This window comes from Leucothrix mucor DSM 2157, assembly GCF_000419525.1.
In the GTDB taxonomy this organism is placed as follows: Bacteria; Pseudomonadota; Gammaproteobacteria; order Thiotrichales; family Thiotrichaceae; genus Leucothrix; species Leucothrix mucor.
Map to the genome: position 1 here is coordinate 1,438,730 of NZ_ATTE01000001.1, position 115,343 is coordinate 1,554,072.

Annotated in this window: 103 protein-coding genes and 1 pseudogene (2 of these 104 running past the window's edge); 50 read left to right on the forward strand and 54 right to left on the reverse strand. The window is 48.0% G+C overall.

The window, feature by feature from the left end:
* Window positions 1-954 carry the 5' portion of a S1C family serine protease gene (locus LEUMU_RS0106400; RefSeq protein WP_022951449.1) on the reverse strand. Its footprint begins 162 nt before the window's first position, so only the first 954 of its 1,116 coding nucleotides appear in the window; the start codon lies at window positions 952-954; its stop codon lies off the left edge, out of view.
* 137 nt (window positions 955-1,091) lie between these two features.
* On the opposite strand from LEUMU_RS0106400, the gene LEUMU_RS0106405 reads away from it, so the two are divergent.
* A complete protein-coding gene (locus tag LEUMU_RS0106405) occupies window positions 1,092-1,778 on the forward strand; it encodes a nitroreductase (RefSeq protein WP_022951450.1) in 687 nt (228 codons plus the stop codon).
* Window positions 1,779-1,893: 115 nt separating this feature from the next.
* On the opposite strand, the gene acs is transcribed toward LEUMU_RS0106405, so the two are convergent.
* Complete coding sequence (gene acs / locus LEUMU_RS0106410) at window positions 1,894-3,837, reverse strand: acetate--CoA ligase (RefSeq protein WP_022951451.1); 1,944 nt, start codon at window positions 3,835-3,837, stop codon at window positions 1,894-1,896.
* A 458-nt stretch (window positions 3,838-4,295) separates the two neighbouring features.
* Between acs and LEUMU_RS24970 the strand changes: the two genes are divergently transcribed.
* Window positions 4,296-6,461, forward strand: a complete 2,166-nt coding sequence (locus LEUMU_RS24970) for a PHA/PHB synthase family protein (RefSeq protein ID WP_022951452.1) — start codon at window positions 4,296-4,298, stop codon at window positions 6,459-6,461.
* Between the two features lie 66 nt (window positions 6,462-6,527).
* Here the strand turns inward: LEUMU_RS24970 and LEUMU_RS27815 are convergent, their stop codons facing one another.
* From LEUMU_RS27815 to phbB, 7 genes are all read right to left on the reverse strand, one after another.
* The gene (locus LEUMU_RS27815) at window positions 6,528-7,403 is read right to left on the reverse strand and encodes a response regulator (RefSeq protein ID WP_022951453.1); all 876 of its coding nucleotides are present in this window, start codon (window positions 7,401-7,403) and stop codon (window positions 6,528-6,530) included.
* A gap of 13 nt (window positions 7,404-7,416) precedes the next feature.
* Entirely contained in the window at window positions 7,417-10,341 is a 2,925-nt protein-coding gene (locus tag LEUMU_RS0106425; RefSeq protein ID WP_022951454.1) for a hybrid sensor histidine kinase/response regulator, read from the reverse strand.
* A 23-nt stretch (window positions 10,342-10,364) separates the two neighbouring features.
* A complete protein-coding gene (locus LEUMU_RS0106430) occupies window positions 10,365-12,236 on the reverse strand; it encodes a methyl-accepting chemotaxis protein (RefSeq protein WP_022951455.1) in 1,872 nt (623 codons plus the stop codon).
* The gene (locus LEUMU_RS0106435) at window positions 12,233-12,727 is read right to left on the reverse strand and encodes a chemotaxis protein CheW (protein WP_022951456.1); all 495 of its coding nucleotides are present in this window, start codon (window positions 12,725-12,727) and stop codon (window positions 12,233-12,235) included. Before LEUMU_RS0106435 ends, LEUMU_RS0106430 begins: the two co-directional genes overlap by 4 nt.
* A 3-nt stretch (window positions 12,728-12,730) precedes the next feature.
* On the reverse strand, window positions 12,731-13,213 hold the full coding sequence (locus tag LEUMU_RS0106440) for a response regulator (RefSeq protein WP_022951457.1): 483 nt from the start codon (window positions 13,211-13,213) through the stop codon (window positions 12,731-12,733).
* 365 nt (window positions 13,214-13,578) lie between these two features.
* Window positions 13,579-14,763, reverse strand: a complete 1,185-nt coding sequence (locus LEUMU_RS0106445) for an acetyl-CoA C-acetyltransferase (protein ID WP_022951458.1) — start codon at window positions 14,761-14,763, stop codon at window positions 13,579-13,581.
* Between the two features lie 29 nt (window positions 14,764-14,792).
* Window positions 14,793-15,542 carry an acetoacetyl-CoA reductase gene (gene phbB / locus LEUMU_RS0106450; protein WP_022951459.1) on the reverse strand — a complete coding sequence of 250 codons (750 nt, stop codon included), beginning with the start codon at window positions 15,540-15,542 and terminating at the stop codon, window positions 14,793-14,795.
* 211 nt (window positions 15,543-15,753) lie between these two features.
* On the opposite strand from phbB, the gene LEUMU_RS0106455 reads away from it, so the two are divergent.
* The gene (locus LEUMU_RS0106455) at window positions 15,754-18,435 is read left to right on the forward strand and encodes a bifunctional acetate--CoA ligase family protein/GNAT family N-acetyltransferase (protein WP_022951460.1); all 2,682 of its coding nucleotides are present in this window, start codon (window positions 15,754-15,756) and stop codon (window positions 18,433-18,435) included.
* Window positions 18,436-18,466: 31 nt separating this feature from the next.
* Here LEUMU_RS0106455 and LEUMU_RS0106460 read toward each other — a convergent pair whose 3' ends face one another.
* Complete coding sequence (locus LEUMU_RS0106460) at window positions 18,467-19,399, reverse strand: histone deacetylase family protein (RefSeq protein WP_022951461.1); 933 nt, start codon at window positions 19,397-19,399, stop codon at window positions 18,467-18,469.
* Window positions 19,396-19,866, reverse strand: a complete 471-nt coding sequence (gene phaR, locus LEUMU_RS0106465) for a polyhydroxyalkanoate synthesis repressor PhaR (RefSeq protein WP_022951462.1) — start codon at window positions 19,864-19,866, stop codon at window positions 19,396-19,398. The genes LEUMU_RS0106460 and phaR overlap by 4 nt, the downstream gene beginning before the upstream one ends.
* Before the next feature lie 92 nt (window positions 19,867-19,958).
* Between phaR and LEUMU_RS0106470 the strand changes: the two genes are divergently transcribed.
* Together LEUMU_RS0106470 and LEUMU_RS0106475 are read left to right on the forward strand one after the other, a co-directional pair.
* On the forward strand, window positions 19,959-20,471 hold the full coding sequence (locus tag LEUMU_RS0106470; protein WP_022951463.1) for a hypothetical protein: 513 nt from the start codon (window positions 19,959-19,961) through the stop codon (window positions 20,469-20,471).
* Between the two features lie 7 nt (window positions 20,472-20,478).
* Entirely contained in the window at window positions 20,479-21,546 is a 1,068-nt protein-coding gene (locus LEUMU_RS0106475) for an alpha/beta fold hydrolase (RefSeq protein ID WP_022951464.1), read from the forward strand.
* 23 nt (window positions 21,547-21,569) lie between these two features.
* Here LEUMU_RS0106475 and LEUMU_RS0106480 read toward each other — a convergent pair whose 3' ends face one another.
* The 8 genes from LEUMU_RS0106480 to LEUMU_RS0106515 form a co-directional block, all read right to left on the reverse strand.
* The gene (locus tag LEUMU_RS0106480; RefSeq protein WP_022951465.1) at window positions 21,570-22,118 is read right to left on the reverse strand and encodes a gamma carbonic anhydrase family protein; all 549 of its coding nucleotides are present in this window, start codon (window positions 22,116-22,118) and stop codon (window positions 21,570-21,572) included.
* A gap of 28 nt (window positions 22,119-22,146) precedes the next feature.
* Window positions 22,147-22,545: a CBS domain-containing protein gene (locus LEUMU_RS0106485; RefSeq protein ID WP_022951466.1), complete on the reverse strand. Its 399-nt coding sequence runs from the start codon at window positions 22,543-22,545 to the stop codon at window positions 22,147-22,149.
* A gap of 48 nt (window positions 22,546-22,593) precedes the next feature.
* On the reverse strand, window positions 22,594-22,836 hold the full coding sequence (nqrM, locus tag LEUMU_RS0106490) for a (Na+)-NQR maturation NqrM (protein ID WP_022951467.1): 243 nt from the start codon (window positions 22,834-22,836) through the stop codon (window positions 22,594-22,596).
* A 67-nt stretch (window positions 22,837-22,903) separates the two neighbouring features.
* On the reverse strand, window positions 22,904-23,596 hold the full coding sequence (locus LEUMU_RS0106495; protein ID WP_022951468.1) for an exonuclease domain-containing protein: 693 nt from the start codon (window positions 23,594-23,596) through the stop codon (window positions 22,904-22,906).
* Between the two features lie 12 nt (window positions 23,597-23,608).
* Window positions 23,609-25,462, reverse strand: a complete 1,854-nt coding sequence (locus LEUMU_RS0106500) for a putative nucleotidyltransferase substrate binding domain-containing protein (protein ID WP_022951469.1) — start codon at window positions 25,460-25,462, stop codon at window positions 23,609-23,611.
* A 152-nt stretch (window positions 25,463-25,614) separates the two neighbouring features.
* Entirely contained in the window at window positions 25,615-27,345 is a 1,731-nt protein-coding gene (locus LEUMU_RS0106505; RefSeq protein WP_022951470.1) for a sodium:solute symporter family protein, read from the reverse strand.
* Between the two features lie 9 nt (window positions 27,346-27,354).
* The gene (locus LEUMU_RS0106510; RefSeq protein ID WP_342664668.1) at window positions 27,355-27,645 is read right to left on the reverse strand and encodes a DUF4212 domain-containing protein; all 291 of its coding nucleotides are present in this window, start codon (window positions 27,643-27,645) and stop codon (window positions 27,355-27,357) included.
* Between the two features lie 197 nt (window positions 27,646-27,842).
* On the reverse strand, window positions 27,843-28,754 hold the full coding sequence (locus LEUMU_RS0106515; protein WP_022951472.1) for a LysR substrate-binding domain-containing protein: 912 nt from the start codon (window positions 28,752-28,754) through the stop codon (window positions 27,843-27,845).
* 98 nt (window positions 28,755-28,852) lie between these two features.
* On the opposite strand from LEUMU_RS0106515, the gene LEUMU_RS28750 reads away from it, so the two are divergent.
* Genes LEUMU_RS28750 through LEUMU_RS0106530 form a run of 3 tightly spaced genes read left to right on the forward strand, consistent with a single transcriptional unit; the run spans window position 28,853 to window position 32,631 of the window.
* Window positions 28,853-29,002 carry a hypothetical protein gene (locus LEUMU_RS28750; RefSeq protein WP_022951473.1) on the forward strand — a complete coding sequence of 50 codons (150 nt, stop codon included), beginning with the start codon at window positions 28,853-28,855 and terminating at the stop codon, window positions 29,000-29,002.
* A 19-nt stretch (window positions 29,003-29,021) separates the two neighbouring features.
* Window positions 29,022-30,809 (forward strand): assimilatory sulfite reductase (NADPH) flavoprotein subunit, encoded by a 1,788-nt coding sequence (locus tag LEUMU_RS0106525; protein WP_022951474.1) that lies wholly within the window; start codon window positions 29,022-29,024, stop codon window positions 30,807-30,809.
* Window positions 30,810-30,861: 52 nt separating this feature from the next.
* The gene (locus LEUMU_RS0106530) at window positions 30,862-32,631 is read left to right on the forward strand and encodes an NADPH-dependent assimilatory sulfite reductase hemoprotein subunit (RefSeq protein ID WP_022951475.1); all 1,770 of its coding nucleotides are present in this window, start codon (window positions 30,862-30,864) and stop codon (window positions 32,629-32,631) included.
* On the opposite strand, the gene LEUMU_RS0106535 is transcribed toward LEUMU_RS0106530, so the two are convergent.
* Window positions 32,628-33,527 (reverse strand): LysR family transcriptional regulator, encoded by a 900-nt coding sequence (locus LEUMU_RS0106535; protein WP_022951476.1) that lies wholly within the window; start codon window positions 33,525-33,527, stop codon window positions 32,628-32,630. The two genes, LEUMU_RS0106530 and LEUMU_RS0106535, sit on opposite strands and share 4 nt — an antisense overlap.
* A 145-nt stretch (window positions 33,528-33,672) precedes the next feature.
* Between LEUMU_RS0106535 and aptA the strand changes: the two genes are divergently transcribed.
* A complete protein-coding gene (aptA, locus tag LEUMU_RS0106540) occupies window positions 33,673-35,016 on the forward strand; it encodes an omega-aminotransferase AptA (RefSeq protein WP_022951477.1) in 1,344 nt (447 codons plus the stop codon).
* A gap of 145 nt (window positions 35,017-35,161) precedes the next feature.
* Window positions 35,162-36,652, forward strand: a complete 1,491-nt coding sequence (locus LEUMU_RS0106545; RefSeq protein WP_022951478.1) for a CoA-acylating methylmalonate-semialdehyde dehydrogenase — start codon at window positions 35,162-35,164, stop codon at window positions 36,650-36,652.
* 96 nt (window positions 36,653-36,748) lie between these two features.
* Here the strand turns inward: LEUMU_RS0106545 and LEUMU_RS0106550 are convergent, their stop codons facing one another.
* The 3 genes from LEUMU_RS0106550 to LEUMU_RS0106560 form a co-directional block, all read right to left on the reverse strand.
* Window positions 36,749-37,678 carry a DMT family transporter gene (locus LEUMU_RS0106550; protein WP_342664672.1) on the reverse strand — a complete coding sequence of 310 codons (930 nt, stop codon included), beginning with the start codon at window positions 37,676-37,678 and terminating at the stop codon, window positions 36,749-36,751.
* Window positions 37,668-40,931 carry a tetratricopeptide repeat protein gene (locus LEUMU_RS0106555; protein WP_169446391.1) on the reverse strand — a complete coding sequence of 1,088 codons (3,264 nt, stop codon included), beginning with the start codon at window positions 40,929-40,931 and terminating at the stop codon, window positions 37,668-37,670. The genes LEUMU_RS0106550 and LEUMU_RS0106555 overlap by 11 nt, the downstream gene beginning before the upstream one ends.
* Window positions 40,932-41,303: 372 nt before the next feature.
* Entirely contained in the window at window positions 41,304-41,615 is a 312-nt protein-coding gene (locus LEUMU_RS0106560; RefSeq protein ID WP_022951481.1) for a cupredoxin domain-containing protein, read from the reverse strand.
* A 211-nt stretch (window positions 41,616-41,826) separates the two neighbouring features.
* Here LEUMU_RS0106560 and LEUMU_RS0106565 point away from each other — a divergent pair, with 211 nt between their 5' ends.
* The 5 genes from LEUMU_RS0106565 (at window position 41,827) to LEUMU_RS0106585 (ending at window position 45,051) form a co-directional block, all read left to right on the forward strand.
* Window positions 41,827-42,093 (forward strand): YlcI/YnfO family protein, encoded by a 267-nt coding sequence (locus LEUMU_RS0106565; RefSeq protein ID WP_026744548.1) that lies wholly within the window; start codon window positions 41,827-41,829, stop codon window positions 42,091-42,093.
* Window positions 42,090-42,389 (forward strand): type II toxin-antitoxin system RelE/ParE family toxin, encoded by a 300-nt coding sequence (locus tag LEUMU_RS0106570; RefSeq protein ID WP_022951483.1) that lies wholly within the window; start codon window positions 42,090-42,092, stop codon window positions 42,387-42,389. Before LEUMU_RS0106565 ends, LEUMU_RS0106570 begins: the two co-directional genes overlap by 4 nt.
* A 153-nt stretch (window positions 42,390-42,542) precedes the next feature.
* Window positions 42,543-43,190: a hypothetical protein gene (locus LEUMU_RS0106575; protein WP_022951484.1), complete on the forward strand. Its 648-nt coding sequence runs from the start codon at window positions 42,543-42,545 to the stop codon at window positions 43,188-43,190.
* The gene (locus LEUMU_RS0106580; RefSeq protein WP_022951485.1) at window positions 43,190-44,029 is read left to right on the forward strand and encodes a hypothetical protein; all 840 of its coding nucleotides are present in this window, start codon (window positions 43,190-43,192) and stop codon (window positions 44,027-44,029) included. The genes LEUMU_RS0106575 and LEUMU_RS0106580 overlap by 1 nt, the downstream gene beginning before the upstream one ends.
* Before the next feature lie 95 nt (window positions 44,030-44,124).
* Window positions 44,125-45,051: a hypothetical protein gene (locus LEUMU_RS0106585; RefSeq protein WP_022951486.1), complete on the forward strand. Its 927-nt coding sequence runs from the start codon at window positions 44,125-44,127 to the stop codon at window positions 45,049-45,051.
* Window positions 45,052-45,078: 27 nt separating this feature from the next.
* Here LEUMU_RS0106585 and LEUMU_RS0106590 read toward each other — a convergent pair whose 3' ends face one another.
* Window positions 45,079-45,495 (reverse strand): sulfotransferase domain-containing protein, encoded by a 417-nt coding sequence (locus tag LEUMU_RS0106590; protein ID WP_022951487.1) that lies wholly within the window; start codon window positions 45,493-45,495, stop codon window positions 45,079-45,081.
* A gap of 236 nt (window positions 45,496-45,731) precedes the next feature.
* Here LEUMU_RS0106590 and LEUMU_RS0106595 point away from each other — a divergent pair, with 236 nt between their 5' ends.
* Window positions 45,732-46,631, forward strand: coding sequence for a JmjC domain-containing protein (locus tag LEUMU_RS0106595; protein ID WP_022951488.1), 900 nt, complete (start codon window positions 45,732-45,734; stop codon window positions 46,629-46,631).
* A 179-nt stretch (window positions 46,632-46,810) separates the two neighbouring features.
* Window positions 46,811-48,421: a type I restriction-modification system subunit M gene (locus LEUMU_RS0106600; RefSeq protein WP_022951489.1), complete on the forward strand. Its 1,611-nt coding sequence runs from the start codon at window positions 46,811-46,813 to the stop codon at window positions 48,419-48,421.
* An 89-nt stretch (window positions 48,422-48,510) separates the two neighbouring features.
* Here LEUMU_RS0106600 and tnpC read toward each other — a convergent pair whose 3' ends face one another.
* Window positions 48,511-49,977 carry an IS66 family transposase gene (gene tnpC / locus LEUMU_RS24985; protein ID WP_022950222.1) on the reverse strand — a complete coding sequence of 489 codons (1,467 nt, stop codon included), beginning with the start codon at window positions 49,975-49,977 and terminating at the stop codon, window positions 48,511-48,513.
* 72 nt (window positions 49,978-50,049) lie between these two features.
* Between tnpC and LEUMU_RS0106610 the strand changes: the two are divergent.
* Window positions 50,050-51,153: pseudogene (locus LEUMU_RS0106610) on the forward strand (restriction endonuclease subunit S); the annotation flags it as partial.
* Window positions 51,154-51,242: 89 nt separating this feature from the next.
* On the opposite strand, the gene LEUMU_RS0106615 reads toward LEUMU_RS0106610, so the two are convergent.
* A complete protein-coding gene (locus LEUMU_RS0106615; protein ID WP_022951491.1) occupies window positions 51,243-51,794 on the reverse strand; it encodes a Uma2 family endonuclease in 552 nt (183 codons plus the stop codon).
* A 155-nt stretch (window positions 51,795-51,949) separates the two neighbouring features.
* On the opposite strand from LEUMU_RS0106615, the gene LEUMU_RS0106620 reads away from it, so the two are divergent.
* From LEUMU_RS0106620 to LEUMU_RS0106630, 3 genes are all read left to right on the forward strand, one after another.
* Entirely contained in the window at window positions 51,950-52,213 is a 264-nt protein-coding gene (locus tag LEUMU_RS0106620) for a type II toxin-antitoxin system TacA family antitoxin (RefSeq protein WP_022951492.1), read from the forward strand.
* On the forward strand, window positions 52,201-52,704 hold the full coding sequence (locus tag LEUMU_RS0106625) for a GNAT family N-acetyltransferase (RefSeq protein WP_022951493.1): 504 nt from the start codon (window positions 52,201-52,203) through the stop codon (window positions 52,702-52,704). Before LEUMU_RS0106620 ends, LEUMU_RS0106625 begins: the two co-directional genes overlap by 13 nt.
* Window positions 52,705-52,841: 137 nt before the next feature.
* Window positions 52,842-56,465 (forward strand): DEAD/DEAH box helicase family protein, encoded by a 3,624-nt coding sequence (locus LEUMU_RS0106630; protein ID WP_022951494.1) that lies wholly within the window; start codon window positions 52,842-52,844, stop codon window positions 56,463-56,465.
* A gap of 106 nt (window positions 56,466-56,571) precedes the next feature.
* Here the strand turns inward: LEUMU_RS0106630 and LEUMU_RS0106635 are convergent, their stop codons facing one another.
* A complete protein-coding gene (locus LEUMU_RS0106635) occupies window positions 56,572-57,699 on the reverse strand; it encodes a Fic family protein (RefSeq protein WP_022951495.1) in 1,128 nt (375 codons plus the stop codon).
* 408 nt (window positions 57,700-58,107) lie between these two features.
* Here LEUMU_RS0106635 and LEUMU_RS0106640 point away from each other — a divergent pair, with 408 nt between their 5' ends.
* A complete protein-coding gene (locus tag LEUMU_RS0106640) occupies window positions 58,108-58,800 on the forward strand; it encodes a Crp/Fnr family transcriptional regulator (RefSeq protein WP_022951496.1) in 693 nt (230 codons plus the stop codon).
* A gap of 97 nt (window positions 58,801-58,897) precedes the next feature.
* Entirely contained in the window at window positions 58,898-59,779 is an 882-nt protein-coding gene (locus LEUMU_RS0106645; protein ID WP_022951497.1) for an MBL fold metallo-hydrolase, read from the forward strand.
* A 701-nt stretch (window positions 59,780-60,480) separates the two neighbouring features.
* Here LEUMU_RS0106645 and LEUMU_RS0106655 read toward each other — a convergent pair.
* Together LEUMU_RS0106655 and LEUMU_RS0106660 are read right to left on the reverse strand one after the other, a co-directional pair.
* A complete protein-coding gene (locus tag LEUMU_RS0106655) occupies window positions 60,481-61,167 on the reverse strand; it encodes a cysteine hydrolase family protein (protein WP_022951499.1) in 687 nt (228 codons plus the stop codon).
* An 18-nt stretch (window positions 61,168-61,185) separates the two neighbouring features.
* Entirely contained in the window at window positions 61,186-62,004 is an 819-nt protein-coding gene (locus LEUMU_RS0106660) for a LytTR family DNA-binding domain-containing protein (RefSeq protein WP_157474277.1), read from the reverse strand.
* A 223-nt stretch (window positions 62,005-62,227) separates the two neighbouring features.
* Here LEUMU_RS0106660 and LEUMU_RS0106665 point away from each other — a divergent pair, with 223 nt between their 5' ends.
* Window positions 62,228-62,875: a hypothetical protein gene (locus LEUMU_RS0106665; protein WP_022951501.1), complete on the forward strand. Its 648-nt coding sequence runs from the start codon at window positions 62,228-62,230 to the stop codon at window positions 62,873-62,875.
* A 47-nt stretch (window positions 62,876-62,922) separates the two neighbouring features.
* On the opposite strand, the gene LEUMU_RS0106670 is transcribed toward LEUMU_RS0106665, so the two are convergent.
* The 3 genes from LEUMU_RS0106670 to LEUMU_RS0106680 all read right to left on the reverse strand — a co-directional run bounded on the left by LEUMU_RS0106670 (window position 62,923) and on the right by LEUMU_RS0106680 (window position 65,889).
* Window positions 62,923-63,528: a glutathione S-transferase gene (locus LEUMU_RS0106670; RefSeq protein WP_022951502.1), complete on the reverse strand. Its 606-nt coding sequence runs from the start codon at window positions 63,526-63,528 to the stop codon at window positions 62,923-62,925.
* Window positions 63,529-63,636: 108 nt separating this feature from the next.
* Entirely contained in the window at window positions 63,637-65,349 is a 1,713-nt protein-coding gene (locus LEUMU_RS27820; protein WP_022951503.1) for a DUF3592 domain-containing protein, read from the reverse strand.
* A 93-nt stretch (window positions 65,350-65,442) separates the two neighbouring features.
* Window positions 65,443-65,889, reverse strand: a complete 447-nt coding sequence (locus tag LEUMU_RS0106680; protein WP_022951504.1) for an Lrp/AsnC family transcriptional regulator — start codon at window positions 65,887-65,889, stop codon at window positions 65,443-65,445.
* 128 nt (window positions 65,890-66,017) lie between these two features.
* Here LEUMU_RS0106680 and ctlX point away from each other — a divergent pair, with 128 nt between their 5' ends.
* Together ctlX and LEUMU_RS0106690 are read left to right on the forward strand one after the other, a co-directional pair.
* Window positions 66,018-66,962 carry a citrulline utilization hydrolase CtlX gene (gene ctlX, locus LEUMU_RS0106685; RefSeq protein WP_022951505.1) on the forward strand — a complete coding sequence of 315 codons (945 nt, stop codon included), beginning with the start codon at window positions 66,018-66,020 and terminating at the stop codon, window positions 66,960-66,962.
* A 122-nt stretch (window positions 66,963-67,084) separates the two neighbouring features.
* Window positions 67,085-67,747, forward strand: coding sequence for an OmpW/AlkL family protein (locus LEUMU_RS0106690; RefSeq protein ID WP_022951506.1), 663 nt, complete (start codon window positions 67,085-67,087; stop codon window positions 67,745-67,747).
* Window positions 67,748-67,893: 146 nt separating this feature from the next.
* On the opposite strand, the gene LEUMU_RS24995 is transcribed toward LEUMU_RS0106690, so the two are convergent.
* From LEUMU_RS24995 to LEUMU_RS25005, 5 genes are all read right to left on the reverse strand, one after another.
* The gene (locus LEUMU_RS24995; protein WP_022951507.1) at window positions 67,894-68,802 is read right to left on the reverse strand and encodes a LysR family transcriptional regulator; all 909 of its coding nucleotides are present in this window, start codon (window positions 68,800-68,802) and stop codon (window positions 67,894-67,896) included.
* A gap of 77 nt (window positions 68,803-68,879) precedes the next feature.
* Entirely contained in the window at window positions 68,880-69,212 is a 333-nt protein-coding gene (locus LEUMU_RS0106700; RefSeq protein ID WP_022951508.1) for a LysR substrate-binding domain-containing protein, read from the reverse strand.
* A 3-nt stretch (window positions 69,213-69,215) separates the two neighbouring features.
* Entirely contained in the window at window positions 69,216-69,590 is a 375-nt protein-coding gene (locus LEUMU_RS27825) for an ISAs1 family transposase (RefSeq protein WP_051155980.1), read from the reverse strand.
* On the reverse strand, window positions 69,527-70,336 hold the full coding sequence (locus tag LEUMU_RS25000; RefSeq protein WP_051155982.1) for an ISAs1 family transposase: 810 nt from the start codon (window positions 70,334-70,336) through the stop codon (window positions 69,527-69,529). Before LEUMU_RS25000 ends, LEUMU_RS27825 begins: the two co-directional genes overlap by 64 nt.
* 44 nt (window positions 70,337-70,380) lie before the next feature.
* Complete coding sequence (locus LEUMU_RS25005; RefSeq protein WP_022951509.1) at window positions 70,381-70,983, reverse strand: LysR family transcriptional regulator; 603 nt, start codon at window positions 70,981-70,983, stop codon at window positions 70,381-70,383.
* Window positions 70,984-71,112: 129 nt separating this feature from the next.
* On the opposite strand from LEUMU_RS25005, the gene LEUMU_RS0106715 reads away from it, so the two are divergent.
* The 3 genes from LEUMU_RS0106715 (at window position 71,113) to LEUMU_RS0106725 (ending at window position 73,848) form a co-directional block, all read left to right on the forward strand.
* Window positions 71,113-71,733, forward strand: a complete 621-nt coding sequence (locus tag LEUMU_RS0106715) for a glutathione S-transferase family protein (RefSeq protein ID WP_022951510.1) — start codon at window positions 71,113-71,115, stop codon at window positions 71,731-71,733.
* An 88-nt stretch (window positions 71,734-71,821) separates the two neighbouring features.
* Complete coding sequence (locus LEUMU_RS25010; RefSeq protein WP_022951511.1) at window positions 71,822-72,826, forward strand: pyridoxamine 5'-phosphate oxidase family protein; 1,005 nt, start codon at window positions 71,822-71,824, stop codon at window positions 72,824-72,826.
* A 155-nt stretch (window positions 72,827-72,981) separates the two neighbouring features.
* Entirely contained in the window at window positions 72,982-73,848 is an 867-nt protein-coding gene (locus LEUMU_RS0106725; RefSeq protein WP_022951512.1) for an NAD(P)-dependent oxidoreductase, read from the forward strand.
* On the opposite strand, the gene LEUMU_RS0106730 is transcribed toward LEUMU_RS0106725, so the two are convergent.
* The 9 genes from LEUMU_RS0106730 to LEUMU_RS0106770 are packed head-to-tail and all read right to left on the reverse strand — an operon-like array spanning window position 73,845 to window position 82,537.
* Window positions 73,845-74,999, reverse strand: coding sequence for an alpha-hydroxy acid oxidase (locus LEUMU_RS0106730; protein ID WP_022951513.1), 1,155 nt, complete (start codon window positions 74,997-74,999; stop codon window positions 73,845-73,847). The genes LEUMU_RS0106725 and LEUMU_RS0106730 overlap by 4 nt on opposite strands.
* 2 nt (window positions 75,000-75,001) lie before the next feature.
* Window positions 75,002-76,126: a thiamine pyrophosphate-dependent enzyme gene (locus LEUMU_RS0106735; protein WP_022951514.1), complete on the reverse strand. Its 1,125-nt coding sequence runs from the start codon at window positions 76,124-76,126 to the stop codon at window positions 75,002-75,004.
* A gap of 14 nt (window positions 76,127-76,140) precedes the next feature.
* Entirely contained in the window at window positions 76,141-77,154 is a 1,014-nt protein-coding gene (locus LEUMU_RS0106740; RefSeq protein ID WP_022951515.1) for an alcohol dehydrogenase catalytic domain-containing protein, read from the reverse strand.
* Between the two features lie 16 nt (window positions 77,155-77,170).
* Entirely contained in the window at window positions 77,171-77,929 is a 759-nt protein-coding gene (locus tag LEUMU_RS0106745; RefSeq protein WP_022951516.1) for an SDR family NAD(P)-dependent oxidoreductase, read from the reverse strand.
* Window positions 77,926-79,236, reverse strand: a complete 1,311-nt coding sequence (hisD, locus tag LEUMU_RS0106750; RefSeq protein ID WP_022951517.1) for a histidinol dehydrogenase — start codon at window positions 79,234-79,236, stop codon at window positions 77,926-77,928. Before hisD ends, LEUMU_RS0106745 begins: the two co-directional genes overlap by 4 nt.
* A 46-nt stretch (window positions 79,237-79,282) precedes the next feature.
* Window positions 79,283-80,593, reverse strand: a complete 1,311-nt coding sequence (locus tag LEUMU_RS0106755) for a TRAP transporter large permease (protein ID WP_022951518.1) — start codon at window positions 80,591-80,593, stop codon at window positions 79,283-79,285.
* A gap of 14 nt (window positions 80,594-80,607) precedes the next feature.
* Window positions 80,608-81,135, reverse strand: a complete 528-nt coding sequence (locus LEUMU_RS0106760) for a TRAP transporter small permease (RefSeq protein WP_022951519.1) — start codon at window positions 81,133-81,135, stop codon at window positions 80,608-80,610.
* Window positions 81,136-81,153: 18 nt separating this feature from the next.
* A complete protein-coding gene (locus LEUMU_RS0106765) occupies window positions 81,154-82,299 on the reverse strand; it encodes a TRAP transporter substrate-binding protein (RefSeq protein ID WP_022951520.1) in 1,146 nt (381 codons plus the stop codon).
* 4 nt (window positions 82,300-82,303) lie between these two features.
* Window positions 82,304-82,537, reverse strand: a complete 234-nt coding sequence (locus tag LEUMU_RS0106770; protein ID WP_022951521.1) for a hypothetical protein — start codon at window positions 82,535-82,537, stop codon at window positions 82,304-82,306.
* 125 nt (window positions 82,538-82,662) lie between these two features.
* Between LEUMU_RS0106770 and LEUMU_RS0106775 the strand changes: the two genes are divergently transcribed.
* Both LEUMU_RS0106775 and LEUMU_RS0106780 read left to right on the forward strand, forming a co-directional pair.
* The gene (locus LEUMU_RS0106775) at window positions 82,663-83,682 is read left to right on the forward strand and encodes a LacI family DNA-binding transcriptional regulator (RefSeq protein WP_022951522.1); all 1,020 of its coding nucleotides are present in this window, start codon (window positions 82,663-82,665) and stop codon (window positions 83,680-83,682) included.
* Window positions 83,683-83,848: 166 nt separating this feature from the next.
* Window positions 83,849-84,703 (forward strand): amidohydrolase family protein, encoded by an 855-nt coding sequence (locus LEUMU_RS0106780; protein WP_022951523.1) that lies wholly within the window; start codon window positions 83,849-83,851, stop codon window positions 84,701-84,703.
* A gap of 1 nt (window position 84,704) precedes the next feature.
* Here LEUMU_RS0106780 and LEUMU_RS0106785 read toward each other — a convergent pair whose 3' ends face one another.
* Both LEUMU_RS0106785 and LEUMU_RS0106790 read right to left on the reverse strand, forming a co-directional pair.
* The gene (locus LEUMU_RS0106785) at window positions 84,705-84,965 is read right to left on the reverse strand and encodes a hypothetical protein (RefSeq protein WP_022951524.1); all 261 of its coding nucleotides are present in this window, start codon (window positions 84,963-84,965) and stop codon (window positions 84,705-84,707) included.
* Window positions 84,966-85,011: 46 nt separating this feature from the next.
* Window positions 85,012-85,551, reverse strand: coding sequence for an NADPH-dependent FMN reductase (locus LEUMU_RS0106790; RefSeq protein WP_022951525.1), 540 nt, complete (start codon window positions 85,549-85,551; stop codon window positions 85,012-85,014).
* Between the two features lie 145 nt (window positions 85,552-85,696).
* Between LEUMU_RS0106790 and LEUMU_RS0106795 the strand changes: the two genes are divergently transcribed.
* The 4 genes from LEUMU_RS0106795 (at window position 85,697) to LEUMU_RS0106810 (ending at window position 90,103) form a co-directional block, all read left to right on the forward strand.
* The gene (locus tag LEUMU_RS0106795) at window positions 85,697-86,572 is read left to right on the forward strand and encodes a LysR family transcriptional regulator (protein ID WP_022951526.1); all 876 of its coding nucleotides are present in this window, start codon (window positions 85,697-85,699) and stop codon (window positions 86,570-86,572) included.
* Between the two features lie 103 nt (window positions 86,573-86,675).
* Window positions 86,676-88,073 carry an AAA family ATPase gene (locus LEUMU_RS0106800; RefSeq protein ID WP_022951527.1) on the forward strand — a complete coding sequence of 466 codons (1,398 nt, stop codon included), beginning with the start codon at window positions 86,676-86,678 and terminating at the stop codon, window positions 88,071-88,073.
* Window positions 88,057-88,704 (forward strand): HNH endonuclease family protein, encoded by a 648-nt coding sequence (locus LEUMU_RS0106805; RefSeq protein ID WP_026744556.1) that lies wholly within the window; start codon window positions 88,057-88,059, stop codon window positions 88,702-88,704. Before LEUMU_RS0106800 ends, LEUMU_RS0106805 begins: the two co-directional genes overlap by 17 nt.
* A 217-nt stretch (window positions 88,705-88,921) precedes the next feature.
* Complete coding sequence (locus LEUMU_RS0106810) at window positions 88,922-90,103, forward strand: GNAT family N-acetyltransferase (RefSeq protein ID WP_022951528.1); 1,182 nt, start codon at window positions 88,922-88,924, stop codon at window positions 90,101-90,103.
* On the opposite strand, the gene tcdA is transcribed toward LEUMU_RS0106810, so the two are convergent.
* Complete coding sequence (gene tcdA, locus LEUMU_RS0106815; RefSeq protein WP_022951529.1) at window positions 90,087-90,887, reverse strand: tRNA cyclic N6-threonylcarbamoyladenosine(37) synthase TcdA; 801 nt, start codon at window positions 90,885-90,887, stop codon at window positions 90,087-90,089. The genes LEUMU_RS0106810 and tcdA overlap by 17 nt on opposite strands.
* 242 nt (window positions 90,888-91,129) lie before the next feature.
* Here tcdA and fusA point away from each other — a divergent pair, with 242 nt between their 5' ends.
* The 9 genes from fusA to cueR all read left to right on the forward strand — a co-directional run bounded on the left by fusA (window position 91,130) and on the right by cueR (window position 102,694).
* The gene (gene fusA / locus LEUMU_RS0106820; protein ID WP_022951530.1) at window positions 91,130-93,214 is read left to right on the forward strand and encodes an elongation factor G; all 2,085 of its coding nucleotides are present in this window, start codon (window positions 91,130-91,132) and stop codon (window positions 93,212-93,214) included.
* An 81-nt stretch (window positions 93,215-93,295) separates the two neighbouring features.
* A complete protein-coding gene (gene ung / locus LEUMU_RS0106825) occupies window positions 93,296-93,976 on the forward strand; it encodes a uracil-DNA glycosylase (protein ID WP_022951531.1) in 681 nt (226 codons plus the stop codon).
* Between the two features lie 73 nt (window positions 93,977-94,049).
* Window positions 94,050-95,174 carry an acyltransferase family protein gene (locus LEUMU_RS25015; protein ID WP_040503955.1) on the forward strand — a complete coding sequence of 375 codons (1,125 nt, stop codon included), beginning with the start codon at window positions 94,050-94,052 and terminating at the stop codon, window positions 95,172-95,174.
* Between the two features lie 116 nt (window positions 95,175-95,290).
* The gene (locus LEUMU_RS25020) at window positions 95,291-97,348 is read left to right on the forward strand and encodes a prolyl oligopeptidase family serine peptidase (protein ID WP_022951532.1); all 2,058 of its coding nucleotides are present in this window, start codon (window positions 95,291-95,293) and stop codon (window positions 97,346-97,348) included.
* A gap of 118 nt (window positions 97,349-97,466) precedes the next feature.
* Complete coding sequence (locus LEUMU_RS0106840; RefSeq protein ID WP_022951533.1) at window positions 97,467-98,303, forward strand: SGNH hydrolase domain-containing protein; 837 nt, start codon at window positions 97,467-97,469, stop codon at window positions 98,301-98,303.
* An 85-nt stretch (window positions 98,304-98,388) separates the two neighbouring features.
* The gene (locus LEUMU_RS0106845; protein WP_022951534.1) at window positions 98,389-98,634 is read left to right on the forward strand and encodes a helix-turn-helix transcriptional regulator; all 246 of its coding nucleotides are present in this window, start codon (window positions 98,389-98,391) and stop codon (window positions 98,632-98,634) included.
* On the forward strand, window positions 98,621-99,820 hold the full coding sequence (locus tag LEUMU_RS0106850; protein WP_022951535.1) for a type II toxin-antitoxin system HipA family toxin: 1,200 nt from the start codon (window positions 98,621-98,623) through the stop codon (window positions 99,818-99,820). The genes LEUMU_RS0106845 and LEUMU_RS0106850 overlap by 14 nt, the downstream gene beginning before the upstream one ends.
* Before the next feature lie 62 nt (window positions 99,821-99,882).
* Window positions 99,883-102,300: a heavy metal translocating P-type ATPase gene (locus LEUMU_RS0106855; protein ID WP_022951536.1), complete on the forward strand. Its 2,418-nt coding sequence runs from the start codon at window positions 99,883-99,885 to the stop codon at window positions 102,298-102,300.
* Window position 102,301: 1 nt separating this feature from the next.
* The gene (gene cueR, locus LEUMU_RS0106860; protein ID WP_022951537.1) at window positions 102,302-102,694 is read left to right on the forward strand and encodes a Cu(I)-responsive transcriptional regulator; all 393 of its coding nucleotides are present in this window, start codon (window positions 102,302-102,304) and stop codon (window positions 102,692-102,694) included.
* Window positions 102,695-102,732: 38 nt separating this feature from the next.
* Here cueR and LEUMU_RS0106865 read toward each other — a convergent pair whose 3' ends face one another.
* The 5 genes from LEUMU_RS0106865 to LEUMU_RS25025 all read right to left on the reverse strand — a co-directional run bounded on the left by LEUMU_RS0106865 (window position 102,733) and on the right by LEUMU_RS25025 (window position 107,744).
* Window positions 102,733-104,277, reverse strand: coding sequence for an ATP-binding protein (locus tag LEUMU_RS0106865; protein ID WP_022951538.1), 1,545 nt, complete (start codon window positions 104,275-104,277; stop codon window positions 102,733-102,735).
* Window positions 104,278-104,346: 69 nt separating this feature from the next.
* Window positions 104,347-104,733 carry an HIT family protein gene (locus tag LEUMU_RS0106870; RefSeq protein ID WP_022951539.1) on the reverse strand — a complete coding sequence of 129 codons (387 nt, stop codon included), beginning with the start codon at window positions 104,731-104,733 and terminating at the stop codon, window positions 104,347-104,349.
* Between the two features lie 5 nt (window positions 104,734-104,738).
* The gene (locus LEUMU_RS0106875) at window positions 104,739-105,638 is read right to left on the reverse strand and encodes a phosphorothioated DNA-binding restriction endonuclease (protein WP_022951540.1); all 900 of its coding nucleotides are present in this window, start codon (window positions 105,636-105,638) and stop codon (window positions 104,739-104,741) included.
* A 29-nt stretch (window positions 105,639-105,667) separates the two neighbouring features.
* A complete protein-coding gene (locus LEUMU_RS0106880; protein WP_026744557.1) occupies window positions 105,668-106,555 on the reverse strand; it encodes a phosphorothioated DNA-binding restriction endonuclease in 888 nt (295 codons plus the stop codon).
* Window positions 106,556-106,646: 91 nt separating this feature from the next.
* Window positions 106,647-107,744, reverse strand: a complete 1,098-nt coding sequence (locus LEUMU_RS25025; protein ID WP_022951542.1) for a nuclease-related domain-containing protein — start codon at window positions 107,742-107,744, stop codon at window positions 106,647-106,649.
* Between the two features lie 366 nt (window positions 107,745-108,110).
* Between LEUMU_RS25025 and LEUMU_RS0106890 the strand changes: the two genes are divergently transcribed.
* The 6 genes from LEUMU_RS0106890 to LEUMU_RS0106915 form a co-directional block, all read left to right on the forward strand.
* Window positions 108,111-108,980: a polyphosphate kinase 2 family protein gene (locus LEUMU_RS0106890; protein ID WP_022951543.1), complete on the forward strand. Its 870-nt coding sequence runs from the start codon at window positions 108,111-108,113 to the stop codon at window positions 108,978-108,980.
* 121 nt (window positions 108,981-109,101) lie between these two features.
* Entirely contained in the window at window positions 109,102-111,000 is a 1,899-nt protein-coding gene (locus tag LEUMU_RS0106895) for an extracellular solute-binding protein (RefSeq protein WP_022951544.1), read from the forward strand.
* Between the two features lie 16 nt (window positions 111,001-111,016).
* A complete protein-coding gene (locus tag LEUMU_RS0106900; RefSeq protein WP_022951545.1) occupies window positions 111,017-112,108 on the forward strand; it encodes a microcin C ABC transporter permease YejB in 1,092 nt (363 codons plus the stop codon).
* Window positions 112,108-113,130 (forward strand): ABC transporter permease, encoded by a 1,023-nt coding sequence (locus tag LEUMU_RS0106905; RefSeq protein ID WP_022951546.1) that lies wholly within the window; start codon window positions 112,108-112,110, stop codon window positions 113,128-113,130. Before LEUMU_RS0106900 ends, LEUMU_RS0106905 begins: the two co-directional genes overlap by 1 nt.
* Window positions 113,130-114,749: an ABC transporter ATP-binding protein gene (locus tag LEUMU_RS0106910; protein WP_022951547.1), complete on the forward strand. Its 1,620-nt coding sequence runs from the start codon at window positions 113,130-113,132 to the stop codon at window positions 114,747-114,749. The genes LEUMU_RS0106905 and LEUMU_RS0106910 overlap by 1 nt, the downstream gene beginning before the upstream one ends.
* Window positions 114,742-115,343 carry the 5' portion of a sensor histidine kinase gene (locus tag LEUMU_RS0106915; RefSeq protein WP_022951548.1) on the forward strand. The gene runs 1,279 nt beyond the window's last position, so 602 of the gene's 1,881 nt are visible here — the first part of the coding sequence; the start codon lies at window positions 114,742-114,744; its stop codon lies beyond the right edge, outside the window. Before LEUMU_RS0106910 ends, LEUMU_RS0106915 begins: the two co-directional genes overlap by 8 nt.

Genomic DNA, 115,343 nt, shown 5'->3' on the forward strand with positions numbered 1-115,343 from the left:
ATCACCTAAGATGATGCTGTTGGCTTGTTGGCTGATACCCGTCAAGCCCGCTCTTGCAGCACCACTGCCCGGCGTTACTGCCAGCACCACAACGCCTTGTACATTATATTGACGACTGATCATCGCGTTGTATCGATCATCCATTTCAATGCCAAGCACAGGTCTTACATAGCGGCCTTGGCTAATCAATTGAGGAACAATGCGGTTTACACTATCAACCGGAATGGCAAAGCCAATGCCTGCTGAATAGCCAGAGGGGCTATAGATGGCGGTATTAATTCCAATTAAGCGGCCAGCACTGTCAATCAATGGGCCGCCTGAGTTACCGGGATTGATTGCCGCGTCGGTTTGAATCAGGTCTTCGATTTGACCACCTGCCTCACTGTCAATTGAGCGGCCAGTTGCTGAGATAATGCCACTGGTAAGCGTGTGGTCCAGACCAAATGGATTACCGATGGCATAGACCTTCTGGCCAACCTGCAAGTCACTACTGCGGCCCACTGGCACCGGGGTTGGTTGCCCGATTGGTACATTAATTTTTAGTACTGCCAAGTCATGACGCGGGCTGGCACCGACCAAGATCGCATCGTAAGTACGTTGATCTGATAAGCGCACCGTTGCAGATGAGGAGTCTTTGATAACGTGGTAGTTCGTTACTATGTGACCCAGATTATCCCAGACAAAACCAGAGCCAGAGCCTAGGGGCACTTCCTGAACCGAGCGCGTCCAAAGGTTTAGTTTGGTGTCTAATGTTGAGATAAACACTACCGAGGGGCTGGTGCGTTGGAATATACCAATCGTATTTTTTTCATCCGCCGTATAGTCACCACGCTCAATCACCGCCCGTGGTTGATTGGTATCCAGCAACCAACTTTGTATATAAGGTTTGCCGATAAATAAAATAATTAGGGCAATGATAATCCAGACGGTGATATTAAGTAGTGTTTTCAACATGGAATAGTCTTTGGTTGCGTGATGTGGGGCGTCGATACTTAATGCGTATTATCGCTAATTACGGTGTTCAATGTTGTTAAAAATTTGATAAGGTTACGTTTACGTAAACTGTAGCTTTTAAATGAATTGGAGGAGAGATGAACGTTAACGACGCGTTGAAAGCCCGTAAGTCAGTCCGTGCTTATCTGGACAAGCCCGTCAGCCAGTCACAGATTGAGTCGATACTGGAAGCAGCTGCTTGCTCGCCTTCAGGGACCAATACCCAGCCATGGCGAGTAGTGGTGTTAACCGGTAATGCCAAGCAGCAGATGCAAGAGGCTCTAGAGGGCGCATTTCGCAGTGGTCAAAAGCAGGCTATGGAAGTGACTTATTATCCGCTGACCTGGCAATCGCCGTATATAGATCGTCGTCGTGCTTGTGGCTTGCAAATGTATGGCACCTTGGATATTAAACGGGAAGATAAGCAGCGCCAGCAAGATCAGTGGGCGGCTAATTACCGTGCCTTTGATGCGCCAGTGATGATGTTGTTTTATATCGATAAGGTGATGGAAACAGGCTCGTATATGGATTACGGCATGTTTTTGCAGTCCATTATGCTGGCCGCAGAGGGAGAGGGGTTGGCAACGTGTCCGCAGGCATCCCTTGCTGAATACCCTGATGTGGTGAAAGGTCTGCTGCATTCCAGTGATGATGAGCGACTGATTTGCGGAATGGCTTTGGGCTATGAGGATAAGTCGGCATTGGTTAATAGCTACCGAACGCCTCGGGAGCCGGTTAGTGCCTTTACGACTTTCTACTCTGAGAGCCTTAGTCATAGCGACTAAGAGTTTGCATTGTTAGCTGCTTAGAAACTCAAAAGACTTTCCAGAGCAATTATCTCACGCAATAAAAAAGGCCCGGTTTTTACACCGGGCCTCTGCTTAAACACTCAATAAAGAATTAAGCGTTTTCGCGATTCTCAATCAGGTCATCAACCACTGATGGATCAGCCAGTGTTGAAGTATCACCCAAGCTATCAATCTCATTGGTTGCGATCTTGCGCAGAATACGACGCATGATTTTACCAGAGCGAGTCTTAGGCAAGCTGTCAGACCACTGAATCAGGTTAACTTTAGCGATCGGACCAATCTCAGAGCGAACCAGTTTCACTAGCTCAGCCTTCAATTCATCAGTACCCACTTCGCCATCCATCAACGTCACGTAGGCATAGATACCTTGACCTGTCAGGTCATGTGGGTAACCAACAACTGCGGCTTCAGCCACTTTTGCATGTAAGCCCAGTGCCGCTTCAATTTCAGCAGTTCCTAAACGGTGACCGGATACGTTCAGTACGTCATCGACACGACCGGTGATCCAGTAGTCACCATCTTCGTCGCGACGTGCGCCGTCACCAGTGAAGTAGTAACCTTTAAACATGGAGAAGTACGTCTCATAGAAACGCTTGTGATCACCAAATACAGTACGCAGCATTGAAGGCCAAGGACGGTCAATTGCCAAGTTACCGGCAGCAGGGTTACCTAGAATTTCGTTACCTTCATCATCCAGCAGCACTGGCTTTACGCCGAAGAATGGTTGCATTGCAGAGCCTGGCTTCAGTGCATTAACACCTGGCAATGGCGTCATCATGTGAGAACCGGTCTCAGTCTGCCACCAAGTATCAACGATTGGGCACTTACCGTTACCCACCACGTTGTAATACCATTCCCATGCTTCAGGATTGATTGGCTCACCAACCGTTCCCAGTACGCGTAAGCTTGCACGAGAGGTTGACTCAACTGGCTCGTTACCAGCACCCATTAGGGAGCGGATTGCCGTAGGCGCTGTGTAGAAAATGCTGACATTGTGCTTATCAACGACATCCCAGAAACGAGAAATGCTTGGGTAAGTTGGAATACCTTCAAACATAACAGTCGTTGCACCATTAGCCAGTGGACCATATACGATGTAAGTGTGACCGGTTACCCAGCCCACATCCGCTGTACACCAGTAAACATCACCGTCTTTATAGTCAAATACGGCTTCATGCGTCATTGCCGCCTGAACTAAGTAACCACCTGTTGTGTGCTGAACACCCTTCGGGGTGCCCGTTGAACCAGATGTGTATAGAATGAATAACGGATCTTCTGAATCCATTTCCTCAGGCTCGCACTCAGCACTTGCCGCATCAACGACTTCGTTGTACCAAACGTCACGGCCTTCGTTCCACTCAACTGGGTCACCACCACGCTTAACAACGATACAGGTATGTACGTTAGGGCAGTGAGCCAATGCGACATCTGCATTGCTTTTCAGTGGTACACGACGACCACCACGCATAGATTGGTCAGCGGTGATGACAACGCGGCAATCAGAATCCTGAATACGGCTAGCCAGTGCTTCGGGAGAGAAGCCACCAAATACAATCGAGTGAACCGCACCGATACGTGTACAAGCCAGCATTGCAACGGCTGCTTCAGGAATCATTGGGAGGTATAGAGAAACGCGATCGCCTTTTTCAACGCCACGTGCTTTTAGAACGTTAGCAAACTTACAGACTTCTTCGTGCAGTTCGCGGTAGGTAATCTTGCGGGTATCTTCGGGGCTGTCGCCTTCCCAGATAATGGCAACCTGATCGGCACGCTTTTCAAGGTGACGGTCGATACAGTTGTAGGAGACGTTTAGCTTGGCATCGTTATACCAGCTGATGTGCAAATCTTCCTGATCGAAGCTCCAGTCCAGCGTTTTAGACCATGGCTTAAACCAAGTGACATACTTGTTTGCCTGATCAGCCCAGAATCCTTCAGGGTCGTCAATCGAACGTGCATACATTTCTTCGTACTGTTCTTTGTTGATGTTTGCTTGTGCAGCAAATTCAGCCGAAACCGGGTAAGTTCTTTCAGACATAAGTGCATTTCTCCCTGGGATAAAACTCAACATAAACTAGGGCCCACTGGCGTGGATTCCTAACTCAATTCAAATAGCATACTAACATTTTGACGATCAGAATCTAAGTGCTGTGGCTAATTGTCTCTATTAGCCGTCGATATAATAGCTTTTTAGATTTTCATAAAGTATAGCCTCTAAATGCCACTTTGTGACATGATCTAAATCAACAAAAACAGGCATGTACTCTTTAAATGAGTGTTATTGTGCGCTGCACAATAAGCTGTTATGCTAATCCAAGTTATACAAAATTTAGCGGTAATACCGCAATCGCAATAGATTTTTGATTATGTGCAGCATTTCAGACATTTGATCTAATCTCTATTGCTGATAAGCTAATGAAGATCGTTTGGTGTGGATACGACTACTGATATAGCCACCGATAATGCCACCTGTGTCAATTGAGTAAAGGAATCATAATGTCTGAACACGAACAACGTGATGCCGCCGCCGAGAATTTGGCCGCAGCGACAGAAGCCATGCAGCAAAATTTCCAACATATCCAAGATTTAGTAAAGGATTTTGTTTCGTCTAAAGAAAGCAAAAACCTGGACCCATTTAATCTGTCTGAAGCATACTCAGAATGGTTAAAAGCAGTCAGTAGCGACCCGAAGAAACTGATTGATGCCAATATGCAATTTTGGCAGGACTCAGTCGCACTGACACAGCAAGTATTTAACTCCATGTTAGGGCAGGCTGCGCCACCAGTTATTACTGAGAATGCAGGCGATCGCCGCTTTAAGCATGAGGAGTGGAACAACAACCCAGTCTTTGGCACCATCAAACAGTCTTACCTGCTGACATCCAAGTGGATGCGCGATGTGGTGACTGATGTTCAAGGTTTGGATGAGAAAACCGCTGAAAAAGTTGAGTTCTTCACAGAGCGTTATTTGGATGCGTTGTCGCCAACTAACTTTGCGGCGACTAACCCTGCTGTTATCGAAAAAGTGCTGGAAACTAAAGGTGAGAACCTGGTTAATGGCCTGAAAAACATGATGGCGGACCTGGATACAGGTACCGGCCAGCTAAACATCAAAATGACGGACACTGAAGCCTTTGTTTTGGGTGAAAACGTTGGTGCGACACCAGGTAAAGTGGTTTTCCAAAACCGCATGTTCCAGTTAATTCAGTACACGCCGACGACGGATAAAGTACTGAAGCGTCCAATGCTGATCGTACCGCCTTGGATCAATAAGTTTTACATTCTGGATTTGCAGCCTAAGAACTCATTGCTGAAATGGCTGACGGATCAAGGCCACACTGTATTTGTTGTGTCTTGGGTTAATCCGGATGAGACTTATGGTGATGTTAGCTTTGAAAACTACATGACTGAAGGCACGCTGGTTGCTGTGGATGCGGTTGAGAAAATCACCGGCCAAAGCGAAATGAATGCGATTGGTTACTGCATCGGCGGTACGCTGATGAGTTTGACGCTTTCTTACATGAAGCAGAAAAACGATGATCGTATCAAGAGTATTACCTTCTTCACAACGATGCTCGACTTCTCTGATCCAGGTGAGTTAGGCGTCTTTATTGATGAAGGCCAGCTGCAGAATCTTGAATCAAGAATGAATGATCAGGGTTATTTGGATGGCGCGGGCATGTCTGGCGCATTCAACCTGATGCGTGCCAATGACTTGATTTGGTCTTTCTACATCAGCAACTACCTGTTGGGCAATGATTCACGTCCATTTGATTTGCTGTTCTGGAACTCTGATTCAACGCGTATGCCCGCTAAGATGCACTCTTGGTACCTACGTAATCTGTATCTGGAAAACAAGCTGTGCAAGCCACAAGCTCTGAGTGTTGCAGGTGTTGATGTTGATCTGTCTAAGATTGATATTCCAGCATGCTTTATCTCTGCGGCAGACGATCACATTGCGCCATGGTTATCGACTTATAAAGGTGCCAAGCTGCTAGGTGGCAAAGTTCGCTTTATTCTGGGTGGTTCTGGTCACATTGCGGGTATCGTTAATCCACCAACACAGGAAAAATACGGCTACCGCATGACGGATGATTTGCCGGATGATCCAGTCGCATGGGCAGATGATGCTGAGCAATTCACTGGTTCTTGGTGGCCTGAGTGGGAGCGTTGGGTTCGTTCACAAGATGACTCAACGATTGCCGCACGTATTCCAGGTGCTGGTCCTCTGAAAGTGATCGAGGATGCACCGGGTACTTATGTGAAGTGTAAGAAGGGTGAGCCTGTTCCGAAGCTTGAGTACACTGTTTTAGAGCCAGTTGCTAAAAAAGCACCAGTGCGTAAAACAGCGGCTAAAAAGCCAGCAGTGAAAAAAGCACCGGCTAAGCCTGCGGCAACTAAGTCGACAGCAACGAAAACGACTGCGGCTAAGTCTGCAACGGCTTCAAAGACGGCAGCTACTAAGCCATCAACTGCGACTAAGAGTACTGCAACTAAAGTAGTGGCTAAGCCGAAAGCTGAGACTAAGCCAACGGCAAAGGCAACTCCAGCTGAGCCAACAAAGCCAGTCGCACCAAAGGCCGAAGCACCTGCTGCTAAGCCTGCAACAGATGCTGTTCCAAAGGCACCTGAAGCTCCAAAGAACGATAACGATCAGTCGTAATTTAGGCTGAGTACAAAAAAGCTCCCAATTTGGGAGCTTTTTTATGCCTGAAATTTGTATCGTTTATTATTTACGAAACTCATCCAGCCAACGGGTGATACGATGGGTTACTTTCTGAAATTGATCGTGCTTAATCGGCTTGGTTAGATACGTCGATGCACCCGCAATCACGCCTTGTACTTCATCTAATGGTGAAGTCTTGCCACTTAGCATAATGACAGGCGTCTTTTTATATTGAGGATTACTGCGAATTTTGCCGCAAGTCTCATAGCCATCAATGCCTGGCATCATAATATCCAGAAAAATCAGGTCATAGGTCTTGCTGCCAATCATCTCTAAAGCACGCTCGCCACTTTCTGCAAATTCACTGCGCATACCGGACGTTCTTAACTCAATCTCTAATTGCTTACGGATCGGGGCACTGTCATCCACAATTAAGGCGAGATAGGAATTTTTGGGTGCGACTGTGCTTGCAGCTGGTTTGCTCTGGTCGCTGATAGCAGCTGTAGCTGATTGTGAGGCTGTCGTTTCATCTGCTCTGGGAGCTTTAGTTGCAGCGGCAGAAGATCTAGGAGCTGAGCTTGCAGGTTGCTTGCCACCTTGCTTACTCAAGTTTTCCATCATGCGCATCACGCGCGTAACCAATAGTGGACGCACCAGCTGAAAGTCACCCGCCGTACATTCTTTATTGGCGGTAACTACCAGCAAGGTATTGTCACCTTGTATTTGCTGAGCTGCAGCAATCGCAGAGTCATTATCATCAGTCACTAGAATATTAGCAGCCGTATCGCTGGTAATTTTGAAGTGTTGCCCTTTTGCGGCGCAAAAGCTCACCACACGCTCAAAGGTTGCCCGGTCAGCATCCGGCAGCCCGATAAAGCACATACTAATATCAGCACTGGGGTTGGCAGGTGGTGTCATGGAAAGTTTGGACTCACTCATAATCTGGATGCCGTTAGTTTAACCATTTTTCAATGTATGTCTGAAGCGTATCACGGTCAACCGGCTTAACCAGATAGTCGTTAACGCCAGCCAATTGCGCTTGTTTACGGTGTTTATTGGTCGCGCGTGAGGTAACCATAATAAACGGGATGCGCTTAAGTTCAGTATTTGCTCGTACCGCTTTCGCCAGTTCCAGTCCGTTCATTCGCGGCATTTCAAGGTCACTAAGGATTAAATCGGGAACCGCTTTAGCAATTTCTTCCAGCGCCTCCTCGCCATCAATAGCGGTGACCGTGCGATAACCCAGTTGCTTTGCGGTAATACTCAACGCTTTGCGGTTACTCATTGAGTCATCGACAATCAGCACTAAGGCATTTTCTTGTACTTTGGGCTTTTCACGGCTAAATGCGACCGTTGCTTGTTGAGATTGTATTAAACGCGGTAAGTCTAATACTGCAGCCACCGCACCATCACTTAATAAGCAAGCGCCATTGATACCACGCACGCTACTGAGCCACGGTGCAAGCGACTTTACGACCACTTCCCGGGGCTGCAATACAGTATCTACAATCAGTGAATAGGATTGATTGAGGTGCTCAATTAAAACCACATTATGGGCTTTTTGCCGATCGGGCGCAGGATTTCCCCAGCCTAATAGCTCAGAGAGCTGCCTAACCTGATAATCTTTGCCGTTGATATCGGTGGTTAGCTTGCCATCAATTGAGTTAATGCTGCCGGGCGCCAGGGTATGCAAGCGCTCAATACTATCAACCGGGATGGCGACCGTATTGCCAGCCACTTTGGCCATTAGCGTATTGGCGGCGACCAGTGTTAATGGCAGGCGAATATGGACTTGACTGCCCGCATTGGGCGTTGATTCCAGTTTGAGTGTGCCACGTAGACGAGAGACCGCATCACGTACCACATCCATTCCCACGCCACGCCCGGAGATATCACTGACGACATCACGAGTAGTGAAGCCCGGTAACAGAATTAGCTGTAATTTATCCGTTTCACTTAAGGCTTGATCGGGTGAAACGAGTTCTAATTGCAAAGCGCGCTCGTAAATAGCTTCGGCAGTCATGCCTTTGCCATCATCGCTCAGCGTCATTTCTACGTAGCGGCCTTGCTGTCTAAAGCTTAGCTCAAGCTGGCCACTTTCTGGCTTGCCACTAGCAAGTCGTTGCTCCGGTGTTTCAATACCGTGATCGACCGCGTTGCGAAGCAGGTGGAGCAGGGGATCTGTCAGTCCTTTTAGAATGTCAGTATCCACCGCCAAATTACTACCGATAATGTTTAAGTCAGCTTGCTTGTCGGTCTGGCGACAGGTTTCACGAACGATACGCTCCAAACGTGGTGCCAAGGTTTCCAGTGACTCCATGCGGGTATCGAGTATGGTGGCATTCAGCTCGCGGTTAATGCGTTGCTGCGAATGCAGTTGATCGCTAAGCTCGCGAATATTTTGCTGCATACTGCGTTCGATTTCGCGATTATCCGCAATCGTTTCACTCAATAAGCCATGCACACTGTGCAGTTCGTTGTAAACTTCAAGCTCCAACTGGTCAAAGTCGGAGTTATTCTGAGTTTGTTGGCGAACCTGTCGGAATTGCTGGTCGATAGAGTATTCTAATTCGTCGAGGTTGCTACTGATACGATCATCTTGTTGGCGCAATTCATAACTCTGGTTCAGTACCCGTTTGACCTTATCATTGATTTGACTGGTTGAGGTGACTAGCTCTTCCGCAAGGTTTAGCAGGTCATCGATCAGGCTGATGGGTACCCGCATTGATGGCTCATTGCTAAGTGCGCGGCTAGTTCTTGCGGAATTTTTGGTCGGTGGCTCATTGAGCATTTGAGCAGCCATGAGCTGGGTAGACAGCAGAATATTTTCAGACTCAGAAGGCGCAGTGAGTTTATTCTCAGGCTTTGCTAGCTCTTTGCTATTATCTTGCGGTTTGTTGCTTGACTCTGGTGCTTCAAAGACAACTTCTTCATCGTCATCAAGTTCGGCTTCTGCTGATTTTAAGTACTTAGCCGTGGCGTCTAGCCGCTCAAGTAGTGGCTCAAATTCGGGTGGCAGCGGTTGGTTATTGAGCATGGCGTCACTCATGCTATCCAAGCAATCTGCGGCTTCTGCGAGTAGCTCCTGTGTCTCAGCTGGGAGTTTGCTATCAACCGAGTATTCTAGAATTTCTTCAAGCTGATGGGTTAGTACCGCAATCGACGTAACACCCACCACGCCACAAGCACCTTTGATGGTATGGGTGAGTCTGGCCGCGAGTTGATGCTGCTCTTTAGTGCCATTACCTTGAGCGATGGTCTGGAGCAGGGAAGTCGTCTCTGCAATTTGGTCAGGTGTATCGGATAAGAATGCGCTGAGTATTTCCGGGTGAATGTCCGGGTCCCAAAGTATTGAATACTGGCTAGTTGTTTGAGGCTCTACTGCCGCTGGGACTTCATTAGCCTGCGCCTCAACGCTGCCGTCATTTACCGCTTCAAACTCATCTGTTGAGGTGGCTGTACCATTCGGTTGAGCAATAGACAGTAATAACGACTCTAAGATAGCCGTGGGCAACTCGTTTGGCCAATCCGGATGAGTCAGTGAGCTGGTTAACTCTGGCAGCAGTAGCGTATCTTGCTGGCGCAGGCTGGCAGCCAGTAATTCAGCCCATTCAAAAAAGAGCCCACCATTTTGTAAGCTGGCAAAGGTCTCATTTTGCTTGGCTGCGGTTTCTGTGTTCTCTATTAGCCAGTCACTTAGCGGCTGGAGCGGGGCATACTCCAGCATTTCAGCGGCCATTTTTAATCGCTGATATTCAGCAATAACAGCTTCGGCAGCTGGCCCAGTATCTTCTGCCTCAAACATTCCAAGACCGGCTAGTTGAAGTGCCACATCCTCAAGTTCATCAGCCATTTCCTGTGCGTAATCGGTCATCATATCAACGTTTCCCGTTCAGCATATCAGGCTTCAAGTTTGAAGACGTTAACCGAGTCAACCAGCTGCTTCGCATAGTCAGACATGTCGCCGGTCAATTCAGTAAGCACAACCATTTCTTTACCCGTTGCCGTGGTGGTCTCAACGATGCGGGTAGCACGTGCTTGCAGGGTATTACTCATCTCCATCTGCTCGTGTGAGGCGCTGGCGATGTCATTAACCGAGGCGGTTAATTGGTTGGTTGCTTCGAGGGTTTCCTGCATTTGGCGAGTCGCTTCATCAGCTAGCCCGGAGCCTTCAACTACCTGCTCAATGGTGTGATCCATGGTCGCAATTGTTGATTTGGTTTCTTGCTGGATGTTTTTAACCAACGTAGAAATCTGGCTGGTTGATTCGCGTGAGCTTTCTGCTAAGCGCTGAATCTCATCGGCGATCACAGAGAAGCCTTTACCTGCATCACCGGCTGCCATGGCTTGCATATTGGCATTCAATGCCAATACTGTGGTTCGCTCGGCGATGCCATTAATGATGTCGGTGATATAGCTGATCTCTTGCGAACGCTCTCCCAAGCGCTTAATCCGTTTACCCGTATCTTGTACCGTATTACGGATATCCGTCATGCTACTCATTGAGCGGGATACCGATTGGAACGCATTCTGAGTACGGTTAGAGGTTACGCCAGCCACCTCATTGGTTTGAGTTGCAGCCGAGGCAATGCTGGCAAGACGCTTACGAATGTGCTCAATTTGGTTGGCTGTTTCAGTTGCTTCAGCATGCTCTTCAAGCGCTAACCGGCTTACAGACTGCGAGCGTTGGTTAACCGATTCCGCCGTTTCTTGTACCGATGCGGCAATCTCTTTAACCCGGTTCAATACTTCAGTCGTGTCCTCAGCCAGCTGATTAATCGCATCCGCCAATGGGCCGGTAGCATCTTCGGTAACGATGGCGCGAACGGTGAGGTTACGGTCACTTAAATCAGAAACGGCTTCCAGCAAGGAGAATACAGAGTGGTTTATGGCTTCATTATCTTTATCTACCTGATTTTTCAGTGCGCTACGTTCGTCCATCATTGAGTTGAATGCATCACCCAGGCGGCTTAATTCATCATTACCGCGTAGCCGTGAGCGAATGCCTAAGTCTCCGCGAGCCAACTGGTTAACCACTTGTCTTAGGTGGTCGATTGGGCGTGCTATCGAGCTATATAACAGAATTCCGGATACCAGAATGAAGATCAAACCGAGTAGAATGACCGTCGCGATGGTCGAGGTTGATAGATCGATATTATGTTTAGATTCATTATAAACCTGCTGGTTACTCAGGCGATTTTTATTGATTTGATCTTTGAGCGCATTGTTCAAGGTACTGGCTAAACCCGAAATATCGTCAAATACAAAGCCCATTCCTGAGGACTCGTTAACCACAAAGTAGCTACTAGCCTTAACGAATTCGCTGAGGTTATCTGATTTTGTTCGCGCCAGCACATTAAAGAGCTTATCAAGGCCTTGGTCTAAAAATCGTTTACCCCGAGCCATTTCCGCGACAGTATCAGGATTGCTGTTACCGAGTGAGCTGAGGTAAGTATCCCACTCTTTATCAAAATCAGTACGATCAAACTTTAGACGGCTTAAGCCCAATGCCGGCGAGAGTGATGCAGACCGGATGTTATACAGCGGTGTAATGATCTCATCTTGCAGTGTATCTTTAATCTGAGTGGTTTGCTGAGTTTGAATACTGGAGTCATTGAGGTTACCGAGCGCTTCCGAGCCATTGATCAGGGCCCATAAACTCATCACACTCACTAGCAATAAGATTAGCAGTGGTGCGGTAACTGACAGTGCCACCCGTGAACGAATGGATAAAATACCGCCTTGTATTTCATGCTTTACCTGTGTACTCATACTTCAATTTCCAGAGCGCTTTGCTGTGTATCATTCTCATGAATGAGTTGTTCGAACAATTCGTGATGATTGGCCCGATAGAATGTATGGCCAGAGAGAGTGCATTGCTGAATTAACCAGTTGGGCAGAGCGTCGCCAGAGACTGCGGTGAAGTCATTCGGCTCGATCTGGCGCTGGCTGGGTAAGCTATCAATGCGAATTGCAATTTGTGGTAAAGGTTGGGACTCAACCACCAGTAACCATTTGCCCGCTGCCTGCGTACTGTTGGCTAATAAGCCATGTAAATTCAATACGGGGATTAGTTTTCCACGTAAGCTGATCATGCCGCTGCACCAGCTGGGCGCATGCGGAATCGGGAAAATATTGCGCTGTTCGATAATCTCCGTCTTCAGGTCTCGCTCCAGAAGAATGTTAAAGCCTTCAACCGTGTAGGAGAATAGGGTAATCGCCGTTGACTCTTCAGTCTCGCTTGCTTGCATATCAGCAGTCATAAATCAGACTTCATTCAGGCGTTGGAGTAATTCTTGGTCGCTATACGGTTTAATGATGTAGTCCAGCGCGCCGAGCTTTTTAGCCCACTGTTGATCAACCGCATTGCTTTTGCTGGATACCATAATCACTGGGATATGTTCAGTGACGGCATTGCGCTTTAGCGAGCGGCAGGTTTGATAGCCATCGCCATTTTCCATAATGATATCCAGTAAGATCAGGTCCGGCAGCTCACTTTGGGCAATGCTCAACGCTTCCTTCCCGGAGCTTGCGACTAACACGTGATAACCTGCCGATTCCAGCACCTTTTTGAGGTGTGTACGTTCGGTATTGGAGTCATCTGCAATCAGAATGTTCGCAAGTTTACTGTTACGAGACGAGTTGTCATCAGCTGATTGGCTTGGCTTACTGCTGCCTTCTCCCTGCTTAGCGGCAAGGCTCAATGGTATAGACGGCTCAGGTGATTGCGTAACATGGGTTAGATGCATAGCTGTATCCTTGATTCTATGTAGATAAGGTATATTGTAAGGGCAATGTTGAGTAAATAGCACACATTTCCTGCTCGATGGTTGGATGAGCAGTTTTCTTATCAGTGTGAATAGAAAACATTCCTTAAAATCAAACGCTTAGGGGGGGGCTATCTGATTTTTGGGATGGTTCTGGCAGCTAATTAATCGAACGACACGGAGCTCTATACTAGTGGCTAAGCTACCGTTTGTCCCATTAATTTAAATTATCTGTAATGTCTTCGTTATTTATACTGAATTTGATGCACCAAAAACAAGGCCCGGTGCATTGCTGCAAACCGGGCCTTGTTTCGTCTGCTAACCGCAAACATGTTTTGGTACTGGGATTATGGACGCTCTACTGCTAGCGCAATACCCATACCGCCGCCGATACAAAGCGTGGCAAGACCTTTCTTAGCGTCGCTACGCTTCATTTCGTGCAGCAAGGTAACCAGAATACGTGCTCCGGAAGCGCCAATCGGGTGGCCAATAGCAATGGCTCCACCGTTAACGTTGACCTTAGCAGGATCCCAACCCATATCCATATTCACAGATAGGGCTTGAGCGGCAAACGCTTCATTGGCTTCAACCAAATCCAAATCAGAGACTTCCCAGCCTGCTTTCTTCAGACATTTCTGGCTAGCAGAAATAGGCCCGGTACCCATGATCTTAGGATCAACACCCGTTGAAGCATACGCTACGATCTTAGCTAATGGTGTCAAACCAAGCTCAGCGGCTTTGCTTGCGCTCATTACTAATACCGCCGCAGCACCATCGTTAATACCAGACGCATTACCAGCGGTTACTGTGCCATCACGTGAGAAAGCAGCACGTAGCTTGCCTAAGCTCTCAGCAGTGGTGCCTGCACGTGGGAACTCATCACGATTAAAGATAACCGGATCACCCTTACGCTGTGGAATAGAAACCGGAACGATTTCATCATCAAACTTACCCGCAGCTTGTGCGGCTTCTGTTTTCTGTTGAGAAGCAGCGGCAAACTGATCCTGAGCTTCACGGCTGATCTCGTACTTATCCGCGATATTCTGCGCGGTTGTACCCATATGATAGTCATTGAAAGCATCCCACAATCCATCCTGGATCATCGTATCTTTCATTTTCCAGTCCATCATCTTCTGGCCGTCACGAGAGTGTGGTAACACGTGTGGCGACGCACTCATGTTTTCCTGACCACCCGCAATCACAATGTCAGCATCGCCGCATTTGATTGCCTGATAAGCCAGTTGAATAGACTTCAAACCACTACCACAGACTTTGTTGATCGTCATCGCAGGGACTGATTCTGGCATGCCAGCCGCAATCACTGTTTGACGAGCAGGGTTTTGGCCTACGCCGGCGGTTAATACCTGACCAAGAATAACTTCATCTACGGTGCCAGCGTCAATACCGGTTTGCTTTAACAGTGAAGCGACGACTGTTGCTCCAAGGCTAACTGCAGGTAAACCGGCAAGGCTGCCGCCGAATGAGCCAACTGCGGTACGTCCGGCGGCAACAATTACTACATCATCACTCATAAAATGCTCTCCTTCCCAATGTTTAAAGCTTAAAAGCTCATGAATAGTCCGCCGTTAACTGGGATATTGGCTCCAGTTACATAGGCAGAGTTATCATCAGCGAGCCAGGCAACCGCTTGTGCGATTTCTTCTGGCTGTGCCATGCGGCCCATCGGTACTTCATTAACAATTGATTCCAGAACAGCTTCAGGCATTGCTGAGGTCATCGCTGTGGCGACATAACCTGGTGATACTGTGTTAACAGTAACACCTTTACGTGCACCTTCGCGCGCAGCAGCCATGGTAAAGCCGTGCAAACCCGCTTTAGCCGCTGAGTAGTTTGGCTGACCAAACTGACCGCGCTGGCCATTAACCGAAGAAATATTGATAATTCGACCGAATCCGCGCCCCATCATACCAGTAATTACTGGTTTGGTGACATTAAAGGCACTGTTCAAATTAGTGTCGATAACCGCGTTCCAGTCACTAACATCCATCTTCTTCAGGCTGCTATCACGTGTGATACCGGCACAGTTAACCAAAATATCGATTGGGCCAACGCCTTCTTCAACATTCGCAATCATTAACTGGGTTTGTTCAAAATCTGCGACATCAGCAGCGGCTAGCTCTACGTCATAGCCACTACCCTTCATTTCAGTCTGCCATTTTTCAGCATTCTCTTTATCGCCAGGGTAGTAGCCTGCAACAACAGTACAGCCTTTATCAGCCAGTGCCTTACAGATGGCTTCGCCGATACCGCCGTTGCCACCGGTGACTAATGCAATTCTTTTATTTCCCATGATCTTGTTCCTTTTGTTTTGATGAGGCGCCTGTCGCCACTCTGCCAGGCGGGCAAATTGAAGTTTGCTGCAATGCACAAATTATGCTATGAATGCGGGTGTGTCAAGGGGCTTATATTAATGAAAGCCAATCTTCTGTCAGAAATATATCTATATATTAACCACTTAATAGTTATAATTAAGTTTACGGATATTATAAGTAGGAAAAGCCATGCGGCCACATTACCTAAGCTCAATGTTTTCACCAAAATCGGTAGCGATGTTTGGTGCTAGCGGGCGCACTAAGTCAGTCGGCTATGCCGTCTTTAAGAATTTGATAAATAATGACTTTAAGGGGGATATCTACCCGATTAACCCTAAGCACAAAGAAGTGCAGGGTTATAAGTGTTATGCCGACCTGAAAACCTTAGGCAGGCAGGTTGATTTAGCCATTATTACAACGCCCGCTAAAAATGTACTGTCAATCATGCGGCAATGTGGCGAGCATGGCGTCTCAAGCGTTGTACTGATTTCGGCGGGCTTTGGTGAATCAGGCTCCGCTGGTGCTGCACTCGAAGAAAAAGTCGTCGAAATCGCTAAAAACTACGGTATTCGCTTACTTGGCCCCAATTCCAGCGGCTTTATCCGCCCAAAGTCCGGATTAAATATCAGTTGTAGCTTTAGTAAGAGTATCGGCGGCAACTTAGCCATTGTTTCTCAGTCAGGTGCAGTGTGTAGTGCGATGTTGGATTGGGCTGATTCCAATGATATCGGCTTTTCTGCAGTGGTTTCGACCGGTGGCTCTGCAGACCTTGATTTTGGTGAGATTTTAGACTTTCTGGTTAATGATCCCGATACCCAGAGTATTTTGTTGTATCTGGAAGGCTTACATAATGCGCGGCGCTTTATGAGCGGATTGCGTGCGGCTGCTCGCATCAAGCCAGTCATCGCCATTAAAGTAGGGCGTTACCATGTCGGGACTGAGACCCCGATGTCACACACTGGTGCCATGGTAGGTAGCGATCAAGTCTTTGAAGAAGCACTCTCCCGCTCAGGGGTTGTGCGTATTAATGAATTTAATCAATTGTTTGCGGCAGCGCGCATCTTATCCTCTCGCTATAAGAGTGCTGGCAAACGCTTAATGATTGTCACAAATGGTGCTGGCCCTGGTGCGTTGGCAGCAGATCACGCGGTCGATATTGGCTTAACCTTAGCTAATCCATCGGATGAGACCAAAAAGCAGTTAAGTACCTTAATTGGTGGTAATTTACGCGCTCACAACCCGTTGGATCTGCAGTTTAGTGCAACAGCTGAGCGTTATGCCAAAGCGGTTGATCTTTGCCTGAAGGATGCAGACGTTGATGGTGTGATTGTTTTCTTTACGCCGTTAGCCTTGGAGAATGCCGAAGATGTGGCAAAGGCCATTATTCAAGTCTCTGAGAAGCATAAAAAGCCTATTTTGACTTCATGGATGGGGGGCACGCAAATCAAGTCTTCCCGTGTCTTGTTAGCAAAGTCGCGTATTCCAACCTATCAAACCCCTGAAACCACCGTGAGTGCTTACTCATTTTTGGTGGCATATCAAACTAATCAAAAATTGTTACTCCAATCGCCCAGTAAATACACCACCGGCCATGAGCGTGCGGATGTTGATGCGCCACGCTTAATTATTGAATCAGCCTTAGCCGAGAAGCGTAACTCGCTGACCTCTCAGGAAGCGATGGCGGTATTAGAAGCCTTTGCGATCAATACGGTGCGCAATGGCGTGGCTTCCTCGCCAGAGCAAGCATTAATCATTGCAACCTCTATCGGCTTTCCAGTCGTGATGAAGATTTTATCGCCGGATATCACGCATAAATCGGAAGTGAGCGGCGTGGTGCTGAATGTGCGAGGCGCCCAAAAAGTACGTAATGTGTACCGTGAGATTATCGATAATGTAAAAGCCAAGCGTCCGGATGCTAGGGTTGACGGCATTTTGATCGAAAAAATGCATATCTCACCACATGGCCGTGAGCTGATGATTGGCTTGAAGTTTGACTCCATTTTCGGCCCTGTTATTAGCTTTGGTAGTGGTGGCACGAAGGTCGAGATTATGCGCGATAATGCCGTTGCCTTGCCACCGCTAAACTCTATGCTGGCTGAAAAGCTGATTAGCCGTACCAAGGTTAAGCAGCTACTGGCTGAATTTGGCAATATGCCTGCCGCTAATATGGATGCCATCGTGAATGTATTACTTCGGGTGTCGGCAATGGCCTGTGAGTTGCCGTGGATTAAAGAGATGGATATCAATCCTTTAATTGCGGACGAGCATGGCATTATCGCTGTGGATGCACACATCCGGGTGATGTACCCCAAGGTGTCTAATAGCCAATATGCGCATATGGCGATTCACCCTTATCCTGCGCGAGTGGTTGAAAAGCAGCAGTTAGCCGATGGTACCGATATTGTCTTGCGACCTATCCGGCCAGATGACGCCAGTTTGGTGACAACCTTTGTCGATAGCTTATCGTCTGAAGCGAAGTATTTCCGCTTTATGCATGCTTTACAGCACCTATCCAGTGAAATGCTGGTGCGCTTTACGCAAATTGACTATGACTTGGAGATGGCCGTAGTGGCTGTCGAGGAGTCTGAAGAGACTAGAGTATTAGGTGTGGCTCGTTACTTATCGAACCCTGACCACGTTAGTTGTGAGTTTGCCTTAGTGGTTTCTGATGCACGACAAAATCAGGGCTTAGGGCATCGCTTAATGACTAAGTTGATTGAAGTGGCAAAGGATAAAGGGCTGAGTGTGATTGAAGGGGAAGTGCTTTCTAATAACTTCAAAATGCTGGGATTAATGCGGTCTTTGGGCTTTGTGGTCGCAAACGACCCTGAAGATATGAATATTAAGATTGTTTCAAAGCGCATCGCCTGATTAGGGTAATGCGCCTGAAACACGATAGCGTTTAGATATTCATTAATACTTTGAGGTGTGCAACGACGCTGCGGGCAAGCGCCGAGGTGTCGTAGCCGCCTTCTAGTAATGAGATAATGCGGCCTTCGCTATACTCGTCAGCAATCTTACGCAACTCTTTGGTGACCCAAGCGTAGTCTGCTTCAACTAAGCGCAAACCCGCCATTTCATCTTCAAGGTGAGCATCGAAGCCTGCCGAAATGATAACTAGCTGAGGTTTAAATGCATTGAGTTCTGGCAGCCAATGCTCTGTGATGGTCTCACGAAATTCTGCACCACCTGCACCTTCCGGGAGTGGGGCATTAATTAAGAAGCCGGGCTTGCTAGGCAATGCGCGCTCTGGATAGAGCGGATGCTGATAGGTTGAGCAGAACAAAATTTGCGGGTCATCGCCCACAATATCTTCAGTACCATTACCGTGGTGTACATCAAAATCGACAATCGCAACACGCTCAAGCCCATAATCACGAACCGCATGGCGAGCAGCAATGGCGGCGTTATTAAAGAAGCAAAAACCCATCGCAGCATCACGCTCAGCATGGTGGCCTGCCGGTCGCACATTACAAAACACACGTTTCTCAGTCTTGTCGCCCAATACCTTATCCACCGCAGAGATCGCGGAGCCCGCCGACCGTAACGCGGCCTGCAGGGTAAATTCATTCATAAAGGTATCGGGGTCGATATGAGCCATCATCGAGTCATCAGGTGGTGACTTCCCGAAAATGTAATCGATATGTTTGCGGCTATGAGCCAACTCAAGCTGTTCCGGTGTGGCTAATGGGGCATCATAATAATGCATGAAGTCCCCGATTCCAGAAGTTATCAGCTGATCTTCAATTGCCCGTATGCGTTGGGGTCTTTCTGGGTGGCCTATCCCCATCTCATGTTTCAGGCAATCACTGTGCGTAATGATTGCTATTGTCATTTTTTGTTGGTGGTATCGTCCTGATTAGCGGTTTTAAAGAAACGATCCTGCACTTGCTTCCACATTTCCAGATTTTTAGCAGTTGACTGCTTCCAGAAATCCATCGGATTAGTTGTGATCAAATCCTTCATCTGCTGTTGCATGGTGACCTGTTGTTGATGGAAAAATTGCAGATTTTTGTTCATGAAGTCACTAAAACCTTCACGAGAGTTTTCACCATAATAACGAATGAATTTTTCAAGGCTGTCTGTGGTGAAGAGCGGCTCGTCATTCGACTCCTGTTCCAAAATAATTTGTAACAGAATACTGCGAGTAATATCGAGTTCGGTTTGACTATCTATGACCTTAATTTCAAGGCCATCTTCAATCATAGTTTTTATATCAACTAGCTTGATATAACGGCTACCTTCCGTATCGTAAAGTCTGCGGTTGGGGTATTTTTTAATTAGACGTATTGCTTGATCCATAAAAACTCTTATTCCTTTCCGATGAATCCAAATAGGTTCATTCGTTGATGTTATGTATACTACTACAAATTGAGCGCGCGGTATAAGGTAGAATGAAGCCAGCAGACGATTCTAATTCCTCACAAACAGCAGTAGCGGAACCGTTGATTGTGAGAAAAATGCGCTATGCTGGCGTGGCGTACCAACAGTTTCTGTTAAGTCTGGCGGCCGATGAGGCAATGATCGAACAAGGGCAGCAGTTATTCGATCAGCACTATCAGTGGCTTGAGCTTACAACGGAAAAAATTCAGCAAGAAAAACAAATAAATATCGGTGTTTCTGAAAAGCAGCTTAGAGATTTTTTAGAGACACTACAAACGTTTCAAAATGAGTTTATGCAGTTTTATCAGCTTCTCTTTATGCAGTTTAAACAGCAGCAATCGGCGTTGATTGCGAGTAATCCAAAGCAGGCATTTAGCCAATGGATTGCGTTGTTTGATACTCAGTATTTGCAGTATGTTAGGCAAGAATCAGTGTGTCGCCATTATGCTAAAATATTGCAGCAAAGTAGTGAGCTAAATCGAGCATTACTTACACTAAAGTGCGTCGATAAAAAACGCGGTTAATGACCTGATGAATATCCAATCTGAGGCTGATACGATGTTTGAACGCCTTGGCAATGCGTCATGGTTTTTACATCAGCAGGAAGCACCCTGGCGACCCACGTCAGCGCGCTCTTTAGTGTTGGATTTTCCGCTGGGTGAACTCTATCACTATCATCCGTTGCCAAGTGTTGACCCCTCCGGTGTCCCGAAGCCTCCCATGCTGATTGTGTATGCCATGGTAAACCGGCCTTCAATCCTCGATTTACACCCTGATACCTCAACGATTCGTGGCTTATTAGAGCAGGGCATTAGCGTCTATTTACTGGAATGGAAAGCGCCTACTGTGTTGCATAGTGCATTGGGCTTGGGTGAGTACTTGCATCAGTCACTCGACCATTGTGTGGATTATATGCGTGACCTATCGCAAGCGCCCAAGATTGATCTAATGGGGGTTTGCCAAGGCGGTGTCTTTGCGTTGTGTTATAGCGCCATGTTTCCCAAAAAAATCCGCGCTCTAGTGACTACCGTAACGCCAGTGGATTTTCATACTGCAGACGATACGCTAAGCATGTGGGTACGCTATTTAGATTTGGAGACGGTGTGTGAGAAAGGCATGAATCTATCGGGTGCTATGTTGGCTCAGGTATTTTTAACTTTAAAGCCTATGACGCTAAGTATTCAAAAATATCTGGATTTGCTGGATAGTGCCACGATTAAAGACTCCACTAATGGCCAGCGCATGGCCGAGCGGTTTATGGCCATGGAGCAGTGGATTGAAGACTCGCCAGATCAGCCGGGTCGTTTGTTTAAAGAATTTGTGCATCAGTGTTATCAGCAAAATGCCTTATGTGATGGGCGATTGGTGTTATCTGAGAAGGCTATCGACTTGAGAAAGCTGACAATGCCTGTCTTTAATATCTATGCGTCTCGGGATCATTTGGTGCCGCCGGATTCATCCAAAGCGCTAAGCTCAATAGTCGATGCGAGGCTATATGAAGAACTGGCCGTAGAAACTGGCCATATTGGGATGTTTGTAGGAGGGCGCTCTTTAAGGCAAGTCCCTCTGGCGATTGCCGATTTTCTAAAACAGCTCTAATCGGCACTCGCTGAAGGTTTGTTTTAGTGGCTCGCTTGATCCGTTCGGGTGCGCGCTGCTAGCTTGATATAATTAGACGGTGAGTAAGTTAGAAAAGCCCGCTCTTTATCGCTAATGGGTCGTACTTTACGTGCCGGATTACCGACATACAGATGACCACTTTCCAGTGTCTTACCCGGAGGTACGACAGCACCAGCGGCAATCATCACATCATCTTCCACGACCGTATTATCCATCACAATCGCGCCCATGCCGATCAGGCAACGATTACCAATGGTGCAACCATGTAGAACCACTTTGTGCCCGACTGTAACATCTTCGCCAATAATCAACGCGGCGCCAGTGTTGCTGGTAAAGTCAGGATTAGCATGAGTAACGTGTAGTACTGAGCCATCCTGAACATTACTGCGGTCACCAATGCGGATGTAATTCACATCGCCACGAATGACCGCACAAGGCCAAACAGAAACATGCTCACCTAAAACCACATCACCCGAAACCACTGCCGATTCATCCACAAAAGCGGAGTCTGGAATAGTAGGGAAATGCGATTCAAACGCTCGAACGGTCATAATGTTTCTCTATTTAAGCAGTTGGTAATTAGCGGGATGCGTCAGAAATTGCGCGCAAAATATCGTCACGCTTGATCACACCAATAACGCGATTGTCATCCATTACCGGGAAAAAGCGGTAAGGCGTTTGCATAAATTCTTTAGCGATATACAAAATGCTATAACTGGCATCGACGGTTTTAACATCGCGCGTCATCAGATCTGCCACAGTCAGGCGAGAATCAGGGTCAAAGTTGGCTTCAATGGAGGCCTGAATGCAGTCAGAACCTGATAAAACTCCTACCAGATTGCCTAAATCATCCATCACTGGAGCACCAAAAATCTTGTTTTTATTAAACACGAAGATAACGTCTTTAATGTATTGCTCAGGCTTCAGTGTAATAAAATTTGGATTTAAGTAATTTTTGACATGAAGTTTTTGCTGCATTGATGTATCTCCTGATGGCTAAAATAGGGGTGATCGCTTACAACCCATTCAGAGTTTTCTAAACTCGATCGGTGACTCCTTTACTTCTGGCTCACTGGAATCCTGTTCTTTTTGCATACGCGCTTTGCGTTTCTCGCAAGGCTTAGAACAAGAGCAGTCATTGCTAACGCCTGGGATATTACCCAAGCCTCCGCAACTACCTTTCAATTCCCGTTTGTTTAATATAACACCGAGTGACATACCAAATGCAACCAAACAAAGAATCAGAAAAGTTAATAAAAAAACGGACATGGTGGTTCCTCAAAAAGCACGCTAAATTCTGTAAGTATGCGGGCTATTATAGCAGCTCGTTTACACTTTACAGTAGAAGGCTTTTTAAACTCGGGGATTGTTTGGAATTCATCATTGCGATCTCAGCTAGTAGCAACTCTGCGGTGGCAATCGCATCCGTTAGCGCATTATGGGCACTATAGCGGGGTAGGCTGGCCGAACTGCGCAGTGCTGATAAGCGCAATTCCGAAGGATCAAAACCCGCACTTTTCATTTCCAAGCGCTGCTTGGCGAGGGCAAAGGTATCAATGATTGGGTAAACCGGTGCCATGCCATACAACTTCATGCAGGCATGATTTAAGAAGTTACGCTCAATACGGGCAAAGTGAACCAGCATTACCCGTCCGGTGAGTGCTTTAAGCAGGTCGCTCACTGCTTGCTCCAGGCTCTCTCCGCGATCCTTGCGATCATCCGTAATCTGATGAATTACCACATTCTGCTCGCTCAGCGCACCTTGGGTTTCAATAATGGTATGATGTGCTGATTTCAGAATAATTTCATTATGATCAATATTCAGGTAGCCGGCGCTGAGAATCTGATCCTTGCTGGGCACGAGTCCGGTGGTTTCAAAGTCCAGCGACAGCATGGGTGTCTCTGAGATCGGTGCCTTCATATCCGGAAATGGCACCGACAAATAATCCCTGAGCGGCCCGGCCGGTGCTTTTTGTAATAAGCGTAAACGGGTGCGTTCGTAGCCAAGTAACCGATTCAGTATATTCACAGAGTTTTATCCTCAATATTTCATTTTGATGCTGGTCTGCATAGTTTGAATCACTTTAAAGGCATCCTTTAAGTATTCGCGTTCCAGTTGAGGGATATCTTTGGGTGGCAGGAAGTTATCCGCCGCCTCACCGCGTTTCAGTTGGCGGGTTTGGTGTTTAATACGCAGCTCGCCAATGTATTCAAAAGCGGCGAGTAAGTCAGCAGCACCGTCTTCACTTAAGGAGTTGGTTCCGGCCGCTTGTTGAATTCGCTCGCGGGTATTGACGGTTGAGATACCTTCAGATAGCGCATAAATACGGGCGAGATCCACAATTGGCGCAGTACCATTATGCTTTAAGTCCAAAGTATCTTTATGTTCGCCGTCATCAACCAATACAAAGCCACGGAAGAAGCCGAGTGGCGGGCGAAGTTGTAAGGCGTTTTTCGCCAGCAGTCCGAGGAATAGGGTGCTGGTGCGGCTGCGAGCCAACATACGCTCGCGAATCTCATCCAGTAAATGTTCATCGCCATACACGGTACGGAAGTCAAAGAAGGTGCTGGCATTCAGCAAAGCTTGTGGGTCGGGGCGCTCAATCCAATTTTTAAAGTAGCCATCCCATACCGATTGAGTTTGACGGTACTCCGGGTTCATCGCCATGATATTGCCGGGGCAGTAGATAAAGCCGCACTCTGCTAAACCATCGCAAACGAACTTACCCAGCTTGGCATACCATTCCATATCCGCAGGATTAAGCTCATCGGAAATGATCAATGCATTGTCTTGGTCGGTATGTGAAGTTTGCTCGCGTCGGGCCTGAGAGCCAGCGGCAACCCATGAATAGGGCGCTGGCGGTGGGCCAAACTCTTTCTCGGCCATCTCAATCAGGCGGCGAGTAATCGCGCCATTCATTGCACTGACCGCTTTACCAATATGATCTGCCGTAGCATTCATATCAGTCAGTTGGACTTGCAGCTGCGGAATCAGTCGGCTGTGCTCAGATAGGGCGGCGACATTGGGTGCACGGCTAATCGAGCTACTTAAGTAGACCGCATTCTTACTTTCAAATTTAATCAAATCGGTCGAGGTGACCATGCCCAAGAGCTTATTCTCAGCAATGACTGGCAAATGGTGAATGCCTTTTCGGGTCATTAACATCAAAGCATCAAAGGCATTTAAATCGGGTTTTACCGACATCACGCTGGGCGACATTATATGGTCGGCGGCGGTATCAGTTGATAGGCCCTGAGCCACACAGTCCCGACGAATATCCGTATCCGTGACGATGCCAATTGGCATTTCGTCTTCAGTAATCATAATGCTCGACACGTGATGCTTCGACATTTTGACGGAAGTCTCACGAATCGTAGAGCCACTAGCAATGGTTATCGCCGGTGCGCTGTAAATGTGTTCAATGGTGTTATACATCAAAGCCGACGCCATTTTTGTATCTTCAGGCGTCGGGTGTAAATTCTCGGTGAGGCCGCCACGAATATGCTGAATCAACATACTCAGCACAGAGCGATCATCACTACCTGGCGAGCAAGGGATCTCATCCAGTGCTTGGGTATCAATGGTGTAAACCAACAAGTCCTCGGTGACATCGCCGGTCTGGGTTGGTAGGGCAGGTTCTTGCATAAATAAAGTCAGCAGATCGCCTTCAGCTGCTTTGCCCACTAGCTTTCCATCATCAGTTTTCAAGGATACTGCACCCTTGCGAATAATCATTAACTGATCGCACTTTCCACTGGATTTCAGTGGGGTTCCTCGTCTCAGATAGCGAATGCGCATCTCCTGAGTTAAGGCCTCATGAGTGACTGCTGGAAGCCGATCCAGTGGGGTAACTTCTGAAATAAAATCACAAATTTCTTTAAGTTCAATATCCATGTTGACACCTGTTCAGAGCTGATCGGTTAAGTATCGTATATCGAGTTGCGGTGAGGGTTGACGCTAGTCAAAGGCTGGCGAATTAGTCTTGCGGATATGAAAAAGGCCCCATTAAAGGAGCCTTTCTCTTAAGCAATCACGAGCACTAAAATTTAGTGGCTTGTGTCTGCTGCGCCTGCACCTGAAGGAATACGGAAGTTTTCTACCATTTCCTGAATGTGCTTAGGAGCGTCACCAGTCATCTTCGTAACAACGAAGGCAACGATGAAGTTCACGATTGCACCAACCGCACCGAATGCTTCTGGTGAAATACCCATGAACCAGTTAGGACCAAGGTCGCCAAGGAAGTCAGTACCCTGGATAAACATGATTCCTTTGTGCTGGAACACGTACAACAATGTGATGCTGATACCTGACAACATACCCAATACTGCTGCAGTACCACTGATCTTCTTAGAGAAGATACCCATCATCAACGCAGGGAAGATAGAGGAAGCTGCCAGACCAAAGGCCAGTGCCACCGTACCCGCTGCGAATCCGGGTGGATTCAGACCGAGATAACCTGCCACGAGGATTGCGCCCGTCATAACCAGTCGACTCGACATAAGTTCGGTCTTCTCCGTCATGTTGGGCATCAGCACCCCTTTCATCAAATCGTGCGAGATGGAGGAGGATATCGCCAAGAGCAAACCAGCCGCTGTAGACAGTGCTGCTGCCAAACCACCCGCTGCGATCAATGCGATTACCCAGTTAGGTAATTGAGCGATCTCAGGGTTAGCCAGTACCATGATGTCACGGTCAACTTTAACCATTTCATTGGTTTCAGCATCAGCAGTGTATTGAATCTTGCCGTCGCCGTTCTTATCTTCAAAGGCCAAAAGACCTGTGTTTTCCCAGTTCTTGAACCACTGTGGACGCTCTGCATATTCCAGAGGGCCAGCAACTGGCTTCAGAGTATCCATCAAGTTCATACGAGCCATTGCGCCAACTGCAGGAGCAACAGTGTATAGACAAGCGATGAAAACCAGTGCCCAACCAGCAGATGAACGAGCATCTTTAACGGTAGGTACTGTGAAGAAACGCATGATTACGTGAGGCAGACCCGCTGTACCAATCATCAGAGACAATGTGTACATGAACATGTTCAATGTGCTGCCTAGAGACTGAGTGGTGTACGCCTTAAAACCAGTATCAGTCAAAACCTGATCCAGTTTGTCTAGCAGGTAAATCTCTTCACCAATCATTTTGCTACCCAGACCAATCTGTGGAATCGGGTTGCCAGTCAGTTGTAGAGAGATGAATACCGCAGGAACAGTGTAAGCAAAGATCAGTACACAATACTGAGCGATCTGAGTATAAGTAATACCCTTCATTCCACCCATTACCGCGTAAACCCATACTACAACCATGCCGATACCAAGACCTAGACCGTAGTCAACTTCAAGGAAACGGGAGAATGCAACACCAACACCTTTCATCTGACCGATTACATAAGTCAGAGAAGCGATGATTAGACAGATAACAGCTACAACACGAGCTGTGTTTGAGTAGTAACGATCGCCGATGAACTCAGGTACTGTAAACTTACCGTGCTTACGCAAGTAAGGAGCCAGTAACATCGCCAACAGTACATAACCACCTGTCCAGCCCATTAGGAATACAGATCCACCGTAACCTAAGAACGCGATTAAACCAGCCATCGAGATGAATGACGCAGCACTCATCCAGTCAGCGGCTGTTGCCATACCATTTAGTACAGGATGAACACCACCACCTGCTACGTAGAACTCACTAGTGCTGGCAGCGCGAGCCCACCAAGCAATACCGAAGTACAGAGCAAAGCTGCTGAATACGACAATATACGTTAACGTTTTTAAATCCATGATTATCCCTTACTCCTGAACGTTAAATTTCTTGTCTAGCTGATTCATGCGGAACGCATAGAAAAAGACCAGGAACAGGAATACGTAGATTGAACCTTGCTGAGCGAACCAAAAACCGAGCTTATATCCACCCAGTTGGAAGTTGTTCAGAACGTCTACGAGAAGTATGCCACACCCAAATGACACGACGAACCATATGGCTAGACAAAAATACATCAGCCTCAGGTTGGCTTGCCAATACAAGCTATTGTTAGAATCCATTGAATTCCTCCGTAAGAAATTAAAAACATCACATTGCATGATGTAAATATACCGCCCATGTCACAAAGATATGATTTCAAATCTAGCAGTCGCTTCATGACATAGTGGTAATGATACTACTTAAACATGTATATATAGGCAATAGCTAAGCCCTAATCTTGATAATGAGATTTAGAATTACCTATAATCAATAATACCTATTGTTAGATATATGTATGCCATGGCAACCGGTGGCATTATGGATTATTTTTGTCATGCAAGATCTTTCCCTCATCCTGCATTATTTCAATAATATCAGTAATATAATTCTTGAGGTGTTTGTTCTTCATATAGGCGATGCGGGTGACTGACTCTGGAAAAAACTCGGAAAGGTCCCTTAATATCAGGCCACGGCTTTCCTCCGGCACGAAAGCTATCTTGGCTATTATTCCAACACCAAAACCCAGTTTTACATAGCTTTTTATGACATCGCTGTCAGTCGCGGAGAAGCTGGTGTCAATGCTTAGTTTGAGATCTGCAAAAGCTTGCTCTATTTTTGATCTTCCTGTAAAGCCGAGCACATAGGTAAGAATAGGATACTCGGCAATGCGTTTTAAACTGAGCTCACCTTCTGCCAGCGGATGGTCTTCCGGGACGATCAACGCATGATTCCAGTCATAGCAATGATGAGTGATCAGCGCTTCATCTTCAGCAATCTCCTCAGTACACACTGCAATATCCGCTTGGCGGTCGTGCAGCATTTGAACTAGCTGGTGAGGGTTACCCTGTAGAAAGTTAACTTTGACCTGTGGGTAGCGCTGGCGAAACTCATTTAACACCACGGGTAAAAAGTATTTAGCCTGCATGTGAGTGGTGGCGATGCGTATCTCGCCTTGGCGGCCGTCACGGTGGTCATCTGCCAGTGCGCGAATGTTCTCAATGGCTTGCTCAATCAGATCTACTTCTTCAACAATTGCCTTACTTAAGGGCGTGGCATCCAGCAGGCGTTTACCTTTACGTTCAAACAACGGCAAACCAAGTTCTTCTTCAAGTAGGCTTAGCTGTCGGCTCACGGCACTTTGCACTACAAAGTGTTGCTGAGCAGCCCGTGAAATATTCAAACCATTATTAAGAACGGTCTTTAATAACTGCAATTGGAATAGCTTCATTTCAATCTCAAAAACTGATTTAAATATCAAATTGTATCACTTTATTAGAGAATTGAAATAGCTATAATGGCCTCACTAACAGAAAACAGGTGAGCGACATGACCACATTAATTAACGACGAGCAGCAAGTGACTCCTAGCACCTATGAAGCAAGCGAGACTCAGTACGAGTCAAAGTGTGCTTCAGAGATGGAAGAAGATTCACAAGAGGAACAGTATTTCTGGTCCGAGCCTGGCGTTTGCGGTTAATTAAGTGGGAGACAATACGATGCAATTACTAACACCACAACAAATAGAGCAGGCTTCCAATGCTGTGAACAACCTGACTCCGGCCCAAAAGGTTTGGGTGAGTGGTTACCTTCACGGATTGTCGCTACAAGCCACAAGCCAACCTGGACTAGAGCAGTTCAGCATGACCGCCGCAGCGGCGCCTGCTGTCAGCCAAAAAGTCACCGTATTGTACGGTAGCCAAACAGGTAACAGCCGTAAAATCGCTGAAAAGTTACATGCCCAATTGGAAAGCCAAGGCAAGCAAGTGACTTTGCAGAACATGTTGAACTACCGCAGCAGCCAGCTTAAGAAAGAAGAGCACCTGATTGCGGTTGTCAGCACGCACGGTAACGGCGAGCCGCCCGATGAGGCACTGGGTTTCTTCAAGTTCATCAACAGTGCAAAAGCACCGAAGCTGGACCATGTGAAATTCTCAGTATTAGCACTGGGTGATTCAAGCTACGACGAGTTCTGCCAAACAGGTTTTGAATTAGACGCACGTTTAGCAGAGCTGGGCGCTACCCGACTGACTGATGTTATTGGTTGCGATGTTGACTATGCGGATGACGCCGCTAGCTGGCAGGAATCTGTACTTGAATTATTGAAGACAGAAGCCCCAAGCGTTGGTGATGTGCACTTTGGTGCAATGCCTCTGGCTACGACAACTGAATCTGAGTACACCGAGCAGAACCCGTTTAAAGCCGAAGTGCTGGAGACGCTGGTACTGACCGATGAAGGCTCTGACAAATCAGTCATGCACATTGAAATCTCATTGGAAGACAGTGGTATTCATTATGCACCTGGCGACATCGTTGCAATCCAGACTAATAACGCTGAAGACTTAGTTGATGGTGTCATTAAAGAATTAGGCTTAGATGGCCAAACACTGGTTACCATTAAGAAGCAAACATTGCCACTGCAAGAAGCCTTGCTGACTAAGCGTGAGTTAACGCATGTCACTCGCAAGCAGCTAAAAGACTATGCAGCACTGATTGGTGATGTTGAGCTGGCGGCACAAGCTGAAGATAAAGGTCAGTTATTGACTGAAATCGAAGCGGCTGATGTATTGGATATGTTGCAACTGTGGCCTGCTAAGGCATTAAGTGCTCAAGCATTGGTTGATCTGCTGCGCCCATTGAGTGCTAGACAGTATTCAATTGCCTCAAGTGAGACCGCGAGCCCTGAAGAAGTACACGTTCTGGTTAAGCAGGTTGAGTATGAATACCGTGGCCGGGTACATGGCGGCGTATGTTCAACACAGCTGGCTGGCATTGAGAACGGTGATTCATTAGGCGTTAGCATCAAGCCGAACAGCAGCTTTAAGTTACCAGAAAATGCTGAGACCAAAGTCATCATGATCGGCGCAGGAACCGGTGTAGCACCATTCCGTAGCTTCTTGTTTGACCGCGACGCACAAGGAATTGAAGGTAACACATGGTTATTCTTCGGAGAGCAACGCTTCCAGACTGACTTCCTGTATCAAACAGAATGGCAGCAATTCCTGAAAAGCGGCGTACTGGAAAAGATGAGTGTGGCATTCTCACGGGACCAAGCTGAGAAGATTTATGTTCAGCAGCGTATCGTTGAGCAAGCTAAATCGGTTTACCAGTGGTTAGAAGAAGGTGCTCATGTCTATGTATGTGGTGACATGAACCACATGGCTAAGGATGTTCATCAGGCACTGATTGATGTAATTGCACAAGAATCAGAGCGGTCTGCAGAGCAAGCGAGTGAATGGTTAGATCAGTTGATTGCCGACAAGCGCTATCAGAGAGATGTATACTAAGCCCTCCGAAATCCGTTACACCAGTAACTACTGATAATAAGAGAATGACCGCATGAGTTATGCAGACCCCGTAAAAACAGTCCTCGGCGTGGTAGCGCCGGGGAGTAGCGAAGTTGAAACCTACAAAGATGACAGTGATTATCTGCGTGGTTCATTAGTTGAAAGCTTTGCTAACCCAATTACCGGAGCCATCTCCGACTCTGATATTCAGCTGATTAAATTCCACGGGGCTTATCAGCAGGACGATCGTGATCAGCGTATCCGTCGCCAGGAAAAGAAATTAGAGCCAGCCTATTCATTTATGATTCGTATGCGCATGCCAGCGGGTGAGCTGAGTGCGAATCAGTGGAAGCAGGTTGACGAGATCAGTAACACCTACGGCAACAACACGATTAAGTTGAGTAGCCGCCAGGCAGTACAGTTTCACGGCATCATCAAGTTTGATCTGAAGAAAACCATTCAGATGATGAATGATGCACTGCTGGATAGCATCGCCGGCTGTGGGGATGTAAACCGTAACGTGATGTGCACACCAGACCCATCGTTGTCTGCTGTGAACGAAGAAGTGTACGACTACGCTAAAAAGATCAGTGAGCACTTATTGCCATCTAGCCGCGCCTACCATGAAATTTGGTTAGACGAAGGCAAGGGTGAAGGCCGCAAACTGGTTGAAGGTGGCGAAGCAGAAATCGAGCCGCTATATGGCAAGCACTACCTGCCACGTAAATTTAAGATCGGTTTGGCTATTCCGCCATACAACGACAGTGATGTGTACATCAATGATATCGGTTTAATCGCGATTGTTGAGAATGACAAATTACTGGGCTTCAATGTCGCCGTTGGTGGTGGATTGGGTATGACTTTTGGACGTGATGATACGTATCCACGTCTGGCCAGTGAAATTGGCTTCTGTACGCCTGAGCAAGTATTGCAAGTGTGCGCTGAGACAATGATGATTCAGCGCGATTACGGAAATCGTAAAGACCGCAAATTGTCTCGCTTCAAGTACACCATTGATAAGTACGGTTTGGACTGGTTTAAGCAAGAGCTGAACGAGCGTTTAGGCTTTGAACTTGGCGCAGTTCGTGAAGCAGTATTCACGACTACCGCTGATCAATACGGCTGGCACAAAGACCGTCATGGCAAGTGGCATTTACTGCTGCACGTTGAGCATGGTCGCGTACGGGATACTGAAACACTGCAACAGAAATCGGCACTGCGCAAAATTGCAGAAGCAGAGATTTGTAGCTTCCGCTTAACCGGTAATCAGAACATGCTGCTGCATGGGATTGATAACGCGGATAAGAAAACGATCGAAGATATTTTGGAAGCACATGGTCAGTTTGCTGACGGACGTGAACTCTCCGGAATGCGCCGTAACTCGATTGCCTGCGTATCCATGAACACTTGCCCACTGGGCATGGCAGAAGCCGAGCGCTATTTGCCAACATTGATCAGCAAGCTGGAGCCTAGCCTTAAAAAGCATGGCTTGTATGAAGATGAAATCAAAATCCGCATGACGGGTTGTCCGAATGGCTGTGGCCGTTCAGTCATGGCAGAAATTGGTTTAATCGGTAAGTCGATGGGCCGTTATAACATCTACTTAGGTGGCGACCATGAAGGTCTGCGTTTAAATAGCTTGTACAAAGAGAATGTTGACGAAGCCGCTATCCTGGAAATGTTGGATGGTTTGTTTGGCGACTATGTTGCTGAACGCGAGCGTGGTGAGTCCTTTGGTGACTTCACCGTCAGAAAAGGCTTAGTCACTGCGACTGAAAACCGAGTTGAATACTTCAGCTTGTCAGCGCTACAGTCGGCTTAAAGCCCTTCGAGAAAACGTTCTAAAATCAGATTCGGTCGTGCATCCTTACGGGTCACGACCGCATACTGAGTGTTATAGCCTAACTCTTTAGGTAGCAAGGCTCTCAATGCGCCTTTCAATAGCCAGCGCTCCGCAAAGTGAGTTGGCAAATAACCAATGTAATGTCCCGTTAAAATCAAAAATGCAATCCCTTCGCGATCCGTTGCGGTTGCCGTACTGATCATTGATTGATACAGCGCCTTAACCTCAGGTGGCTGAGCATAAGCCGGCAACACCGCATCACTTTCGTAAATCGACTGGACCTCCAGTTCGCTTTCTGCTTGCAGGAATAGGGGGTGCGTATTGCTGCAATACAACTGCGATTCTTCCTCGTATAAGGGAATGTAATTCAAACCAGCCAATGGTTTAAGTACCGGCACCACGCCAATATGCAAACGCCCATCCAATATCCCACGTTCAATCTCACTGGGTGGAATCATCCGAATATTTACCGTCACATCCGGCCCAGCTTCTTTCAATGTTTTAATGGCACGTGTAATGCGCATACGGGGCATGGTCACCAAATTGTCGGTAATGCCGATATTGAGCTCGCCCTTAAGCCTCGTGTGAATGCTATTGACCTGCGTACGAAAATCTTCCAGTGCCGAGAGCAGCTGCAAAATCGCCTGATACACTTGCCGACCTTGATCGGTTAATGAAAAGCCACCACGCCCACGCTGACACAAGCGCAATGACAAGCGCGACTCCAAATCACTAATGGCAATACTGATTGCCGCACGACTAATATTGAGCGTGACTTCGGCTGCAGCAAAACCACCGCATTCCACGACCGCTTTGTAAATGCGCAGCAGTCGGATATCGGTGTCGGCAATGCGTCCGGAGAATTCATTTTTCATAACATTTAGCCATTGGTGAGGGGTTTTTTTATGTGATGTTATTAAGTTAACTAAATGCTTAACTAAAAGTAAATACAAATGAATTTTAAAAACTTAGTTTTAGGCAGAGAATCAGGTTTTGCCTCATCTCTCACAGGATACTTCCATGTCTGAATTCAATACCGTTAAAGCCGCCGGCATGACCCGTGCGGAGCTTGAAGCCTACTGGATGCCTTACACGGCCAACAAGCAGTTCAAAGATGACCCACGCATTATCGTTGAAGGCCAAGGCGCTTACTTCACCGATGCGGAAGGCCGTAAGATTTTTGACGGACTATCTGGCTTATGGACCTGTGGTGCCGGCCATTGCCGCCCTGAAATTGCTGAGGCAGTTTCCAAACAATTACGCACACTGGACTATGCCCCCGGATTCCAGTATGGCCATCCTTCTGCCTTTAAATTGGCAAACCGCATTAAAGACTTTATGCCTAAAGGTCTGGATTATGTGTTTTACACGGACTCTGGCTCTGAGAGTGCTGATACCTCACTGAAAATTGCCCGCGCTTACTGGCGCAAAAAAGGCATGCCTAGCAAGACTAAGTTGATTGGTCGGGTTAAAGGCTACCACGGCGTAAACTTCGGTGGTTTCAGTGTCGGTGGAATTGGTGCGAACCGTACCCTATACGGACAAGGCGTTGACGCTGACCATTTGCCACACACACTGTTAAAAGAGAATGCATTTACTCGCGGCATGCCACAAACGGGCGCTGAGAAAGCCGATGAGCTGTTAGAGCTAATCGGCCTGCACGATGCGTCGAATATCGCCGCAGTAATCGTTGAGCCAATGGCCGGTTCTGCTGGCGTTATTCCCCCACCGGTTGGCTACTTAAAGCGCCTACGTGAGATTTGTGATCAGCACAATATCCTGCTGATTTTTGATGAGGTGATCACCGGCTTTGGCCGCATGGGCTCTAACACGGGTGCGGAAGAGTTTGGTGTAACACCAGACATTCTAAACGTAGCTAAGCAGCTAACTAATGGCGCTGTGCCAATGGGCGCAGTGATTGTGAAGGGTGATATCTACCAGACCTTTATGGATAATGGTGGCCCTGACTACATGATCGAAATGCCACACGGTTACACTTACTCTGGTCACCCAGTTGCCTGTGCTGCGGCATTGGCGTCATTGGATATTCTGGAAAAGGATAACCTGATTCCACGCGTTAAAGAAATGAGCCCGATTTTTGAAGATGCGCTGCACAGCCTGAAAGGCACCCAATACATCAGCGATATTCGTAACTACGGCTTAGCTGGCGCACTGCAAATTGAACCATATCCTGGCGAGCCTGCACGTCGCCCGTATGAAATTGCCATGAAATGTTGGGAGAAAGGGTTCTATGTCCGTTACGGCGGCGATACTATCCAGTTGGGTCTGCCATTCATTGTTGAGAATCAGCAGATTGATGACCTGATCAATGCCATCGGCGAGTCAATTAACGAGCTGGCTTAATTAAGCGCTGGCTTTAGATATACTGTTTGGCTGGTTCTAGCATTTATACGGCAGAACCAGCAAATTAACGACCAAGATAAACAATACAGCCACCTGCCAGTTGATCTGGCGCGTGGACAAGTACACACGGAAACGAGGAACTAGCATGACTGTTATCGGACACCTGATCAATGGCGAAAGTGTAATCCCAGAAGGGCGCACACAGAATGTATTCAACCCATCTACTGGCGAAGTCAGCAAACAGGTCGCGTTGGCCACCAAATCAACTGTTGAAGAAGCCATTGCTTCTGCGCAAGCGGCATTCCCGGCATGGCGCAACACGCCACCGGCTAAGCGTGCACGCGTTATGTTCCGTTTTAAGCAATTGCTTGAGGAAAACTCTGACAAAATCTGCGCAATGATCGGCGAAGAGCACGGCAAAATTGCACACGATGCAGCGGGCGAATTATCCCGTGGTATTGAGAACGTGGAATACGCTTGCTACGCACCTGAGCTGTTAAAAGGCGAGCACAGCAAAAACGTTGGCCCAAACATCGACTCTTGGAGCGAAATGCAGCCACTGGGTGTGGTTGCCGGTATTACACCGTTTAACTTCCCAGCCATGGTGCCATTATGGATGTACCCTGCGGCGATCGTTTGCGGTAACTGCTTTGTACTAAAACCTTCTGAGCGTGATCCTTCCTCGACGCTTTTCATCGCTGAATTACTGCAAGAAGCTGGCTTACCAGCAGGCGTAATGAACGTGGTAAATGGTGATAAAGAAGCGGTTGATACGCTGCTGGAAGACACTCGCGTTAAAGCGGTTAGCTTCGTTGGCTCTACGCCAATTGCAGAGTACATTTACACCACTGCAACGGCTAACGGCAAGCGTTGTCAGGCACTGGGTGGCGCAAAAAACCACGCAATCATCATGCCTGATGCCGACATGGATAACGCAGTAAACCAGTTATTGGGTGCGGCGTTTGGTTCTTCTGGTGAGCGTTGCATGGCGTTATCCGTAGCGGTTGCCGTTGGCGATGCCGCAGCGGATGCACTGGTTAGCAAAATGCAGGAAGGTATGAAAGCATTGAAAGTTGGCGCATACAGCGACAGCAGCAATGATTTTGGCCCGGTCATCACTAAAGCCCACCAGCAAAAAGTGAATGGCTTAATTGATAGCGCAGAAGCCGATGGCGCTACGGTTGTGGTTGATGGTCGTAACCCTGATGTGGCTGGCTACAGCGATGGTTTCTTTGTTGGCGCAACACTGATCGACAATGTGACGCCAGGCATGGAAAGCTACAAAGAAGAGATCTTTGGTCCAGTGTTGCAGGTGGTTCGCGTGAACAGCATGCAGGAAGCAATGGATCTGATCGATGCGCATGAATACGGTAATGGTACTTGCATCTTCACTCGCGACGGTGAAGCAGCACGTTACTTTACCGATAACATTCAAGTGGGCATGGTTGGCGTAAACGTACCCTTGCCAGTGCCGGTTTCTTACCACAGCTTCGGCGGTTGGAAGCGTTCATTGTTTGGTGATTTGCATGCTTATGGCCCGGATGCAATCAAGTTCTACACCAAGCGTAAGACGATCACTCAGCGTTGGCCCTCAGCGGGCGTAAGAGAAGGCGTTTCATTCGCTTTCCCATCCTGATCGCGTTAGATCTTTAGCTTGAATAAGGCGGTGTTTCTTAATTGGATTCACCGCCTTTTTTGTTTAAGCTTGCTGGTGTTAGCCGCGTTGATTTACTTAGCGTTTTCCCAGTAAAGCCACGCCCAGCATCACCAATACCATCCCGCCAAAATGAATCCAGCCGAATGGCTCGCCCAATAAAATTACCGCCATCATAATGGTAAGCACTGGACCTGTCGTGCCGACAATGCTGGTTCTTGATGGGCCAATTCGCGCAATCGCCTCACTCACCATAAAGCTTGGCAATACTGTACTGAACACGGCCAGCAAAGTCGCATAAAGCCAGATATTACCATTTACCTGTAAATCGCTTAGCTCATTGGTCAGCAGGAAGTGAATGAGTGCATAGGCGGTGGAGGCTAGCATGGCGATACTGGTAAACACCCGACTGCCAAATTGCGTAATATAAGGCTTACTAAACACCACGTAGCAGGAAAAGGTAAACGCCGCTGCGGCAACCAGCAAAACACCAATCGTGGCATCGGCACCGACCAAATTGGCTTCGTGCCAGTAGAGCAACATCACGCCGCTATAGGTCATTAGCAAAGACAACATCATGCGCTTGGTAATCACGTCTTTTAGAAACAGCCAGCCGAGTAAAGTGGTCATAATCGGGTAGCTGTAGAGCGTTAAGCGCTCCAATTGCGCCGAGATATAATTGAGCCCTTCTAGATCCAAATAGGAGGAGAGGTAATAGCCGATAAAGCCCAAGCCCAGTACCGCCAGCATGTTTTTACCTTGCGGTATGGCTTTGTGCTCTTTGAACATTAGCCAGAGCAAAATGGCGAGATAAAACGGCAGGGAAATGAGCATGCGTAAGGTGAGCAGGGTGGTTGCATCCACACCTTCTTGGTAGGCCATTTTGATGAAAATAGACTTTAGGGCGAATAGTGCGGTGCCGCCGACGGCTAGGAATAAGCCACTGCGCAGTTGTTGGGCTTCGGTAGTGATAGGGATAGTTTCCTGTTTGTGTAGCTTAGTTTTCAGTAGCCTTTAATTCACTTTCTAGTCGAGCGAGATCCTGATGCGTTTCGAAAAAGCTAATAAAGGATTCTGCTTGTGTTTTTCGCGGATCGGGGAGTTCTTTGATAAAGGATTGGATATCACCCCAGAGCCAGCTGAATTCTACATCTGGTGATAGCTTACGAATAGCGGTGATAACAGAAGCGGGGCTGACTTCGGGTTCGACCAGCCAGAGTAGGTAGGGCATTATGGCGTACTTCTGGTTGCTTTCATCAACCTTTTTCATTACTTGATGAATACGCTGGGTAGCGGCTTCGGTTTGGCCCAGTTCTAAGAGAGGTTCAACTATATTGGCGGCTGCACTTAGGCATGGTTCTTGGATAGCTGGGAGTTCTGAATTGCTATAGCGGTCGAGCAGTTGCTCATAGCAGGTCATGGCTTCGGGAATTCTATCAAACCTGCCTAAAGTTACGCCCTTATTGACCAGAGCCATTGCGCACTGCGCTTGTATGGCTGGAACGTCAGCGTCGCCAAAACGCTGAATGAGCTGGTCATAGGTGTCGATTTCCGCTTGAAGATTGTCGAGTTGGTTGCGTAAAGTGATGCCCTTGCTGTACAGAGCCTTTGCGCACTGTTCTTGTATGGCTGGAACGTCAGCGTCGCCAAAGCGCTGAATAAGCTGGTCATAGGTGTCGACTGCTGCTTGGGGATTGTCGAGTTGGTTGCCTAAAGTCCAGCCCTTGTTGCGCAAGGCCTTTGCGCACTGCGCTTGTATGGCTGGAACGTCAGTGTCGTCAAAGCGCTGAATAAGCTGGTCATAGGTGTCGACTGCTGCTTGAGGATTGTCGAGTTTATTGCGTAGAGTCCAGCCCTTGTTGACCAGAGCCATTGCGCACCGCTCTTGTATGGCTGGGATGTCAGCGTCGCCAAAGCGTTGAATAAGCTGGTCATAGGTGTCGACTGCTGCTTGAGGATTGTCGAGTTTATTGCGTAGAGTCCAGCCCTTGTCATACAGAGCCATTGCGCACAGCTCTTGTATGGCTGGAACGTCAGCGTCGCCAAAACGCTGAATAAGCTTGTCATAGGTGTCGGCTGCTGCTTGAGGATTGTCGAGTTTATTGCCTAAAGTCCAGCCCTTGTTGTGTAGAGCCTTTGCACACCGCTCTTGTATGGCTGGGATGTCAGCGTCGCCAAAACGCTGAATAAGCTTGTCATAGGTATCGACTGCTGCTTGAGGATTGTCGAGTTTATTGCGTAGAGTCCAGCCCTTGTTGTACAGAGCATCTGCGCACAGCTCTTGTATGGCTGGAACGTCAGCGTCGCCAAAACGCTGAATAAGCTTGTCATAGGTATCGACTGCTGCTTGAGGATTGTCGAGTTTATTGCCTAAAGTCCAGCCCTTGTTGTACAGAACACCTGCGCACAGCTCTTGTATGGCTGGAACGTCAGCGTCGCCAAAACGCTGAATAAGCTGGTCATAGGTGTCGATTTCAGCTTGAGGATTATCGAGTTGGTTGCCTAAAGTGATGCCCTTGTCATACAGGGAGTTTGCGCAAACTTCAGCAGCCGGTGTGCTATCAGATGCCTGAAAAAGCGAAAATACTTGGTCATAAAGTTCAATAGCTTGAGTATATTTTTCAGACTTCCTATGAGCGCGCGCCAAACAATAGTAATTGTTGGGCGTTGGGAACTTCTTTACTCGCTCAATCCAGAAAGGAATGCTTGCTAGCATTAAATCGAGATCGCCACCTCTTCTTTTTTTGGATAGCTCCCGCCATGCTTTACAGCTATCAAGGTCAACTTGATGTGTCCAGGGGAGTAGATTTATAAATTCATCGGTCTCATCCCTCCAGATTTGCATAAGGGTTTCAACCTGATACTGACTTAACGTTGGTAATGCATCACTCACCCGCCACTTCTCCAGGTAGTCCAATGAAATAGAACCACTAAGCCCATTCCAAAACTCATCCGCAGAAACCCCATGATAGCTGCCTTGAGCCATTACCCTGTGATAACAGGCATCAAGTATCCAATTTAAGGAAATGTGTTGAGTGAGTTCACTGATCACTCTGGCAAATGCAGCTTTGCTATCCTTTTCATTACTAACTCGTTCTATGTTTTCCCGACTAATATAACTCCTCAACTCAATCGGTAGTTTTCCTATATAAAACGCATTTAAATATTCCCAAAGCTTGCCATGTAATGCCCGCGTATCTTCACTTTCCAACCAGCCCTTATCCCGCGCATAAGCCAGCAATAAATCCCTGATTTCCTCATGTAAGGAAAACTCTGCTCCGGTAGTACGAAACACGCCAGCAATTTTAAAATTATGAATAATTGCATTGGCTTGCTCTGGGGCAAATAGCTGCTTCACAATGCCTTTATCCAAAACTCGTGGCAAAGCAATTTTCCATGCCTGATCTTCTAAGCCCGCAATATGATGGGTGATGGTTCTAATCAGGCTCAGCTTGCAACGCCCAAATTCAATACCATCATAAACTCCTGTATCGAACGGGTCATCTTCCTCAAAACATTCCTGCAAATAGTCAGGTTGTTGCGCGAGGTCTTCCAAGTCTTTGCCTTCTGCCAGCAGGTTTTCCAACAAGTTCATCGCCACCTGTAACCAAAGGGGGTTACCATCAAATGACAAAATAGAGAGCACCGTTGCAATTGCATCCTCCTGTTGAGGGAGGTATTGCGTTAGGTCTGGACGACTCATAGCAGCTTTGAGCATTTCAGCGCGGTTAAAACTAGGGAGTCGGTCGGGAGTTCTGCTGGCGGTATCTCTGCCTGCGACTACAATGCACCAGCCTTTGGCCTCCAGGTAGCTAAATAATGAAGAAAGCCAAGAAGATAATAATATTTCTTTTTCAGTATTTTCACGCGCATTGCCATAGCTAAGCATTAGACGGCTTTTGATCACAAAGTCATTGCGGAGGATATGTTCATAGGTATCAACTAGTAAAACGGGTTTGTTGGTTCTGCCACCAGCTGCAGCCAGTGCATCTAGTAGGTATAACTCAGGATGGGCCACCGCAGCATCTTCACTGATTTGCGCGGCTTTCCCTGCGATACCTTCACCTAAGCCAAGTAATACTTTCGCGGTGCCTGCGGCTAATGCGCCGCCTGGTATCAGGTCTTTGCCAAGCTCCAGTGCGCCAACCAAGCCACTACTAATTGTTTTGTAACCTTCGCCAATTTTTTCTTTGGTGCTCTTATTAGACTTTTCTGCATCGAAGAATTTGGCCGAGCCTGCCATGCCAGCGAGTATATCCAAGCCATGTTTGGCTTGTGTGCTCTCAAGGTCTAACCAGATATTGGGTCGTTCATCAAGTGTGCAGAGGTGTTCAAAATGACCGAGCAGGGTGCTCTTACCAATACCAGGCTGCCCTGAAATATGCCAGATAGAGCCTTTAGCTGCTGAGGCGCGTGTTTTGAAGCGCTCTAACCAGTCTTCTCGCCCGATGAATTGGTGCTCATTAAACATACTAAACTTCCCTGAAAACGACTGACTGAGAATATCATAGTGAATGGGATATTTAGTATTGGAATGGTGTTTATTTAGACTTTAAGAAGTTGCGGTTATCTCTTTAATAATTAGCGCTCATATAGCGAAAAATTCCTTCTCACCATACAAGCGCCATCAACCTTACTTTGCTGTCATTTGTCCCTTCATTGAAGGATGCACCGCGCAAAAGTAAGCCAATACGCCTGCCTTAGCGATGGTAACAGTGCCACTCTGGCCCTGATTCAAAATACCCGTGTCGAAGCTTTTGTTGTTAGCCGTACCGGTATGTGGCATGCCATCCATATTGGTAAACACCACGGTATCGCCAACAGCAACATTGAGGTTAGCAGGGCTGAACTTCATACCCTGAATTTGAACATTGTGCTGGGCTGCAAATGCTGAGCTGCTCAGCATGATGACTGCGCTTAGTATTACTGTAGAGAGTGATTTCATAACAGATTCCTTCCTATTGGGTACGGGTTGCCCCGTACTTTAATTGCATCACAAGGCTTGTGATGTCTAATTAGCTTAGGCCGGAAGTGCGCTTAAGTCATAAAGAACTGGTAAAGTTTGGGTAAATGAAACCATGACTCAGCCGCGTAAATTGCAATTAGCCAGATTTGCTCATAAGATTGTATTACAAATGCAATGCAGGGAAATCAATATGAAAACATCCACAATACCACCGCTCAGAGTCACCGCCGATTTTCGAAATGATGCGGAAAGCGTGCTGCACGAGGGCGAAACGCTAAGCAGCTTTGTTGAAGAGGCGTTACGCAAACAAATTGAGTATCGCAAATTCCAGCAAGCCTTTATTGCAAGAGGTCTGCAAGCACGAGACCGTGCCAAATCCACTGGCCAATATGCCTCTAAAAACGAGGTTATGGATTCCTTGCGTTCAATTTTAAATGCTGCGAAACATAAGCAGTGAGTTTTCAGATTCGGTTTACGCTTGAAGCGAAAGAGGATTTGGAGCGCCTGTATTTTTTCTTGGCAGAAAACGACTTGGATGCCGCAGCACGTGCATTGAACACCATCGATAAAGCGTGGGAACTGTTAGAAAACTTCCCATTTTCCTGTCGTAAGGTTGATGGCTCAAATCCCTTTCTACGAGAGTTGGTGATTTCATTTGGGGGAAGTGGATACGTCGCGCTTTTTGATATTGAGGATAGCGACACGATTACAGTGCTTGCTGTGCGTCATCAACGTGAAGATGATTATCATTAATAAGCAATAGCATGTAATTAACAGCAATTCTGTCAAAACTTACTACACTTAAGTGAATGGCACTTGCTGGTCGCTTGCACTCTCGACGCACGATACCGACTGGTCAGGATGACCACGGATAACAATGAAACACCAAAAGGACTTGGAGTCATAATGATACGAACAAAAACAATCAGAATTACCGTGTGCTCGCTACTGCTAGCGGGAGTTACGCTTCAGGCAAGCGCATCGCCCAATGCCATTCAGGATAATCACCGAGACTTAGCCGCTGTTATCCAAAACATCATTCTCCAGCAGCAATCCCTGAAGAAGCTCGACAATACTTTTCTCCACCCGATTGATGCGATTCAATATGGCGTGCCGATTCGCAATCCGTTTAACAAAGTCCCGCCACATATCACCAAGGCCATGCTGGCGGGTGGCATTGACCTGTTGGCTATGGCGCGCTATCGGGCGATTTATGTGGGTGGCCTGCTAGCCGGCGCTGATGCGCGAAAGCTGATTAATAGCGACCCGCGCACGGTGTTGGTGATTGGCAATGGCACCATTGCGCATGAGAAGGTTTACAGCCGAGGGCCAGTGGTGTTGCTTGGCGATGCTGAGCTATCAGATGGCATCTATGGCGAAAGTCTGGTGTGGTACAGCGATAAGGCGTCGTTTTACAGTGATCCTTCTAACAGGCATATCGGCTTGCCGTCGGTGAGGCGAGGCAGCGTTCCCAATCATAGCTTTGGCACCACGCTGTACAGTCCGCAGGAAGAACAAGCTGCCGCAACCGCACTCAGCAGGAAGGTGAAGTAATGAAATCATTCAACAAATTAACGCTGATCAGTTCGTCATTATTAAGCCTTGGAATAGCCACGCAGGCGCAGGCCGATTTCGTTATTCCGACGCTGGCACAAATTCAGGACCGGCAGGCGGCTATTCAGTATTGCAAAGGCTATGCCAGTAGTGCGGTTCAGCAGTTTGCCAAAAGCCAGGCGCTCGGCTGTGGCTTTAGCGGGCCGCGTTGGAATAATGATTATCAAGGGCAATACAATTGGTGTTTAACGGTATTGGAGCCGTTCGCGCTGAATGAGGAGGGCATTCGCTCCGATGCCTTAAAAGCCTGTCAGGAGAAGCAAGGGAGCGGCAGTAATCCGCAAAATCAGGTGCCAGTACCGCAGGTGTGCAAAGACCCCAGCAAGGCCTACACCGCAGTCAGACAGATTAATCATCATTTCCGTTATGAAACCACGGTGACCTCACCAGTGCAGAATGGCTTGATTAGCTATGACTACAACCGCGATAAAAAGCCGGATTATGTGTTTCTGGAAACACAGGAAGACCAATCCAGAGTCGCGGTGTGCTTTAGTCAGGGGCAGGGGTATCGACGCCAGCTGACCGATATTAAGTTTTACTCAGGCGCGGGTGGCTTGGGCAGTTCGAACTATGAAATCTCCCAACAAGGCGACCTGCTAGTAGTGCGAATTGATGAGTTTGAACACAACGCCGGGAGTAGTTATCTCACGGTGTCTTACCGTTTTGATACAGCTATCGCGAAATTTAGGATGGTTGACAGCTCTGGGGATGACTCTCCGGTGATTTATGATGGCGAACCGTACCCGATGGCGCTGCCGACGATGCCGAGATTATTTTGATTGTTTAGCTATCCATAGCGGTGGAATTGCTTAATCCACACTACACTTATTGGTGAGCGCTCTTCCAGAGTGCAATTTGGCCAATAGGATCAGGAATGATGAATAAGCAACGCGCTGTTTTTTTGATAGGACTTGGGGTGGTCATCGCCAGTAGTCATATGACCGCCTCCGCCGCAAGCCGTGCTGAAGAGTGTGCCAGCTATGCCAGTACTGCAACGGATCAATACCGACTTAGTAAACATGCTCAATGCAATTACAACGGATCTCGCTGGAGTGGCGATCTGGCTGGTCAAACGGCATGGTGTATGGGGGTGCGTAAAAACATTACCGATGCTGAAAATACTGCCCGTAGCCAGCTGCTCACTTCCTGTTACGCCAATAAGGCCGATGCGGATAACAACCGGTCTCCCATCAATCTGCCGGGAGCTTGCCGCTATAACCCTGAGCAATATAAAGCGGTGCGCTATATCTTTACCCGCACCAGTTACAACACGCCCCCGACCAATGTCATGCCGATCCCTCGTGGCTTGATCACTTATGATTTTAATGAGGATCGCAAGAATGACTATGTATTTGTTGAGCGCAATTCGGCTCTGAAATTTCGCACCATTATGTGCATGAGCTCTCCGTCTGGCTGGAAGCGCCAACAGCTCTGGAGTATTACCGCCGATGTGAGTAATGACTTTACGGCTAATCTAACGGATTACTCGTTTAATAACGGCAAGTTGAGCTATAGCACTGGCTACCATGAGCATAACCTTGGCTCGTACTCAAACACTTGGACCTATGCTTATTCGGTGAGGGAGAAAGCCTTTTTATTGGAAACCTTTGTCGCCCGATCCGATAGTGGGGATGGTATGACGCCCAATACCCAAGAAGTTAGTGACTACGTAAAGGGTGAAATCCGCGAGACCGTTGACTGTAGCGCCGTGCATACCTATGGCATGCCTTGCGAGGCTAAAAATAATGTTGTTAGGAAAATGAAGCCGGCTGATTACACGGTGGCAAAGCGCCGGCTTTAAAAGGTGGGCGTTGGCTATATTTGCCCGTTAAGCCGTTGAGCGATCGGGCGTGTTAAAGCGCTCGTTGTACCATTTAGTGCTGGCAGCAAGGTAGGCTCTGGCTTTCTCGATATCCGCTTCAGGGATTGTAAGCTGACTACCTTGTTTAAAAATAAGCTTCTTGATACCGGACCGCTTGATCGCTGCAATCACGCCTGACAAACCATTTCGTATCAAGAAGCGCACAGTGACATTAGCCGCTCGCATTAGCAGAGGGCTTCGCACACAGCCAATCGCAGCTGAATTGACCTTGTTCTCAAAGGCATAATCCGCATTGAACGGGACGCCGATTATCTCGCAGGTCTTTTTCATAAAGGACTCAGGGTCTTGCTTTAGCTCACGATAATCCAGAAAAAATACATTGTCTTCGCCAAAGGCGGCAATCCATTTGCCGACAGGGTTCATTATCCAAATCACTGTGCAGCCATTATGTGAGCAGTGTGGTGGAAATGTGGAGATGTTGAGAGCGGCTTATTTGAGTCTCTGTGCCTGTATTCGCCTGCTTGAGCTCATTATTCGTATCACTATGCATCACGTTGTCTGATATATTGCGGCAGCTAGGGGCCTGGAAATTCGATAAAGCAAGAGAGTCTTCATGTGATAAATAAACTTTACTGTCCATTAAATGACGCAAAATAAATATGAGCAATACTGAAATCAATCTAAAGTCACTTATTGGCGATAACACCAGAGAAGAATTCTTAACGTTACTCAAGTCTCGAACACCTTTTGTATCCCATGGTAATTCAGAGTCTCTTAAAGCTTTAACGATTCTTCCATTTCTTAATTCTGTTGAAGATCTTGCGGACTGTTGGCGAGACACAGTGGATGTCTTCAATCCAGAAGTGGCAGATGAGATTTCAAAGGCTTCTATCTCTCCTGAAGATGCTCTCCATGAATATCAGTATGGAAGCTGCATTCTATTTAATGACGTCAATAGAATCACGCCTGAGTTTGACAGGTGGAATCAGGACATTAGAAGAGAAATTGGTTTTTCTGAGTTGACCTATGTTAGAAACCTAGTCTACGCAACACCAGCGGGTAAAGGAAACGCGCCTCATTTCGATCAGAATTTTAATTTTGCTATTCAATTAGAAGGAACAAAGAAATGGTGGCTGGCAGATAATACAACCATTAATAACCCAATGACTCGTCATGTGATCGGACACCCAGTTGACAGTGAACTAGGAAGTTATACCGCTAAGGATTTTCCAGAGTCATTCCCCGAAGATTGTACTGAATATATTTTAGAACCGGGCTCAATTCTGTTCGTACCACGAGGCGTTTGGCACATGACCGAAGCTGTGACGGATGCTGTTTCGTTTAATTTTACGTTTACACCGCCGACTTGGATTGACCTTGCGACGACTGCCTTAAGAGAAAAGCTCTCTCATTCTGAGAAGTGGAGGGAGTCGGCAATTTTTGATGATAATGGATCAGACAACGCTGAGTTCAAGCAGCTTCTAAATGGTTTGAGTGCCGATGCTAAAAATTGGAATGCGGAAGATTTCTTAGAGGTTACTGAGCACCAAGAGATATAACTAACTTTTAATTTTTTTGGGTTTTGGAAATGACGCATATCTTCGAGCCGCCATTTACCGATCAGCATTGTACCTGTATTCGCCTGCCTAAGCTCATTATTCGTATCACTATGCATCACGTTGTCTGATATATTGCGGCAGCTAGGGTCCTAGAAATTCGATAAAACAAGAGAGTCTTCATGTTAACAGGCAAAATTCGTAATCAAGTCGATCAAGTATGGGAAATGTTTTGGACAGGAGGCGTCGCTAACCCCATTTCGGTTATCGAACAAATCTCTTATTTGCTCTTCATTCGCCGTTTAGATGAGCTACAGCGCACCGCCGAGCGCCGCTCGCAAGCTACCGGCGTGCCACTGACCAACCCAACGTTTGGCCCTGACGAACAAGCGCTGCGCTGGAATAACTTTAAAGACAAAGATCCCAATACAATGATGGAGATTGTCCAGTTTAAAGTATTCCCAAAAATCAAAACGTTGCAAGACAAAGGCAGCTTTGCTGAACACATGAAAGATGCCATTTTCATGATTCCGTCGCCCAAGCTGCTTGATCAGGTGGTGCAGCTACTCAGCGCCATCAATATGGACGATAAAGACACCAAGGGTGACCTTTACGAATACCTGCTCAGCAAGCTGCAACACTCTGGTGTGAATGGTCAGTTCCGCACACCACGCAATATTATCAAAATGATGGTTGAGCTAATGCAGCCGAAAGTTGGCGACACTATTTGTGACCCGTCATCTGGTACTTGTGGCTTTCTGATGGCGGCGATTGAGCATGTTGAAACGCATCACCAAAGCGAAGTGAATAAACCGGATAACCGTAAACATTTCAATAATCACATGTTCACCGGCTTTGATTTTGACAAGCACATGCTGCGCATTGGTGCGATGAATATGTTGCTGCACGGCATCGAAAACCCCAGTGTCCACTACCGTGACAGCTTGCAAGACCAAGGCGCTGAGAATATTTCAGAAGCGTATAACCTGATCTTAGCCAACCCGCCATTTAAAGGCTCAGTAGACTTTGAGATCGTTGCGCCAGACTTACTACGGGCATTGGGTAAGAATCCCATTGTCAAAAAAACAGCCCCAAAGTACAAAACCGAGCTCGACGAAGACGGTAATGAAATTCAGGTCGAGATCAAGAAAAAAGGCCCTACTGAAAAGTCTGAGTTACTGTTTTTAGCGTTGATCCTCCGCATGTTAAAAGTCGGTGGAAAAGCGGCGGTAATCGTGCCGGATGGCGTACTGTTTGGCTCGACTAAATCCCACAAGTCCATTCGTGAAAAAATCGTGTCTGAGCAAAAGCTGGAAGCCGTTATTTCACTGCCCTCTGGTGTGTTTAAACCGTATGCCGGTGTGAGTACCGCTATTTTGATCTTTACCAAAACCAATAGCGGCGGCACGGATAAGGTCTGGTTTTATGATATGCAGGCGGATGGCATGTCGCTAGATGACAAGCGTACTCAGCTATACAAAGACGATGAAACGCCGACGCATGAGCAAAGTAACATTGCGGATATACAAGCACGCTTTGCATCGCTTACTAATGATGATGGCACACCGAATACTGACAGCCCTGAATACCAGCGTGGCAAGACTGAGCAGAGCTTTATGGTGGAAGTGGATGACATTATTGGTAATGGCTTTGATTTGAGCTTGAACCGCTATAAAGAGGTGGTTCATGAAGAGATTGAGTATGACGAGCCTGCGGTGATTTTGGGGCGGATTAAGGCATTGCAGGCTAGAATGGCTAAAGGCGTTGTTGAGCTAGAAGGATTACTAAAATGAGTTTCCCTTGTGTTGCTTTGTCTTCGCTTGTTTATATCAAAGGCGGGGGAACTCCTAGCAAGTCCCAGCCGTAACCCTTCACGGGGGGCTTACGCTGATATAGCGTGCTGACCTAAGGGTAGCCGTACGGTAATAGCCTCACCACACAGGCCTTGTTCACAGACTTTTCTCAATAGTCCATAAACGCCTAAGCCCAACCGCTTACAGGTTTCAGTCAGAGTCAGAATCACCGGACGGAACTGATCTCCTCTGGCAGACTGACTGAAGAAACTGGTTTTACGCCAGATCACATAAGGACGTATCGCACGTTCTGCTTCATTGTTGGTCATGGGAATCGCGCGATCCTGCAAAAACGTCCAGAGCATCGATTCATCCGCCAGCAGTCGTTTGCACTGATTGGCTGTTTTGCTGGCTTTTTTTAACGGGTCAGCGGGCGCGGTCTCACACCCCAGGCACAGTAGCGTATGGATCGCCTGTTTGAATCGTCGCATTCGTGTGTGGTAGCCAGCATCAGAATAGCCGCCCGATCGCCAACGATTACGACAGTGTACAATCAAGCGGGATAATCGCCAGAGTTGTTTCCCCAGCACCCCGGCCCGTCCCACACGTTCTGATATTTTCCGAAACTTACGGATAATATGCGCCCAGCAAAGCTGGCGCTTTTCGACCGGATAATCGTTGTAGCCGCCATGTTGGTCAGTGACCAGTATACCCTCAAAATTATCCAGTAAACCCTTCGCGGCACCTTTACCCCGAGAATGATGCGTTAGAAAGTAGACGACTTGCGAGGAACACAGCACCCAAAGCCAACGCTGCTCATTATTGCGGTAATGACTGGTTTCATCCGCATGAGCAACGGGTAAATTCCGTACCGCCTGACCCACTTGCTGATACAGCGGCAGCAACCATCCCGTGACCGAGCGGGTGGCCTGGCTCACGGCACCGGTACTGAAGGCGAGTTGCCAGTGATCTTTCAGTAAGCGTTGAATGTTTGACACCGATAAGGCATAAGCGCCATTCATCAGCGTAATCCAGCTGACCAGTCCCGGCCCCATTTGCCCACAGGGAACCGTGTCTGGCAAGCGAGCCACCTGACGCTTGCGGCAACCCGGACAGATTGCCTCATAAAGACAATGTTCAGTGACTTGACTGCGAACCTCAGGCAGGTCAAAGACCTGATGTCGCTGATAAGGCTCCTGAGCGACATCACACACCGCACCACAGGTGCATTGAGTGCCTGGGTAGTAATGAACTTGCTCATCCGTCGCAGACAGCTCTACCCGAACGCGTTGATGACCCTGATGACCCGGCTGGGCTCCTTGCTTGCGAGGACTCTTAGGCTTCTTCTCGCGCTTAGCCCGTTGTTCCGGTGAATCCTGGGACGGTGGTCTGGAGGAGTTTCTGGAAGAACTCCCGCTGCCTGCGATGTCTTCCAGCTCAGCGACACGCTGTTCCAGTTGGGTCACTAAATCCAATAACTGACGATTGAGACGCTGCGACGCCGCCAGATCCGCGGGCAGTTGGTGATTGAAAAGCGCCTCAGTTAGTTTGTTCATTGTTTAATCATAACGAATTGTGGCCTAAATGCAACCCCGTGAAGGGTTACGTCCCAGCCTACCTATTGGAATGGCGATATTCCTTGGGTATCAGTTAAAGATTTCAAAAGTTCAACGATAGATGGAGCCAGTAGCTACATCACTCAGGAAGGTATCGATAACTCAGCAGCTTCAATCATTCCAAAAGGAAATCTGATTATTCCTACCCGTATGGCTCTGGGAAAAATTGCTGTAAACACTGTTGATTTAGTGATTAATCAAGACTTAAAAGCACTGATAATTAAGGACGCCAACAACGTAGATCGTGATTTTCTTTTTCGATGTATTGAATCTAAAGCTGAAGAGATAATCGAACAAGGGAAAGGGGCTACTGTCAAAGGTATCACCTTAGATGTGCTCAGAAACTTACAAATCCCACTCCCCCCACTAGAAACCCAAAAACAAATTGCAGCCGTCTTAGAAAAAGCCGATCAGCTACGCAAAGATTGTCAGCAAATAGAGCAAGAGCTAAATAGCCTCGCTCAATCGGTGTTTATTGACATGTTTGGTGATCGCTTGGAGTCTCCTCACTCCTCTTTGGGAGAAGTATCTCAAGTGGTTTCTGGGGTTACTAAAGGGCAGAAACTACAAAACAAAGTAACAGTAATGGCTCCATACATGAGAGTAGCTAATGTACAAGCAGGCTACTTAAATCTCGATGAAATTAAAGAGGTCGAAGTCAAAGAAACAGACGTAGAAAAATACAAACTAGAAGTTGGCGATGTTTTGCTAACGGAAGGTGGGGACTACGATAAGCTGGGCCGAGGGGCAATTTGGCATGGGGAGATAATTGGGTGTATCCATCAAAACCATATATTTAGGGTTCGTCTTGACCGTAACATCTATACGCCAGAATGGTTGAATGGTTACTTGAAGACTACTTTTGCTAAGCGCTATTTTATGAAGTGCGCTAAGAAAACAACAAACTTGGCTTCTATTAATATCACTCAACTCAAGGGCTTACCGATGCCAAAGATAAGTCTAGAAAAACAAAAAGAATTTGATCATAAAAATGAAGCTATTAAAAAACAAATTTTATTAAATATTGATCTAGCGGCAGAGGCTCAAAACAACTTCAATGCCTTAATGCAAAAAGCCTTTAAAGGTGATTTGAACCTCGACAAATCAGCCACCTAAAAGAAACGAAAATATGCTTCGGGAAAAGGCCACGCACTGCGTGACCTTTCTTTTGCCTGTATTGGGCTATTTGGTTTTAACACGCACTGTTAAAACGTGACTTGCTGATAAATACTCTCAACTGCCACCGTTTTATCGACTGATTTCAGATGTAATAAAGCATCTAACTCACGGTACTCCTGAAGCAGCCACTCATTACTATTTTGGCGTTGGTAGTGTTCGATATGGATACTTTCAAAGTCAACCAACAGATAATCCTGCAAGCTCGGAACAGAGCGGTAATGCAAAAACTTATCACCACGATCATAGTTTTTTGTGCTGTGTGATAAAACTTCGATTAGCAGTGCAGGGTTGAGTAAAGTGCAATTGTTATCGGTTAATTCAGGGTCGCCGCAAAACACTGAAATATCAGGATAAGTATTCAGACCTGAGGGCGTCGTGATGCGCATATCACTATTCATTGGACGACAAGGCGTTTTATTTAATAAATTCTGTAATGTCGTGGTGATATTGGTGCTAATCGCTGAGTGATTAAACGACCCGCCCGACATGGCGAAAATCTCACCTTGATAAAACTCATGCTTTTCTTCCGAGGAATTATCAATTTCCAAGTATTCTTCGCGAGTGATGTGACTTTTCAAGGCTTGCTGACCTCCGGTGGTTTCATTAACTATAAACCAAGCGGTGAATCCTAGCCATGTGTTAGCAAATGGTCTCTAATCGGTTTCACCATACCTTGATAAGTTAAATTCTAAGTCGTATGATAATGTCATACAAAATATTTACGGACATGACTATGGCCACATCAATCCTAAGCGTTCGCGTCACTGACGATGAGCGTGGTTTAATCGAAGCAGCAGCAGCAAATGCCAGAGTAAAACTCAGCGACTTCGTGCGCCGCAAAACATTAGAGGCTGCTGAAGAAACACTGATGAATAGAAGAGTTATTGAGATTCCAGCAAACAAATGGTCTCAAATTGAGACTCTGCTTACTGCTCCAGCTAAAGCTATTCCGGCCGTTCAAGAGTTGTCTCAGTTCAAGCCAACATGGGAGAACTAAACTCCATCAGGCTACTGTCTGAAACAGATGATCGTAGTAGTTTTGATTGCGGCAAACCAAGCCTAAATAACTGGTTCGAGAGACATGCATGGAAAAATCAAAATAATGGCGCGTCGAGAACTTATGTCATTACTAAAGATGGCGCAATCGCTGGATACATTACGCTAGCAGCCGGCGAAATACACCGCGCTTTTCTTCCGAAAGGAAAGCAGAGAAACATGCCAGACCCTGTTCCGGTTATTCTTTTAGCCCAGCTAGCTGTTGATACGACTTATCAAGGAGCCGGTATTTCCAAAAGCTTGCTCGCAGCGGCTTTTTCTTACGCAGTAAAAGCATCAAACATTATTGGTGGCTTTGCGTTGCTCACACATCCATTAGATGAAGACATTCGCGCTTTTTATAGCCACTGGGGTTTCCAATTATTGGATGCCGACCCCAGAGGTTCGATGTACATTCGCATCTGTGATCTGAAAGCTTCAGGAATTGAGTGATATTTAGCTTTAAATAGATTGTTTAAGCTGCGCCAGCCAGAAATCCCTGAACACGCTTTTAAAACCAATCATGGCACGTTTGTTAATTTTTTCTGCTATATTGCTGACCATCAGGCTTGTAGTTAATCAAGGAAATCATGCCAACAAAAACGATCAGTAACTTCGCTTTCTTCAATGTGGCCTTAGCTAAGCAAGGCGAAGCACAGAATGTTTTTACGGCAAGCTGTGCTGAGATTGTGTCTCGTGCCATCAAGGCTGAGAAGAATATACAAAGCGATCCGCGTATTGCTGGCTTCTATGCGCGTAATGCCTTGGAGCTGATGGTTGAAACGGTTTTTGATATTGATAACTGGCTAAAGCGTCCTCGTCACGACACTACCTTGATGTCGTTGATTCATGATAAGGATTTTAAGCTCAACCTAACTACTAATTTATTCCCCAAGCTCAAGCTGATTATCCAGTTAGGTAATGAGGCGGTTCACGGTAAAACGCCATTACCGCAGCGCGATGCTTTGCAAGCGGTTAAAGAGCTGCATCATGTGTTGTATTGGTTTGTGCGCACTTACATGCCCGACTTGGACCGCAGTACGTTTGTGGTGCAGCCGTTTAATGCGGATATTATTCCGCAGCAGGTTACGGTGGATGCTGCCGTGGTGGCACAAGCCCAGAGCAGCGCTAAACGCATCAAGGAGCTGGAAAAACAGCTAGAAGATGATGACCGCGTTAAGCATGAAAAATACCAGCAACAGCTTAAAGAAAATGACGCGTTAAAAGCGGCTAATCAAATCCTGCTTGAGGCCGTTCAAAAGGCTAAGGAAGCAGCCAGCGAAGAGACTGACCGTCACGATTACAATGAGGTGGAAACCCGTGACTACCTCATTGACACGTTGTTACATGAATCAGGCTGGTTGCTAAAAGATCAGCGCGATAGGGAGTACCCGGTAAAAGGGATGCCTGTTTCACCCGTCAGCCCAAATGGTAATGGCTTTGTTGATTATGTGTTGTGGGGTGATGACGGGACTGCACTCGCGGTGGTTGAGGCTAAGCGTACCAATCTGAGCCCTGAGCATGGCCAGCAGCAAGCTAAGCTTTATGCCGATTGTTTAGAAAAACAGTGTGGTGTTCGCCCTGTGATTTTTTATACCAATGGCTATGAAACGCGCCTTTGGGATGACTACTTTTACCCACCGCGCACAGTTCAGGGCTTTTATACCAAAGTCGAATTGGCGCTGATGATTAAGCGCCGTAAGGATCGGGTATCGTTCTTTAGTGATGACGTTGGTAATGCGAAAAAGCTGACCGCAGCGATTAGTGATGCCATTACTAATCGCCATTATCAAAAAACGGCGATTACTGAAATACTTGAAGACTTTGAAGTGGAGCATGAGCGCAAAGCGTTGCTGGTTATGGCAACGGGAACGGGTAAAACGCGGACGGTGATTAGTTTGGTTGACTTGATGGTCAAGCATGAGTGGGTAAAGAACGTGTTGTTCCTGGCTGATCGCAATGCCTTATTAACTCAAGCGAAGAAGAACTTCGTTAAGTTGTTGCCACGTGTCAGCTGCTCCATTCTTAATGCTGGCCAAAGCAAAGATAACATCGATAGCCGATTGTACTTTTCGACGTATCCCACGATGAAGAATTTACTGGATCGCGGTGCTAACGAGCGTCCCTTTGGCATTGGCCACTTTGATTTGATTATCGTCGATGAGGCGCATCGCTCGGTTTATTCCAAGTACCGTCAAATTTTTGAGTATTTTGATGGCTATTTGGTGGGCTTAACGGCGACGCCAAAAGATGAGGTTGAAAAAGATACTTACGGTATTTTTGACTTACAAAAAGGCATGCCGACGTATGCTTATGAGGATGCCAGTGCTTACGCTGAGAACTTCCTTGTACCTCCGACTAAGATTTCGGTAGCCACTAAATTCATCCGTGACGGAATTAAGTACAAAGAGCTGTCTGAGGAAGAACAAAAAGAGTGGGAGGAGAAAGAAGCGCTTGAAGGCCGTGATGAGGTTCTGCCTTCAGAAGTGAATAAGTTTCTGTTCAACGAAGATACCGCCGAGAAGATGTTTGCTCAGTTGATGCGTAAAGATGAGCAGGGCGGCATTCACGTTGAGGGGGGCGATGTCATTGGTAAAACCATTATCTTCGCTGCAAATAATGACCATGCTGATTTCTTGCAGAAAATGTTCGATAAGAATTATAAGAAATGGGCCGGCAAGTTAGCGAAGAAGATTACGTTTAAAGAGAAATATGCTCAGAGCTTGATTGATGAGTTTGGCGGCGATGAGAACGAGATCAAAGCGTTTGACCCAAATAACCCGACTTGTCGAATCGCTATTTCGGTAGATATGTTGGATACAGGGGTTGATGTGCCTGAGGTGGTGAACTTGGTGTTTTATAAGGTCATCCGCTCTAAGGTTAAGTTCACGCAGATGATTGGACGCGGTACGCGGCTGTGCCCCGATTTATTCGGCCCTGGCGATGATAAGACGACATTTAAAGTGTTCGATTACTGCCAGAATTTTGAGTACTTCGATGCGAATCCTGAAGGCATGCCAGTGGGTGTGGCCAAGCCTGTTAGTCAGCAGGTATTTGAGAAGCGGGTGAAGCTGAGTACTTTGTTGAATAAGCAGCTTGCCGATGAAACGTTTCAAGCGGAGCACTCGGAAGACTGTGAGCGTCTTGTTAAGTTAAATAGCTACCAGCTGGATATGTTGCATCATTTGGTGAATGGCATGAATTTGGATAACTTCATTGTCAGACCTAAGCGGCAAGCAGTTGAGCCGTTTCTTGAACGCGAGTACTGGAACGAGATTGACGATACCAAGTTTACTGAGCTGGAAAGCCATGTGTCGATGTTGCCGACCGAGGCAGAGGCGTTTAATGCGGATGAGCAGAATAATCACTTGTCTAATCGCTTTGATAATTTAGTGCTTGGTATGCAGCTCTCGTTATTAGAGAAAGGCATGATTCCAGATGCGAGTCGTATTCGGGTGATGGAGTTTGCTCAACAGTTAGAAGGAAAGTCGACCCTGCCAGCGGTACAAGCTCAGCTACAGTTCATTCAAGATATTCAAACGATGGAGTTCTGGCAGGACATTCATCTGGTGACACTTGAGGATGTGCGTAAGCGGTTACGCAACCTGATGTTTGCCTTGGATAAAGAAGATAAGGTCGTGGTTTACACTAACTTTGAGGATGAAGTTCAAGGTGTTCAGGATGTGACTGAGGTCTATCGCAGCCCAAGTGTTGATTTAGCCCAATATCGTAAGAAAATAGAGCAGTATATCCAAGATCATCAAGATCAGTTAACCATTCAAAAATTGAAGCGAAATAAGCCAATCACCCAAGCGGATTTGGATGTACTTGAGGGTTTGCTGCTAGATGCTAGTGGTATGAGTGATGTCGAGGCGTACCGTAAGCAGATCTTACAGGAGAAGCCATTGGGTGCGTTTATTCGTGAGTTGGTGGGCCTTGATATGAATGCTGCGAAGGAGGCGTTTAGTAGCTTCTTGGATGAGGGCGCGTATAACGCTGAACAAATGAACTTTGTTAATCAAGTGATTGATTATCTGGTCACTAATGGGGTTTTGGAAATGACGCATATCTTCGAGCCGCCATTTACCGATCAGCATAGTGAAAGTGCTTACGGCTTTTTTGAAGAGGGTAAGGTGGTTGAGTTGTTTGGCATTATTCGAGCGGTTAATGCCAACTCTCAGGTTGACGTGGGCAATGTTAGTTATGCGTCATAAGCCGTAGTGAGTTGCGGTTTATAACGGCGGAATATCTAAATCAAATTCATGTCTGACGCGTTGATAATGCTCAATGTGGATACTTTCAGAGTCAACTAGCAGTGTGCTAGATATTCAAGCCATAACGCGTATTACGACCTTCGCCTGGCAGTTGCACCAGTACCGATTTATTGACCAAGTCCTGTAAATCGCGCAGCGCGGTACTGGGTGAACACTTTGCGCGCTTCACGTACTTATTACGGTTAACCGAGCGGGGATCGCCGCCTACACCGTTGCTAAATAGATCTAGCACGACCTGCAATTGCCGCTCATTCATCACAGCTTGGTGAGTCTTTAGGAAGTTTGCTTTCTGTACTGTCCACGCGATGGTGTCTTGAGTGATCTTGAGGGATTGGACTGTGATATCAACAAACCATGCGATCCATTCGCCAATATCCAAATTGCCTTTTTGTGCCTGCTCCAGCTGGTCGTAATATGCCTGTTTATTCTGTTCAATGGCGGTCGACAGACTGTGAAGCACCGGCTGATGAGTATCCTGCGCCAGTGCATGATCGGCTAAGGCGCGAGCGATGCGTCCATTGCCGTCGTCAAACGGGTGAATGGTGACAAACCAAAGGTGTGTGATGGCAGCGCGGATGGGGCCGGGTATCAGCGCTTCGGGTGAGCTGTGTTGTGGGTTGCTTTGGTTGTACCACTGGAAAAACGTCGCCATTTCCTCAGCAACCGAAGCGGCCGGCGGTGCTGAAAAGTGTATCTTCTGTTTGTGTAATGGCCCGCTGATGACATCAATACCTTCAGTGCGCCATGCGCCAACAATCAGCTTGTGACCCCATGCATCATAAGTATTTGGCAGTAACATGCGATGCCAGCGAAATAAGGTTTCCTCATCCAGTTGTGGATCTGCTTGTTGGAAGTTATGCACCATCAGCGCAGAGATACCCTGTGCACGTGGGTCGCGGATATGCAGGGGAGGATGGCTTAAGCCTAGGTGGTTTCTCAGTGAGGAGCGCACATCTTCAGGGTTAAGGTGTTCACCTTCAATTGCTGAGGTCGTAATGGCTTCATTGACCATGAGATCAATACAGGCATCCAAGCGTTGGTCGTCTGGAATACCTTGTAGTTGATTACTGAGCCGACCTGCGTTTTGCGCATAGTGGTAGAGCTGATTTGCAGGTATAGCGCTATCAGCATATGTGAAGTCGGGCCAGTTGGAGTGTTGCCAAATATAGTTCATGACGCGATTATATCAATTATTCGCGTCATAAATCGCCTAATTATGACGCGAATAAGCTATCTAATCGCATCATCGCATAAAATGGTTTAAACCAGACGACATTCTGCCTAAGCAATAGCTTTAATCGTTGAGGTTTATAAAGGTGGAATATCCAAGCCAACTTCACGCCTGACGCGTCGGTAAATATCGGTAACCGGAAGCTCCAGATCAATTGATTCTAAGACTAAGCTTTACTCCGCACCAAAGGCTTCACGTTGCCAGTTGTTACGACGACGGTAAACCCATACCCACGGAGTACTCGTGTCATGCTGCTAAATCCTCATCAACTTCTTCGCTTTATGATAGTTTATTAGTAGAGTGCTTTGCACCTCATCAAAAATTGAAACTATAAAGTTGGTAGAACAGTTAATGCCGTCACAGACCATGATCGATATCACACCACCAGAAGCATGGGTTGAGCGTTTCCCAGGCCTTTCCCAGCTGGATGCTTCAACCAAGTCAGCCTTATTGGCAGGCAGTAAACTAGTCGATATCGCGATGGGCTCCAGTGTGTTCGCACCTGGAAAAACGGCCAGTAATCTGCTGTTTCTGCTTGAGGGTACGGTACGCGTGCAGCAAACCTCCAGCTCGGGTCATGAGATCGTGCTTTACCGCGCTCATGCCGGTGAAAGTTGCGTGATGACTAATGCTTGTCTGTTTGCCTATCAAGGTAACTCAGCAGAGGGGATTGCTGAAACGCCGGTGCAGGCTGCGAGTATTCCAAAGCAGCTCTTCGATAAGCTATTGGCTGAGTCGTCCTCATTTCGTGACTTTGTGCTCTACGCCTTTTCGCGGCGCATTACTGACTTGTTTCAGATGGTGGGTGAGGTGGCCTTTAAGCGCTTGGATGCTCGCCTGGCAGAGAAGCTGCTTGAGCTTGCAGATGAGAATGGAGTGGTTACCACGACGCATCAAAAGTTGTCGGTGGAGTTAGGTACTGCTCGCGAAGTGGTATCAAGGCATTTGAAGCAATTTCAGTTAAATGGTTTGGTGGAAGTGTCGCGCGGCAAGGTGGCTATTCTTGATCGGCCTGAGCTAATTGCGGTTTCCGAAAAAATATAATTTGCCCCGCTTCATGAGTTTGGTGACTAAGTCACCAACGGTACTTCTTTAAGGCTCTATACTGTACAAATCTAATAAAAGTTTTGAGAGGTGAATCATGGACTACCCAGTCAATATGCAGTCTGTTCCAGAGGTTACGGCGTTTTTGGAAGAAGAAACCGGTACGATTTGTTACTTGGTTCGTGATCCTTCCAGCAAGCATTGCGCCATTATCGACAGTGTACTTAACTTTAACTTTTTCGCCGGACGCACCAGCTACGAGCATGCTGATTCGGTGATCGCTGTGGTCGAGGCCGAAGGTTTAACGCTGGACTGGATTATTGAAACCCACGTCCATGCGGATCACTTAAGTGCTGCGCCTTACATTCAAAGTAAGCTGGGCGGTAAAATCGGCATCGGCGATCATATCCAAACCGTGCAAGAGACTTTCGGCATTTTCTATAATGAAGGCTCTGAATTTCAACGCGACGGTTCGCAGTTTGATCAGTTATTTAAAGATGGCGATACGTACCAAATCGGTAATATGCAAGGCTTTGCAATCTATGCACCAGGTCACACGCCAGCCTGCATGGCTCATGTGATTGGAAATGCAACCTTCACCGGCGATACCTTGTTTATGCCAGATAGTGGCTCTGCGCGGACTGACTTCCCAGGGGGTGATTCAGGTGTACTGTATGACAGTATCCAGAAGATCTTGGCAATGCCGGATGATATGCGTTTGTTCATGTGCCACGACTATGGTGGAGAAGGTCGTGGAGTGGCTTGGGAAACTACAGTTGCTGAGCAAAAAGCCAAGAATGTTGATTTTGGTGGTGACACTACGCGTGAAGAGTTCGTTGCTTTACGCGATAAGCTTAACTCTGGTTTGGCTGCGCCAAGGCTCATTATTCCATCGCTTCAGGTGAATATGCGAGCCGGTCATTTACCAGAAGATAAAGATGGTAATTTGATGTTGAAAGTACCGGTCAACAAGCTGTAAGAATCATTTTTTCAGCCGCCACTGAATGGTGGCGGCTGGAGTTTTTTGTACGTCTGCATCATTTAGTTATATCCTTTCAAAATTCGCTGCCCAGCGAGAGTATCCCTAAAAGTTCCTGAGCTTATTACATCTCTGATACGTCGGACCGTTGATTTTTTAATTAAAGTTAAATGTTAATAATGCTTTGTATCGTATTGATTTTAAATAATAAGAGATCTTCGATCTAAGTTCCTGTTATTTGATCAAAATACAGGGGAATGAAGTTGAAGCCGGGTCAATTTAGGAGAATGGAGGGTCCAAAAATCTAATTCACCACCATAGATATCAATCTAATATCAGTAAGTTATAGGGTTTTATTTACTATAATTGTTATGAGTTGATGGGATATGACGAGGATGATGCGTCAGGTGCTGAAAAGCCTTTGAGTGCTTTGATAATAGGAACCATTTCTGATGAAAGACGGCGGGTCTGGCGATGCACTAAATACCAATAAAACAATTACCTATAAAGCATTAGTGACAAATAACATTGCTTTGAAATACCTGGCTTAAATGCTCCATATTTTAGTGATGGTAAGCCTTTGACAGTGCACGGCTTGTTGTTTTACTGGCAGGGCTAAACGTGATTGATTCGCAGTAAATAGTCATAGCAGACCCATCTTTATTTTTAATTTTAGCGGGTCTGCTACTGTATCTGATGGCTCAATCGGAGCGGCTACTTTGCATGATCTCAAACACATCTTCCGACTGGAGAACATGGCAATAAATCATATTGATAATCCTCAGCTCTTGCTCATGCAATTCATCGGTTGCAGCCGCACAGCAGTCTTCAACGACGACGACTTCAAAGCTCTCATCGGCGAGTGAGCGCACGGTGGAGCTCACACATTGATCGGTGAAAATACCGGCTACCACCACAGATTTGATTCCCATATTCTGAAGAATCAGGCGCAGATTTGTTCCTGTGAGTGCGCTGTCTGTGGTTTTCAAAACAGTGATTTCATCGCCTTGTGGTTCTAAAGCAGGCACGATCTGGCTATCGGCTCGGTCTTTGGGGAGTAGCAGGTAATTAAATCCCGGCTTTTTCTGGCTTAAGGAGCGATCCCTGCCATCGTCTTTTAAGCAGGCGATTCGCGCAAAAATAACTTCAATCCCAGCCTTACGGGATGCCTCAATCAACTCAGCCGTTTTGGGGATCACTTGCTGATTCATTCGTTGAAAGAACGGCTGCCAGCGCTGGCGCTCAGTCTCATCATCCGGCTCTTCCAGATAGGTATTCTGGATATCAATCACTAATAACGCGGTTTGCTCAGCAGGCAAACTGATGTCTTCCGGCTCTGGGGCATTTTCATAATAGAAAGAACGGTAAGCGGTTTTCCAGTTACTCATTTGATTTATCTCCAACTATTAGGGACATAACTGCCCAAATTTGCTTTCAACAACCTTACGGAAGGTTCGGCTAACGGGGACTTCTTTATCGCTGGCTAGCTTTAGTTTCATGCTTTGCCCTTCAACAATGACGCCTTTCACAGCCTCATGTGCAATCCAATGCGAGCGATGAACCTGCATGCCGAGTGCTGATGGCATCTGTTTTACAGCATCGGAGAAGCGGTGCAGTACCAAGCGAGACTCGGTGCTTGTGGTCACCAGTATGTAATGCTCCTGAGCTTCAATACAGCAGACACTGCCATCCAGCGGAGGCTCTAGCGAGTCGAGAAATCGTAATCTTACACTTCCATCATTCGAAGGTGTAAGTTCGGGTTCACGGTCTGGCTCTGGCGGCTGGCCAATTTGCAAAAGTACACGTGGTATCAGCAGCAAGCATCCAAGCACAATGTGATTATCAAGCTGATAGAAAAGCTCAAGCGCAAATGCGCTACTTCTGGAGGCTGGCTGTGTCGTATCATCATTTAAGCCCATCTCTGGTAATCCCACGATGATATCTAAGGCGGTAATGGCCAGCGTGAAGGGGATTAAGCTCAGCAGAATAGCCACGGCATAACTGGCCCATATGGGGAGTAGGTGGCTCAAAAACTTCTCAACGGCAAACAGTGCAGTCACAAAGAAGGCCGCTTCAATCAGCACTCTGAAGACCCAATAGAGGTAAGTACCCAGAACACCAAACAGTGCATATTGCGTGTTTTGATTGGCGGCTAGAGTCAAGCCAACCAACAGGGCTATTGCTACGATCCAAAACGCTTCAAACCGTAAAGAATTAAGCTTCAAAATTAGTGTCACTCATGTATTCATTCATGCTTCTTGAATGGATTTTTAGTTTTATGCTATTGAAAAATAATATAAATAGAGTCAATGAGTGTATATGAAAATGGCCACCAATGGCACTGGCGAAATAAGCGAAATGTAGCCGTAAAATATCGATAATTTGTGTCTATTATAGACCTCACAAACATAAGCACGTTTTCGCAAACCCACACAATCGAGGTGTTCCATGAAATTATCTATCCTACTCGCGTTAAGTCTGACGGCAGTCTCTGCAGCCCAGTATGCCCATGCAGCAGAAGAAGACACATCCATGAGTTTTTTTGTGACCAGCGTTGGCTCTGGTAAAGGTGGCGATTTAGGCGGCCTTGAAGGCGCAGACAAACACTGCACAACTCTGGCTGAAGCCGCTGGCGTTAAAGGAAAAATCTGGCACGCATATTTAAGTACGCAAGAAGAAGGCAAGCGCGGCGTTTCTGCCCGTGATCGTATTGGTGAAGGCCCATGGCACAATGCTAAAGGTGAATTGATTGCTAGCAATTTAGATCAGCTGCACATCATGCCTAATATCGTAAAGACTACAGCACTGGATGAGAACGGTGAGCTGGTTAATGGTCGTGGCGATGCACCAAACCGTCATGACTTGTTAACGGGTACGATGGAAGACGGAACAGCCTACTTTCCAAGCGTGACTGAAGATCGTACTTGCAGCAACTGGACAAGTTCAGATGAAGGCAGTGCGACGCTGGGTCATCATGACAGACATGGTGGTGGCAACACTTCGTGGAATTCAGCGCACGGCTCACAAGGTTGCTCAATGGATGCGCTAGCTAAAACTGGCGGTACAGGCTTGTTTATGTGCTTCGCTTCTAAATAAGTAATAGCGTCTGATGCGTGCTTTTGTGTAAAAACAGAAGCACGCATTTACGGCTTAGCCTTAGCCATTACCTTCAAAAATACTTCAGATGTTAGCCAAGCTTGCAGCCAGTGCTGTAGCTTCGGATAATCAGCCCCATCAAACCAAGCTTTATCAACATGCGCAAACTGACGCACAAATGGCATAGTGGCAATATCGCTTAGCGTGATTGTCGGGCCAGATAAATAGGTTTGCTCTGCAAGCCTATCTTCCAATTTGTGTAAAAACACCTCTCCCTGCTGCCGATAATATTCAAGGCTTTGCTCAGGATGATGCGTTGCGTATTTATAACGATCCAACCAATGCTTAAAGTCGCCATCATTTTCAGCGATTAATGCCAGCGTATCGGCTAATTCATTCTCCGGCGGCAGGAGTTGCTGCGGGTCATTTTGGCGCAGTGCCCAGAGCATAATATCAAGGCTTTCTTCCAATACGGTTCCATCTGCTAGCTGCAATACTGGCACCGTTGCTTTAGGACTAATGGCTAGCATTTCCGCAGGCTTATTACTTAAAGCCACTTCATGAATCTCTACTGCTTGTGCTGCATAGTGCAGCGCTAAGCGGGCGCGAATGGCATAAGGGCAGCGGCGAAAAGAGTAGAGTATTGGAAGCATGGTTTACCTGTTAAGCAGTATCGAAGCCCGGTGCGTATCATCCGGGCTCGCTAGTTTAGGGCAAAAGCGTAGTACTGGAAAGCTTGCCCGAAATACTCATCTACGACCTTATTTTGCTCCGACACGAGTCATACCCAACTTCTCACGAAAATAATCCTCAATCATTTCTGCCACATCCTCACCTTCAATGTGTTTAGCCAAGTTCAGTTTTTCTCCGGTATGCAAGCTGGCAAATACCGAGAAATACACCGTATGTTGATTACCAGATTGTGAGCGCATGGTTTCTTTCTTTTGGATGGTCGCAATGTCGGTAAAGGGAATTTGCTGGTTTTTGCTGAAGATGCCCAGTAGTCCCGTCGAGACGTTTAGCATTCTGTTTTTCAACACGACAGTAAGTGAGGAGAGTAGCCCTTTTAGACTAAAGATAAGCATAAGGCTACCAGCAATACACATCATCCAGAACACAAAGGCGGGCATTTCATCACGGAAGGTACTAACGATTCCGAGCATAAATCCACCCGAAATAGCCACAATAAGCTTGAGCGCCGGTTTGTAAAACATCGGGTAATGAACGCGTATTTCATTCCCTTGTTCCTGAAGTGGCAGGGAGTTGTTTAGGTTGACTTGGTTTCGATTGTCTACCCACTGTTTTGGCGCTTTGTATTTGACGGTTGATTGCTGACTGGTTCGATACACCGGTATTTCAAACGTCCGTTTGAGTTTGATGTCTGGTGACTCCACCTCAGCGCGCCACTCGTGCCAGCTATCATGCTTATCAATATCGGACTCCGGCAGGCCTTCTGGTACATCGAGGCAAAACTCAAGGCCATTGCTAATGCCGTGCGCGAAGTGCTTAGCCAGCGTATTGCCTTCCCAAATCAGATGCTCGTTTATCCGTCGGTTTTTACCCGAGCCAGAATACGATTTTCTAAGACACGAGACCTTCACGGTGTAACTGGCCAGCGCGGAGGTATTATTAGGCAGTGCTATTTTGCCTCCAATCTGCCCACCGATAGAGCCGGGAAATGGGGTCAGGCTTAATGGTGTTCTTCCAAACTGCCTGTGCTGTCTGATTGCTTTAATCATCAGGTAGATGAGGAATAAACCAGCCGCCGGAAAGAGGGCGAGTAGTGGCAGGATAATTGCAGGAAAGTCATCAATAATCTCCGAGCCATTCGCTAGCAGCACCGGCCACGTGATCAGGTTCCAGATTAAGCTGAAAATAGTAATGCCAATCATTTCAAGTTTGGCGTTGGAGGTGATTTTATTATCGGCCCATTTAGGATTGGATAGCCAAGGTTTATCGGCCGTTTCTGGCGAGATAATACGAGTACTCCCTCTAAGGCCGAGATACATAATCCCGCCACCGACTAAACCGAAGGTGACTACAAAGATAGAGGCAAAGCCCAACATTCCCCAGCGTAGGTTGCGATCAATAATGGCTTCCTGAGGATTATCGGGGTTGTAAAGTACAGTGATGATTTTATCCGAGTGTCGAAGCCTGCTCGCCATATCTTGATGGTAGCTACCCACATTATCGCTGCCGGGATGCACCGATACCCGATCACCTTCATAGACGCGGCCATTCACCTCATAGATGTAATCTGCAGTCGCTTTATAGGTCGTGCTATCACCCGTGGTATGAATGAGTTTTGAGGAAAGCAGTTTGGCGTCGACCGGCACCCATGATTGCATACGCACGGCATCGTAAAACGGGCTGCCGAGCATCATCACCAACATAAATAAGGCCGGTAGCGCAAAGCACGCGCCGAATATAGCCAGGAACCAACTGCGTTTTGTTTCTTTGTGGGCGTTCTTCATGAAAGTTCCTGTTTTTATTGTTGTTAATCAGGATTGTAATCAAGAAGTGAGGCGCTATCGAAAACGTGCGACTAATGGAGTAAAGTTTGCGGCTTACTTGGCCGCCGTGCGGACCGTGGATAGCAAAATACTGGTCTCGGATGACACAATCCCGCTGATATCCCGAATGCGCCCCAGCACCTCATCAAACTCGGCTAATGAACCGGCTTGTAACTCGATCACCATATCCCAGTGGCCATTGGTGGAGTGAATCGCGGTTACGCAGGGCTCTTGCAGCAATTTAGCACGTACTTTTTTCAGCGACTGACCTTCCAGCTCAATACTGGTATGCGCCCGCACCAGTGACAGCCCTTGGTCTGCAGCGGTTGAGATGAGGGTGGTGTAGCCGGTAATCACGCCTTTCTTTTCCAGCTTGTCGATGCGGTTTTGTACCGTGGCGCGAGAAACGCCAATGGTCGTGGCCAAGCGTGCCACCGGCTCACGTGCATTGCTGCGTAACAAACCAATTAATTGTCGATCAATATTATCAAGGCTATACATATCGCTAACTGAACTTATCAGAAAGTAATAATCATAAGCAATTTACCAGAGTTTATGCACTAATCTTTAGCTACGCGCGCTGAAATAATGGGTCACTTCGTTAATCAGCGCAATCAAGGCGGCCAAGCATGAGCAATACCCAGCAATATCCTTTGTTATCTACCCAGTCACCAGCGTCGGTGGTAATGATCAGACCACACCATTTTCATCCCAACCCTGAAACGGCTGATGACAATGTGTTTCAGCAAGTTGAAGTGGTCGGCAGTCGCCAGGAAACCTCGGCAAAGGCCTATCAGGAAGTGACTGAGGCGGCGGACACCTTGCGAGCTAATGGTGTAACTGTTCACTTGTTCGAGGATGAATCGCAGCGCACGCCGGACTCGGTATTTCCAAATAACTGGTTCTCCACACATGCCGGTGGCCATGTGGCGGTGTATCCCATGTATTCGCGTAATCGCCGACTTGAGCGCCGTAGCGATGTACTGGATATGTTGAAAACTGAGTATCGGGTGCAGGATACAATTGATTACTCTGGGCTGGAGCCAGACGGTTTATTTCTGGAAGGTACTGGTTCCATGGTATTGGACCATATTGATCGGGTTGCGTACACCGCACGCTCCAACCGCGCCAATGCCATTGCACTGGAACGCTTCTGTACTCACTTTAATTTTGAACCAATGGCCTTTGATTCGGCGGATGAAAATGGCGTGCCGATTTACCATACTAATGTGTTGATGAGTATTGCAGAGCGCTATGTGTTGATTGGATCGGAGTTAATTTCTGAGCCACAGCGCCGTGCTGAAGTCTTGCAGCGCTTTGAAGCGACGGGCCGTGAGATTATTGAATTATCCAATGATCAGGTGCGCAGCTTTGCCGCCAACGCACTAGAGCTTGCCACGCCCGATGGCAAAGTGCTGGCGATGTCGGCGACGGCTTATGAAGCGATCTCGCCAGCGCAGCGAAAGCAGATCGAGCAATATGCGAAAATCGTGGCCTTATCAGTGCCTACCATTGAGCAAGCAGGTGGCTCAGTGCGTTGTATGCTGGCAGGTATTCACTTAACGCGTCGCTAGGGTACTGATAATATTGCAGAATTATTTATGCAAAATATTTAATGGCCTCAACCTGATCTAGATCAATTTTTCCTTATTTGTGCGGGTTTAGAATTCCCAACATCTTAATAAGGAGTGACAAAATGAACACGGTTAAAGGGATTGTACTAGCGGTCAGCTCTGCGCTGTTTGTGTTACCAATGGCGGCATCTGCTTATGATAAGGGTGACATTCTAGTAAAATTCGGTGCGGCTTCTGTGAGCCCGGAGTCTACCAGTGATGATATCGATGGTTTTATCGGTGCGTCGGTTGGTGCGGATGATGAAGTGCAGCTAGGTGTGTCTGGTACTTACATGGTGTCTGATAGGCTGGGTCTTGAGCTACTGGCAGCCACACCTTTTAGTCATGACATTACTGGTAAGGACCTGCTCAATGGTGCAGATATCGGTTCAATTAAGCACCTGCCACCAACCTTAAGCGCTCAATATTACTTCATGGGAAGTAAGAGCAAGTTCAAGCCTTATGTTGGCGTCGGCGTTAACTACACCGTTTTCTTTGATGAAGAAACAGGTTCGGATGCAGAAGGTTTAGGTTATAGCGATTTAGATCTTGATGACTCAATAGGCTTGGCTGCACAGGTTGGCTTTGACTATCAGTTGAATAACAAATGGATGTTAAATGCCTCTGCTATGTATGCAAAAATTGATACCACTGCAACTTTATCTGGTGATGGTATTGATGATCTGACTGTCGATTACGACATTGATCCAATGGTTTATCGCTTGAATGTTGGTTTCACATTCTAAATAGTGATTGCTTCAAAAAAGCCTGCTGTCAATAGCGGGCTTTTTATTGCCTGAGTGTAATTCATACCTCGTTAAAACATCCTTTCTAAATGTCGTGAAGTAATAGGGCTATCGTACTGGAATTCGCATTGCAGTAACCAACCTGATCAGAGGCTCTGCTTCGCTACAATTTGGTGTAGTAACTCCATGACCGCTTCAGCGCGCACACTGGTTTGTATATCCGCCGCACGGCTAATCACAATCTGTAACGATTTGCACAGCCCAGCTTCCAAAGGAACCATTTTGAGCTCCCCGCCATTATAGGAAATATTGGTTTGAGGGCGCTGATTCAGTAGGCTAAAGCCAAGTCCTGAAGCCACCATACAGCGCACCATTTCAAAACTGCGACTACGATAAGCGATCTCTGGTTGGCAGCCAATGCCATTAAACAACGACAGGAAGTAATCGCCACTGTGAGGCAAATCCAGCAATATCATGGGCTCTTGAGATAATTGCTTTAAGGATATGGAGTCAAGCTTGGTCAATGGGTGAGCGGCGGGTAATAAAACATAAGGCGGGCAATCTGCCAGCGGCTCATGATGAATTCGCTTGTCCTGATCCAAACCATAACTTAAGGCTAGCTCCAAATGGCCACTTAATAACTGAGCATCCAGCTTGGCCAGATTGTCTTCGGTGACATGGATTGATAGCGCGGGATACTCTTTGCGGGCCAGCTGTAACAAGCGCGGTATAACCAATGGGCCAAGCGTTGAAAAACAACCAATACGAATCTTGCCAGCCACTTGTTTGTTAAGCCCTCGCGCATAGTCATCTAAGGCGTCGGCTTGCTGTAACAGCTGCTTACATTGGCGCAGTAATGATTTGCCGTCTGCCGTTAAGGTAACACCTTGTGCCTTGTGACGGATAAACAGCTGGGTATCCCAGATTTCTTCCAATTGACTTAAGGCAGCTGACAATGCCGGTTGGGAGATATGCAGTAATTTGGCGGCTCCGGCAACTTTTCCAGACTCTGCGATGGTCACGAAATAACGGATTTGCTTAAGAGAAGGATGCATGGATAAGCCTAAATTAACTAAAATTTATCTTTCATCGTAGTTAAATCAGTTTTTTATTTCAATTGAAATCATTTAAATTAAAACACCTTAACCAAATGGTCGATCAAGGCTCGAATTCGAGCCGTTAGGTGACGACCTGGTGGATACACCGCATGCAGGTCAATGGCGGAAGCTTCCTCAGCTTCAAACAAACACTTCAGCTCCCCACGTGCTAAAGCCTCCTCCACCGCATACAAAGGGCACATGCCAATTCCTAAGCCTCCGATCGCGGCCTGAGCGATAGCTCGTGGCGCATTGGAGTAAAAAGACCCTGTCACTGGAATAGTTACTTTTTCACCACCCACATTAAACTTCCAACTGCCGGTCTCGGAGGAAAATCGCTGTAGCAGGCAGGGCAAACGCATGAACATAAATCAAACAATCAGTCCCAGAATATGGCATAAGTACTTCTCACTCCAGCCACAGCCTTTCCGTTTATTTTTGATGCCTAGCTTAATCGTCGTATCTTGTTTAAGTAAATTCAACGCAATTTGTCGGGCAGTGGCCAGGTTCTTAGCGGCAAATCCCTGCCGAGCGCGGGATTGATCCTCATTGAAAGCAACATCCAACACCCAATGCAGATTATTCTCCACCTGCCAGTGCTGGCGACTGGCGATCAGTACCGCCTCGGCGGACATCACCCGGCTACTCACAAAGTAACGAATATCACTGGTTTTCTTTTCGCCTACCTCCCGATCATACTGAATTGCGGCAACCGTTTTAGCCCCCAGCTCTTGAGTGCCGGCCACCCGGAAGCGTCTTGCACCGAACAACGGCGATACTCCTGACGGTGGTGTTTCGCATCCGTCATCACACTGAACGCTGGATCAGTCGGTGAGTCCTCCGGATGCTGTGCCCAATAACCCATAAAGTGAGTATCGATGGCGTTATACAGACTCCGTTGGTTCTTTTTAACCGCTAATAGGTAATCCGCTTGCTGCTTCACAATTTGACTCGCAATCTTCTTTTGACAGCTCATTGCATCCGCCGTCACTAAGCACCCTTTAATCGCCAGCTTTTCCAGCAAGGTAGGGACTGCCGTGATTTCGTTTGACTTGTCATTTACCGTCTCCTGACCTAAACAAATACCCAGCTCAGTGGACCAGGCATTGACGGTATGACTGGTGGGGGCAGAGTGACCGCGGGAGCCACGTTGCGTTTTCCCATCAACCGCAATGACACCCGCTAACTCCGTTTGTACTAATGTGTCCTGTACCCATTCGATAAAAATATCATGAAAATGCGCCGGATCCAGCAATGAAAACAAGCGGTTAAAGGTATCATGAGACGGAACACCGCCAGGGAGTTTCAGATAGCGACGAAACCAATCTTCACGGGTTTTTGCGTATAATTCGATGCTATTCCAGTCATCAGCACCACACAAAATACCGCAGACCGCCATAAAAATGGCTTCACTAAAGCGGTGGCTGCATTTGTTAGACTGACGAGGGTCGGGGAGTTGTTCGATGTATTCTAAGAGTGAGCGCTGACTCATGAAGAAAAATCTTCATTTTATAGGATACCTGGCCCTGAAATTGATTATTTTATGTTCATGCGTTTGCCCTGCTGTAGCAGGCAGTTATGCTCGGTCAGATCTTGCGGCTGTTTTGGCTCGCCATAGTTAGCTAAATAGCTTGGTGATGCGACAACCACCACGCGCATATTCATTAGCTTACGCGCCACTAAACTGGAGTCTTCCAACTCACCAAAGCGAATCGCCAGATCAAAGCCTTCCTCTATCAGCGCGATATGTTGGTCGGATAGATGCAGGTCGATTTTTACATGTGGGTGCGCCAGTTGAAACGGGTGAATGGCTTCGACCAGTTTGCTACTGCCAAAGCCGGTTGGTGCGGTAATACGGATGGTTCCGGCCAAATCCGCCTGACGCTCTTGTACCAAACCCTCTAACTCGTCTAGTTGATCCAATAACGGCACGCAGCGGTTTAAATAGGCGCGACCAGTTTCAGTCAGCCCAACGCTGCGGGTCGTGCGGTTAAACAGCTGCGCGCCTAATCGCTCCTCCAGCTGTAAGACATATTTGCTGGCAAGCTTGGTGCTAATGCCTAGCGACTTTGCGCCGCTGGTAAATGACTTCTGCCGCGCCACCGCGACAAAGGTTCGCATGCCATCAATAGTATCCATTGTGTGCCTGATTTGTTTAAAAGTGATTATCTACATTTTAGCGATAATGTTTCCATAAATCGATATATTGTCTCTGAATTGTCAAGCACCTATGCTGAGCACACTCAACGATTAATTAGGGAACTCAGCATGTCAGACACTCTACGTATTTACAGTTTTCCGCTTTCCGGCCACTCGCATCGCGTGGTGTTATTTGCCAATCTGGCAGGTATTGCGCATGAGGTAATCAAGGTGGATTTAGCGACAGGTGAGCAAAAGCAAGCGCCGTATCTGGCGATCAATCCGCTTGGGCAAGTGCCTGCAATTCAGGATGGCGAGGCGACCATTTGTGACTCGAATGCGATTTTGGTTTATCTGGCGCGTAAGTATGCGCCGCAATACTTGCCGACTGATCCGGTGCTGGAAGCTGAGGTGCAAAAGTTCTTAACTGTCGCGGCGGGTGATTTGATGTATGGAGCCTGTGCAGCGCGCTTGATCACGGTGTTTAATGGCCCCTTTGATCCTGCATTTACAGCGTCGGTGGCAGAGGCTTATCTTGGCAGAATGGAAGCGCATTTAGCAGGGCGAGATTACTTAGTTGGCGAAAGTCCGACGATTGCAGATGTGGCTTTATACACTTACACCGCTCATGCGCCTGAGGGGAATATCTCCTTAGAAGCCTATCCGAATGTGCGTCGTTGGTTAGCCACTATCGAAGCGCTGGATGGCTTTGTGCCAATGATTGAAACTAAGGTTGGTTTGCGTGCTTGATCGCTAAGTAATTCAATAAAATCGATCCCATCGGTTCCATTGATGCTATCCGTTATTGGTTATTGGCAAAATAAATAAGGTAATGATTATGCAAGATGACACTCCGGAAGCCCCTGAAGTAGCACTGTTTCATGCTGGCGAAATAGCGATCCAAATACGCGTGGGACGGCAAGATATGGCGGAGCGCTTTGGTCGTCGTGCTATTCATAATGAGATTCCGGAGCAGCATCGGGCATTTTATTCGCAGCTGCCATTTTTAGTGATTGGCAGTGTGGATGAGCAGGGCTGGCCTTGGGCATCATTAGTCTGTGGCCGGCCTGGTTTTGCGCACTCGCCAGAGCCGCAGACGTTGCAAATTAATGCCATGCCTGATTCATCAGATCCACTGGCGGCAGCGCTAAAATCAGGTGCGCCGTTAGGCCTGTTGGGGATTGAAATGCCAACCCGCCGCCGTAATCGTTTAAATGCCAATGTGGCAGCGGTTGATAGCGATGGTTTTACCGTAACAGCAGTGCAAGCCTTTGGAAATTGCCCTCGGTTTATTCAAACCCGAGCTATTGAATTTGTACGGGAACCTCAACCTGCCACTGCGCCAACCGTCGTCAAAAAGCTAGATACTTTGGATGATGCGTCGCGTCAAATGATAGCAACGGCTGATACCTTTTTTGTCTCCAGCTATTTGCCGACAGAGGCCGATGCAGTAACGGAAGGCGTGGATGTCTCACACCGTGGCGGACTTCCGGGGTTTGTGAAAGTGGAGGGCAACACGCTAACGATTCCCGATTACAGCGGCAATAATTTGTTTAATACCTTAGGCAATTTCTTGCTGAATCCTAAAGCTGGGTTGATCTTCTCGGACTTCACTACGGGTAATGTGCTTATGCTCACCGGCACGGTCGACATTCTCTGGGAGGACTCTCCCGAGGCGCTGGCATTTGAAGGTGCAGACCGGGCATGGAAATTCACACTAGATCACGGCCTTTACTTGGAAGATGCGCTGCCATTTCGGGCTGAATTTGGGGACTATTCCCCCGCGACCTTAAAGACGGGTCATTGGCCAGAAGCGCAGAAATCGGCAACGGCTCAGCTCTGACCCTATCCTCAAACAAGCTGCGCTATATCCAATTATCCGAGGATAAATAGGTTTAGCTTTGCCGCCTTAGTCCCTAGCGCCTATACTCCCCGCTTTGATCTGTTGATGAGTGCTAGTGAGTCGACACATCGCCACGCAGTAAGGGAGCAATACCAATGCAAATCGCTTTTCTCGGAACCGGCCTGATGGGAGCACCAATGGTGCGTAATCTGGCAGCAGCAGGACACGATCTGCATATCTGGAACCGCAGTCTTGATAAGGCTCAGGCGCTAAGCGGTTTTGCCACAGTGTACGAAACGCCAATTGAAGCGGTCGATGGTGCGGATATTGTAATCACCATGCTATCCAATGGCCCCGTGACTGAGCACATGTTGCGAGAGCAGGGCGTTATGGCCGCTGCTCCGTCGGATGCTATTTTCATTAATATGGGCTCGGTTGAGCCAGACTGTGATCGTCACCTATCGGCATTGGCAGTCTCGCAAGCTAAGCATTATCTGGATGCGCCAGTATCCGGTGGCGTGCATGGCGCTGAAGAGGCGACATTGACTATTTTGGTTGGTGGCGATAAAGCTGTGATGGATGTAGTTGAGCCGGTGCTAACCGTGATGGGGACTCCGCATTATCTAGGCCCTGCAGGTTCTGGTCAGGTAGCTAAGCTAGCCAATCAAATGATTGTGGCCATTACCATCGGCGCAGTGGCCGAGTCATTTAAGCTGGCAGAAAGCGCGGGTTGCGATCCAGCCTTATTGCGCACGGCATTACGCGGTGGCTTTGCTGATAGCAAGATTTTAGAACTGCATGGCAAGCGCATGGTCGATCGTGACTTTGAACCAGGCGGGCGCTCATCCATCCAGCTAAAAGATCTGCATAATGTGCTGGCACTGGCGGCTGAGTCTAATTTAGATCTACCCATGACTGTGCAGGCAAAAAATGCCTTTACTGATTTGGTTGAACAGCATAATGGCGGCGATCTGGATCACTCAGCCTATTACTTATGGCTGGAGCGCAAAGCTAAAATCTAAGCTTGCGCCACCAAATGCTGAACCAAATCAGCCGGCGTATCACAGTGCAATTGCCCAAGTACCTGCTGTAATTCCTCTTTCAGCAGGTCAATGGTATGTGCTGCGCCGGTTTCGCCATGCGCCGCCACACCATACAAAAAGCTGCGACCAGAAAACACCATTTGCGCACCATTCGCTAGAAAGCGGGCAATGTCCACGCCGCTTTCCACGCCGCTATCCGCCATCACCACAACATGCTCAGGCACGGCCTCGACTATCTCACGCAAACATTCCACCGATGAGCGAGCCGCATCCAACTGCCTGCCGCCATGGTTAGATACAATCAAACCATCCGCGCCACACGCCACCGCCCGCCGTGCATCCTCTACCGTGATAATGCCTTTTACAATCAACTTACCCGACCATTGCTCGCGGATTTGTTTTAGCATCGGCTCATCGACCACATCTTTTAAGGTGGTACGCACATAATTGGCGATGTCTTCGATATTACTGAGGTTTTGAATATACGGCTGCAGCGAAGCAAATTGCGGTAGCCCAGCACGTAAGGTGGCGATAGACCAGCTTGGGCGCAGGGCGCTTTGAAACACGGATTTTGGGGTGATTTTGGGCGGAATCGCCAAGCCACTGCGCATATCTTTAGGGCGACGCCCCGCAACCGGTACATCAATGGTCACCACTAAATGTTTACAACCGACTGCTTCAGCACGGCGCATTAAATCTTTGCGAATTTCCAGATCAGACGGCGGGTATAGCTGAAACCAAAAGTGTTCTTTGGCAGCGGCTGCTGCACCTTCAATCGCCACTGTAGAGAGCGTACTGAGTACAAATGGAATCTTGGCCTCATGGGCAGCTCGCGCATGAAATAGCGAGGCATCCGGCCACACCAAGCCACTTAAACCCAGCGGTGCAATCCCAAAGGGCGCTTGATAGGTTTGATCAAATACCGTGGTGGTCAGCGCCGGTGGCGTGTAGGGTTTTAGCGAGTCCGGTCGTAAATACACAGCATCCAGCGCCGCACGGTTATGCCGGAGGGTGTGCTCCTGATTGCAGCCACCCTCGACATAATCAAACACAAATCCCGGAATACGCCGCTTGGCTCGCGCTTTTAAGTCAGCCACACAAGCTGATTGTCGGATTAGTGCTTGTACCATGGTTATTGGTTTCCGATTGCCTGCATAAAGCGCTGCTTAATCTCGGTGGCTTTCAGTGGAATCTCGCCGCCGACCTTATCGTTGCCTGCCTCAATCATGTAATGAATAAAGCGTGTTTTTTGCTGGATGGCATCGACCAGCTCGGCGGTATCATCGGTCATCACGGTTGACTCAATACCGATCGATTTTACAATGGCGGATAAATTGTAACCTTGAGAGCTAAGGGTTGGTTGGTTACCTGTCGAGCCCCAGCTGCCATTATCTAAGCAAATAATGGTCAGGTTTTTAGGGTTGAACGAAGCCAGATCAAGCAGCTGATTTGGGTTAAAGAAGAACGAACCATCACCATCAATCACATACACATGGCGACCTTCAATCGATTTGGCTAAGCCGATACCGACCTCAGTCGCCGCACCTAAAGCACCGAGCATATAAAAATTTGTGTCGCGGTCTTTATTGTTGTACAGCTCTTTGGAGGGGAAGCCGATTTGTGACAGCACAATGTCGTTATCGTTAACCGCTTCCACAATGGTGCCAATCGCATCATAACGCTTACGGGTGGGTGTGCCTTCATAGCCCGGAACATCCACGCTAATAGCTTTGATTTTTGGCTGACCAAACACGTGATAATCGGGGGTATTTTGCTCCCAAAGCTGCGGTGAGCAGAGATACACCTTCACTTTATTTTGCGCATAGCAATCTGCAAGGTCTTGCTCAATGCCTTCTAAATCCGCACCGGTTTCAAGAATCACGTATTCCACATCAATGGCTTTAAGCAGGGTTTCCACTTTGCCACCAAAAATGATCTGCGCTTCAATGGGCTCTTGAAAGTGCCCACGCCAGGAGACAAAGATCGGTAGGGCAGTTTGATAAAGCTTTTGCATGGTGTACAGCTCGGTCACCAGATTGCCCAAGCCGGTATTTTGAATCATCATGGCAGAGCGCTTATTGGCTAAGCTGCGACCAAAACACAAACCTAAACCGGCCGACTCTTTGGTGATATCCCAAACCGTGACATCATCCGGCTTATGGGCCATCAGAGCATTGAGTTTGTTACATGGCAAGTAGGTGACGGTGTTGACATCATTGCTTTGCAGCGCGTTCCAGATACGTTGACTGTTGTTCATGCTCGAATATCCTGTCAGTGGTTTTTAAGTAGGGAGTCGGGTTGTAAAACAATTTTTGCAGCGGCAACTTTGCCAAGGTGTAAGTCGGTAAAGGCTTGTGCGCCAGTGGAGAGCGGGCGTACATCCACCCAGCTTAAATCGCCTAACTGTTGGCGGTGTAGCAGGCTGATGGAGGCTTGCAGGTCGGCTACGGTGTAGCAGTAATTGCCGAGTACCGTGATCTCCTGCAAGGTGATGCGGCGACTATCAAAACCATCGCCCGAATTTTGCAGGCCAACATGGGAAATGATGCCGCCAGGGCGTACCGCAGCGCTGGCAATTTGTCGGGTTTTATCAGCACCCACGCAATCAAATACCACCTCATAGTCACCAGCGTGCGGGGGCTGCTCGATAATGGGGTCAAAGGCATCGGCGCAGTGCTGCGATTGAATGCTATGGCGGCGTAGCGCATTGGTTTCAGCCAAATCTATTTGCGTGCAGCCTTTGGCTTTTAATATCAGTGCGGCGAGCAACCCGACCGCGCCACCACCGAGCACCAATACCCGCACTTCAGAAATCGGGCGATATAAAATGCGCTCGACTAAGGCAATGGCGTGTAGTGCAGTGGCTGTCGGTTCGGTTAGTGCAGCGCTGACTGGGTCCATGCCCACGGGCATAGGCAATAAATTGCGCTCAGAGATAGCAACTTGCTCAGCCATAGCGCCGGGTAAATACATGCCAATTAGCTCGCGTTCGGGGCATAAATTACTGCGGCCACTTAAGCAGTCATGGCACACGCCACAGGTCATTAGTGGATTAATCACCATCGACTGGCCAGCATATTTTCCGTCTTGCACAATGCCGCTGACTTCATGGCCGAGGATCAGTGGCGGCACGCGTCGCTCATCTTTTCCATGGTAGGCGTGCATATCCGAGCCACAAATCGCCACGGCGGAAACGGACATCACCACGTCACCATCACGTGGATTCGGTGGTGCTTCGCTGCGATAAGTCACCTCGCAGGTATCGGTATAAACCAAAGCTTTCATTGTGCACTCCAGAAAATTACTTGGCGGTAAAACCACCGTCGATGTTTATGATTTGCCCAGTTATGTAATCCGAGGCGTGGCTGGCTAAAAACACACAGACGCCATCCAGATCACTTAACTGTCCATTGCGGCCAATGGCGGTTTGGCGGGCTAATTGCGCAGATAACTCATCTTGCTCAAACACTGCCTGAGTTAGCTCGGTGGGGAAGAAGCCCGGCGCGATCGCATTGCAGCCAATGCCTTGCGATGACCACGCTTCGGCCATGGCGCGCGTTAGCTGGCTAATCCCACCTTTGGATGCGCCATAGGGCAAGCCATTCGCAAAGGCGCGATTAGATTGCAGCGATGCCACATTAATGATCTTCCCCCAGCCATTTTTACGCATGGCAGGAACCAGTTGCTGAGCGATAAAAAACGGTGCTTTTAAGTTTAGGGTGAGGGTGTCATCCCAGACTTTCTGCGTTAGCGAATCTGCAGGTTGACGTGGATTCATTCCGGCGGTATTACACAAAATATCAATTCGCCCGAAGCGTGCTAATGCGGTTAGAGTTAGCGTTTCCCATTGCTCGCTATCCAGCAAGTCAGCCGCCAGTGATTCGGCTTGACGACCTTGAGCTTGCAGTTCCTGGCATAGGGCATCCAGACGATCCTGCCGCCGCCCTACCAACACCACTTTGGCACCGGCGGCGCTCAGTGCTTTGGCCTGCTGGCTGCCAATGCCTGAGGTCGCGCCGGTGATCAGCGCCGTTTTCCCAGTTAGGTCAAACAGGCTCATACCTCTTCAACCTGTAGATTGAATGTTTCGTTCGGGAAGTATTTCGCCAAGCGATCATCACCACTGCGAGCATGGCCTTCCATGCCTTCTAGTCGGGAAATACGAGCAGCGGCAGCGGCTACTTCACGGTTAGCTTCCTTGGTCATACGCTGGGTGGTCACAGTCTTAATAAACTTACCGGCAGACAATCCACCCGTGTAACGCGCGGCGCCTTTGGTTGGCAAAATGTGGTTGGTGCCTGAACACTTATCGCCGAAGGTAACGGTAGTTTCCTCACCCACAAACAAGGAGCCGTAGTTACGTAAACGCGCGACCCACCAGTCCAGATTTTCACAATGCACTTCCAAATGCTCAGAGGCATATTGGTCGCTGATGGTGGCCATTTCTTCATCGGTATCACACAGAATCACTTCGCCATAATCGGCCCATGCCACGCTCGATGCATTGCGCGCGGTTTCAGGCAGCTTGGCAATGTACTGAGGCATTAGCTCAATGACTTTATCTGCCAACGCACGGTCGGTCGTGAATAGCCAAGCAGGGGAGTCGGGGCCGTGTTCGGCTTGTCCGGCAAGGTCGCAAGCGATTAGGTTGGCATCCGCGGTGTGATCCGCCACGATGCCAATCTCAGTTGGGCCTGCAAATACGTCAATACCCACGCGACCATAAAGCATACGCTTAGCTTCTGCGACAAAGCGGTTACCGGGGCCAACTAAAATATCAGCCGGTTTACCGGTGAACAGGCCAAAAGCCATCGCGGCAATCCCTTGCACGCCACCCAGCGCTAAAATCGTATCTGCACCGCAAAGATTGGCGGTATAAAGAATGCCATCATGCACACCATGCCCAGGCTTTGGTGGAGAGCAAGCGATGACATGATCAACACCTGCGGCTTTGGCGGTGGCGACTGACATAATTGCAGAGGCTACATGCGAGTAACGACCACCCGGAATATAGCAACCTGCGGCTTGCATCGGGATCTGGCGTTGTCCTGCCCAAAGGCCTGGGGAGAGTTCAGTTTCAAAATCAACCAGCGACTCACGTTGCTTAACCGCAAAGCCATACACACGGTCATAAGCAAAGCGGATATCATCTTTAACTTGTTGTGATAAGCGGCTTCCGGCGGCTTCGATTTCTTCCGGTGTTACAACAATATTCCCAGTGTAACCATCTAACTGTTCGGCATATTCTGCACAGCGAGCTTCGCCACCGGCTTCAATTTCAGCCAGCATGGTGCTCACGATTTGACGGGTATTATCTTCGCCAGTCGTTGCATTTTTTGACGCTTTTTTTATGAAATGGATAGCCATTTTAAGAACTCCGGATTGTCATGTTTGTTGAATAAATGGGGCGAGCTCAGGTAATCGCCCACAGAGATAACGCTGGTATAAATGCTAGCATTAACACGATCGCTAACATGGCCAGTACAAAAGGAATGGCATGTTTTGCAATCGACAAGATAGAGGTGCCGGTAATGCCGGACACCACAAACAAGTTCAGCCCCAGTGGCGGCGTAATAAAGCCAACCCCCAGCGCAGTGATCATCATGATGCAAAAATGAACTTCATGCATACCGATTTCTTTTGCCAGTGGCAGCATAATGGGCGCCAGAATCACGATATTGGGGGTCGTTTCCATTACGCATCCGGCCAAAATCAAAATGCCAATCATCAGTAAGATAATTAAGGTTGGGTCATCGGTCAGGCTAGTAATCAGGTACACAAAGCCTTGCGGGACCTCTAATGCGGCCAGCGTTTGTGCCAGTGGCAGGGAGAAGGCAATGATGGGGAGAATCACGCCGTTCACTTTAGCGGAGCTGGCTAACATGGGCGGAAAGTCGGCCAGTGTAATCGTGCCTTGGAATAGACCAATGATAATGGTGGTGATGACGGCAACGGCCGCTGCTTCGGTCGGTGTAAACACACCGCTATAAATACCGCCTAAAATTACCACCGGTACGATTAGGGCATAGCGACCATCAACTACGGTGGTGACGATGCGCTTTAGCGAGAAGCCGTACTGTGATTTTTCATAGCCATAAATACGATTCAGTGCGACATTGGCAAACATAATGCAGGCCATAATCATTAATCCCGGCACCATGGCCGCCAGAAACAAAGTTGATGCTGAAATACCTAAGATAAGCCCGATAATAATATAAGCAATCGAAGGTGGAATCAGGATACCCGTACAGGCACCAGCAGCTACCAGCGCACAGGCATAAGGTTTGGGATAACCTTGCTCAACAAGCCGGTCGATGGTCATCCGTCCAACACCTGCAGCACCCGCTGCATCCGAGCCTGAGATACAGGCAAAGAAACCACAGACCAGTACCGTCGCGGTTCCAAATCCGGTCTTAACACCGCCAGTGAGTGCTTCGGCGATATCGAGTAATTTGCGGGATAAGCCGGTCCGCACCAACACGTCACCGGTTAAAATAAACAGGGGAATGGCAATCAAAGCAAAAGCATCGATGCCGTCAAATAAGGCCTCGCCCAGCAGCGCTAATGGCAACACACCACTGAAGTGTAAAATCAGGATGGAGATCATCCCCAGTGAAGCCCATACCGGCACGCCCAGTACCAGCAACAGCACGCCAAACAATAAAGGTCCGGTCAGCTCCCAACCCCACTCCAGCGTAACTTCTGTATTTAGGTAGTCATACATAATGGATTATCCGCTTAGTCGAAGAGTTTCTTGCCGGTGTATAAAGGTTCGTTGGTGTTCCACATGCCAAAGTCGCGATGCAGCGACTGCAGCAAGCGAAAAATCACCATGCTAAAGCCAATCGGTACGGCGGCCAGGAACCAAGCCTGACTAATCCCCAAGCCGTGAGTCACTGAGCCAAATTTCAGTGAGACTTGAAAGGTCTCAAAGGAAAAGTACACCGCCAGTACGGCAACGAACAGGGTGACCAGATCGCCGATAATATAAAGCGTTAACTGGCCACGACGGGGAAGGAAGTTTTGCAGCACATCAATTCGGATATGTGCGCGCTCCTTGACGGCCGCCGACGCGCCAATCCATGCCAGATAAACGAAGGCATAACGTGCAACTTCTTCTCCCCAAATTGAGGAGTAAGACAAGACAAAGCGCCTGAACACTTCGATCCCGACGGTGAATACAATCAGACTGTAGAGTACTAATAGTAGCCAGCGCTCGCCGTCCTGATCTAAGAGTTGCCAAAGACTTAATTTAGATTGTTGCATGTTACACCCTTGCCTTAATTAGACATCGTGAACGTAATATTTGCCTTGAGTATTAGCCGCCTCGAAAAGCTTGTTAAAGGTTTCCATGGAACCGGCCAGCTCTTTTTTGGTGTCATCCCAGATCGGTAGCTGATGACCCGCTGCATCTTTCCACAGCTGTAATTCATCCGGCGTGGGTGAATAGAACTTCACGCCAACCTCGGCGAGTTCCGCCATGGCGTAACCACGAGCGGCGGGGACTTTGGCTAAGTTCTGCTGAGCAGTCACGCTGCTGGCAAACAAGATGCCTTCCTGAACAGTGTCTGGCAGGCCTTTAAACCACTCCAGATTACAGGAGTAGACTTGGGCATCGGGCACGGAACGAATAAAGGTAACGGAGTCCAGAATATCGCGGAAACCAAATACGTTTAAGGCTTCAACCGAAGGGTCGAGCGCATCGGCAACGCCTTGCTTAATGGCTGAGGGTGTTTCACCCCATGCGACGGGGGTAGGGTTAGCGCCGAGTAAGCTGTAGAACTGTTGGAGAATTTTGGAACCTGGAACGCGGAATTTGATGCCTTTCATTTGATCGGGGGTTTTGATCGGGCCATCCATGCCTTTGCGCAGCGCCACGACCCGTGGGTCAATATTCACATACCACAGTGGTAAAAAGCCTTTGGCTTCAACCTTCGGATTAACCTCGCTTCTCCAAGCCTCAGAGTTAACCAGATTGGTAAACTGCTGGTTGTCGCCACACCAGTAAGGAATATTCACCAGATCGACCACTGGAGCAAAAGGGGCAAAATTAGCAATGGAGTGTTGAGCGGCTTGAATCGTGCCTTGTTGTACTTTCTGAACCAGTGCGCCACCAGCGCCTAACTGTCCACCCGGTGAGAGTTTCACATACACTTCACGATTCGTCAGGTTTTGAATGTTCTCTTTAAAATCCAGCTGCATGATCGGGTAGCTGCGGGAAGCACCCAGTACATACGCGGTTGCCACATTCATTTTGTACTTAGCAGCAGACTCTCTTTCTTTTTCCTCCTTGGAGATAGCAGCCACTGCTTCGTCGGACATTAATAAACCGGAGGAGACCGCGACTGTTGCCACTGTTAAGCCAAATGTACTGGTGACCGATAGGAAGCGGCGACGCTCGATTGATGCAGGGATATTGGGATCTTTCATGATTTCACTCCAAGGTAGGTTTTTGCTTAAGCGCACTTTCCGCTTTCAGCGTTGTGATTACAAAAAACACACAGGCGAGGAGTAATAGTAGAAATTCAGCTACATTATTGTAGCTAGAGGGTGCGGTATAGCCGTTTAAAACGACCGACACTTTGCCCCAAATAACATTGCTCATATAGAGTAAAAACAGGGCGATAGTAATCGGTAAAGACCACTTAACCAGTATCTTAGTCATCATTCAGATCCTCCTCGTATCGAAATGTAAGCGCTTACATCTTGCGATAGCATTCGAGGGCTGTCAATTCTTTTCGGTAAAAATTCTCACTAGTCCGGTATAATCGATGAACGATAATTGAGGTTACTATGCAAGATAAAAAGCCAACGTTGCAGGATGTTGCGGATAAAGTCGGGGTTTCTACCGCGACCATTTCCCGCTGCTTAAGTGATCCGCAAAAGGTAAAGCCTGCTGTGCGCGAGCAAGTGATGTTGGTGATTAAAGAGCTGGGCTATGTACCGCATGGTGCGGCCAGAGCGCTGGCTTCACGGCGCACCCGTACCATTGGGGCCATCGTTCCTACAGTGGATAATGCAATTTTTGCCAAGGCGATTTTGTCCCTGCAACATGAGCTGACTCAGGCGGGTTATACCTTGCTGTTGGCTAATAGCAGCTACTCGCTGGAAGAGGAGTGGCGTGAAACTCAAGCCTTGCTCTCCAGAGGCGTGGATGGCTTGGTATTAGTGGGTGAGCAACATCTACCAGAAACCTTGGAAGCCATTCGACGCCAAGAAATCCCTTATGTGAATTTGTGGGTGTATAACCCGCAAGCGCAATACAGCTGCATTGGTTTTGATCATATTAAAGCCAGCCGACAAATTGCCAGTCACTTGTTTGACCTCCAGCATCGGGAATATGGCGTGATCAGCGGGATGCTGAAACACAATGACCGCGCCGCACTTCGACTGGCGGGAATGCGTGAGTTTTTAAAAGAGCAGGCTATTGAACTGCCGGATGCGCGAGTGATTGAATGCCGTTATTCGGTAGAGCAGGGAAGGCAGGCGATGCATCAACTGCTGACGGAGCATTCTGATATTACAGCGGTGTTTTGCGGGAATGATATTTTAGCGCTGGGGGCTTTGTGGGGCGCTCGGGAGTTGGGGATTTCGGTGCCTGATCAGTTATCGGTGACGGGTTTTGATAATCTGGACTTTGCGCTGGCTTTATCGCCGCAACTGACGACCGTGAATGCGCCATCGCGTCGGATGGGCGAGCAGGCCGCGGAATATTTACTGAAGCAGATTGAAAACAAATCAGCTGAGATTGAGTATATTGAATTGGAGGCCGAGTTGATTGTGCGGGAGTCGACTAGCTTGGCGAGAGGTTAACGGGTCTGTCTGTACGAACAGAGCATGGCTTTGTATTTGGGAGGCAGTGACTCCCGAATCTATAGATGGGTGCTATCGGGTGTCCGGTTGTTTGGCTGAATTTGCGTATCAGGATATACTTTCAACCACCTAATCAAACAACAAACCATCAACAAAGGACTGAACCATGATCGAACGCACACTGACCGGCCCCAAGCCTAAATACCCGCTGCCCGCTGGCACAATTGATACCCAAATGCATGCGTATATGCCGGGCTTTCCAGCAGTAGAGGGTGGCCCTGCCGTGCCATCCGGAACGCCAGGGCCAGCTGAGTATCGTCAGGTGATGGAGTGGTTAGGCATTGATCGCTTAGTGGTCACGCAGGGTAATGCGCATCAGCTGGATAACAGCAATCTGCTGGCCAGCCTTGAAGCCTTTGGACCCATTGCGCGAGGCATTGCTGCTATCGATGGAAATGCGACTCGCGAAGAACTGCAAGCATTGCACGATGCCGGCGTGCGTGGCACACGAATTATGGATTTACCCGGTGGCGCGATTGGTATGACGGGACTGGAAACCGTTGATGCGCTGGCTGCAGAAATGGGGTGGTGCGTTGCGGTACAAATGGATGGTGGCAAACTGCTTAGCCATTTACCACGTATGTTGACCATGCACAGCCGTTATATCTTTGATCATCATGGAAAATTTCTTCAGGGCGCTACGCCAGATTCACCAAAGATCGATGCGGTGAAGCGTATGCTTGATCGTGGGAATTGCTGGTTTAAGTTTGCCGGTTGCTATGAGTCTTCACAGGCTGGAGCGCCGGATTATGAAGATATTGCTGCGGTAGCGCGTGAGATTGCCGCTTATGCGCCGGAGCGTATCGTGTGGGGGACTAACTGGCCGCATAATATGACTCAGACGACTGCAGATTACCCTAATGATGTAGCGCTGCTGGATCTGGTCATGGAGTGGGTGCCGGATGAGGCGACCCGCCAGAAGCTGTTTGTAGATAATCCGGCGGATCTATTTGATTTTTAATTCAAGCCTGAACGGCGCTTCGCATCCCGCGAAGATGACTGCTAAAAGCCGCTGCCGCCAATACCATGGCGAGCAGTGTGCCTGAAATAGCATAGCCATAATGGCCAAAATCTACCGACGCCGTATAGACGCTTGAGCTTACCGCAGAAAAATAGTCCAACTCAGACAGTGCACCCAACAACAAGGCCGTGTGTACCAAACCCCAAACAATCCACAATACTGAGGATACTTTTAACAATGGCGAATGTGCTTGTTGAGGCATGGCTTGCGTTCCTTATCAGTAGTTTGCGCGGTTAATATTTTTTGGCTTATTTCAGGTTATTGAGTGCAGTGCGCAGCTGTTCCGCTAGTTCCGGATCAATTAATTTGCCTGCGTCTACGTCAAACTTTGCAGAAAACGGGCCGACTGAAAAACTGCCTCGCACATCTGCGGTAAAATAGGGTGCCGAATCGGTTGCGACTTTCAGTACACTGGCAGCACCACCTGGGCCAGGTGAGGCAGACATAATCAGCATTGGCTTACCCTGAAAGACTTTTGGATTGATGCGTGACGTCCAATCGAAAATGTTTTTATACGCAGCCGTGTACGAACCATTGTGCTCAGCATAAGAGATTAAAATCGCATCCGCCGCGCCGATCTTGTCATGAAACTGCTGCGCGAGTGGTTGCACGCCGCTTTCTTCTTCACGATCAACGCTGAAAATCGGCATCTCGTAATCATTTAAATCCAGAATTTCAATATCAGCTTGCGTGTCGATTTCTGTTTTGTAAACATCGGCGGCATGGCTAACTAATTGCTTATTAATGGAATGACGGCTGTTGCTTGCTGCAAAGGCTAAAATTTTCATAGGTGTACCCTTAATATCATTGTGTGGTTGTTTGAGGCTTATCAGTGCCTCTGTTTATGGGAGTACTATAGTCTGCTGCAAAAATTGATACAATGCGCTAGTTTCAACAGTATGTGTGCGTTTTTGCAAAGGAGCTAATACGGCAATGAACCGATGGACTGAAATCAAAACAGCGTATCAAGTTGCGCGCTCCGGCACCATTAGTGCAGCTGCAGAAGCGCTCGGCGTGCATCGAGCCACCGTACTTCGCCACATCGACTTATTAGAAAAAGAATTTGGTGAAAAGCTATTTCAGCGCAATGCGCGAGGCTATGTACCCACTGAAGCGGGCTTAGATTTGATGCGCGTGGCACAAGCAACTGATGAGCAATTTAGCCAGTTGTTAGGCCGTACCCGTGGCCGCTCGGCAGAGCTTAGTGGTGAGTTTATTGTAACCTCATTGAGTATGGTGGCACCGGCTTTACTGCCTGCGCTAAAACAGTTTCAGGAAAACCATCCCAAGATTACCGTGCGCTATCTAACCAGCGATAAGCTCTTTAAATTAGAATATGGTGAAGCGCATATTGCAGTACGCACTGGCCCGAAGCCCGATCAGCCGGATAATGTGGTTCAGCCATTTCTGACTCATCGCATAGGCATGTTTGCGCATAAGGATTATGTTGCTAAATACGGAATTCCTGCTGATGAAACCGAGTTTTCCAAACATGCCTTTATTGGTTTAGATGACCAGAACAGCAAACCGGCATTTCATCATTGGATGCTAAAACACGTGCCTGCTGAGAATGTGGTGTTTCGGTATAACGACTCGCTAGTTGGATTGCAGGCGGTGCTCAATGGCGTGGGGATTGCGTTTATGCTGACGCATCAGGCTAGCAGCTATCCTGATTTGGTACAGGTGTTTGAGTCGAAGCCGGATTGGGATATTGAGCATTGGTTAGTGACGCATGGGAGTCTGCATCGGAGCCCGAAAGTGCAGGCGTTTTTGGCTATTTTGAAAGCAGGGAATACAGCGCCTGCTTAGGCGGTTTCTTTAGGAATCCGTATGAAGTCATTCATTTGGAAAATGGGATATCACTCAGGAAAACCCTGAGTTAAAGTAGAGCTTCACACTCAGGATAGGAAAAATGGAAGTAAAGCAAATAACGCTGCATAATATCGGGCGCTTTTCCGAGCTAACGCTGGATCTTGCTCCGCTTGAAGACTTAAAGGGCAATGTCACCGTACTGGTTGGTAATAATGGCTCAGGAAAAACGTCGATTCTGAAGTCTTTAGCAACCTCCCTAAGCTGGTTAGTCGCGCGAATCCAAAGTGAGCGTGGCGTCGGTACTCCAATTCCTGAGTTGGTCATTAAAAACGGAAAATCGTCTGCAGCTATTGAACTGGAAGTCTGTAACGATCGTGGTGATCCGTTTTGGGATGTTCTTGAAGATGACTCTGTTGAGTATCCTACCAATCCTCGTACTAACGTAAGTTGGAGCGTAACAAAAGCACGTAAAGGCCGTAAGGGTGAATTTAAAACGGACCTCTTGGGTGCAACCAATCTTGCAGGTTATTACCGTAGTTTACTCACTGAAAATGAAGATGCATCGCTGCCCTTAATCGCATTTTACTCAGTGGAACGGGTAGTTATTGAGATCCCGCTAAAAATTCGAGGCAAACACAGCTTTCGTCAACTCGATGGCTATGATAAATCGTTGAGTCAGGGTGTTGATTTTCGACGTTTCTTTGAATGGTACAGAGAGCGTGAAGATACCGAAAACGAGTCGGGACTTTCGGAAGATGTATTTGAAAAAATTCGGGCAGTACTCGGTGATAATGAAGAAACTTGGGCAAAACTCAAAGAACTAAAAGCGTCAACCAAAGATCGACAACTAAATGCAGTAAGGTCGGCTTTGTACAATTTTATGCCTGAGTTTTCAAACCTTCGTGTTAAACGCAAGCCGCGTCTACACATGGCCATTGATAAGGGAGATCTGACGCTGGATGTCGCACAGTTGTCACAAGGCGAAAAGTCTCTGATGGCCTTAGTTGGTGATATTGCACGACGCTTGGCCGTTATGAATCCCGCCTTAGATAATCCGTTAATGGGGGACGGGGTGGTGCTGATTGATGAAGTGGATATGCATCTGCACCCGAAGTGGCAGCGCACTCTAGTTCAACAATTGACTACAACGTTTCCCAATTGCCAGTTTGTATTGACAACCCACTCGCCATTGGTAATCAGCGACAGCAAAAATACCCTGACGTATATGATTGATGGCGACGACATTAAAAAGCTGCCTCCTTTGTATGGTGAAGATGCTAATACCGTGTTGTTGGAAATTATGGATACCGATGTCCGCAACGCTCAGATCAATATCAAACTGAATAATTTACTCGATGCGATTCATGATGCTGATATTGATACCGCAAATGAACTATTGGACGGGCTGGAGGCTGAATTGCCCGCAAGCAATATGGAGCTAGCAAAAGCTCGGCTAATACTGCGTAAACAGGCGTTACGTCATGCGAAGAATCCTTAAACGCGAGGGCTTCGAGCCAGAGTTGCTGAGGCAATGGAAACGACATAATCCCAATAGCGATTATAAAGGCTTGACTGGTAAAGCAGGTCGCGAACTACGTGTGGCAATTAGAAAAGCTTGCCTCGAAGAGCAGCTCTATCTCTGTGCCTATTGTGGTCAATCACTCTCTGGTGATGGTGACAGCATGAACGAACATGTTGAGGCAAGGCGGCTGGCCCCAAGTCGAAGTCTGGACTTTACGAATATTGTTGCTAGCTGTAAAACGCCAAAGCAGTGCGACGATGCACACGGCTCATTACCACTGCCGCTCACCCCCTTTATGCCTGAGTGTGAATCTGAACTTGTGTTCAAGCTAAGCGGCCGGGTAGTCGGTACAACGCAACGGGCAACGGAAGCAATCAAAGTACTAAATCTTGGTGATACGGAGCAAAATAACCGTAGCTTGATTGAGAAGCGAAGGAATCTTGTGAATGTCCTATTGTTTACCAATGGAGTGGACCCTGAAGAGGGGTTGGAAGATAACGAGTTAATAGAGCTTATCATTGATGATATTTCACAAGCTGTTGATGGAAAGTTAGAGGCTTTCGCCCCCGTAGCTGTGAACATTTTGAATCAATGGATTGCGGGGTAATGCCCATAATCCCTAGGGTTGTTGTTTAGAAAATCAGTATGACTAAGGTTGATCTGTATTACAAAAGAGCGTCTGCGGCCACTATCAGAATCCTCAATGTCTAAATAAACCACCAAACACCCAGCTAGTCGGGAAAAGTTGAGTCCACGCCACTCATAGTCTCTAATCCCGATTAGTTATAAACCCCAGAAAAATAAAATGATAAGGGAGTTTTTGTTTGGAAAATCAGATCCGTGTCGACTGTATCGATTGTGTCGAGCAGTTTCGTGCACTTCATTCGCAGTGGAATACGCTGGTCGAGCAGTCTATCCATCCGCAGCCGTTTCTTCTATGGGAATGGATTTTCACGTGGTGGGAAGTCTACCAAAAGCCTGATTACCGCCTGTTAGTTTTAGCGGTTTACGACGGCGACAAGCTGCTGGCGATTGCGCCATTTTATATCGATAACTCCCATTGGATGTTGCGCGGTCGTCTGCGCATGTTAGGTGAGGGCGAGCATCGCGATGATGAAGTAGTCAGCCATTATCCTGATGTCATCTCGCTAGCCGAATCACGCCCCGTGGTCGTTAGTGCGCTGGTGGAATACTTACTCACCCATGAGCAAGATTGGAATATCGGTCAGTTCCGTTTCATGCTGGGTAACTCTGTCCTGTCCGACATGCAGCAGAAGCTCTCTAAAGCCTTCGATCATTATACCGTGAGCAGTAGCAACTCCTATGCGATCCAATTGCCGGATAATGCGGAGGAGTATGTGCAAAGCCTCAGTAAGTCCATGCGCAAGCAGTTCCGTTCACGGCTAACGCGTATGCAGAATGCCGGTGATATTGAAATTCGCTCCGCCAATGACTTTGATGACCCACATGAAGCGCTGGAGATTTTAGAGCGCCTGCATCGCGACCGCTGGCAGGATAGGGATAGCTCCAGTATTTTCGACTCAGGGCCATTTAAAACCTTCCATCAAACCCTGTTCAATCGATTGCTGGATAAGGGCATTATTGATATCCGAGTGATGTATCACGATGGTGAGCCCATCGCCGCGGTCCATAACTTTAACTTCAAGCAGCGCTGTTATAGCTATCAAAGTGGTTTCAGTAGTCAGGATGACAAGCGATTTTCACCGATGGTGGTGTTCGATATTCTGGAAATTCAGGCAATGGCGGATGAAGGTTATCACCAGTACGATTATTTGAGTGCCGATGGTGATCAGTCTTACAAGTCACGCTTTAAGTGCGAGTCAGAGCCAGTATACGAAACCTTATGGCTTAAGCGCGGTTGGCAATCGATTACTATGCGCAGCTACCGCCGTTTACGCGCTTTGGTAGGGCGGCAGTTGCGAGCCTTAAAAGCCGCAGAGCTGCCAAAGCCGGTTGCCAAATTATTGGCTAGCTTTCATCACTAACCGGTTTAGCTGTTAAGCGCTTTAACACTTCAGAGACCGCCAGCAATGCAAAGCTTGCGGTCACCGTCATACAAGAGCCTAAGCCACCGGCGCATGATAAGTTCGTACCGGTTCCGGAAGGCTTGTTATAACTAAATGAGCCTTCATCCGTTGCATAGCGCTGCGCTTCCTCAGAGTACACACACAACACCCCAAAGCGACGTTTCAGATTTGTACTAAAGTCATATTCCATACGAAGCAGTTTTCGGGTTCTGGAGAGCAGGGGATCTTGCTTGGTTTGGCTGAGATCAGCGACCTTAATTAGGCTGGGGTCTATCTGCCCGCCGGCACCGCCTAAGGTAATCACTTTAATCTTCTTACGTTTGCAGTGATTGATCAGTGCGGCTTTAACCCGCGAGCTATCAATGCAGTCAATCACAAAGTCCAGATTCTCCCCCAGAAAGGTCGCGGTATTTTCTTCGGTAATGAAGTCGTCTATGATATTAATCATGCAGTTCGGGTTAATTTCACGAATGCGATCGGCCAGAACGGCGGTTTTATCTCTACCTAAGGTGCTGGTCATAGCCGGGAGCTGGCGGTTAATGTTAGACTCCGCCACCACGTCCAAATCAATCAGGGTAATTTCGCCGATGGCGCTACGAGCTAATGCCTCGCAAGCCCATGAGCCAACACCACCAACCCCGATGACACACACGTGGCTATTGGCTAATTGTTGTAAGCCGTGATCGCCATACAGGCGGGCGATCCCACCGAAGCGGCGTTGCCAATCGGCATTTTGTGTCATTTGACTCTCCATTTGTGGTAAGGCGGCGGATTATTTTTAAAAATCTTGCCAATTACAACATAATTTCTTAGCACTGGAGGGTGGTTTTTGGTTAGAATACCCCGTTTTCCAAGCTGGACAAACAGCCACCTACGTTAAGCGATTGATTTACTTGACGGTTGCGGGCTGGGTTGTTGAGAGTATTAAACAACTTACAACAGCGCCAGTAATTTTTTTCGCCTGACAATATTTAGAGTACAGACATGAAAGACCTAACGCGTTACCGCAACATTGGTATTTTTGCCCATGTTGATGCGGGTAAAACAACCACTACTGAACGTATCCTGAGCTTGACTGGAAAAATCCACAAGATCGGTGAGGTTCATGACGGTGAATCGACCACTGACTTCATGGAGCAGGAAGCGGAGCGTGGTATTACTATCCAGTCTGCAGCAGTAAGCTGTGAGTGGAAAGGCCATCGTTTAAACGTTATCGATACACCGGGCCACGTTGACTTCACAGTTGAAGTTTATCGTTCTCTGAAAGTACTTGATGGCGGCGTAGGTGTATTTTGTGGATCTGGTGGTGTAGAGCCACAGTCAGAGACTAACTGGCGCTATGCGAACGATTCAGAAGTAGCACGTGTTATCTTTGTTAACAAATTAGACCGTCTGGGTGCTGACTTCTTCCGTGTTGTAAAGCAGGTTGAAGACGTACTGGCTGCTCGCCCGTTAATCATGGTTCTACCAATTGGCCGCGAAGATGACTTCGTTGGTGTGGTTGACCTGTTGACTCGCAAAGCTTGGGTTTGGGATGGTTCTGGTGACCCAACTAAGTACACAATCGAAGACGTTCCAGCCGATATGGTTGATCAGGTAGAAGAGTACCGTGAGAAGCTAATCGAAACGGCTGTTGAAATGGATGATGACGCAATGGAGCTGTACCTTGACGGTACTGAGCCAGAAATGGACGTTATCAAGAAGTGTATCCGTAAGGGTACTCGTGACTTGTCATTCTTCCCAACATACTGTGGTTCTGCGTTTAAGAACAAAGGTGTTCAGTTGGTACTGGATGCAGTTGTTGATTACCTGCCTAACCCGGTTGAAGTTGATCCTCAGCCAGAAGTGGACGAGGAAGGTAACGAGACCGGTCAATTCGCAATTGTTGATCCAGATAAGCCATTGCGCGCATTGGCATTTAAGATCATGGATGACCGTTACGGTGCCCTGACCTTTATCCGTATTTACTCTGGCCGTCTTGAAAAGGGTCAGACTATCCTGAACAGCTTCACTGGTAAGACTGAGCGTATCGGTCGTATCGTTGAGATGTCAGCGGATGATCGTATCGAGCTAGACTCTGCACAAGCTGGTGACATCGTTGCTGTCTTGGGTATGAAGAACGTTCAGACTGGTCACACCTTATGTGATCCTAAGTTCCCAGCAACACTTGAGCCAATGGTGTTCCCAGAGCCAGTTATCTCTATCGCAGTAGCGCCTAAAGATAAAGCCGGTGCTGAGAAGATGGGTATCGCAATCGGTAAGATGGTTGCTGAAGATCCTACGTTCCAGGTTGAGACTGACGAAGATTCTGGTGAGACAATCCTTAAAGGAATGGGTGAGCTTCACCTGGACATTAAGATTGACATCATGAAGCGTACTCACGGTGTTGACGTTGTTGTTGGTAAGCCTCAGGTTGCATACCGCGAAACAATTACTCAGTCTTGTGAAGACAGCTACACGCACAAGAAGCAGTCTGGTGGTTCTGGACAGTTCGGTAAGATCGACTACATCATCGAGCCAAACGAGCCAGGCGAAGGTTTCGCATTCGAGTCTAAGGTTACCGGTGGTAACGTTCCTCGCGAATTCTGGCCTGCTGTTGAGAAAGGTTTCAAAACAAGCATGGTTAAAGGTGTGCTTGCTGGATTCCCATGCTTAGACGTTAAAGTAACGCTAATCGATGGTGCTTTCCACGCGGTTGACTCCTCTGCACTAGCGTTTGAAATTGCTGCTAAAGGCGCATACCGTCAATCGATCCCTAAGGCTGGTCCTCAGTTGATCGAGCCAATCATGGCAGTTGACGTGTTTACTCCTGAAGATCACGTTGGTGATGTTATCGGTGACCTTAACCGTCGTCGCGGCATGATCAAGTCTCAGGAATCTGGCCCAACGGGTGTTCGTATTAAAGCGGAAGTCCCATTGAGCGAAATGTTTGGTTACATCGGTGACTTGCGTACTATGACTTCTGGTCGTGGTCAGTTCTCTATGGAGTTCGCGCACTACTCACCATGTCCTAAGAACGTTTCTGAAGCAGTAATCAAAGAGACTAAAGAGCGCGAAGCAGCTAAGTAATAGCGGCTAAACGTTTGAGTTAGACAAAGGCGGCCGGATTTATTCCGGCCGCTTTTGGTTTTGGGGTTAGGAGAAAAGCTTATGAATACAACAGTAGACCTGCATCCGAGCTGGTTAGCGGTGATTAAATCCGAATTTGATCAGCCATACATGCAACAACTCAAAACTTTTTTGGCGCAAGAAAAAGCCGCCCACAAGACAATTCTGCCGCACAGTTCATTATGGTTTAATGCGCTGAACAGCACGCCGTTTGATCAGGTCAAAGTCGTGATCTTAGGGCAAGACCCATACCCAACCCCCGGCCATGCTCATGGCTTATGTTTTTCGGCAATGCCGGAAGTCAAACCCTTACCTAAGTCGCTGCAAAATATTAATAAAGAACTAATTGACGATTTAGGTATCAATAATACACACGCCGCGTATCTGCAGCCGTGGGCTGAGCAGGGCGTGTTTTTATTAAATGCTGTTCTGACTGTTGAAGCAGGCAATGCCAATTCGCACCAAGGGAAGGGCTGGGAAGGCTTTACGGATGCGATCATTCGTGCAATAAATGAACAAGCCGAATCAGTGGTATTTATCCTCTGGGGTAGCTACGCACAAAAGAAAGCCGCCTTTATTGATGCCGATAAGCATTGTGTCATTAAAAGCGCTCACCCCTCGCCATTAGCGGCTTATCGCGGATTTTGGGGCAGCAAACCGTTTTCAAAGACGAATGACTACCTGCAACAGCATGGTAAAACACCCATAAACTGGCAGCTGTAAGCGACCTTCTATAGGGGAACATAGCCATCAGCCGCCATTAAAAATAAGGCCAACGCCAAGGATTAGGTAAGCGATGCAATATCGGGCAGAAATTGACGGACTCAGGGCAGTAGCGGTGATTCCCGTTGTGCTGTTTCATGCGGGCATTGCCGGTTTTGGTGGTGGCTTTGTGGGAGTCGATATTTTCTTTGTAATCAGTGGCTATCTGATTACCTCCATTATTTTAAACGAGCAAGCCAAGGACAGTTTTACGCTGGCAGGCTTTTACGAGCGACGAGTGCGGCGTATTCTTCCTGCACTCATGCTAGTGATGCTACTCAGTATTATTGGCGCATGGCAGCTACTACTGCCGGAAGAGCTGGTCGATTACGGGCAAAGCCTCGCCGCCGTGGGACTGTTCGCCTCCAACTTTCTATTTTGGATGCAGAGTGATTACTTCGCTCAAACCTCTGAATACCTTCCTCTGCTACATACTTGGAGCTTGGCGGTTGAGGAACAGTTCTACTTAGTCTTCCCGCTGTTTATGATCTGGAGTATTGCCTGGTTTAAAGCCAAGCGCTTAGCCGTATTAGTGATAGTGGGTATCGCCAGTTTGCTATTTAGTGAATGGGCATGGCGTAATGCGCCGGAAGCCAATTTCTTCTTAATTCCATCGCGCGCTTGGGAGTTAATGGCGGGTGTGTTCTGCGCTTTTTACTTGCAGCATAGCCAGTTAAACAACACCACACTCAAGCAAGTGGGCAGCGGCGCGGGTTTATTAATGCTGCTGTACTCGATCACCATTTTCGATAAAACCATTCCATTTCCAAGCCTGTATGCCTTAGTCCCGGTGCTGGGTACGGCATTGATTATTCTGTGTGCGGATAAGCACACGTTGGTGGGCAAGCTGCTGTCATTCCCGCTGCTGGTTGGTATCGGGCTGATCTCTTACAGTGCGTACCTTTGGCATCAGCCACTGTTTGTGTATGCGCGCCTGAACGATATGCAAGAGTTGCCAGTGACTACGTTACTCGGGCTGAGCGTGTTGTCTTTTGTACTGGCCTACCTCAGCTGGCGATGGGTAGAAAAGCCATTCCGTAATCGCAACTTCCTAAGCCGTGCACAAGTGCTGTGGATTGCTTTTGGCTGTAGCGTGCTGCTCATTGCGATTGGTGGTGTGCTGATTGTGGGTGAGGGCTTTAGCGCTCGCTTTGCTTAACAAGGAATTTTCTGGGTGACTGCTTTATTAATTACCAAATGGTCACCCAGATCCCTTGCCACTTACTGGTGCTTCAGGAATGATACGGATTCTTTCATTCAGAGGCATTGCGTTCCATGACAACAATAACGACGCCGGACACCACTCCTAATCTGGAATCCCACCTATATCTCGAAGAAGTACTGGGCGATAAGGCACTCAGCAAAGTGCGTGAGTGGAATGATGTATCGACCGAGCGGCTGGAATCCGACCATCGCTTCAATACCCTGCAAGCCCAGGCGCTGGAGATTCTAAACTCCAAAGAGAAGATCCCGTTTGCGGCCTATCGCCATGGCAGAATGCATAACTTCTGGCAAGATGAAACCCATGTGCGAGGCATCTGGCGAGCGACTACACTGCAAAGCTATTTAAGCGATACGCCAGAGTGGGAAACCATTCTCGACTTCGATGCACTGGCGGAAGCCGAAGGTAAAAACTGGGTTTACGCCGGTAACAACACGCTCAGCACGGACGATTCTAAATGCTTAGTGAGCCTGTCAGATGGCGGTAAAGATGCCAAGCAGATCCGCGAATTTGATGTCGCCAACAAGTGCTTTGTGAAGGATGGCTTTGTTACCCAAGAGTCCAAAGGCTCAGCCACTTGGCTAGACGCTGACCACTTACTCATTGGTGTGGATTTCGGCGAAGGCAGCTTGACCGATTCTGGCTATCCCATGATTGTAAAGCTCTGGCAGCGCGGCACGCCGCTGGAAGATGCCACTGAGCTCATGCGCGGTGAGCAGAGCGATGTGGCAGTACAAGCTTACAGCCTTGAGCTAAGCGATGAGCGCCACGAGATCATGGTGCAGCGTGCGGTGACATTCTACACCTCAGAAGCCTACTGGCTACCACGCGACACCTTAAAGCCCGTCCGCTTACCGATTCCCGATAAATCATCTACCCACGAACTATTCAAAGGCCAGCTGTTACTGAGCATCAATGAAGACTGGCGCGGCTTTAAAAATGGCGACTTGCTGTCATTCTCCTTTGATGCGTTTATGAAAACCGGCGAGATCGACACGTTGAATCTGGTCTACTCGCCAAATGAGCGCTCCTCGCTGGGCAGCATTGGCGCAAGTAAATCAAAACTCCTGATCAGCATCTTTGAAAATGTGGCGGGCAAAGCCTATGCCTTTGATTGGGATGGCAGCCAGTGGCGCTCCGAGGTATTAGACTTTCCGGATACCGGCTCAGTCTATATCGGCGCGACCAATGACAAAGAAGACGAAGCATTCATTATCACCGAAGGCTTTTTATCGCCCAGCACGCTCTGGCTCTACAACACCGCCACGCAAGCACAGCGCGAAGCCAAGTCATTGCCCAGCTGGTTTGATGCCTCCAGCATGGTCGTGGAGCAGTTTGAAGCCGCCTCCAGCGATGGTACGCAAGTCCCGTACTTTGTGGTGCGCGATAAACACTGCAAGCTCGACGGAACCAATCCCACGCTCTTGTATGGCTATGGCGGATTCGAAATTTCATTAACGCCAAGCTACTCCGCCGTACGCGGCAGATTGTGGCTAGAGCAGGGCGGCGTGTATGTGATTGCCAATATTCGCGGCGGCGGCGAGTTCGGTCCAAAATGGCATCAGGCCGGACTAAAAACCAAGCGCCAATTAGTCTTTGATGACTTTATTGCCGTGGCTGAAGACCTGATCGCTAAAAAGATCACCTCACCAAAGCATCTGGGTATTGAAGGCGGCTCTAACGGCGGTCTATTGGTTGGTGTGATGTTTACCCAGCGTCCGGATTTGTTTAATGCCGTGATTTGCGCCGTGCCATTATTGGATATGTTGCGCTTCCATACGCTGCTGGCCGGTGCCTCCTGGATGGGTGAATATGGCAATCCTGAGGATGAAACCGAAGGCCAATTCCTGCGCTCAATCTCGCCTTATCACAATGTCAACGCTGATACCGATTACCCTGAAATTCTATTCGTCACCTCCACCAAAGATGACCGCGTACACCCTGGTCACGCTCGTAAAATGGCGGCGCGTTTAGAAGATATGGGCTATGACTTTTTGTACTATGAAAATATCGATGGTGGGCACAGTGCCGCAGCGAATCTCAAAGAACGCGCCCGGCAACAAGCCTTACAACACGTGTATTTACTACAGAAATTAAGCGACCCCGCTTAAGCCATTTGATGCCCGAGCGGTCGTTCGCATCGCTCGGGTGTTGAAAAAACTTTCAATAATTAGAACTGATTGGCCAACTCATGGTCAGACTACATTCCATGAATTCGGGGACTCACCAATGATAAAAAATAAAAAACTCACTTCAGCTTCTGTACTAGCACTTGCGGCAGCCGGTGTTTTGTTTGCCACGCTCAGTTTGAATACGGCGCAAGCGGCCAGCCAAGACCTACTCAAAGCGGCAGATCCTGATGTAAACAAGGCTTATGTTCGGGCGCGCTTTGGAACGATTCAAAACAAAGCGTTTAACCCTGGCGATGGGCGTAAAAAAGTACTGATTATTGGCGATAGCCAAGCGCAAGACTTTTTAAACTCCGCGATGGAGCACGGTCACCTGAATGGCTATCAGGTGCGAACTCGCCACATTCCTGCGCAATGCCAGCTATATTATGGGGATGCGTCCGGCTCTGGCGTTGAAAGTAAAGACGAAGCCTTATGCGCCAAATCCGAAAGTCTGGCCAAATCCAAGCGGCAAATTGAAAATGCCGATGTGATTATCTTCGCCTCGCTATGGCGCAGTTGGGCCGTGGCAAAACTGCCGCAAACCATTCAAAACCTTGAACTGCGTGATAACCAGAAACTGGTGGTAGTTGGCCGCAAAAGCTTTGGCCGTATTTCGTTGCGCCATTATCTACGCATGTCGGATGCCCAACGTAAAAACGTGCGCAACCCGATTAACCAGCAGTTTTTAAATGACAATCGAAGTCTGAGCCAGCGTTTACCTGCGGCCATGTTTGTCGATCAATACGCGTTGATTTGTGGCGCAGGGCAAAACACTTGCCCGGTGTTTACGCCCGATGCAGAATTGATTTCTTTTGATGGCGGCCACCTGACCAAAGCCGGTGCGCAGTTTGTAGGCGATCGGATTTTTAATAGCCAGGCACTCTCAGGCTTATAAACCACTCTGCACAATACGCTTGAAAAGATGAATATATTCATCAATAATGGGTTTTTAATCTATTTTGATGGATATATTCATCTTTATGCTATCCGATATTAGCCAAACCATACGCACTGCCCGCAAAGCACGGGGCTTAAGCCAGCAGCAACTGGCGGATATCGTGCACCTTGATCGCACCACCATCGGCGCACTGGAGCGTGATGATTACTCAGATATTGGCATTCGTAAAGTTGAGCGAGTGCTAACCGCATTGGGTAAAACATTGCACGCTAAAAATGTCGGCATGCCAACGCTTGAAGAGCTGGTTGCACACAATGAACGAGGTTGATGTTTACACGGTAGGCGAGTCAACGCAGCTAAGTGGCTGGCTAAGCGCTCGAAATGGCAATTACTCATTTAGCTATCACGACAAGGCGACAGAAGCACTTTCTCTCACAATGCCGACCCGACGCGAAAGCTATCCGCAGGCTCATTTGCATCCTATTTTTCAAATGAATTTGCCCGAAGGTGCCTTGCGCGAAGCCATTGAGCGAATGACTGCAAAGCAATACGGCAGTGACGACCTCACGCTACTAACCATACTCGGGCGAAATCAGATCGGTCGGGCAGCTTATGCGCCTCCCGGACAAGCACTGGCTCCAAGCGGCGATCATGAGCTTAGTTTGCAGCAAATACTGGGCAATCAAGATGCTCAGTTGTTTGGTAGTTTATTGCAGCGCTATGCTAAATCGTCAGGTGTTGCGGGCGTTCAGCCTAAAGTGCTAATTGAAGTCAAAGGCCATCTCACACTGCCAGTTGAACATTACATTATTAAAAGTTGGGGCGATGATTATCCTCACTTAGCCTGTAACGAATTTGTGTGTATGAGCATCGCTCGGGATGCTGGTTTAGAAGTGCCCCTGTTTTACCTCAGCGATAATGCAAAATTGCTGCTGAGTCGTCGCTTCGATATTAGCGAACAGCATAAGCCTCTTGGCTTTGAAGACTTTTGCGTACTGCAAGCCAAAGGCACCCGCCAAAAATACGACAGTACGCTGGAAGCCTGTACCCACACGATCAGGCAATATGTATCCCCATCGCTGGTGACAACCGCGCTTTATGATTTTTACAAACTAACGCTGTTAAATATCCGTTTGCGTAATGGCGATGCACACTTGAAAAACTCCGGTGTTACCTACAAAAATCTACAAGGACTGGCTCTGGGAGAAGTCCCCGCCATGGAGCGCCGTCTGGCACCCATTTTCGATGTCGTCAGTACCGTGCCGTATCTGCCAAATGACACCATGGCATTGAGCTTAACTGGTACAAAGCGCTGGCCAAAAGCCAAGGTATTACACCGTTTCGGGCTTAATCACTGCCAGCTGAGTAAGCAACAACTCGAACAAGTGGCTGAAGAGGTCGACCTCGCAATTAACCAAAACCTACCACTGCTCGAATCCCTCAGCCAACAACATGCAGACTTCGCAGCAATCGCCGAGCGCATGCACGCACTATTCATTCAAAAACCCGCTTGACCTTCCAGTCACTGGAGGGTGTATAAAGACCACCTGAATACAATAATCGGTATGAGGTTGTTATGAACGCACCCGTTTCCAATTCGTCCAATAGTCACTTGTCGCTCTCCGTAACCGGCATGAGCTGTGCCTCTTGCGCTAACTCCGTTGAAACCTTGCTCAATAAAGTCAGCGGCGTGGAGCAGGCCACGGTGAATCTCGCACTTGAAAAAGCTGACATCAGTTTCGATGCCAACGCCACCAATGCCGCCCGCTTAAGCGAGGCCATTAAAGCCGGTGGCTATGGCGTGCGCGAGCAGCAATATCTGGTGCATATCACTGGCATGACGTGCAGCGGTTGCAGTAGCGGTGTTGAGAAAAAGCTCCGCGCCTTGCCGGGCGTGATTCGTGCTGATGTGAATCTGGCATTGGAGCAAGCCACCATTAGCGTGATTCCCGAGCAGTGCGATCTTGAAACCATCATCAAAACCATTACCGCTGCGGGCTATGGCGCAGTGGCCGATGCCGACATTAAAAAAGTCGATCTCGATGAGGAAGCACGCGTGATGGCCCGTCGCGATTTAACTGAGCTGGCGATTGCCTCCGTGCTCACGCTGCCGCTGTTACTACAAATGATTGCGATGTGGATTTGGCCTGGCGTACACATGTCGGTCTGGCTGGAGCTGGCGCTGGTGACCCCAGTGCAGTTTTGGATAGGCCGCCGCTTCTACAAAGGCGCATGGCGAGCGATTAAAGCACGCAGCGGCAATATGGATATTTTGGTGGCGCTGGGTACTTCTGCCGCCTACTTCTTTAGTTTATGGCAAGTCATCACACGTGGAAGCGGGGCGGCTGGCCATGTTTACTTTGAAGCCGCTGCCGTGGTGATCACTCTGATATTAGCCGGTAAAGTGCTGGAGTCGCGCGCTAAGCGTTCGGCCTCTTCAGCGCTGCGCAGCTTAATGGATTTGCGCCCTGAAACCGCACGAGTGATTCGCAATGCTGAAGAAGTTGAAGTCGCCATTAGTGAAGTCGCTATTGGCGATATGGTCGCCGTGCGCCCCGGTGAGCGTGTGCCGGTCGATGGCGAGATTATGCGCGGTGAAAGTGAGCTGGATGAAAGCCTGCTAACCGGCGAGCCGATGCCCGTATTGCGTAGCAAAGGGGATGTTGTCGTTGCCGGAGCCATGAACGGCGTAGGGGCCTTACGCATCCGCACCGACCGCATTGGCAATGACACCACGCTGGCGCGCATCGGGAATCTAGTCGAGCAAGCGCAAGCAGGCAAAGCGCCGATTCAGCGCTTAGTCGATCGCATAAGCGGCATCTTCGTGCCCGTGGTATTGGTGCTAGCCTTGCTGACCTTAATCGGCTGGCTACTGAGCGGTGCAGGCTTTGAACAAGCACTAACCACCGCCGTGAGCGTATTAGTCATCGCTTGCCCTTGCGCCTTAGGCTTGGCAACGCCGACTGCATTAGTCGCCGGAACCGGAACGGCTGCTAAGTCGGGCATTTTGATTAAAGATATCGACACGCTGGAACGCGCCAGCCACATCGACACAGTGGTCTTTGATAAAACCGGTACATTGACCCTCGGCAAGCCAGAAGTTACTGCTGTGACTGCTTTGAGCGGCACACAAGATGAAGTGCTCACGCTAGCCGCTTCGGTACAGCAAGACTCCGAGCATCCGCTAGGGCGCGCGATCGTGAATGCGGCCCGCGCTCAATCGCTGGATCTTAAAAATGTGGATCAATTTAAAGCCGTGATCGGGCAGGGCGTGTCCGCCACATTAGATGGTCGCGTGATTCGCATTGGTAAACTGGAATTTGCTGCAAGCGAAGCCGATGCCTTGGTTGCCTCAACATTGGCAGACTTAAGTGCTGGTGGGCAAACCGTGGTGTGTGTGTCAGTCGATAATCAGGCCATTGGTTTAATTGCACTGGCCGATGAGCCACGCCCCGATGCCAAAGCGGCAATTGAAGCGCTCCATGAGCGTGGTATTCACACCGCTTTATTGACCGGTGATAACGTCGCCTCAGCCACTCGCATCGCTGAAATACTGGGCATTGAAACCGTCAAAGCGAATCTCAAGCCCGAAGATAAAGCCACTGAAATTCAGGCGCTAACGGCTCAAGATAGACACGTGGCGATGATCGGCGATGGCATTAACGATGCGCCTGCACTAGCGGCGGCAGCGTTGGGTATTGCCATGGGCAGCGGTGCCGATGTGGCAATGGAAAGTGCCGGCGTGACCTTGATGCGCTCCAAGCCAATCCTAGTCGCCGATGCGCTGGATATTGCCAAAGCCACTGCCAGCAAAATCCGTCAAAATCTGTGTTGGGCCTTTGGCTACAATGCGGTGTGCATTCCGATTGCGATGATGGGATTTTTAAGCCCCGCACTGGCCGGTGCAGCGATGGCATTTTCATCGGTGAGTGTGGTGACCAACTCGCTCATGTTGAAGCGTTGGAAAGCCACTGAGCGACGTGAGAGCAAGTAATATGAATATTAGCGAAGCCGAAAAGCGCAGCGGACTACCGACCAAAACCATCCGCTATTACGAAGAGATCGGGCTGATCCAACCGGCCCGCACCGCCAACGGCTATCGCGACTTTGGTGATAAGGACTTGCACGTGCTGTCATTTCTGGCACGTGCCCGTTCGCTGGGGTTTCCGATTGATGACTGCAGGGCGTTGCTTGGGCTTTACGAAGACCGGCAACGCACCAGTGCCGAGGTCAAGCAAATTGCCCAAACGCACCTTGATACCATTGAGATCAAGCTCGCTGAGTTGCTCGCTATGCAAGCGACACTCACAGAATTGGTGAACCGCTGCCATGGCAATGATCGGCCGGAGTGCCCGATATTGGAAGGCTTAGCGGGAGAGGATCAATAGAGACCTTACTGATTAGTGTGATGGGCTAGTAGGCTTGGTTAAGCCTGCTCCACTTCAAACCCCACAATATTCCGGTTAGCCTTACTAAACTCCACACCAATCAAGTAGATAGGCTGGTTCAGATCTCGGTATTTATCCGCATACTGCTTGTCTTTGATCTGCTGTAAAGCCTTGCCTTTCGGGGCCAGCTCAACCACCTTAAACTCAAACAAATACACTTGGCTGTTAAACTTCAGCGTCATATCCAAGCGGCCATGATTGGTGCAGTCCTCAACGGTGACATCCAGGCCCAACGCCGCAAAATGCGAGTAAAACACACTTGCGTAATACCCTTCAAAGCTCTGAATATTATTGCTGGTATACCAATGATGCGGGATGCTGGCAAAGAACGCATGAAACAGGGTTTTAAGCCCTTCAAAGTCATTTTTTATCAGCAGCTCATACAAGCGTATACGTTGACTTACCTGAGCCTCAGGCGCATGGATCAGGTGTTGCAGTAGGCTATTATTCAGGCTTTGGTACACCTCACGATTGGGGTAACCCAATTGGTAAAACAAATTCCCACCTAAGTTGGTGGTTTCTTTGATCGTAAGATAACCGGTTTGAAACATCACCGCTTCAAGTGGCATCTCATCAATATCAAACGTCGATAATAGCTCGGCATCGGTATTGCGATGCGCCAGATTTGGGGTGGCTACCTGTCGCTTGCTAATTAAATCAATCAAAAATGTGGGCGTGCCGGTTTCAAACCAGTAGTTTTTAAACACACGTGTTTTGAATAACTGGAGAATATCAAATGGGTTATAAACGCCTTCACCTAACCAATTATAACCGTTGTACCACTCACGAATCTCATCCCGGTCTAATCCCGCCAGCTCAGCTTCAAAAACCGTATCAATATCGTTGTCGGTATAGCCGCAGATACTCGAATACTGGCGGTCCAACGTAATATCAAACAAGTTATTTAAACCTGAAAACAGGCTCACTTTAGAAAACTTACTGACGCCGGTTAAGAAGGTGAATTTAACGTGTGCATCGTAGTCTTTGATCGTGCCATAAAAGCCGCGCAGAAAATCACGATTCTTTCGAGCAAGCAGAGGGTCTTGGATGGCATCTAAAATAGGTTTGTCATATTCGTCCACCAAAATCACAACGGGTAAACCGGTTTGCTTATGTAAGTGGCGAATTAAATACTGGAAGCGTTCAGGGCAGGTGTCGTAACCAGACTCCGAGCCTGCCTGAGTTTCAAGTTGGTCAAGCTGTGCCATCAAGTTGCTTTGCAAGTAGCTGGAATCAGAGAAGTTCCCACTACCGAAACTAAAGCGCAGCACCGGATACTTCACCGACCAATCCCACTGATCATGCACTGCCAAGCCCTGAAACAATGGCTCATTGCCTTCAAATAGCTCTTTTAGCGTATCTAAAAACAAACTTTTACCAAAACGGCGTGGGCGAGAAAGGAAGTAGTGCGAGCTGCCGTCAATCAACTCCAATGCTAGTGCTGTCTTATCGACATAATAATAGTCACCGCTACGGATCTTAGCGAATGATTGAATACCAATGGGTAATTTACGTCGGTTCATAGTGTGTCTGGCCATGAGTCATCAGAGCCCCAAGTTTAGCATGAAATACTATGACGCCAGCCTTAGTTGTCAGTCGTCCCAGTAGGGCGCTTTCTCCGGAATAATCCAGCGAATGCCACCGCGCGGATCGGCAATATCACCCGTAAAGCGCGGGATGAGATGAATGTGTAAATGCATCACCGACTGGCCCGCGACTTCCCCGATATTTACCCCGACATTGTAGCCATTCGGCGTAAACTCAGCCTCCAGCACCTGCTTGGTTTGTGCCAGTACCTCGTGCAGTGAGGAAAACTCCTCCTGAGTCAGTTCAAACATATCCAGCATATGCCGCTTGGGAATGATCAGCGAATGCCCCGGTGAGACAGGGTAGAGATCGCGCAGCACGAAAAAGTGCTCGAATTCGGCAGCGTAGGCGGCGGGTGGAATGGTGCAGAAAGGGCAGTTGGTTTCGCTCATGGTTCTCACTTGGTGTATTTGCTTTGGAATACTTCCCGAATATGCCAGTCGGTGAAGTCTGGGTTGGGTAAATAATCTTTGTTTCGCGGTGTGCGCAATGGCTTACCTTCGAAGTCTAACACCCATTCCTGAAAGCCTGCATGTCCGTTGGCTTTTTCTGAGACCAAAATATTAAGGTCGCGATTAATCGCCATGACGCCACGATCAAGTAGTTTGTGATGCAATGAGCAGAGCGCCAAGCCATTAGTTTCAACGTCTGGCCCACCAGCCTGAAACCATTTAATGTGCGCCGCTTCCAGTGCAATCGGTGTGTGCTCCATGCGAACGCTGAAATCACAAATGGCGCAGCGGTATTCATAAGCTTCCATGATGCGCTTGCGAAATGCCGGATCGCGTTTGGCTTTGCGAGCGCCACTGACGGATAAATCAGCCTCAAAATCCAAACCGGCCTCATCCAAAATATCCTGCCGGATTGAGGGTGGGAAGTGGTTATCTAAAATGATGTCGCAGATGCGTTCGACCAGTTCTGGCTGCGCTCGAAGTAATTCGTAAACCTCAGCGGTGAAGCCACCTTCGACATTGTTATCGCGTAGGAATTTGCGGCTGATGCTACCGGATGAGGTGAGTACACCTTCAGGCTTGGGAATTTCCCAGAAGCCGTCAGACTTTAAATGCCAGAAGGGAAGGTGTGGTGTTTTTCTGGCGCTGACAGGGCCGAAATCAGAGAGCATTCTGACTAGCTTTTCTTCGATTTCAGCGAAGGGCACTAAGCGCGGTTTACTAGCTTGTACCCGCGCTAGGTTTAGCAGAATCAGCAATGGCTTGTGAGGTGAGCGTTTGTCGCCATTGGTGCAGACGTTGATTTTTGAGATTCTTTCTAAAAGTGCTTCTTGTATGTTTTTCATATTATTTTTGTAGTAAACGATGACGTGTTTTAGAATCGGCCTTTAAATACTTGTTTTAATTGCCAGTTTGTATACTCGGGATTTGGGTGAAAATCTTGATTCACAGGAAGAAGCAATGTTTTTTCATGTAAGGCCAATACTGTTTCGTGGCAATCGTCATTACTTCTGATCATGTCTGTAACTATTAGCTTTCGAATATTTGTGATGCCAAGCACTCCGGAGTCAAGCAGCTTGTGATGGGTTGAGCATAAAGCTAATCCATTATCCTCAGTGTCTGGGCCTTTGGCTTCGAACCACTTTATGTGTGCGGCTTCAAGCGCTAAGTGTTTGTCGTGTATTTGAAGATTGAATCCACAGATAGCACATTTGTAGTCATAGGCAGAGAGTACTCGCATGCGGAACTTTCTATCTCTTCTGGCGAGCTTTTGTATGTAGTAATAGCTTTGTGGCTCCGTATCTAAGGAAATATCATCTCGGATGCTTTCCCACTGGGAGGGTTTGAAGTGCGTTGAAAGCAACTTGCTCGCAATTTTCTCCACCAGATCAGGATCACTTTGCAGCAGTTCGTATACCTGCTCAGTGAAACCGCCAGTAACCTTATTATCTTTTAGGAACCCTTGGCTGTATGAACCTTTTGACATAGATAGTAGTGACAGCTCTGGGTTGTCCCATATGCCATCATTCGAAAGTCTCCAGAATGGATCTATCGGATTGTTTTTTGCGGTGCTTGGGCCATAAATTGCGAGTAAGTTCACAAGCTCACCAACAATATCTTCAAACAGCATCAGCCTCGGTTTGCCATTAGAAATACGGCCTAATGCTAGAAGTAATAATAAGGGCTTGTGTGGTGATCGGTCTCCATTATTTGTGCAGATTCTAAGGCTATCAATTTTTTCCAATAAAATATCAGGAGTCATGTTTATGTCAGAGCTCATTGAGTGGTTTGTGATCTCTAGTTAGCGTATGCGTTCCTGTTTTCGATGTCGAGCAATAATGGCGATAAACTACTCATGTAGTAATGGCGTCTTGGTTCGTACAAGTAGCTTGGCTATTTTCATGATAAAGCTTGCTGCTATTACAGTTCGCACATTCCTCAAAGAACCGAAGACCTTGCTTTCTGATGCGAGGTTTACACTCATCAGTGATGCACTTCAGTTTGATGGCGGTATTTCCATCGCAATCGCCACACTTAAAATAGTAGCCATATCTTCCGTAAACAATCTCGGTATTGTCACTACTGCATTTTGAGCAGACATGATGACTGGGAGGAGCAACAATTGCTGGTGCTGGTGCTGGTGCTGGTGCTGGTGCTGGTGCTGGTGCTGGTGCTGGTGCTGGTGCTTTGGCGACTTTTTCCGTTAATGGCATTGGTTTTTCGGTGATTCCAAACCTTGCCGCGTAGTCAATAGTAATGGGCTTGTGTGAATACTTAAGCTGGCGGCCAATCTTCTCCAGCGTTTCCCTTGATATTATCTTGCCTAAGCTTCCGAAAAGATCGACCACGCCCATGTTATCTGCATCAGCTCGCATCGTTTTGTAAAAGGCATCACACTTGATCATAGAGCTGCTATCGAAGCCTTCTGCACGATCTATCCGAGCATTTTTTGAGACCAAGACATAAGAAATCATTTTAGGTTTGAGGGTTATGCCTACACGCTTAGGGATTGCTATTTTCTTAATGACCTCCCTGAGCACATCAATGTGTCGCTCATTTTGCTCAATTGGCGAGGGTATTCCTTCATAGCATTTCTTGTAGCTATTCCAACTTACAAACTCCCCAAGTTCGTTTATTTTAACGCCTGAGTTGAAGTGCTTGGTTTCCAAAACATACACTTCCAAAATTCGATTAATAAGCAGGTGGTCAATCTGCGCGACACGACCATTTATTTCAAATCTCAAGTCATGAAGTAAGATGCTGTTCTTGCTATCTTTAAAGTGAAATTCAAGCTCATAAGCGGCTTCTTTCTCGCCTTTAATACCAGCGCGCATTATTGCCAACTCTTTGATTATGGCTTTGCGTTGAGTGGCGCTCAGGTTTGAGCTGTCAAGAAACTGCTGTAGCGTTTCGATAGCAGGGGACTTGTCATCGGCAGCTTTGAGTAGCATGTTGATTCCTTGGTTTTATATTTTATAGGGAATCCCTAAATCTACGCTCAAATACTAATCAGCTGATAGTGAATTCCTATGAGCGGCACATGAATTTGATCGTTTTTATGTGTTTGTAATTAATACGATTTCACTTAAAGTAAAGAGACAACCTTGTCACTATCTCAAGGCAATACCCCTGTAGCGTTAGGCTGAGATTGTAAATATCTTTACTTTGTGAAATATTCTGTAAAGTTTATAAACAAATAGTTGTCAGAATCCAACTTAGCTTTCCAAATTAATGTATTCCTTGAGTTTTCCTAAGCCGGTCTCTGTAATATACTTTCCTGCCGCGAGTTGCGTAATGAGGCTATAGGCAAATCCACAATGATTTACGATCCCTCCTCGAATAATTTACCCGAAAATTACCAAGACGATCCGGAGTTTCTGGAGTCGTTTGGCCGCTACGCCACGCAAAAACACATGCTAAAAATGCAGCTGGTGCCATACCAGGCTGAGCTGATCAAATTGCAGCGGCATTTAGAGCGTTACGGTCGCAAGTTGATTATTTTGTTTGATGGTCGCGATGCCTCGGGCAAGGGCGGCACCATTCGCTGTATTACGCGCTATATGAATGAAAAGCACTATCGCACGGTGGCATTGGGGAAGCCGAGTGAGGAGCAAAAAACTGAGCTGCACATGAAGCGCTATATTGAGCAGTTTCCGAGTGCGGGTGAGGTGGTGTTGTTTGATCGCAGCTGGTACAACCGCGCGATGGTGGAGCCGGTGTTTGGCTTTTGTTCGCAGCAGCAGTACACCAAGTTTATTGCGAATGTGAACACCTATGAGCACAACTTTCTGGAAGATGATAAAACGACGCTGATTAAGCTGTATTTTTCGGTATCTAAAAAAGAACAGAATTCACGCTTTGAGCGCCGTAAAAACGACCCGTTGCGCCAATGGAAGTTAAGCGAGATTGATTTGCAGGCGCAGGAGTATTGGGATGAGTTTACGGAAAAGAAGTACCACATGTTGCTCAAGACCAGTACCGATTATGCGCCGTGGTCGGTGATCCGTTCGGATAATAAACACAAGGCGCGGCTGGAAACCATTAAAACCATTTTGAACTCGATTCCGTATCATGGTCGCTCGCGAGAGTTGGATTTTACGGTGGATGATCGGGTGGTGATCACGGCTAAGCGCGAGCTGGCGTCGATGCGTTATCAGCGCAATAAATACGGTAAATTCCGGCGCTAGTCTCGCGGAGTGCAGACCACTGCTTTGAGGGCGGGGCGGCGGCGCTGTTGAACCATGTGACAAACTGGCTGACCAAACAAGAAGCAAACTAGTAATAAAAATTTAAAAAAAGGGAGACATCATGAGGTTATTCACGAGCCTGCTTGTATTGAGCTTGATGGGGAGCATTGCACACGCCGAATCGCACACGGCAACGACCGATGCAGCAGCGGAGAAGCCTGCCAGCGAGGCCGCTGCAGTCACAGAGATTGAAACCACGACGATTGCCATTCGTGGCAAGCCGGCGTATCCGCCGGAGTTTACGCATTTTAAATATGCCAATGTGGATGCGCCGAAAGGTGGCTTGTTTACTGATTGGGTGATGGGGACGTTTGATAATTTTAATCCGTATGCTCAGCGCGGTGATGCGGCAAGTGGGTCGGGTACCCCCGGCGCTCGTAGCAGCCAGATCGGGCCAATTGGTGTTCATGAAAGCCTGATGCAGTCATCCAGTGATGATTTGTTGAGTGCCTACTATCCCTTTATCGCTGAAAAAATTACTTACAACAGCGACTTCTCAGCGATTACCTTTCACCTTGATAAGCGCGCGCGCTTTCACGATGGCGAACGCATTAAACCCTCTGATGTGAAATTCTCCTTTGAAAAGCTGACCAGCGAAGGCCTGCCGGGCCTGAAGCAGTACTACAGCTTTGTCGAGAAGATTGAGGTGTTGGACGATACCCGCGTTAAGTTTTCCCTAAATGTTAAAGACAAGGCTCGCATGATGGCCTTGTGTGGCTTTACCGTGTTTGCGGAGCACTTCTGGAAAGATCACCGTTTAGATGAGCCATTGAAAGAGCCACCGGTTGGCAGTGGTGCCTATAAGGTGTCGGATTATAAATTCGGGAAGTATGTAAAGTATGAGCGGGTGAAGGATTACTGGGCGGATGATCTGCCGGTCATGCGTGGCATCTTTAATGATGCTGAAGTGCAATACGACTACTACCTCGATGGCACCGTAGCGTTTGAGGCATTCAAAGCCGGTCATATCGATATTTGGGAAGAGAATACTTCAAAGCGCTGGGCAACTGGCTATGATTTCCCGGCGGTTAAAGAGGGTCGGGTTAAGCAGCTGAATGTGGTGCATAAAAACCCATTACGCGCTCAGGGCTTTGTGTTTAATGTGAAGCAGCCCATCTTTAGTGATCTTCGGGTGCGCAAGGCGCTGACGTATCTGATGGACTTTGAATGGATGAATAAGAATCTGTTCTATGGTCAGTATATTCGCGTTGATAGTTACTTTATGAATACGGCGTATAAGGCGACTGGCTTGCCTTCTGAGGCGGAGCTAAAAATTCTGGAGCCGATTAAAGATAAGATTCCGGCCAGTGTGTTTACGGAGGAGTTTAAGCTGCCGACTACGAAGGGCGATGGCAATATCCGCAGTAATTTACGCCAAGCTTTGCGCTTGTTTAAACAAGCTGGCTGGACGGTGAAAAACCAGAAGCTGGTGGATAAAGACGGTAAGCAGTTTGAGTTTGAATTGCTGCTGGGAAGCTCCTCAATGGAGCGGGTGGCCTTGCCGTTTCGCAATAACTTAGAGCGCGCCGGTATTAAGATGAATATCCGCACGGTGGATAGCAGCCAGTATATGAACCGCAGCACGGGCCATGACTATGACATGGTGGTGAGTGGTTACGGGCCGTTTGCGTATCCTAGCTCCGGGACTAATCAGCAGTTTCATTCTGATAGTGTCGACTCCAGTTATAACCCGGCTAATCTAACGGATGATGCCGTGGATTATCTGATGGAGGAGATGCTGAAAGTGCAGGATGACGATGAGAAGCTGATTCCGCTAGGGCGCGCGATTGATCGGGTGCTGATGCATAGCTACCTGATGATTCCGCAATGGAATAGCAGCAGTTACCGCATTGCGCATTGGGATAAGTTCGGCAAGCCTGAGCTGCGTCCTGATTATGGCTTAGGGCATGAGGCTTGGTGGATTGATACCGATAAAGCCGCGAAACTCAACGCTAACTAATTAGTCAGGAGCGCGTGTGACGGCTTATATTGTCCGACGGTTATTGCTGATGATCCCTACCTTGTGGGCGATCATCACGCTTAATTTTTTTATTGTGCAGATTGCGCCCGGTGGGCCGGTTGAGCAGCAAATGGCGATTATGGCGGGGCTTGATAACTCCGGCCTTGATCGGGTGAGTGGCGCGAACCAGAGCGACCTGCCAACTTCGGGTGGTCAGGGCGATGGCGCGACGGCTTACCTTGGCGCGCGCGGGCTTGATCCGGCGGTCATTGCAGAAATCGAGCGACGCTTTGGCTTTGATAAGCCACTGATGGAGCGTTATTGGATGATGCTCAAGTCCTACCTTACCTTTGATTTTGGCGACAGCTTTTTTAAGGGCGCGTCGGTGATGGAGTTGGTGAAGGAGCGAATGCCTGTCTCCATTTCGCTGGGGCTGTGGAGTACGCTGATTATTTACCTGATCAGTATTCCGCTGGGGATTTATAAAGCCCGCCATCACGGTGCGCGCTTTGATACGGGCACCACGACTTTACTGATTGCGCTGAGTGCGATTCCGGGCTTTTTGTTTGCGGTGTTGCTGGTGATTGTATTTGCCGGTGGTAATTATCTGGATTGGTTCCCGCTGCGCGGGCTGGTCTCGGATAACTGGGATGACTTGAGTTGGTTCCATAAGGCGACTGATTACCTTTGGCATATGGTGTTACCGACTATTGCGTTGACCATTGGCGGCTTTCTGGGCCTTACCTTGCTCACTAAAAACTCCTTTTTGGATGAGATCAGCAAGCAATATGTAATGACTGCGCGCGCTAAGGGTAATACTGAGCGGCAGGTCATGTATCGCCATGTTTTCCGCAATGCGATGTTGATTATTATTGCAGGATTTCCGGCGGCCTTTATCGGCATTCTGTTTGCAGGCTCGCTATTGATTGAGGTGATTTTCTCACTCGAGGGGATTGGCTTGCTGGGTTATGAGGCGCTGATTCAACGGGATTATCCGGTGGTGTTTGCAACCTTGTATGTGTTTACCTTTATCGGGCTGATCTCTAATTTGATTGGAGATTTGATGTATACCGTGGTTGATCCGCGTATTGACTTTGAGGCCCGCTGATGAGTTTATCGACGATTAATCAGCGCCGCTTTGAGCGCTTTAAGTCCAACCGAAAAGCGGTTTGGTCATTCTGGATTTTCTCCATTTTATTTGTACTGAGCTTGTTTGCCGAGTTTGTGGCAAACGATAAGCCGCTGCTGGTTTCTTATGATAACGAGTGGTATTACCCGGTGCTTAAGTCCTACCCTGAAACAGCGTTTGGAGGCGAGTTTGGAACTGAGGCGGAGTACACCGACCCCTTTGTGCAGGAGTTGATTAACGAGAAGGGCTGGATTCTGTTCCCGCTGGTGGGTTACGACTATCAGACACAGATCAATAATTTGTCCAGCCCCGCACCATCGCCACCGGATGCGCAAAACTGGTTTGGTACCGATGAGCAAGGGCGGGATTTGTTTGCCCGCATTTTGTATGGCTTTCGGCTATCGGTGTTGTTCGGTTTTAGTTTGACCATTGCCTCGGCGATTATCGGGGTGGCAGCGGGGGCGGTGCAGGGCTATTACGGCGGCTGGCTGGACTTGATGTTTCAGCGCTTTATGGAAGTGTGGGGCAGTATGCCGCAGCTGTTTATCCTGATTATTTTATCGAGCATTGTGCAGCCGAGTTTTTGGATGTTGCTGGTGTTTATGTTGCTATTTACTTGGATGGGCTTTGTGGGCGTGGTGCGTGCCGAGTTCTTCCGCTGCCGTAATTTTGACTATGTGAAAGCGGCGAAAGTAATGGGCATGAGTGACCGGCGCATTATGTTTAAGCACATTCTCCCCAATGCCATGGTGGCGACCATGACCTTTATGCCACTGGTGTTAAGTGGCTCGATTACCGCATTGACCGGATTGGACTTTTTGGGCTTTGGCTTACCGCCAGGCTCGGCGAGCTTGGGTGAGATATTGGCGCAGGGTAAAAATAATCTGCAAGCGCCGTGGCTGGGTTTATCGGCCTTTGCGGCAGTGGGGATTATGACGATATTGCTGGTATTTATCGGCGAAGGCGTTCGGGATGCGTTTGACCCAAGGCAGGTGTATTGATGACTGCGGATATTAAACAGGCGTTTGGTGCGCCATTGGTTGAGATCGATCATCTTACGGTGCAGTTTAAAGTCGGCGAGGCGGTGAATACCGTGGTGTCGGATGTAAGTATGACGATACGCCGTGGCGAAACGCTGGCTTTGGTGGGCGAAAGTGGCTCGGGTAAAACCGTGACCGCGATGTCGATTTTAAAGCTTTTGCCATCCCCGCCTGCGCTCTGGCCATCGGGTGAAATCCGCTTTGATGGTCAGAATATGCTGACGATTTCAGATAGCGTGCTGCGCGAAATGCGCGGTAATCGCATTGGGGTGATTTTTCAGGAACCGATGATGTCGCTTAACCCGCTGCACACGGTGGGTAAGCAGATTGCTGAGGTATTGCAGATTCATAAGGGCTTATCACGCAAGTTGGCTGAGCCATTGATTTTAAAGTGGCTGGATCGGGTGGGGATTCCTGATCCTCAGGCAAAGATTAATGCTTATCCGCATCAACTCTCGGGTGGTCAGCAGCAGCGGGTAATGATTGCCATGGCGCTGGCGAATGAGCCGGAATTGCTAATTGCCGATGAGCCAACCACCGCGCTGGATGTGACCATTCAGGCACAGATTCTTGATTTGATTGATGAGCTGAAGCAAGAGCTGGGTATGTCGGTGCTGTTTATCACCCATGACTTGGCCATCGTAAAGCGCTTTTCTGATCGCGTGGTGGTCATGAAAAAAGGCGAGGTGATGGAGCAAGGCGACACTGCGGCGGTGTTTGCCTCGCCGCAGCACCCGTATACGCAGGAGCTGCTGCAAACCTTGCATGTGCGGCGCAAAGATGTGATTGCCGCCGACGCGCCCACGCTGATGCAAGTGGATAATTTTAAGGTGTGGTTTCCGATTCAAAAGGGTTTATTTCGTAAAACGGTGGGCCATGTAAAAGCGGTGGATGATATTAGCTTTACGCTGAAACAAGGCGAGTCGCTAGGCATTGTAGGCGAGAGTGGCTCGGGTAAAACCACGCTGGCACATGGCTTGTTGAAGCTGGTGAAAAGTGAAGGCGAGTTTAGCTTTGATGGCCACGCGATGGCGGGTATGGATAGTAATACGCTGCGGCCATTTCGACGCTCAATGCAGCTGATATTCCAAGACCCTTATGGGAGTTTAAGCCCGCGGATGTCGATTGAGGAAATTATTGGTGAAGGGCTGGAAATTCATAATATTGGCACACCGGGTGAGCGCAAGGCTAAAGTGATCGAAACCATGAAATTGGTGGAGCTGGCTCCTGCGTGGAAGGATCGTTATCCCAATGAGTTTTCTGGAGGACAGCGCCAACGCATTGCCATTGCGCGAGCGTTGATTATGGAGCCTAAGTTGGTGATTTTGGATGAGCCGACCTCGGCGCTGGACCGTACTATTCAGTTGCAGATTGTGGAGCTGCTGTTAAAGCTGCAACGTGAAAAAGGGCTGACGTATATCTTTATTACCCACGACCTGATGATTGTGCAAGCCATGTGCCACAACACTTTGGTGATGCGCAAGGGGCAGGTGGTTGAGCAAGGCAGCACGCGGGAAATTTTTGATAATCCACAGCAGGCGTATACGCAAGAGCTGCTAAGCGCGGCGCAAATTGCTTAGCGCTGAGACCTTGCAGCGCTGGCAGCGGCACCGCTTGGTCACGGTGCTGCTAATTGTGTTGTTTAGTGCGCTGGTGCTGTGGCAAACGGCGTATTGGACCACCCGCATCGCCAGCGATGAAATTCGCAATCGTAGCCAAAATACCTTGCAGCTGGTGGTGGCGAACTTAGAAGCGGAGTTGCGCCGGTTTCAAGCTTTGCCAGAGTTGGTATCCGCTGAGCCTGATTTGATTGCGGTGCTGGAAGGCTCGCAGGATAACCACCTGCTTAACCTTGAGCTGGAGCGCATTAATTCCGTTTTAGATTCCAGCGATATCTACTTGATGAATCCCGATGGGCTAACCATTGCGGCCAGCAATTGGCGCTCGCCACTGACGTTTATTAATCGTAATTTCAAATTCAGACCGTATTTTCAAGATGCCATGGCTGATCAGCGTGGTAGCTTTTTTGGCTTGGGGACCACCTCCAAAGAGCGCGGCTATTTCTTTTCTTATCCGGTGAAAGTTCAAGGCAATATTCTGGGTGTGATCGTGGTAAAAATTACCGTCGATATGCTGGAGAAAGAGTGGCAGCGCGCGGATGGTCAAGTGTTGGT

Coding starts and splice junctions, on each gene's coding strand:
- LEUMU_RS0106405 (WP_022951450.1), top strand. CDS start 1,092: ATGAACGTTAACGACGCGTTGAAAGCCCGTAAGTCAGTCCGTGCTTAT.
- acs (WP_022951451.1), bottom strand. CDS start 3,837: ATGTCTGAAAGAACTTACCCGGTTTCGGCTGAATTTGCTGCACAAGCA.
- LEUMU_RS24970 (WP_022951452.1), top strand. CDS start 4,296: ATGTCTGAACACGAACAACGTGATGCCGCCGCCGAGAATTTGGCCGCA.
- LEUMU_RS27815 (WP_022951453.1), bottom strand. CDS start 7,403: ATGAGTGAGTCCAAACTTTCCATGACACCACCTGCCAACCCCAGTGCT.
- LEUMU_RS0106425 (WP_022951454.1), bottom strand. CDS start 10,341: ATGATGACCGATTACGCACAGGAAATGGCTGATGAACTTGAGGATGTG.
- LEUMU_RS0106430 (WP_022951455.1), bottom strand. CDS start 12,236: ATGAGTACACAGGTAAAGCATGAAATACAAGGCGGTATTTTATCCATT.
- LEUMU_RS0106435 (WP_022951456.1), bottom strand. CDS start 12,727: ATGACTGCTGATATGCAAGCAAGCGAGACTGAAGAGTCAACGGCGATT.
- LEUMU_RS0106440 (WP_022951457.1), bottom strand. CDS start 13,213: ATGCATCTAACCCATGTTACGCAATCACCTGAGCCGTCTATACCATTG.
- LEUMU_RS0106445 (WP_022951458.1), bottom strand. CDS start 14,763: ATGAGTGATGATGTAGTAATTGTTGCCGCCGGACGTACCGCAGTTGGC.
- phbB (WP_022951459.1), bottom strand. CDS start 15,542: ATGGGAAATAAAAGAATTGCATTAGTCACCGGTGGCAACGGCGGTATC.
- LEUMU_RS0106455 (WP_022951460.1), top strand. CDS start 15,754: ATGCGGCCACATTACCTAAGCTCAATGTTTTCACCAAAATCGGTAGCG.
- LEUMU_RS0106460 (WP_022951461.1), bottom strand. CDS start 19,399: ATGACAATAGCAATCATTACGCACAGTGATTGCCTGAAACATGAGATG.
- phaR (WP_022951462.1), bottom strand. CDS start 19,866: ATGGATCAAGCAATACGTCTAATTAAAAAATACCCCAACCGCAGACTT.
- LEUMU_RS0106470 (WP_022951463.1), top strand. CDS start 19,959: ATGAAGCCAGCAGACGATTCTAATTCCTCACAAACAGCAGTAGCGGAA.
- LEUMU_RS0106475 (WP_022951464.1), top strand. CDS start 20,479: ATGAATATCCAATCTGAGGCTGATACGATGTTTGAACGCCTTGGCAAT.
- LEUMU_RS0106480 (WP_022951465.1), bottom strand. CDS start 22,118: ATGACCGTTCGAGCGTTTGAATCGCATTTCCCTACTATTCCAGACTCC.
- LEUMU_RS0106485 (WP_022951466.1), bottom strand. CDS start 22,545: ATGCAGCAAAAACTTCATGTCAAAAATTACTTAAATCCAAATTTTATT.
- nqrM (WP_022951467.1), bottom strand. CDS start 22,836: ATGTCCGTTTTTTTATTAACTTTTCTGATTCTTTGTTTGGTTGCATTT.
- LEUMU_RS0106500 (WP_022951469.1), bottom strand. CDS start 25,462: ATGGATATTGAACTTAAAGAAATTTGTGATTTTATTTCAGAAGTTACC.
- LEUMU_RS0106505 (WP_022951470.1), bottom strand. CDS start 27,345: ATGGATTTAAAAACGTTAACGTATATTGTCGTATTCAGCAGCTTTGCT.
- LEUMU_RS0106510 (WP_342664668.1), bottom strand. CDS start 27,645: ATGCAATGTGATGTTTTTAATTTCTTACGGAGGAATTCAATGGATTCT.
- LEUMU_RS0106515 (WP_022951472.1), bottom strand. CDS start 28,754: ATGAAGCTATTCCAATTGCAGTTATTAAAGACCGTTCTTAATAATGGT.
- LEUMU_RS28750 (WP_022951473.1), top strand. CDS start 28,853: ATGACCACATTAATTAACGACGAGCAGCAAGTGACTCCTAGCACCTAT.
- LEUMU_RS0106525 (WP_022951474.1), top strand. CDS start 29,022: ATGCAATTACTAACACCACAACAAATAGAGCAGGCTTCCAATGCTGTG.
- LEUMU_RS0106530 (WP_022951475.1), top strand. CDS start 30,862: ATGAGTTATGCAGACCCCGTAAAAACAGTCCTCGGCGTGGTAGCGCCG.
- LEUMU_RS0106535 (WP_022951476.1), bottom strand. CDS start 33,527: ATGAAAAATGAATTCTCCGGACGCATTGCCGACACCGATATCCGACTG.
- aptA (WP_022951477.1), top strand. CDS start 33,673: ATGTCTGAATTCAATACCGTTAAAGCCGCCGGCATGACCCGTGCGGAG.
- LEUMU_RS0106545 (WP_022951478.1), top strand. CDS start 35,162: ATGACTGTTATCGGACACCTGATCAATGGCGAAAGTGTAATCCCAGAA.
- LEUMU_RS0106560 (WP_022951481.1), bottom strand. CDS start 41,615: ATGAAATCACTCTCTACAGTAATACTAAGCGCAGTCATCATGCTGAGC.
- LEUMU_RS0106565 (WP_026744548.1), top strand. CDS start 41,827: ATGAAAACATCCACAATACCACCGCTCAGAGTCACCGCCGATTTTCGA.
- LEUMU_RS0106575 (WP_022951484.1), top strand. CDS start 42,543: ATGATACGAACAAAAACAATCAGAATTACCGTGTGCTCGCTACTGCTA.
- LEUMU_RS0106580 (WP_022951485.1), top strand. CDS start 43,190: ATGAAATCATTCAACAAATTAACGCTGATCAGTTCGTCATTATTAAGC.
- LEUMU_RS0106585 (WP_022951486.1), top strand. CDS start 44,125: ATGATGAATAAGCAACGCGCTGTTTTTTTGATAGGACTTGGGGTGGTC.
- LEUMU_RS0106590 (WP_022951487.1), bottom strand. CDS start 45,495: ATGAACCCTGTCGGCAAATGGATTGCCGCCTTTGGCGAAGACAATGTA.
- LEUMU_RS0106595 (WP_022951488.1), top strand. CDS start 45,732: ATGAGCAATACTGAAATCAATCTAAAGTCACTTATTGGCGATAACACC.
- LEUMU_RS0106600 (WP_022951489.1), top strand. CDS start 46,811: ATGTTAACAGGCAAAATTCGTAATCAAGTCGATCAAGTATGGGAAATG.
- tnpC (WP_022950222.1), bottom strand. CDS start 49,977: ATGAACAAACTAACTGAGGCGCTTTTCAATCACCAACTGCCCGCGGAT.
- LEUMU_RS0106620 (WP_022951492.1), top strand. CDS start 51,950: ATGGCCACATCAATCCTAAGCGTTCGCGTCACTGACGATGAGCGTGGT.
- LEUMU_RS0106625 (WP_022951493.1), top strand. CDS start 52,201: ATGGGAGAACTAAACTCCATCAGGCTACTGTCTGAAACAGATGATCGT.
- LEUMU_RS0106630 (WP_022951494.1), top strand. CDS start 52,842: ATGCCAACAAAAACGATCAGTAACTTCGCTTTCTTCAATGTGGCCTTA.
- LEUMU_RS0106635 (WP_022951495.1), bottom strand. CDS start 57,699: ATGAACTATATTTGGCAACACTCCAACTGGCCCGACTTCACATATGCT.
- LEUMU_RS0106640 (WP_022951496.1), top strand. CDS start 58,108: ATGCCGTCACAGACCATGATCGATATCACACCACCAGAAGCATGGGTT.
- LEUMU_RS0106645 (WP_022951497.1), top strand. CDS start 58,898: ATGGACTACCCAGTCAATATGCAGTCTGTTCCAGAGGTTACGGCGTTT.
- LEUMU_RS0106655 (WP_022951499.1), bottom strand. CDS start 61,167: ATGAGTAACTGGAAAACCGCTTACCGTTCTTTCTATTATGAAAATGCC.
- LEUMU_RS0106665 (WP_022951501.1), top strand. CDS start 62,228: ATGAAATTATCTATCCTACTCGCGTTAAGTCTGACGGCAGTCTCTGCA.
- LEUMU_RS0106670 (WP_022951502.1), bottom strand. CDS start 63,528: ATGCTTCCAATACTCTACTCTTTTCGCCGCTGCCCTTATGCCATTCGC.
- LEUMU_RS27820 (WP_022951503.1), bottom strand. CDS start 65,349: ATGAAGAACGCCCACAAAGAAACAAAACGCAGTTGGTTCCTGGCTATA.
- LEUMU_RS0106680 (WP_022951504.1), bottom strand. CDS start 65,889: ATGTATAGCCTTGATAATATTGATCGACAATTAATTGGTTTGTTACGC.
- ctlX (WP_022951505.1), top strand. CDS start 66,018: ATGAGCAATACCCAGCAATATCCTTTGTTATCTACCCAGTCACCAGCG.
- LEUMU_RS0106690 (WP_022951506.1), top strand. CDS start 67,085: ATGAACACGGTTAAAGGGATTGTACTAGCGGTCAGCTCTGCGCTGTTT.
- LEUMU_RS24995 (WP_022951507.1), bottom strand. CDS start 68,802: ATGCATCCTTCTCTTAAGCAAATCCGTTATTTCGTGACCATCGCAGAG.
- LEUMU_RS0106700 (WP_022951508.1), bottom strand. CDS start 69,212: ATGTTCATGCGTTTGCCCTGCCTGCTACAGCGATTTTCCTCCGAGACC.
- LEUMU_RS25000 (WP_051155982.1), bottom strand. CDS start 70,336: ATGAGTCAGCGCTCACTCTTAGAATACATCGAACAACTCCCCGACCCT.
- LEUMU_RS25005 (WP_022951509.1), bottom strand. CDS start 70,983: ATGGATACTATTGATGGCATGCGAACCTTTGTCGCGGTGGCGCGGCAG.
- LEUMU_RS0106715 (WP_022951510.1), top strand. CDS start 71,113: ATGTCAGACACTCTACGTATTTACAGTTTTCCGCTTTCCGGCCACTCG.
- LEUMU_RS25010 (WP_022951511.1), top strand. CDS start 71,822: ATGCAAGATGACACTCCGGAAGCCCCTGAAGTAGCACTGTTTCATGCT.
- LEUMU_RS0106725 (WP_022951512.1), top strand. CDS start 72,982: ATGCAAATCGCTTTTCTCGGAACCGGCCTGATGGGAGCACCAATGGTG.
- LEUMU_RS0106730 (WP_022951513.1), bottom strand. CDS start 74,999: ATGGTACAAGCACTAATCCGACAATCAGCTTGTGTGGCTGACTTAAAA.
- LEUMU_RS0106735 (WP_022951514.1), bottom strand. CDS start 76,126: ATGAACAACAGTCAACGTATCTGGAACGCGCTGCAAAGCAATGATGTC.
- LEUMU_RS0106740 (WP_022951515.1), bottom strand. CDS start 77,154: ATGAAAGCTTTGGTTTATACCGATACCTGCGAGGTGACTTATCGCAGC.
- LEUMU_RS0106745 (WP_022951516.1), bottom strand. CDS start 77,929: ATGAGCCTGTTTGACCTAACTGGGAAAACGGCGCTGATCACCGGCGCG.
- hisD (WP_022951517.1), bottom strand. CDS start 79,236: ATGGCTATCCATTTCATAAAAAAAGCGTCAAAAAATGCAACGACTGGC.
- LEUMU_RS0106755 (WP_022951518.1), bottom strand. CDS start 80,593: ATGTATGACTACCTAAATACAGAAGTTACGCTGGAGTGGGGTTGGGAG.
- LEUMU_RS0106760 (WP_022951519.1), bottom strand. CDS start 81,135: ATGCAACAATCTAAATTAAGTCTTTGGCAACTCTTAGATCAGGACGGC.
- LEUMU_RS0106765 (WP_022951520.1), bottom strand. CDS start 82,299: ATGAAAGATCCCAATATCCCTGCATCAATCGAGCGTCGCCGCTTCCTA.
- LEUMU_RS0106770 (WP_022951521.1), bottom strand. CDS start 82,537: ATGATGACTAAGATACTGGTTAAGTGGTCTTTACCGATTACTATCGCC.
- LEUMU_RS0106775 (WP_022951522.1), top strand. CDS start 82,663: ATGCAAGATAAAAAGCCAACGTTGCAGGATGTTGCGGATAAAGTCGGG.
- LEUMU_RS0106780 (WP_022951523.1), top strand. CDS start 83,849: ATGATCGAACGCACACTGACCGGCCCCAAGCCTAAATACCCGCTGCCC.
- LEUMU_RS0106785 (WP_022951524.1), bottom strand. CDS start 84,965: ATGCCTCAACAAGCACATTCGCCATTGTTAAAAGTATCCTCAGTATTG.
- LEUMU_RS0106790 (WP_022951525.1), bottom strand. CDS start 85,551: ATGAAAATTTTAGCCTTTGCAGCAAGCAACAGCCGTCATTCCATTAAT.
- LEUMU_RS0106795 (WP_022951526.1), top strand. CDS start 85,697: ATGAACCGATGGACTGAAATCAAAACAGCGTATCAAGTTGCGCGCTCC.
- LEUMU_RS0106800 (WP_022951527.1), top strand. CDS start 86,676: ATGGAAGTAAAGCAAATAACGCTGCATAATATCGGGCGCTTTTCCGAG.
- LEUMU_RS0106805 (WP_026744556.1), top strand. CDS start 88,057: ATGCGAAGAATCCTTAAACGCGAGGGCTTCGAGCCAGAGTTGCTGAGG.
- tcdA (WP_022951529.1), bottom strand. CDS start 90,887: ATGACACAAAATGCCGATTGGCAACGCCGCTTCGGTGGGATCGCCCGC.
- fusA (WP_022951530.1), top strand. CDS start 91,130: ATGAAAGACCTAACGCGTTACCGCAACATTGGTATTTTTGCCCATGTT.
- ung (WP_022951531.1), top strand. CDS start 93,296: ATGAATACAACAGTAGACCTGCATCCGAGCTGGTTAGCGGTGATTAAA.
- LEUMU_RS25015 (WP_040503955.1), top strand. CDS start 94,050: ATGCAATATCGGGCAGAAATTGACGGACTCAGGGCAGTAGCGGTGATT.
- LEUMU_RS25020 (WP_022951532.1), top strand. CDS start 95,291: ATGACAACAATAACGACGCCGGACACCACTCCTAATCTGGAATCCCAC.
- LEUMU_RS0106840 (WP_022951533.1), top strand. CDS start 97,467: ATGATAAAAAATAAAAAACTCACTTCAGCTTCTGTACTAGCACTTGCG.
- LEUMU_RS0106845 (WP_022951534.1), top strand. CDS start 98,389: ATGCTATCCGATATTAGCCAAACCATACGCACTGCCCGCAAAGCACGG.
- LEUMU_RS0106850 (WP_022951535.1), top strand. CDS start 98,621: ATGAACGAGGTTGATGTTTACACGGTAGGCGAGTCAACGCAGCTAAGT.
- LEUMU_RS0106855 (WP_022951536.1), top strand. CDS start 99,883: ATGAACGCACCCGTTTCCAATTCGTCCAATAGTCACTTGTCGCTCTCC.
- cueR (WP_022951537.1), top strand. CDS start 102,302: ATGAATATTAGCGAAGCCGAAAAGCGCAGCGGACTACCGACCAAAACC.
- LEUMU_RS0106865 (WP_022951538.1), bottom strand. CDS start 104,277: ATGAACCGACGTAAATTACCCATTGGTATTCAATCATTCGCTAAGATC.
- LEUMU_RS0106870 (WP_022951539.1), bottom strand. CDS start 104,733: ATGAGCGAAACCAACTGCCCTTTCTGCACCATTCCACCCGCCGCCTAC.
- LEUMU_RS0106875 (WP_022951540.1), bottom strand. CDS start 105,638: ATGAAAAACATACAAGAAGCACTTTTAGAAAGAATCTCAAAAATCAAC.
- LEUMU_RS0106880 (WP_026744557.1), bottom strand. CDS start 106,555: ATGACTCCTGATATTTTATTGGAAAAAATTGATAGCCTTAGAATCTGC.
- LEUMU_RS25025 (WP_022951542.1), bottom strand. CDS start 107,744: ATGCTACTCAAAGCTGCCGATGACAAGTCCCCTGCTATCGAAACGCTA.
- LEUMU_RS0106890 (WP_022951543.1), top strand. CDS start 108,111: ATGATTTACGATCCCTCCTCGAATAATTTACCCGAAAATTACCAAGAC.
- LEUMU_RS0106895 (WP_022951544.1), top strand. CDS start 109,102: ATGAGGTTATTCACGAGCCTGCTTGTATTGAGCTTGATGGGGAGCATT.
- LEUMU_RS0106905 (WP_022951546.1), top strand. CDS start 112,108: ATGAGTTTATCGACGATTAATCAGCGCCGCTTTGAGCGCTTTAAGTCC.
- LEUMU_RS0106910 (WP_022951547.1), top strand. CDS start 113,130: ATGACTGCGGATATTAAACAGGCGTTTGGTGCGCCATTGGTTGAGATC.